At 67.4% G+C, this 113,348-nt stretch carries 105 protein-coding genes and 1 tRNA gene (1 of these 106 running past the window's edge); 40 read left to right on the top strand and 66 right to left on the bottom strand.

Annotated features, from left to right (window positions below; genetic code table 11):
* The 6 genes from C9424_RS04050 to C9424_RS04075 form a co-directional block, all read right to left on the bottom strand.
* Positions 1-1,632: DUF222 domain-containing protein (locus C9424_RS04050; protein ID WP_442862010.1), on the bottom strand; the 1,632-nt coding region annotated here is incomplete at its 3' end.
* Positions 1,583-2,266, bottom strand: a complete 684-nt coding sequence (locus tag C9424_RS22195; protein ID WP_202615765.1) for an SRPBCC family protein — start codon at positions 2,264-2,266, stop codon at positions 1,583-1,585. The genes C9424_RS22195 and C9424_RS04050, both read right to left, overlap by 50 nt.
* A gap of 146 nt (positions 2,267-2,412) precedes the next feature.
* Complete coding sequence (locus C9424_RS21620) at positions 2,413-2,604, bottom strand: hypothetical protein (RefSeq protein ID WP_202615783.1); 192 nt, start codon at positions 2,602-2,604, stop codon at positions 2,413-2,415.
* A gap of 389 nt (positions 2,605-2,993) precedes the next feature.
* Positions 2,994-3,260, bottom strand: a complete 267-nt coding sequence (locus tag C9424_RS04065; protein WP_116765657.1) for a GlsB/YeaQ/YmgE family stress response membrane protein — start codon at positions 3,258-3,260, stop codon at positions 2,994-2,996.
* Positions 3,261-3,827: 567 nt separating this feature from the next.
* Positions 3,828-4,220: a hypothetical protein gene (locus C9424_RS04070; protein ID WP_116765658.1), complete on the bottom strand. Its 393-nt coding sequence runs from the start codon at positions 4,218-4,220 to the stop codon at positions 3,828-3,830.
* 188 nt (positions 4,221-4,408) lie between these two features.
* Positions 4,409-4,774, bottom strand: coding sequence for a hypothetical protein (locus C9424_RS04075; protein ID WP_237563283.1), 366 nt, complete (start codon positions 4,772-4,774; stop codon positions 4,409-4,411).
* A 104-nt stretch (positions 4,775-4,878) separates the two neighbouring features.
* On the opposite strand from C9424_RS04075, the gene C9424_RS04080 reads away from it, so the two are divergent.
* From C9424_RS04080 to C9424_RS04095, 4 genes are all read left to right on the top strand, one after another.
* Positions 4,879-5,697 (top strand): pyruvate, water dikinase regulatory protein, encoded by an 819-nt coding sequence (locus tag C9424_RS04080; RefSeq protein WP_116765659.1) that lies wholly within the window; start codon positions 4,879-4,881, stop codon positions 5,695-5,697.
* A 151-nt stretch (positions 5,698-5,848) separates the two neighbouring features.
* Positions 5,849-8,254 carry a phosphoenolpyruvate synthase gene (gene ppsA / locus C9424_RS04085; protein WP_116765660.1) on the top strand — a complete coding sequence of 802 codons (2,406 nt, stop codon included), beginning with the start codon at positions 5,849-5,851 and terminating at the stop codon, positions 8,252-8,254.
* A 239-nt stretch (positions 8,255-8,493) separates the two neighbouring features.
* The gene (locus C9424_RS04090) at positions 8,494-8,796 is read left to right on the top strand and encodes a DUF4193 domain-containing protein (RefSeq protein ID WP_116765661.1); all 303 of its coding nucleotides are present in this window, start codon (positions 8,494-8,496) and stop codon (positions 8,794-8,796) included.
* 1,059 nt (positions 8,797-9,855) lie between these two features.
* Positions 9,856-10,953: an ATP-binding protein gene (locus C9424_RS04095; protein WP_116765662.1), complete on the top strand. Its 1,098-nt coding sequence runs from the start codon at positions 9,856-9,858 to the stop codon at positions 10,951-10,953.
* A 69-nt stretch (positions 10,954-11,022) separates the two neighbouring features.
* Here the strand turns inward: C9424_RS04095 and C9424_RS04100 are convergent, their stop codons facing one another.
* The 3 genes from C9424_RS04100 to C9424_RS04110 form a co-directional block, all read right to left on the bottom strand.
* Positions 11,023-13,416, bottom strand: coding sequence for an ATP-binding cassette domain-containing protein (locus C9424_RS04100; RefSeq protein ID WP_116765663.1), 2,394 nt, complete (start codon positions 13,414-13,416; stop codon positions 11,023-11,025).
* A gap of 119 nt (positions 13,417-13,535) precedes the next feature.
* The gene (locus C9424_RS04105) at positions 13,536-13,955 is read right to left on the bottom strand and encodes a VOC family protein (protein WP_237563284.1); all 420 of its coding nucleotides are present in this window, start codon (positions 13,953-13,955) and stop codon (positions 13,536-13,538) included.
* Positions 13,952-14,425 carry a helix-turn-helix transcriptional regulator gene (locus C9424_RS04110; protein ID WP_116765899.1) on the bottom strand — a complete coding sequence of 158 codons (474 nt, stop codon included), beginning with the start codon at positions 14,423-14,425 and terminating at the stop codon, positions 13,952-13,954. The genes C9424_RS04105 and C9424_RS04110 overlap by 4 nt, the downstream gene beginning before the upstream one ends.
* A 113-nt stretch (positions 14,426-14,538) precedes the next feature.
* Here C9424_RS04110 and C9424_RS04115 point away from each other — a divergent pair, with 113 nt between their 5' ends.
* The 5 genes from C9424_RS04115 (at position 14,539) to C9424_RS04135 (ending at position 19,498) form a co-directional block, all read left to right on the top strand.
* Entirely contained in the window at positions 14,539-15,789 is a 1,251-nt protein-coding gene (locus C9424_RS04115; protein ID WP_116765664.1) for a type III polyketide synthase, read from the top strand.
* Positions 15,790-15,887: 98 nt separating this feature from the next.
* Positions 15,888-16,565 carry a class I SAM-dependent methyltransferase gene (locus C9424_RS04120; protein WP_237563307.1) on the top strand — a complete coding sequence of 226 codons (678 nt, stop codon included), beginning with the start codon at positions 15,888-15,890 and terminating at the stop codon, positions 16,563-16,565.
* Positions 16,558-17,736 carry an FAD-dependent oxidoreductase gene (locus tag C9424_RS04125; protein ID WP_116765665.1) on the top strand — a complete coding sequence of 393 codons (1,179 nt, stop codon included), beginning with the start codon at positions 16,558-16,560 and terminating at the stop codon, positions 17,734-17,736. The genes C9424_RS04120 and C9424_RS04125 overlap by 8 nt, the downstream gene beginning before the upstream one ends.
* A 55-nt stretch (positions 17,737-17,791) precedes the next feature.
* A complete protein-coding gene (locus tag C9424_RS04130) occupies positions 17,792-18,817 on the top strand; it encodes a hypothetical protein (protein WP_237563285.1) in 1,026 nt (341 codons plus the stop codon).
* A 9-nt stretch (positions 18,818-18,826) separates the two neighbouring features.
* Positions 18,827-19,498, top strand: coding sequence for a peptide deformylase (locus C9424_RS04135; RefSeq protein WP_116765666.1), 672 nt, complete (start codon positions 18,827-18,829; stop codon positions 19,496-19,498).
* On the opposite strand, the gene C9424_RS04140 is transcribed toward C9424_RS04135, so the two are convergent.
* Positions 19,495-21,564 (bottom strand): S9 family peptidase, encoded by a 2,070-nt coding sequence (locus C9424_RS04140; RefSeq protein ID WP_116765667.1) that lies wholly within the window; start codon positions 21,562-21,564, stop codon positions 19,495-19,497. The genes C9424_RS04135 and C9424_RS04140 overlap by 4 nt on opposite strands.
* 217 nt (positions 21,565-21,781) lie before the next feature.
* Between C9424_RS04140 and C9424_RS04145 the strand changes: the two genes are divergently transcribed.
* From C9424_RS04145 to C9424_RS04165, 5 genes are all read left to right on the top strand, one after another.
* Positions 21,782-22,222, top strand: coding sequence for a VOC family protein (locus C9424_RS04145; RefSeq protein WP_116765902.1), 441 nt, complete (start codon positions 21,782-21,784; stop codon positions 22,220-22,222).
* Positions 22,223-22,331: 109 nt separating this feature from the next.
* Complete coding sequence (locus tag C9424_RS04150) at positions 22,332-23,255, top strand: putative RNA methyltransferase (protein WP_116765668.1); 924 nt, start codon at positions 22,332-22,334, stop codon at positions 23,253-23,255.
* A gap of 206 nt (positions 23,256-23,461) precedes the next feature.
* A complete protein-coding gene (locus C9424_RS04155) occupies positions 23,462-23,923 on the top strand; it encodes an NfeD family protein (protein ID WP_116765669.1) in 462 nt (153 codons plus the stop codon).
* Between the two features lie 98 nt (positions 23,924-24,021).
* Positions 24,022-24,999, top strand: coding sequence for an SPFH domain-containing protein (locus tag C9424_RS04160; RefSeq protein ID WP_237563286.1), 978 nt, complete (start codon positions 24,022-24,024; stop codon positions 24,997-24,999).
* 414 nt (positions 25,000-25,413) lie between these two features.
* Positions 25,414-25,761 (top strand): RNA polymerase-binding protein RbpA, encoded by a 348-nt coding sequence (locus tag C9424_RS04165; RefSeq protein WP_026266329.1) that lies wholly within the window; start codon positions 25,414-25,416, stop codon positions 25,759-25,761.
* Positions 25,762-25,872: 111 nt separating this feature from the next.
* Here C9424_RS04165 and C9424_RS04170 read toward each other — a convergent pair whose 3' ends face one another.
* From C9424_RS04170 to C9424_RS04255, 18 genes are all read right to left on the bottom strand, one after another.
* Complete coding sequence (locus C9424_RS04170; protein WP_091256196.1) at positions 25,873-26,607, bottom strand: polyprenol monophosphomannose synthase; 735 nt, start codon at positions 26,605-26,607, stop codon at positions 25,873-25,875.
* A 442-nt stretch (positions 26,608-27,049) separates the two neighbouring features.
* Positions 27,050-28,720, bottom strand: coding sequence for an amidohydrolase (locus tag C9424_RS04175; RefSeq protein ID WP_116765670.1), 1,671 nt, complete (start codon positions 28,718-28,720; stop codon positions 27,050-27,052).
* Positions 28,721-28,825: 105 nt separating this feature from the next.
* Positions 28,826-31,735: a DEAD/DEAH box helicase gene (locus C9424_RS04180; protein WP_116765671.1), complete on the bottom strand. Its 2,910-nt coding sequence runs from the start codon at positions 31,733-31,735 to the stop codon at positions 28,826-28,828.
* 24 nt (positions 31,736-31,759) lie between these two features.
* Positions 31,760-32,554, bottom strand: coding sequence for a twin-arginine translocase subunit TatC (tatC, locus tag C9424_RS04185; RefSeq protein WP_202615776.1), 795 nt, complete (start codon positions 32,552-32,554; stop codon positions 31,760-31,762).
* Between the two features lie 48 nt (positions 32,555-32,602).
* A complete protein-coding gene (gene tatA, locus C9424_RS04190; protein WP_116765673.1) occupies positions 32,603-32,872 on the bottom strand; it encodes a Sec-independent protein translocase subunit TatA in 270 nt (89 codons plus the stop codon).
* A 35-nt stretch (positions 32,873-32,907) separates the two neighbouring features.
* A complete protein-coding gene (locus C9424_RS04195; RefSeq protein ID WP_116765674.1) occupies positions 32,908-33,264 on the bottom strand; it encodes a hypothetical protein in 357 nt (118 codons plus the stop codon).
* A 5-nt stretch (positions 33,265-33,269) separates the two neighbouring features.
* A complete protein-coding gene (locus C9424_RS04200; RefSeq protein WP_116765675.1) occupies positions 33,270-35,321 on the bottom strand; it encodes a helix-turn-helix transcriptional regulator in 2,052 nt (683 codons plus the stop codon).
* A gap of 159 nt (positions 35,322-35,480) precedes the next feature.
* Entirely contained in the window at positions 35,481-35,876 is a 396-nt protein-coding gene (locus C9424_RS04205) for an FKBP-type peptidyl-prolyl cis-trans isomerase (RefSeq protein WP_091254229.1), read from the bottom strand.
* Between the two features lie 40 nt (positions 35,877-35,916).
* On the bottom strand, positions 35,917-36,852 hold the full coding sequence (locus tag C9424_RS04210; protein ID WP_116765676.1) for an FKBP-type peptidyl-prolyl cis-trans isomerase: 936 nt from the start codon (positions 36,850-36,852) through the stop codon (positions 35,917-35,919).
* Between the two features lie 111 nt (positions 36,853-36,963).
* Positions 36,964-38,328, bottom strand: coding sequence for a Pup--protein ligase (pafA, locus tag C9424_RS04215; RefSeq protein WP_116765677.1), 1,365 nt, complete (start codon positions 38,326-38,328; stop codon positions 36,964-36,966).
* A 1-nt stretch (position 38,329) separates the two neighbouring features.
* The gene (prcA, locus tag C9424_RS04220; protein ID WP_091254221.1) at positions 38,330-39,037 is read right to left on the bottom strand and encodes a proteasome subunit alpha; all 708 of its coding nucleotides are present in this window, start codon (positions 39,035-39,037) and stop codon (positions 38,330-38,332) included.
* A gap of 1 nt (position 39,038) precedes the next feature.
* On the bottom strand, positions 39,039-39,872 hold the full coding sequence (gene prcB / locus C9424_RS04225; protein WP_116765903.1) for a proteasome subunit beta: 834 nt from the start codon (positions 39,870-39,872) through the stop codon (positions 39,039-39,041).
* Between the two features lie 84 nt (positions 39,873-39,956).
* Positions 39,957-40,160: a ubiquitin-like protein Pup gene (locus C9424_RS04230; protein ID WP_026266331.1), complete on the bottom strand. Its 204-nt coding sequence runs from the start codon at positions 40,158-40,160 to the stop codon at positions 39,957-39,959.
* Between the two features lie 91 nt (positions 40,161-40,251).
* Positions 40,252-41,925 (bottom strand): depupylase/deamidase Dop, encoded by a 1,674-nt coding sequence (dop, locus tag C9424_RS04235; protein WP_425547242.1) that lies wholly within the window; start codon positions 41,923-41,925, stop codon positions 40,252-40,254.
* Complete coding sequence (arc, locus tag C9424_RS04240; RefSeq protein WP_116765678.1) at positions 41,922-43,733, bottom strand: proteasome ATPase; 1,812 nt, start codon at positions 43,731-43,733, stop codon at positions 41,922-41,924. The genes dop and arc overlap by 4 nt, the downstream gene beginning before the upstream one ends.
* An 84-nt stretch (positions 43,734-43,817) precedes the next feature.
* Positions 43,818-44,897, bottom strand: coding sequence for a tRNA (adenine-N1)-methyltransferase (locus C9424_RS04245; protein WP_116765679.1), 1,080 nt, complete (start codon positions 44,895-44,897; stop codon positions 43,818-43,820).
* Between the two features lie 101 nt (positions 44,898-44,998).
* Positions 44,999-46,186 carry a site-2 protease family protein gene (locus C9424_RS04250; RefSeq protein WP_116765680.1) on the bottom strand — a complete coding sequence of 396 codons (1,188 nt, stop codon included), beginning with the start codon at positions 46,184-46,186 and terminating at the stop codon, positions 44,999-45,001.
* Positions 46,179-46,946: an HAD family hydrolase gene (locus C9424_RS04255; protein ID WP_116765681.1), complete on the bottom strand. Its 768-nt coding sequence runs from the start codon at positions 46,944-46,946 to the stop codon at positions 46,179-46,181. Before C9424_RS04255 ends, C9424_RS04250 begins: the two co-directional genes overlap by 8 nt.
* Positions 46,947-47,099: 153 nt before the next feature.
* On the opposite strand from C9424_RS04255, the gene C9424_RS04260 reads away from it, so the two are divergent.
* The gene (locus C9424_RS04260; protein WP_116765682.1) at positions 47,100-48,005 is read left to right on the top strand and encodes a PAC2 family protein; all 906 of its coding nucleotides are present in this window, start codon (positions 47,100-47,102) and stop codon (positions 48,003-48,005) included.
* Positions 48,006-48,043: 38 nt separating this feature from the next.
* On the opposite strand, the gene mshC is transcribed toward C9424_RS04260, so the two are convergent.
* Together mshC and C9424_RS04270 are read right to left on the bottom strand one after the other, a co-directional pair.
* Entirely contained in the window at positions 48,044-49,324 is a 1,281-nt protein-coding gene (gene mshC / locus C9424_RS04265; protein ID WP_116765683.1) for a cysteine--1-D-myo-inosityl 2-amino-2-deoxy-alpha-D-glucopyranoside ligase, read from the bottom strand.
* A gap of 15 nt (positions 49,325-49,339) precedes the next feature.
* On the bottom strand, positions 49,340-50,173 hold the full coding sequence (locus tag C9424_RS04270; RefSeq protein ID WP_116765684.1) for an undecaprenyl-diphosphate phosphatase: 834 nt from the start codon (positions 50,171-50,173) through the stop codon (positions 49,340-49,342).
* 52 nt (positions 50,174-50,225) lie between these two features.
* Here C9424_RS04270 and C9424_RS04275 point away from each other — a divergent pair, with 52 nt between their 5' ends.
* On the top strand, positions 50,226-51,161 hold the full coding sequence (locus tag C9424_RS04275; protein WP_116765685.1) for an aldo/keto reductase: 936 nt from the start codon (positions 50,226-50,228) through the stop codon (positions 51,159-51,161).
* A gap of 74 nt (positions 51,162-51,235) precedes the next feature.
* On the opposite strand, the gene C9424_RS04280 is transcribed toward C9424_RS04275, so the two are convergent.
* Positions 51,236-51,511, bottom strand: coding sequence for a hypothetical protein (locus tag C9424_RS04280; protein WP_091254200.1), 276 nt, complete (start codon positions 51,509-51,511; stop codon positions 51,236-51,238).
* Between the two features lie 39 nt (positions 51,512-51,550).
* On the opposite strand from C9424_RS04280, the gene C9424_RS04285 reads away from it, so the two are divergent.
* Positions 51,551-51,784 (top strand): DUF5703 family protein, encoded by a 234-nt coding sequence (locus C9424_RS04285; RefSeq protein ID WP_018772920.1) that lies wholly within the window; start codon positions 51,551-51,553, stop codon positions 51,782-51,784.
* A gap of 41 nt (positions 51,785-51,825) precedes the next feature.
* Here C9424_RS04285 and C9424_RS04290 read toward each other — a convergent pair whose 3' ends face one another.
* Both C9424_RS04290 and C9424_RS04295 read right to left on the bottom strand, forming a co-directional pair.
* Entirely contained in the window at positions 51,826-52,989 is a 1,164-nt protein-coding gene (locus C9424_RS04290; protein WP_116765686.1) for an acyl-CoA dehydrogenase family protein, read from the bottom strand.
* Between the two features lie 14 nt (positions 52,990-53,003).
* The gene (locus C9424_RS04295; protein WP_116765687.1) at positions 53,004-54,320 is read right to left on the bottom strand and encodes a M20/M25/M40 family metallo-hydrolase; all 1,317 of its coding nucleotides are present in this window, start codon (positions 54,318-54,320) and stop codon (positions 53,004-53,006) included.
* Positions 54,321-54,484: 164 nt separating this feature from the next.
* On the opposite strand from C9424_RS04295, the gene C9424_RS04300 reads away from it, so the two are divergent.
* A tRNA-Leu gene (locus tag C9424_RS04300) sits at positions 54,485-54,567 on the top strand.
* Positions 54,568-54,619: 52 nt separating this feature from the next.
* Here the strand turns inward: C9424_RS04300 and C9424_RS04305 are convergent.
* The 4 genes from C9424_RS04305 to C9424_RS04320 form a co-directional block, all read right to left on the bottom strand.
* Positions 54,620-55,468 carry a S1 family peptidase gene (locus C9424_RS04305; RefSeq protein WP_116765688.1) on the bottom strand — a complete coding sequence of 283 codons (849 nt, stop codon included), beginning with the start codon at positions 55,466-55,468 and terminating at the stop codon, positions 54,620-54,622.
* Between the two features lie 261 nt (positions 55,469-55,729).
* Entirely contained in the window at positions 55,730-56,416 is a 687-nt protein-coding gene (locus C9424_RS04310; protein ID WP_237563287.1) for a TM2 domain-containing protein, read from the bottom strand.
* Between the two features lie 57 nt (positions 56,417-56,473).
* Positions 56,474-57,586, bottom strand: a complete 1,113-nt coding sequence (locus tag C9424_RS04315) for an AI-2E family transporter (RefSeq protein WP_237563288.1) — start codon at positions 57,584-57,586, stop codon at positions 56,474-56,476.
* A 29-nt stretch (positions 57,587-57,615) separates the two neighbouring features.
* Complete coding sequence (locus C9424_RS04320) at positions 57,616-59,133, bottom strand: CYTH and CHAD domain-containing protein (RefSeq protein ID WP_116765690.1); 1,518 nt, start codon at positions 59,131-59,133, stop codon at positions 57,616-57,618.
* A 240-nt stretch (positions 59,134-59,373) separates the two neighbouring features.
* On the opposite strand from C9424_RS04320, the gene C9424_RS04325 reads away from it, so the two are divergent.
* Positions 59,374-59,643, top strand: a complete 270-nt coding sequence (locus tag C9424_RS04325; RefSeq protein WP_116765691.1) for a hypothetical protein — start codon at positions 59,374-59,376, stop codon at positions 59,641-59,643.
* A gap of 137 nt (positions 59,644-59,780) precedes the next feature.
* On the opposite strand, the gene malQ is transcribed toward C9424_RS04325, so the two are convergent.
* Positions 59,781-61,994 (bottom strand): 4-alpha-glucanotransferase, encoded by a 2,214-nt coding sequence (malQ, locus tag C9424_RS04330; RefSeq protein WP_116765692.1) that lies wholly within the window; start codon positions 61,992-61,994, stop codon positions 59,781-59,783.
* A gap of 9 nt (positions 61,995-62,003) precedes the next feature.
* Positions 62,004-62,561: a hemerythrin domain-containing protein gene (locus C9424_RS04335; protein ID WP_116765693.1), complete on the bottom strand. Its 558-nt coding sequence runs from the start codon at positions 62,559-62,561 to the stop codon at positions 62,004-62,006.
* A gap of 230 nt (positions 62,562-62,791) precedes the next feature.
* Here C9424_RS04335 and C9424_RS04340 point away from each other — a divergent pair, with 230 nt between their 5' ends.
* The 3 genes from C9424_RS04340 to C9424_RS04350 all read left to right on the top strand — a co-directional run bounded on the left by C9424_RS04340 (position 62,792) and on the right by C9424_RS04350 (position 65,858).
* Positions 62,792-63,580 (top strand): M50 family metallopeptidase, encoded by a 789-nt coding sequence (locus C9424_RS04340; RefSeq protein ID WP_116765694.1) that lies wholly within the window; start codon positions 62,792-62,794, stop codon positions 63,578-63,580.
* Between the two features lie 9 nt (positions 63,581-63,589).
* Positions 63,590-64,657 (top strand): glutathione S-transferase family protein, encoded by a 1,068-nt coding sequence (locus tag C9424_RS04345; RefSeq protein ID WP_116765695.1) that lies wholly within the window; start codon positions 63,590-63,592, stop codon positions 64,655-64,657.
* Positions 64,658-64,844: 187 nt separating this feature from the next.
* Complete coding sequence (locus tag C9424_RS04350; protein WP_442862011.1) at positions 64,845-65,858, top strand: FUSC family protein; 1,014 nt, start codon at positions 64,845-64,847, stop codon at positions 65,856-65,858.
* Positions 65,859-65,953: 95 nt separating this feature from the next.
* Here C9424_RS04350 and C9424_RS04355 read toward each other — a convergent pair whose 3' ends face one another.
* The 3 genes from C9424_RS04355 to C9424_RS04365 are packed head-to-tail and all read right to left on the bottom strand — an operon-like array spanning position 65,954 to position 69,565.
* Complete coding sequence (locus tag C9424_RS04355; protein ID WP_116765697.1) at positions 65,954-66,868, bottom strand: MaoC family dehydratase; 915 nt, start codon at positions 66,866-66,868, stop codon at positions 65,954-65,956.
* The gene (locus C9424_RS04360; RefSeq protein WP_116765698.1) at positions 66,865-68,205 is read right to left on the bottom strand and encodes a 3-oxoacyl-ACP reductase; all 1,341 of its coding nucleotides are present in this window, start codon (positions 68,203-68,205) and stop codon (positions 66,865-66,867) included. The genes C9424_RS04355 and C9424_RS04360 overlap by 4 nt, the downstream gene beginning before the upstream one ends.
* A 10-nt stretch (positions 68,206-68,215) precedes the next feature.
* On the bottom strand, positions 68,216-69,565 hold the full coding sequence (locus C9424_RS04365; RefSeq protein ID WP_116765699.1) for an acetyl-CoA C-acetyltransferase: 1,350 nt from the start codon (positions 69,563-69,565) through the stop codon (positions 68,216-68,218).
* A gap of 67 nt (positions 69,566-69,632) precedes the next feature.
* Here C9424_RS04365 and C9424_RS04370 point away from each other — a divergent pair, with 67 nt between their 5' ends.
* Both C9424_RS04370 and C9424_RS04375 read left to right on the top strand, forming a co-directional pair.
* On the top strand, positions 69,633-70,463 hold the full coding sequence (locus tag C9424_RS04370) for a TetR family transcriptional regulator (protein ID WP_442862012.1): 831 nt from the start codon (positions 69,633-69,635) through the stop codon (positions 70,461-70,463).
* Between the two features lie 88 nt (positions 70,464-70,551).
* On the top strand, positions 70,552-72,675 hold the full coding sequence (locus tag C9424_RS04375) for an acyl-CoA dehydrogenase family protein (protein WP_116765700.1): 2,124 nt from the start codon (positions 70,552-70,554) through the stop codon (positions 72,673-72,675).
* Between the two features lie 130 nt (positions 72,676-72,805).
* Here the strand turns inward: C9424_RS04375 and glgA are convergent, their stop codons facing one another.
* The gene (gene glgA, locus C9424_RS04380) at positions 72,806-74,014 is read right to left on the bottom strand and encodes a glycogen synthase (RefSeq protein WP_116765907.1); all 1,209 of its coding nucleotides are present in this window, start codon (positions 74,012-74,014) and stop codon (positions 72,806-72,808) included.
* Positions 74,015-74,116: 102 nt separating this feature from the next.
* On the opposite strand from glgA, the gene glgC reads away from it, so the two are divergent.
* The 3 genes from glgC (at position 74,117) to C9424_RS04395 (ending at position 77,702) form a co-directional block, all read left to right on the top strand.
* Positions 74,117-75,535 (top strand): glucose-1-phosphate adenylyltransferase, encoded by a 1,419-nt coding sequence (glgC, locus tag C9424_RS04385; RefSeq protein ID WP_116765701.1) that lies wholly within the window; start codon positions 74,117-74,119, stop codon positions 75,533-75,535.
* A 56-nt stretch (positions 75,536-75,591) separates the two neighbouring features.
* Positions 75,592-77,100 (top strand): SDR family NAD(P)-dependent oxidoreductase, encoded by a 1,509-nt coding sequence (locus C9424_RS04390; protein WP_116765702.1) that lies wholly within the window; start codon positions 75,592-75,594, stop codon positions 77,098-77,100.
* Positions 77,101-77,234: 134 nt separating this feature from the next.
* Positions 77,235-77,702: a pyridoxamine 5'-phosphate oxidase family protein gene (locus C9424_RS04395; RefSeq protein ID WP_116765703.1), complete on the top strand. Its 468-nt coding sequence runs from the start codon at positions 77,235-77,237 to the stop codon at positions 77,700-77,702.
* Between the two features lie 8 nt (positions 77,703-77,710).
* On the opposite strand, the gene C9424_RS04400 is transcribed toward C9424_RS04395, so the two are convergent.
* Positions 77,711-78,157, bottom strand: a complete 447-nt coding sequence (locus tag C9424_RS04400; RefSeq protein WP_116765704.1) for a universal stress protein — start codon at positions 78,155-78,157, stop codon at positions 77,711-77,713.
* Positions 78,158-78,382: 225 nt separating this feature from the next.
* Between C9424_RS04400 and C9424_RS04405 the strand changes: the two genes are divergently transcribed.
* Positions 78,383-79,114 (top strand): response regulator, encoded by a 732-nt coding sequence (locus C9424_RS04405; RefSeq protein WP_116765705.1) that lies wholly within the window; start codon positions 78,383-78,385, stop codon positions 79,112-79,114.
* 39 nt (positions 79,115-79,153) lie between these two features.
* Here C9424_RS04405 and C9424_RS04410 read toward each other — a convergent pair whose 3' ends face one another.
* Positions 79,154-80,854, bottom strand: a complete 1,701-nt coding sequence (locus C9424_RS04410) for a GAF domain-containing sensor histidine kinase (RefSeq protein ID WP_202615768.1) — start codon at positions 80,852-80,854, stop codon at positions 79,154-79,156.
* Between the two features lie 167 nt (positions 80,855-81,021).
* On the opposite strand from C9424_RS04410, the gene C9424_RS04415 reads away from it, so the two are divergent.
* Entirely contained in the window at positions 81,022-81,519 is a 498-nt protein-coding gene (locus C9424_RS04415; RefSeq protein ID WP_237563289.1) for a pyridoxamine 5'-phosphate oxidase family protein, read from the top strand.
* 106 nt (positions 81,520-81,625) lie between these two features.
* Here C9424_RS04415 and C9424_RS04420 read toward each other — a convergent pair whose 3' ends face one another.
* Genes C9424_RS04420 through C9424_RS04430 form a run of 3 tightly spaced genes read right to left on the bottom strand, consistent with a single transcriptional unit; the run spans position 81,626 to position 84,991 of the window.
* On the bottom strand, positions 81,626-82,477 hold the full coding sequence (locus tag C9424_RS04420; protein ID WP_116765707.1) for a transglutaminase family protein: 852 nt from the start codon (positions 82,475-82,477) through the stop codon (positions 81,626-81,628).
* Positions 82,474-83,400, bottom strand: coding sequence for an alpha-E domain-containing protein (locus C9424_RS04425; protein ID WP_091254130.1), 927 nt, complete (start codon positions 83,398-83,400; stop codon positions 82,474-82,476). The genes C9424_RS04420 and C9424_RS04425 overlap by 4 nt, the downstream gene beginning before the upstream one ends.
* Positions 83,393-84,991 (bottom strand): circularly permuted type 2 ATP-grasp protein, encoded by a 1,599-nt coding sequence (locus C9424_RS04430; protein ID WP_116765708.1) that lies wholly within the window; start codon positions 84,989-84,991, stop codon positions 83,393-83,395. Before C9424_RS04430 ends, C9424_RS04425 begins: the two co-directional genes overlap by 8 nt.
* Positions 84,992-85,121: 130 nt before the next feature.
* Between C9424_RS04430 and C9424_RS04435 the strand changes: the two genes are divergently transcribed.
* A complete protein-coding gene (locus C9424_RS04435; RefSeq protein ID WP_116765709.1) occupies positions 85,122-86,132 on the top strand; it encodes a YeiH family protein in 1,011 nt (336 codons plus the stop codon).
* Between the two features lie 61 nt (positions 86,133-86,193).
* Positions 86,194-88,821 carry an aminopeptidase N gene (gene pepN / locus C9424_RS04440; RefSeq protein WP_116765710.1) on the top strand — a complete coding sequence of 876 codons (2,628 nt, stop codon included), beginning with the start codon at positions 86,194-86,196 and terminating at the stop codon, positions 88,819-88,821.
* A gap of 58 nt (positions 88,822-88,879) precedes the next feature.
* Here pepN and C9424_RS04445 read toward each other — a convergent pair whose 3' ends face one another.
* From C9424_RS04445 to C9424_RS04465, 5 genes are all read right to left on the bottom strand, one after another.
* The gene (locus tag C9424_RS04445) at positions 88,880-89,980 is read right to left on the bottom strand and encodes a lipoate--protein ligase family protein (protein ID WP_116765711.1); all 1,101 of its coding nucleotides are present in this window, start codon (positions 89,978-89,980) and stop codon (positions 88,880-88,882) included.
* 159 nt (positions 89,981-90,139) lie between these two features.
* A complete protein-coding gene (locus C9424_RS04450; RefSeq protein WP_090956047.1) occupies positions 90,140-90,397 on the bottom strand; it encodes a type B 50S ribosomal protein L31 in 258 nt (85 codons plus the stop codon).
* A 134-nt stretch (positions 90,398-90,531) separates the two neighbouring features.
* Positions 90,532-91,341 carry a TrmH family RNA methyltransferase gene (locus C9424_RS04455; RefSeq protein WP_116765712.1) on the bottom strand — a complete coding sequence of 270 codons (810 nt, stop codon included), beginning with the start codon at positions 91,339-91,341 and terminating at the stop codon, positions 90,532-90,534.
* Positions 91,342-91,370: 29 nt separating this feature from the next.
* Complete coding sequence (locus C9424_RS04460; RefSeq protein ID WP_116765713.1) at positions 91,371-92,156, bottom strand: sulfite exporter TauE/SafE family protein; 786 nt, start codon at positions 92,154-92,156, stop codon at positions 91,371-91,373.
* A gap of 18 nt (positions 92,157-92,174) precedes the next feature.
* The gene (locus tag C9424_RS04465) at positions 92,175-92,960 is read right to left on the bottom strand and encodes an ABC transporter ATP-binding protein (RefSeq protein ID WP_116765714.1); all 786 of its coding nucleotides are present in this window, start codon (positions 92,958-92,960) and stop codon (positions 92,175-92,177) included.
* 132 nt (positions 92,961-93,092) lie between these two features.
* Here C9424_RS04465 and serB point away from each other — a divergent pair, with 132 nt between their 5' ends.
* Positions 93,093-94,031, top strand: a complete 939-nt coding sequence (gene serB, locus C9424_RS04470) for a phosphoserine phosphatase SerB (RefSeq protein ID WP_116765715.1) — start codon at positions 93,093-93,095, stop codon at positions 94,029-94,031.
* Positions 94,032-94,127: 96 nt separating this feature from the next.
* Here serB and C9424_RS04475 read toward each other — a convergent pair whose 3' ends face one another.
* From C9424_RS04475 to fabG, 3 genes are all read right to left on the bottom strand, one after another.
* A complete protein-coding gene (locus C9424_RS04475; RefSeq protein WP_091254107.1) occupies positions 94,128-94,904 on the bottom strand; it encodes an SDR family oxidoreductase in 777 nt (258 codons plus the stop codon).
* A gap of 508 nt (positions 94,905-95,412) precedes the next feature.
* Positions 95,413-95,832, bottom strand: coding sequence for an Hsp20/alpha crystallin family protein (locus C9424_RS04485; RefSeq protein WP_116765717.1), 420 nt, complete (start codon positions 95,830-95,832; stop codon positions 95,413-95,415).
* Between the two features lie 241 nt (positions 95,833-96,073).
* A complete protein-coding gene (gene fabG / locus C9424_RS04490) occupies positions 96,074-96,799 on the bottom strand; it encodes a 3-oxoacyl-ACP reductase FabG (RefSeq protein ID WP_116765718.1) in 726 nt (241 codons plus the stop codon).
* A 150-nt stretch (positions 96,800-96,949) separates the two neighbouring features.
* On the opposite strand from fabG, the gene C9424_RS04495 reads away from it, so the two are divergent.
* The 4 genes from C9424_RS04495 to C9424_RS04510 are packed head-to-tail and all read left to right on the top strand — an operon-like array spanning position 96,950 to position 99,057.
* Positions 96,950-97,414, top strand: coding sequence for a DUF3099 domain-containing protein (locus C9424_RS04495; protein ID WP_116765719.1), 465 nt, complete (start codon positions 96,950-96,952; stop codon positions 97,412-97,414).
* Positions 97,411-97,698, top strand: a complete 288-nt coding sequence (locus tag C9424_RS04500; RefSeq protein ID WP_116765720.1) for a hypothetical protein — start codon at positions 97,411-97,413, stop codon at positions 97,696-97,698. Before C9424_RS04495 ends, C9424_RS04500 begins: the two co-directional genes overlap by 4 nt.
* Positions 97,699-98,577, top strand: a complete 879-nt coding sequence (locus C9424_RS04505) for an SURF1 family cytochrome oxidase biogenesis protein (protein WP_116765721.1) — start codon at positions 97,699-97,701, stop codon at positions 98,575-98,577.
* Positions 98,578-98,580: 3 nt separating this feature from the next.
* The gene (locus C9424_RS04510; RefSeq protein ID WP_116765722.1) at positions 98,581-99,057 is read left to right on the top strand and encodes a YbaK/EbsC family protein; all 477 of its coding nucleotides are present in this window, start codon (positions 98,581-98,583) and stop codon (positions 99,055-99,057) included.
* Between the two features lie 4 nt (positions 99,058-99,061).
* Here the strand turns inward: C9424_RS04510 and C9424_RS04515 are convergent, their stop codons facing one another.
* Complete coding sequence (locus C9424_RS04515) at positions 99,062-100,660, bottom strand: ABC-F family ATP-binding cassette domain-containing protein (protein WP_116765723.1); 1,599 nt, start codon at positions 100,658-100,660, stop codon at positions 99,062-99,064.
* Between the two features lie 328 nt (positions 100,661-100,988).
* On the opposite strand from C9424_RS04515, the gene C9424_RS04520 reads away from it, so the two are divergent.
* From C9424_RS04520 to C9424_RS04530, 3 genes are read left to right on the top strand one after another with little or no spacing between them, the layout of a single operon-like run.
* Positions 100,989-101,642 (top strand): biotin transporter BioY, encoded by a 654-nt coding sequence (locus tag C9424_RS04520; RefSeq protein WP_116765724.1) that lies wholly within the window; start codon positions 100,989-100,991, stop codon positions 101,640-101,642.
* Entirely contained in the window at positions 101,639-102,439 is an 801-nt protein-coding gene (locus C9424_RS04525; RefSeq protein ID WP_237563290.1) for an energy-coupling factor ABC transporter ATP-binding protein, read from the top strand. The genes C9424_RS04520 and C9424_RS04525 overlap by 4 nt, the downstream gene beginning before the upstream one ends.
* Positions 102,436-103,077, top strand: a complete 642-nt coding sequence (locus C9424_RS04530; protein WP_116765725.1) for an energy-coupling factor transporter transmembrane component T family protein — start codon at positions 102,436-102,438, stop codon at positions 103,075-103,077. The genes C9424_RS04525 and C9424_RS04530 overlap by 4 nt, the downstream gene beginning before the upstream one ends.
* A gap of 543 nt (positions 103,078-103,620) precedes the next feature.
* Here C9424_RS04530 and C9424_RS04535 read toward each other — a convergent pair.
* Both C9424_RS04535 and C9424_RS04540 read right to left on the bottom strand, forming a co-directional pair.
* Positions 103,621-104,775 (bottom strand): thiolase family protein, encoded by a 1,155-nt coding sequence (locus C9424_RS04535; protein WP_116765909.1) that lies wholly within the window; start codon positions 104,773-104,775, stop codon positions 103,621-103,623.
* A gap of 148 nt (positions 104,776-104,923) precedes the next feature.
* On the bottom strand, positions 104,924-106,336 hold the full coding sequence (locus tag C9424_RS04540; protein WP_116765726.1) for a class I adenylate-forming enzyme family protein: 1,413 nt from the start codon (positions 106,334-106,336) through the stop codon (positions 104,924-104,926).
* A 59-nt stretch (positions 106,337-106,395) separates the two neighbouring features.
* On the opposite strand from C9424_RS04540, the gene ypfJ reads away from it, so the two are divergent.
* Complete coding sequence (ypfJ, locus tag C9424_RS04545; protein ID WP_116765727.1) at positions 106,396-107,283, top strand: KPN_02809 family neutral zinc metallopeptidase; 888 nt, start codon at positions 106,396-106,398, stop codon at positions 107,281-107,283.
* A gap of 31 nt (positions 107,284-107,314) precedes the next feature.
* Here the strand turns inward: ypfJ and C9424_RS04550 are convergent, their stop codons facing one another.
* The 7 genes from C9424_RS04550 to C9424_RS04580 form a co-directional block, all read right to left on the bottom strand.
* A complete protein-coding gene (locus C9424_RS04550; protein WP_116765728.1) occupies positions 107,315-107,947 on the bottom strand; it encodes a hypothetical protein in 633 nt (210 codons plus the stop codon).
* Positions 107,948-108,169: 222 nt separating this feature from the next.
* Positions 108,170-108,502 (bottom strand): metal-sulfur cluster assembly factor, encoded by a 333-nt coding sequence (locus C9424_RS04555; RefSeq protein ID WP_018772973.1) that lies wholly within the window; start codon positions 108,500-108,502, stop codon positions 108,170-108,172.
* 13 nt (positions 108,503-108,515) lie between these two features.
* A complete protein-coding gene (gene sufC / locus C9424_RS04560) occupies positions 108,516-109,313 on the bottom strand; it encodes a Fe-S cluster assembly ATPase SufC (protein ID WP_091254077.1) in 798 nt (265 codons plus the stop codon).
* 82 nt (positions 109,314-109,395) lie between these two features.
* Positions 109,396-109,755 (bottom strand): non-heme iron oxygenase ferredoxin subunit, encoded by a 360-nt coding sequence (locus C9424_RS04565; protein ID WP_116765729.1) that lies wholly within the window; start codon positions 109,753-109,755, stop codon positions 109,396-109,398.
* Between the two features lie 26 nt (positions 109,756-109,781).
* On the bottom strand, positions 109,782-111,068 hold the full coding sequence (gene sufD, locus C9424_RS04570; RefSeq protein ID WP_116765730.1) for a Fe-S cluster assembly protein SufD: 1,287 nt from the start codon (positions 111,066-111,068) through the stop codon (positions 109,782-109,784).
* Positions 111,068-112,531 (bottom strand): Fe-S cluster assembly protein SufB, encoded by a 1,464-nt coding sequence (sufB, locus tag C9424_RS04575; RefSeq protein WP_116765731.1) that lies wholly within the window; start codon positions 112,529-112,531, stop codon positions 111,068-111,070. Before sufB ends, sufD begins: the two co-directional genes overlap by 1 nt.
* On the bottom strand, positions 112,531-113,348 hold the 3' portion of the coding sequence (locus C9424_RS04580) for a helix-turn-helix transcriptional regulator (protein WP_116765732.1). 94 nt of this gene lie beyond the right edge of the window; 818 of the gene's 912 nt are visible here — the last part of the coding sequence; its start codon lies off the right edge, out of view — the gene reads right to left on this strand; its stop codon occupies positions 112,531-112,533. Before C9424_RS04580 ends, sufB begins: the two co-directional genes overlap by 1 nt.

A 113,348-nucleotide genomic window follows, 5' to 3' on the forward strand; every position in this document is an offset into this window, starting at 1 on the left:
GGGGTCGTCGGTGTTTGCGGCGGGGAATGGGTGCCCGGCCGTGAAGTGGTGCCAGTCGGGGAAGGGGTCCGGGGGCAGTTCCGGCTCGGGATCCGCGGGCACGCCTCGCTCCGGCCATGGGTCTGTGGTTGTGGCCGTGATCGGGAGGTGGGCGGCCCAGCGGGGTGGTTCCCAGTCCTGGTGCTCGCTCGGGTAGTAGCGTTTTGAGGGTGAAATCCAGCCCGGCGGGCTCGTTGTGGTGGCCCCGACGGGTGTCCAGGCCGAGGAGTGTTTCAGGCGGTGGTGTTTCGGGCAGGGCTGGCCCAGGTTGGCGATGCCGGTGGTGCCCCCGTCGGTCCAGGCCAGGAGGTGGTCCGCCTCGTTGTCGAGGGAATGGTTGTTACAGCCGGGGAACGGGCACCTGCCGTCACGGAGCCGGAGCCAGTGCCGCTGCGCCGCCGTCAAACGGTAACTGCTCCGCCCGATCTCCAGCGGCGCCCCGTCCCGGGGATCGGTCAGGACCCGGTAGAAGGAACCGGCGCCGCCACTGACGAGGCGGCGGGCCATCGACGGCGGGATCGGACCGTACCCGTCCAGGACGGCCGGTTCGTCCGTGAGGCCCAGCAGCGACAGGACCGGAACGGTGACCAGGACCTGCGCCCGCGGCACCGGAACACCCCCAACCACACACCCGGCCTCACACCCTCCCGCGGCAAGTCCGCCGTTGGTCCCGCCGCCGGCAAGTCCGCCGTCGCTGCCGCCGCCGGCTGTTGCGGCTGTGGTGCCTGGGGTGGGGCCGGTGCCGTTGGTGAGGAGCCAGGTCGCGGTGATGTCGGCGCGGAGCTGGGCCAGGGTCCGGGTCTCGGCCGGGCCCTGCAGGGCCCGGGCGGCGGCGGTGGTCCGGTCCCAGATCCCGGCCGCGGTCTCGGCCGGGAGCCGGGCCGAAAGCCAGGCCATGCCGTCCCGGTCCGGGACGAACTCGACCCGCCGGTCCGCGACGCTCACGGTGTGGCGTGCCTCGATGCTCTCCGGATGGTGGCGTTCGCGCCAGGTGCGGGCCTTGGCCCGGAACCGGGACGGCACAAGCTCCCCGGCCGCACAGCCCCGGGCCGCCCCGGGCGCGGCGGGGTCCAGGAAATGCCCCTCCAGCGAGGCCGCCCCGGCAGAATCCAGGCCGCCGGTTTCCTCGGCAAGGATCCGGGCGTGCTGCCAGGAAATCGTCCCGGCCCGCAACGCCGCCCAGGTCAGCGACAGCCCGGTCGTCAAGGCCCGGGCCTCGGACAAGAGCGCCCCGGCGGTGCGTTCGCTCACGGTCAGGACACACGCGACCTCGGCGACCAGGGCCATCTCCTGGACGGCACGGTCCCGCACGGATCCCGCCGGCGGGGCCAGGAACCTCGCCGCCCGGGCGTAGTCGGCGGCCAGCTGAACCTTCAGCGCCGCCGTCCGGGCCTCCAACCGGGCCACCTCGGCCAACCCGTCCAACAACCCGTCCGCCAAATCCCGCAACGGATCACCACCGGCGCCGGGCCGACCAGCACCCCGGAGGGCATCAGAGTCCCCCAGGTCATTGGCATCCCGCAGGGCATCGGCGGCGGCCGGATCAGGGCGGTCCGGGCCGTCGGAGCCGGACCCGAGCAAGGCAGCCAGCACAGCCACAGACGCGGCAACGGCCTCCACCGCCGCGTCCGCGCCGCAATCCACACTCGAGGCTGCTCTGCTCTCCACACCCACAGCATCTCAGGACCCTCCGACAAAAATAGCGGCATGGGCCTGTGCTCGACGAGGGTGCTGACCTAATCCCCAAAAATCGTTTGAGAGCTGGCGTCCGGTCGCTGCGCTTCTCCAACAATCGAGCCGATTCTACTGAGGCAATGCTGCAAGCGGCTCTTGCACCCTTGGAAGTTCGGGTCAGGTTTGGGTGCGCGAGTTTAGGCAGTGCAGCCTTCGTGGCGGGGCAGTCGCAATGACGTTGGCTAGAGTCCCGCTCGGGTGGCCTGTGCCAGAGTCTCCGAGAGTCGTGGGAGTATTTGTCCGCGCAGCCGCCGCCCATAATACGGTGGGCGATCACGTGGCTGGGCTCCTCCGGGTCAAATCCTTCATGCGCGTGGAAGAAGCGGGTACCGCTGCCTTCTGGGAGCAGCGTCCAAGTGACGGTGCTGCTCAGGTTGTTGCCGGCATTGGCATCCCGCCAAGAGATCCGCAGAAGTCTTTCCGGATCGATTTCGAGCACTTCGCTCGCGATCAGGCCGTTGAAGCCAGCGGCAGGCACCGGTGTTCCCGGCATGGTGTATCGGTGGCCGATCACCGGCTAGAAGTCGTTCTCCATGAGCCACGTGGCGATCAGGTCCAGTTCTGTGAGCGCACCTCACACCTTCGAGGGCGGGTGGGGGAGAAATTCGTCGAGCCCAATCGCGGTCAATGTGGCTGACATCAGGGGTCCTTGAGGTTGTCGAGGGTGGTGTTCAAGTCTTTCAGGCGGCCGCGCCAGAACATCTCCAATGGAGACAAGCAAGAGGCGACGTCTGCCAGGGGCTCGGGCGTCAAGGTGTAACGGATCGCGCGGCCAACGCGGTGCTCGGAAACCAGGCGCCGGTCCAGGAGGAGCTGCATGGGCTCAGACACGCTGGGCCGGTCCATATCGAACTGCTCGCAATTTCGCCGGCAGTTCGAGGGCCACCAAGCAGGAGAAAAAGAATGTCCCGCCTGGTCGGGTTGGCCAGTGCAGCGAAGAGCAGGTCGGCTGGCGAGGCTTTCGTTCTGACAGTCACAGCACCTCCTATTTAGGAAAAATCCTACGCGTCAACCGCTGCTGGACGGAAAATCGGATGGAGGCCATGCCGGGACCGGCTCGGCGGGTGCGATTTCCCGGCGGCGGTGCACGCTCACGCGGCATCGGTCCAATAGGAAAGCCTCCGCGCGAGTCAAGGACTCAAGCGCGGAGGCTCCCGACTCTCCAAGCTGGGGGACTGGAGGGTCAACACAATTCTAGCGCCTGGACGGCGCGGCGGCCCCTATGCCCTGCTTCTGCGACCGGCTACTGCGCCGAAGATGAGCAGCACAATGACGGCGCCCAGAATGGAGAGGAGCCAGGTCCGCAGGTCGAAGAAGTCGCCGAGGCCTCCTCCGAAAATCAACGATCCGATCCAGCCGCCGAGGATCGCGCCCACGACGCCCAGCACGAGCGTGACTACCCAGCCGCCTCCCTGCCGGCCGGGAAGCAGTGCCTTGGCGATGGCCCCTGCAATAAGCCCGAGAATGAGAAAAGCGAGAATCCCCATGACTGTACTTCCTTTCCGTGGACTGGCCGTGGAATGCGGCCGTAAGCATGATTCAATCAGCAGGCTTAGTAGTTCGCAATACCGGGTGCCCGGCGATTGACGAAGTTTTTCGACGCGTCAGTCCGGCTCCGCCCTTCGTGTTCGCCGTTGTTTAGGCGAAAACGTGATTGCGCCACATGGAGGGCCCGCTGGGCCACCTGCTTCATCCGGGCCTTCTACCAGCACAGTCGCGGGCGCCTGTGGTCTGCGGGGGAGCGAGAGGAACCCGTGAGATTGGCGATTCGATCCGCCGTCGGACGCGTGGCGCAGTTGCCCTGTTCGAGAATATATCCACTGTCTTGCTGTTTGTAACGACCGCGGCGACACGCGGTCCACAGGCGCTTGGCGTGACGCAGCGCTGCAGTGTTGAGCTTGAATATCATGCGGGGCCTTCTGAGCCGTATTTTTCCGGGTCCGGGGGTGTACCGGGTCAATGGGTGCTCAACACAGGTGCCCCAGGCGGGAGTCAGCTCTGAACGCGGACGGCGGTGTTCGCCGACCGGGGTAGTCGATGCTCGGGCCGCTGGACTACTTCTGGGTATGTGGGCCGGAATCCTCACCGGGTTTACGGGTGGCATCTACGGTGCCGTCCGCGCCGTAGTCGCCCTCTGAATATCGGCCTATTTCAGATTCTGCCGTGCGGCCGCGAATAGTCCCGGCGTCGCCATAGTCGGCCTCCACATACCGTCCCGATTCCGTGGCTTTGTCGCCCAGGGGCTCGGGCAGGCCGCCCTCGCTGCCGGCCGCGCCGTAATCCCCTTCGGTATATTGGCCTTCCTCGTCCTCCGCGTGGCGGCCGGATTGCGCGCCGGCTTTGCCATAGTTGCCTTCCACGTAACGGCCCCGCAGGTCTGGCTCTTCGGGCTTCTTCTTCGTTCCCGCTTCATCCGGGCTGTTCTCGAAGCCGCTGTTGTCGGTCATGATCGTGCCTTTCCCGAAGCGAACTTTGCGTCTTCTGCGGCGCAGTTTAAGTTTAGCGAGGGCCGCCTCGGAGTTATAGGGAGCGGTCACCGCGGGGGAGTGGCACTCCACGGCCCTGTGCTGCGGTAGTCGGGCTACGTCGTCAAAGTAAGAAGGCCATCTTCAGCCTGCGTACGCCGGGAAGTGTCCTAGACGGCGTCGGGCCGCTGATCACCCTTGTGGCTCCGCAGGTTCTCCTGCACCTTGCCGAACAAATCCTTGATGGTCGACTCCGTATTAGTGAGCATGTCCGGCTGGACGTAGACCTGTTGGGCGGGAGACAAGCTGTAATGGGACGGCAGGCCACCCGTGCCGTCCACGCCTTCCAGCGCGATGGTCACGCTGCCTTCCTTGCGCGCAATGGCGCCGATCCGGCCGAAGACCACGGTAAATTCGTCCGGCTGGAAGCTCACGGTCAGCCCGACATGCGCCCGGCTCAGGTCGCTTGCCGCGACGGCCTTCTCGTTCCCGGTTCCTGCATAGTTCATGTCCATCTCCCCGACAGTTGGTGGCATTGGCGCCTCGTACGCGAGCAGTCTACGTCTGGACCCAGAGGCCGGAAAGGACCCCGCCGGCTGCCCGATACCGGACCAGGTCCGCTCTGGTGGAGAATGCGTTCATGACCAAAGACGATCTTCGGCCTGTCTACTTCCTTTCGGATAGCACCGGCATCACCGCAGAAACCCTCGGCAACACCCTGCTTACCCAGTTCCCGGCGAATAACTTTGACCGCATCACGGTCCCTTTCATCACGACCGTAGAGCAGGCCAAGACCGTGGTCGGCACGATCGACAGCCTGGCCGTCTCCGGCCTCCAACCGATCGTCTTTTCCACCGCGGTCAGCAGCGACATCCGGCAGGTCCTGGCGACGTGCAACGGGATCATCGTGGACCTGATCGGTACGCATGTCGGACAACTGGAGCGGGCCCTCGGTTCGCCGGCCAGCGGCGAACCCGGCAGGGCGCATGGCCTGGGCAATGCGGAGCGGTATCAATCCCGGATGGCCGCCGTCGAATACGCCATGGAACACGACGACGGCCAGAGCCTGCGTGCGCTCGAAAAGGCCCAGGTCATCCTGGTGGCCCCGTCACGATGCGGCAAAACGCCCACCACCATGTACCTGGCGCTGCAACACGGCATCTTCGCCGCGAACTTCCCGCTGGTGGATGAAGACTTCCAACGCGAAGGGCTCCCCAAGCCGCTGAGGCCTTTTGTGGAGAAATGTTTCGGTCTCTCCTCCAACCCCCTGCGCTTGAGCCAGATCCGCACGGAACGGCGCCGCGGCTCATCGTACGCTTCGCTGCGGCAGTGCGGGTTCGAGCTGCGCAGCGCCGAGCAGTTATACGTCTCCCATAGGATTCCGTACCTGAATTCAGCCACGGTCTCCGTGGAGGAAATGGCGGCCACCATTCTGCAGCGGATGAACCTCAAGCATTAGGGAAAAGTTTCACAAACCCTGTGTGGCGGACGTCATATGGAAAGAGCGCCTCAGACCTGTCAGTGTGGACAGGACTTGCGCCCATCGACCGGCCATCGCCGCGAGCGGGGCGGTGCACCTGCATGCCATCTTCTGCAAAGGAGCAGTAATTATGACGACAGACATCCTGTGGTTTTCAGAACTCGGACTCAAGGACCTGGACCGGGTGGGCGGAAAGAACGCTTCCCTCGGCGAAATGGTGCAGAACCTGACCTCGGCCGGGGTTCAGGTCCCCGACGGCTTCGCCACGACAGCGGATGCCTACCGCAACTTCCTGGCAGATTCCGGCCTGGACAAGAAGATTGCCGACAGGCTGGTCGGCCTGGACACTGACGATGTGACGGCCCTGGCCTCCGCCGGGCAGGAGATCCGTGCCCTGATGCGCGAGACGCCCTTCCTGCCGGACTTCGAAGCGCAGATCCGGAACGCCTACCAGCAACTGGTGGACAAGCACGGCGGCTCGGAGGACCTGTCCTGGGCGGTCCGTTCCAGCGCCACCGCGGAAGACCTTCCCGATGCCTCCTTCGCCGGGCAGCAGGAAACGTTCCTGAACGTCCGCGGGATCGAGAACATCCTGCTCGCCATCAAGGATGTGTTCGCGTCCCTCTACAACGACCGGGCGATCGCCTACCGCGTGCACCACAAATTCGAGCACGCTGAGGTGGCGCTCTCGGCAGGCATCCAGCGCATGGTGCGCTCCGACGTCGGCGCCTCCGGCGTCATGTTCACTATGGACACGGAGTCCGGGTTCCAGGACGCCGTGTTCGTCACGTCCTCCTACGGTCTCGGCGAGGCCGTCGTTCAAGGCGCGGTCAACCCCGACGAGTTCTACGTCTACAAGCCCGCGCTGCAGGCCGGACGCCCCGCCATCCTCAAACGAGGACTGGGCGAGAAGGCCCTCCAGATGACCTACACCACCAGCCGCGAAATCGGCCGCACCATCGACTTCGTGCCGGTTGAGGCGTCATTGCGGAACCGCTTCAGCCTCAGCGACGCCGACGTCGAACAGCTCGCCCGGCACGCTGTCGCCATCGAAAACCACTACGGCCGCCCGATGGACATCGAATGGGGCAAGGACGGGATCGACGGCGGCCTGTACATCCTGCAGGCCCGCCCGGAGACCGTGCAGTCCCGCCGGGCCTCCGGAAGCCTGAGCCGTTTCCGCCTCAACGGAACCAGCCGGGTGCTGGTCGAGGGCCGTGCCATCGGCCAGCGCATCGGCGCCGGCAGCGTCCGCATCCTCACCGCGATCGACCAGATGGCCGCTTTTAAGACCGGCGATGTCCTCGTCGCCGACATGACCGACCCGGACTGGGAACCGATCATGAAGCGCGCCTCTGCCATCGTGACCAACCGCGGCGGCCGCACGTGCCACGCGGCCATCATCGCCCGGGAACTGGGGATTCCCGCCGTCGTCGGCACCGGGGACGCCACAGAAGCCCTGTCCGACGGCCTCGAAGTGACCGTCTCTTGCGCCGACGGTGAGACCGGTGTTATTTACGAAGGGCTCCTGGACTTCAGCGTCGAGGAAACCGAGATCACCCAGCTGCCCGAGGCTCCCATCAAGGTCATGATGAACGTCGGCACCCCGGAACAGGCGTTCACCTTCGCGCAGCTGCCCAACCACGGAGTGGGACTGGCCCGGCTCGAATTCATCATCAACCGACAGATCGGCATCCACCCGAAGGCGCTGCTTAACCTGGCCGAGCAGCCGGCGGACGTCGCCGCGGAAATCCGCGAGCGGATCGCCGCGTACGACAGCCCGCGCGAGTACTACATCAAGCGCCTGGCCGAAGGCGTGGCCACCATCGCGGCGGCTTTCGCGCCGGAACCCGTGATCGTGCGCATGTCCGACTTCAAGTCCAACGAGTACGCCAACCTGATTGGCGGTCCCGCCTACGAGCCGCACGAAGAGAACCCGATGCTCGGCTTCCGCGGCGCCTCACGGTACCTGGAGCCGTCCTTCCGGGACTGCTTCGACCTCGAGTGCGAGGCCCTGTCCTTTGTCCGCAACGAGATGGGGTTGACCAACGTCAAGCTGATGATCCCGTTCGTGCGGACCCTGGACGAGGCCCGCGGCGTCATTGACCTGCTGGCGGAGAACGGCCTCACCCGCGGTGAGAACGGCCTCGAGGTGATCATGATGTGTGAGATTCCGTCCAACGCGCTGCTCGCCGACGAGTTCCTGGACTACTTCGACGGATTCTCCATCGGTTCCAATGACATGACCCAGCTGGCCCTGGGCCTGGACCGGGATTCCGCGATTGTCTCGGACGGCTTTGACGAACGCGACCCTGCCGTCAAGAAGCTCCTGAGCATGGCCATCAAGGCCTGCAAGGCGCGCGGCAAATATGTGGGCATCTGCGGCCAGGGTCCCAGTGACCACATGGACTTCGCTGAGTGGCTGGTGGCGGAAGGCATCGATTCCGTCTCCTTGAACCCCGATACCGTGGTGGATACCTGGCTCAGGCTCGCCGGCGGGGCCGTCGAGGCAGGAGTCGGTGCCGAGGCGAACTGACGGCACGACGCCGAGGGAGCGGCAGGCGGCGCACCCGCCGGGCAGCACGGTCTATCTATTTCAGACCGTGCTGCTGCGGCCGCACCGACCGCCTGGCGGGACACGCACGACGACGCGCCGTCGGCTCGCGACACATTTCCCGCGGCCGGCCAACCGGTCCTCTCGACTGGGGAACAACGGAGCCGTGATATACGTTGCAGTTCCGTCAGGTAAGAACGTCAGAGAAGAGAATGACCCCAGTGGCAACTGATTACGACGAAGTACGTTCCGACGTCAAGGAATCCCAGGACCGGTCCCTTGAGGCGTTGCAGTCCGCCAACGCACCGGATGCCCGCAGCGTTGCACGTGAGTTGGACGAGGCCGACGCACTGGATGAAGCGATGACGCCGGGCGGCGAGTTTGTCGCCGAGGAGCTGATCGTTCAGGTCATACCCCAGGCGCAGGATGAGTTCACCTGCTATTCCTGCTTCCTGGTCCGTCACCGGTCCCAGCTCGCTCGCGAAAAGGACGGCCACCAATACTGCATTGAGTGCGAGGGATAAGACGGATCACGTCCCGACGTCTGGAAGCAGCCGCAAGGCCGAAATTGGTTAGAGTCTCTACCTCAAGGCCTGCGGGGCGCCGGCCGGCTCATGGTGGCGTCGGTAAATGCCGGAGACGGATTGACCGCACTTAGCCTGGCCTATGAATGGTTCGCAGAGGACGTACCGAACAAGACCTGGATCCGCGTCGTTGAGAAATCACAAACCCTTGAATCCCGCGGCGCAACGCACATTGGGTTTGTCCAGGCCGGGGGAGAGGCCCAGAGCTTCGCCGTAGGGTTGAACCGCCGGTTAAAAGCGGATTCGGACACAAGTGTGTCGCGTTCGGAGGGAAAGTGATCGAGCCCGTCGTTCATGTGCTCCTGACCGCGCCGACCCAGTCGGCGGCGATTTCTCCCGGCCAGTTGACCACGGTCAGGACACTGCAGGCTTGGGGGGAGAACCCCGCGGTGTTCCAGCCAAAGCAGACCTGGACAGGATGCGTTCGGAAAAACACTTCACAGAGCCGTTCCCAGCCGCCGTCCGGGGCCGAACTTAGCCGCAGAACACTCCTAGCTGGTTTAAGGCCAACGCTCCAACCCCGATTCCAGTGAGGCCACGAACGCAGTATTTCCGCAGGCCAGAGCAGGGTATTGGGGTCGACGTGATCCGCGCCGGAAAGGTTTGCGGAGGAGGGGCGATATTGCATCAGGTCCAATAATCTCTACTTTACATAATGTTGATTATCGGCGTTAAGTAATCAGCCGGAAGTGGCTTAGTGGAGCCCGACCCTGTGCGTGTCGGTGCTATCAGAGCTGCGTCTCAGAGTTCGGCGCTTGAGCTGCATCGCCCAAGTATCGGCGCCTGCCGCGACAATCAGAATCGGCGGCGGCTGAGATCGACCTCGGAAACCGGCGAGCGAGCTGGACGTGACGAACAAGCCCGCCGGCAACCTGGATCCATTCCAGCCAGGTTATGGACGCCCAAACGTCACGTCACGCGAGAACTCACAGAACTCACATATGCTCATAGCGTTCAACCAAACTCACAAGACACACAGGAACTCATAGGAGCCCGCCGATGGAAAACCCGTTTCGACCCTCGGCAGGTGCCACACCGCCGGAAATCCTCGGCAGGGCCGGTGTGCTGGATGAGTTCGAGTATGGGCTGCGCCTGGGCTCCGGCGCCCCCGGCCTCCTGACGATCTTCACCGGCGCCCGGGGAATCGGCAAGACCGTGATGATCGGCGCCGCCCACGATGTCGCCCGCGAACACGGCTGGGCCGTGATTTCCGAGACCGCCACCGCAGGTTTCATGGGTCGCATTGGCGAATCCATGCGCCAGCTCGCCGAAGAGCTCGGCACTGGCCCGGTGGTCCGGCGCATCACTGCGGTGGCCGCCGCAGGTTTCAGCATCACTACGCAGCTCCCGCCCGAACGCCAGGTAGCGTGGCGGACCCTGGGCCAGAACCTCCTGACGCTTCTTGACAAGCACGGCACCGGCCTGGTCATCACGGTAGACGAGATTCATGCCGCCGACCGCGGCGAACTGGCCCAGCTGGCCGCCAGTGTCCAGCACTTCACCCAGGACCGTCTCCCCATTGGTTTGGTCTTCGCCGGACTGCCGGCCGCAGTGTCGGACCTGCTCAACGAAGGGGTCGCCACTTTCCTCCGCCGGGCCGACAAGATTGACCTTCACGCTGCCGCTGTGCGGGAAGTGGAAGAGTCGTTCGCCCACACCTTCGCCGAAGCATCCTTCGAGGTCTCCCCCGCCCTGGTCCGCCGTGCGGCAGAAGCCACGGGAGGGTATCCGTTCCTCATCCAACTGGTCGGATACTTCCTCTGGAAGGAAGCGGAGATCAACCAGGGAACACTCACTCCCGAGTCAGTCGAACGCGGTATCGCGGCGGCACACCGGCGCAACGCCCGTACCGTGATCGAAGCCGCGCTCGCCACCGTCTCCCCCAAAGACCTCGACTTCCTGAACGCCATGGCAGAGGACGACGGACCCTCCGTGGCCGGGGACATCGGACGGCGCATCGGCGCCAGGACAAATCTCGTCGCGAACTACCGTTTAAGGCTGCTGGCAGCGGGCCTCATTGAAGCCGCCGGCCACGGAAAAGTCGACTTCGCCATCCCCGGCCTGCGCCAACATCTCAGGGCACAAACCAGTGACTAGGCGCTTCGGGGACAGCCCGCGGATGCGGTGCTTGCCGGCACCGGACAAGCCGGCAAGCCGCCGCCGTGTTCAGGCGCCGACGTAAGCCGCGAGGTGCTGGCCGGTGAGCGTGGAACGTCCGGCGACGAGGTCAGCAGGTGTTCCCTCAAAGACCAGTCTGCCGCCGTCGTGGCCGGCGCCGGGGCCAAGGTCGATGATCCAGTCGGCGTGCGCCATGACTGCCTGGTGATGCTCGATGACGATGACCGATTTGCCCGAATCCACGAGGCGGTCCAAAAGACCAAGCAGCTGCTCGACGTCGGCCAGGTGCAGGCCGGTGGTCGGCTCGTCGAGGACGTAGACGTCGCCCTTTTCGGCCATCTGGGTGGCGAGCTTGAGCCGCTGCCGTTCCCCGCCGGACAGCGTGGTGAGAGGCTGGCCGAGGGTCAGGTAGCCGAGGCCGACGTCGGCGAGCCGGCCCAGGATCTTGTGCGCGGCGGGTGTTTTGGCCTCGCCGTCGTCGAAGAAGTCCAAGGCCTCGGCCACCGACATCCCGAGGACTTCGGCGATGTTCCGGCCGCCCAGCCTGTACTCCAGCACTGACGCCAGGAATCGCTTCCCGTCGCACTCCTCGCAAACAGATTCGACCGTGGCCATGACTCCCAAGTCGGTGTAGATGACGCCGGCGCCGTTGCACGCGGGGCAGGCGCCCTCGGAGTTGGAGCTGAAGAGCGCCGGTTTCACCCCGTTGACCTTCGCGAACGCCTTGCGGATCGGGTCCAGCAGCCCGGTGTACGTCGCCGGGTTGCTCCGCCTTGAGCCGCGGATCGCGCTCTGATCGACCACCACTACGCCCTCGCGGCCGTCGATTGAGCCGTGGATCAACGAACTCTTCCCGGAGCCGGCGACGCCAGTGACGGCGCAGAGCACCCCGAGTGGAATGTCGACGTCCACATCCTTGAGGTTGTGCATGGACGCGCCGCGGATCTCCAGCGTGCCCGACGACGAACGCACCAAGTCCTTGAGGCTGGCCCGGTCGTCGATGTGACGCCCGGTGATGGTCTCGCTCCCCCGCAGGCCCTCTACCGTGCCCTCGAAACACACGCTGCCGCCCCCGGTGCCGGCGCCGGGGCCGAGGTCGACGACGTGGTCGGCGATCGCGATCATCTCCGGCTTGTGCTCCACGACGAGCACGGTGTTGCCCTTGTCGCGAAGTTGGAGCAGCAGCCTGTTCATCCGCTCGATGTCATGGGGATGCAGGCCGATCGACGGCTCGTCAAAGACGTAGGTGACGTCGGTCAGCGAGGAGCCAAGATGGCGGATCATCTTGGTCCGCTGTGCCTCTCCCCCGGACAGGGTGCCCGCTGGCCGGTCAAGGGAGAGATAGCCCAGGCCGATCCCCGCGAACGAGTCGAGGATGTGCTGGAGTCCGGCGAGCAGCGGGGCCACTGAGGGTTCGTCAAGGCCGCGGGCCCAGTCGGCGAGGTCGCTGATCTGCATGGCGCAGGCCTCAGCGATGTTCTTCCCCTTGATCTTTGAGGACAACGCCTCCTGGCTGAGCCGGGTGCCGCCGCATTCGGGGCAGGTCGTGAACGTGATCGCCCGTTCCACGAACGCGCGCACGTGCGGCTGCAGCGCGTCGACGTCCTTGGATAGCATCGACTTCTGGATCTTCGGGATCAGCCCCTCGTACGTGAGGTTGATGCCCTCAACCTTGATCTTGGTCGGCTCCTTGTAGAGGAGGTCGTCCAGTTGCTTCTTGGTGAACTTGCTGATCGGCTTGTTCATGTCGAAGAATCCGGAACCGCTGAAAATGCGGCCGTACCAGCCGTCCATGCTGTAACCGGGGATCGTGAGCGCACCTTCACTGAGTGACTTGGTGTCGTCGTACAGCGCCGTGAGGTCGAAGTCGGTCACCGAGCCCATGCCCTCGCAGCGCGGACACATGCCGCCCTGGTACACCACGTCGCGCACCACGTTCCTCTCGACCCTGCCGCCCTTTTCGGTGCTCATTACTCCGCTCGCCTTGCGTGTCGGGACGTTGAAGGAGAACGCGGTTGGCGAACCGATGTGCGGCTGCCCGAGCCGGCTGAAGAGGATCCGGAGCATGGCGTTGGCGTCGGTGGCGGTGCCGACGGTGGAGCGCGGGTTGGCGCCCATCCGTTCCTGGTCGACGATGATCGCCGTCGTCAGGCCTTCCAGGAGGTCGACATCGGGCCGTTGCAGCGTCGGCATGAAGCCCTGCACGAAGGCACTGTAGGTCTCGTTGATCATCCGCTGCGACTCCGCGGCGATCGTGCCGAACACCAGGGAGCTCTTGCCCGAGCCGGAGACGCCGGTGAACACCGTCAGGCGGCGCTTCGGGATCTCGATACTGACATCCTTGAGGTTGTTCTCGCGGGCGCCCTGCACACGGATCATGTCGTGGGTATCGGCAATCTGCTGCGCGGGCGCCTCCGTGTCCGTCCCCGTGGCCATGCTCATGGTGTCTCCATCTGTTCTACGGGACCGACTTCGCGGTCTCTGTCGGCGTCGCTGTGCTCTATCTAACCAGCATCGGGAGGCGGCCCCGGTCCTGTTTCATGGGCTGGTCCGCGGAGTGCTCAGCGCGGTTCCTGGATGCGGATCAGGTTGCCCGCGGGATCGCGGAATGCACAGTCACGAACCCCATAGGGTTGGTCGGTGGGCTCCTGGACGACCTCGGCGCCTCTGGCCTGCAGCCGCTCGAACGTGCCATCGACGTCGGTCGTGGCCAGGAGGACCCGTGCGTAGGTGCCCTTGGCCATCATCTCGGCGATGGTGCCGCGCTCGTCGTCGGTGATGCCGGGGTCCGCGGCCGGCGGTTCCAGCACGATTGACGTGCCCGGTTGCCCGGCGGGGCCGACCGTGAGCCAGCGCATCCCGCCGTAGCCGACGTCGTTGCGAACCTCGAATCCGAGGGTGTCGCGGTAGAAGGTCAGCGAGGCGTCCGGATCGGTGTGTGGGAGGAAACTCGAGAGAATGGTGATGTCCATGGCGTTCATGCTAGCTGCGGCTCGTGGGCCCGCGCTTCTCGATTCCTGACCGGTCGGGTGACCTGTTTCGCCACGCAGGACGGCATGCCCGCCGTCGTGCGCATTGCCTCCCGCCGAAAGACGCTGGGAGGCACCCCGACCAGCTCGGTGAAGCGGCTGCTGAATGTGCCCAGCGAGGAGCAGCCGACGGCGAAGCAGACCTCAGTGACGCTGAGGTCGCCGCGGCGCAGCAGTGCCATGGCGCGCTCGATCCGGCGCGTCATCAGGTAGCTGTACGGGGACTCACCGTAGGCCAGACGGAACTCGCGGCTGAGGTGCCCGGCGGACATGTGCACGCCGCGGGCAAGGGCCTCGACATTTAGTGGCTGCGCGTACTCCCTGTCCATCCGGTCACGGACGCGGCGCAGCCGCGCGAGATCGCGGAGGCGTTGCTCGTCTCGTGGCTGTGGATCACTTTGCTGCGAATCCGGGGCGGGCATGCTGGTCACATCTGAGATCGTGCTACGACGCGCCGGACTTGTCCAGTGCCGCCGGCGCCCCGAATCTCCGTTCCATGCATTGTCTTTGACGCCGGGCTCACTGAGAATGAACCATGACGGTCTACCTGAGGTCTTTGGAAACTGCAGTCCCGCCAACCATTCTGGTCCAGCCCGAGGCCAGGGCCGTGTTCGCCGCCCAGCCGGGCCTGACGCGGCTCGGATCCCGGCTCGTCAACACCTGCTTTGACTCCGCAGCCATCGACACCCGGCATACGGCCGTCAAGGAGCTCACCACCGACAGCCGGGCGCAAGATCCGCAATTCTTCGACCCTGCCACGGGCCTGCTGCTCAGCCCGAGCACCAAGGTCCGGAACGATATCTTCGCCACGGAAGCCACTAAGCTCTTCATTGAAGCCGCCCAAAAAGCCCTGGATGCCTGTCCCGGGGTCGATGTGCTGGACGTAACCCACCTGATCACCGTTTCCTGTACCGGATTTTTCAATCCCGGGCCGGACTACAAGATCGTCCGCGCCCTGGGCCTGAACCCGGCCGTTCAGCGCTACCACCTGGGCTTCATGGGCTGCTACGCCGCTTTCCCGGCGCTGCGGGCGGCGAAGTCCTTTTGCGAGGCAGATCCCGAGGCTGTGGTCCTGGTGGTCTGCGCCGAACTGTGCTCGCTCCACGTCCGGACCTCCAACGACCCCGACACCATCATGGGGTCGGCGCTGTTTGCCGACGGCGCCGCTGCGGCAGTCGTCACCGCCCGGGATATCCCCGGTGAGCCTGCCCTGGTGCAGCTGGACCACTTCGAAACCGTCCTGACGCCGGTCGGGGAGGAATCCATGGCCTGGAACATCGGCGACGAAGGCTTCGAGATGGTTCTGGGGAACTATGTCCCGCACATCATCGACGACCACATTATCGGCGCCCTCGAACCTCTCCTGTCACGGGACGGCTCGCTGCACGGACTCCGCTACGGCGACATCCAGCACTGGGCCATCCATCCCGGCGGCCGGAGCATCCTGGACAAGGTTCAGTCCCGGCTGGAGCTCAGCGATGAACAACTTGTCCCCGCCCGGGAAACATTGCGAAACTTCGGCAACATGAGCAGTGCCACCGTCCTGTTCGTCATCAAGCACATCCTTGACCTGCCGGCCGCCGGCGAGGACCGGGACGGGAAGGACGTTCCTGCAGTCCATCCGGGTGCGGAACGGATCTGCTCCATGGCCTTCGGCCCGGGCCTGACCGTGGAAACAGCGCTCTTCACCCGCCTTCCGGTGCGGCGGGCCGCCGCAGCCGCCGAAACTCCCGACGCCGAGACCGCTGGCGCAGACCCGGCGCGCCCGGTCTCGGTGCGGGCCTGAAAGCGGCCACGCTGAAACCCTCCAACGTGCGGCTGTTCACGACGGACCGACTCCGTTCGGTCCTTCTGCGGGACCGCGCGTCCGACGCCGTCGAGGAGATGGACCTGCCCGGCTGCGATCCCGGCCGACTGGAGCGCACCTATGCCCAGTTCGCGCTCGTCAACCGCGCGGTCGCCGGGTGGCGCGGCATCTATCGGCGCCGTGTGCGGCCGCGGCTGACCCCGGACACCCCGATGACCCTGCTGGACATCGGTTGCGGCGGGGGAGATGTTCCGGTGCTGCTGTCGCGTTGGGCCGGCCGGGACGGGCTGCGGCTGGACATCACGGCCATTGACCCGGATCCGCGGGCCAGCCTGTTCGCCACGGACCGGCACGCGTCTGCGGGTATCACCTTCCGCCAGGCGGCCGCCGCGGAGCTTGTCGCAGAAGGCCGCCGCTATGACTTCGTGGTGTCCAACCATGTACTGCACCACCTGGACGGACTGCCGGGATTCCTGGCCGAATCAGCCAGGCTGTCCCGCGGCACGGTGATCCACAACGACATCCGCCGCAGCCCCGCCGCCTACGCGCTCTTCGGTGCAGCCTCTTGGGTGTTCACCGGCTCCTACATCCGGCAGGACGGGCTGACCTCGATCCGGCGAAGCTTCACCGCAGCGGAACTGACCGCCGCCGCTCCCCCGGGCTGGACGGTTGCCCGCCACGCCCCCTTCCGCAACCTCCTTTTGCTGGACACCGCCGACGCCGGCCACCCGGAAGGACCACCCGCCGGTGGCTGATGTGCTGATCATCGGCGGCGGCCCGGTGGGACTTTTCATGGCCGCCCTGCTGCTCCAGGAGGGGGTGGAGGTGCAGGTGCTGGAGCAACGGAGCGCGCCGGAACCCCATTCGCGGGCCATCGGCATCCATCCGCCGGCCCTCGAGGCCCTCTCCCGCGCAGGAGTCGGGGAAACCTTGGTTGCCGAGGGCGTCCAAATCCGCCGCGGCATCGCCCTGGCCCGCGGAAGGACGCTCGCCACGATGTCCTTCGCCGGAGTCTCGGACCGCTTCCCGTTCGTCCTGTCCCTGCCGCAAGGCCGTACCGAGGCGCTGCTGGAACAGCGGGTCAACGAGCTCGACGGCGGCGCTGTGCACCGCACCGTCCGTGTCACTGGGTTGTCTGACGACGGCGTCCGGGTCACGGTGGAAGCCGCATCCCCGGGGGGCGCCCTCCAATACACGGCGCCGCTGGTCATCGCCGCCGACGGCGTGCGGTCCACCGTGCGGTCCGTGCAGGGCATCGCCCTGCGCACCAAGGACCATCCGGACAGCTACCTCATGGGCGACTTCGCGGACGGGACCGGCTTTGGTCCCGACGCGGCTTTGTTCCTGGCCGGTGCCGGAATCGTGGAGTCGTTTCCCCTGCCCGGTCGTCTGCGCCGCTGGGTGGTCCGGCTGGGCCCCCGAGAATTCATTGGCCGAGAACTCGCTGCCCGCGACCCGGCCGCCGGCGATCGTGACGGCGATGCCCGGTGGCTGATGCAGTGTGTGCGGGACCGGACGGGATTCGAGATCGATCCCGGGACCAACAGCATGCTCAGCAGCTTTGGTGTCCGCACGCGCCTGGTGCGCCGAATGGCAGCCGGCCGGGTGGTGATGATTGGGGATGCGGCCCACGAGGTGAGCCCCATCGGCGGGCAGGGCATGAACCTGGGCTGGCTGGATGCCGCGGACCTGGCGCCGATCATGACGGCAGCGGCGCGCGGTCACGATGTGGCGGACCGTCTGCGGACTTTTGAACTCGCCCGCCTGAGGGCAGCCGCCAAGGCCGCCCGCCGGGCGGAAATCAACATGGCCCTGGGCCGGCCCCTCGCGGACGGCCTCTTGGCAGCGCGGAATCGGGCCATCGGCGGCGTGGCCGCGGTCCCGGCGATGAATTCGTTGATCGCGCGCCGGTTCACCATGCATTGAAGCTCCCGTGGCCGCCCGGCCCATGGGTGACCGTGGCGCGGAATAGACTGTGCACATGGAGGGCCTCTCGGTGCCGCGGCGGCGCCGCACAGTGTTCCGCACACTGTTCCGCACACTGTGCAGCGCAGCGTCCGCCGTGGCCGTACTGGGTGCCGCAGCGTCCTGCAGCACGGACACCGGTGGCGGGTCCGCGGGCACGCCCTCCGCTCCAACAGCCGCAGCGACAGCCACCTCCGCCGGGCCGGTGACCGTTGAACTCAACCAGTTTCGCGACAACTACAGCAATCAGATCATCGAAATCCAACTCACGAACACCACGGTCGCTCCTCTGACGGTCCTCGGTGCTGAACTGAGCACGCCGCTCTTCGCGGCCCCGATCGCCTGGCCGGCGACCGCCGGCGGTATCGTGCTGCCGCCCGGCCAGACGAAGAGCCTGCCGGCACCGTTATCCGCGCCGGAATGTAACAGCACTGGTGCATCCCGCGGTGTGCCCGGGGACGAAACCGGCGGGACCACCCGAACCACCGGATCAGCGCAGGTGACCCTCCGGCTGGCGCCGCCAGCAGCCGCTGCAACAGACCCGGCCACCGGCCCAACCACGGCTGAAGATCCCTTCGGGGTCCTGGCGCGTAACAACGCTGAGATGTGCCTGACCCGCGAAGCCGCAGCGGTGGCGGCTTTCGCACTGGCTCCGGACCTTGAGGTCGCCGCGGACGGGCGGACCGCCGTCGTGCGTCTGCTCGTTACACCGGCCGCCGCCAAGGCAGGGGGCACCGGCGGAGCGGGCGCCGGTGAGTTGGTGATAGACCGAATTGACGAAACCACCCTGCTGGCGGAGTCGCCGGTTGCCCCGTGGCCGCGGGCGGTCACGGTTCGCGCCGGCGGGGCGGTTGCGGAACTGCGGCTTGGAATCCGGCCAGCCCGCTGCGATCCCCACGCCGTGGCCGAAGACAAAGTGGGCACGCTCCTGCCGCTGCGCATCACAGTGGCGGGCCGGGAGGGCGTCCTAAAGATCGCTGCCGGCGACAAACTTCGGGGACAGATCTACGATTTTGTTACAACTGCCTGCGGCCGCCAGTAGTCTGAGGGCATGTCCATTGACGCCAGGCCCACCGACTACAGCGCCGCCCGGATCCAGGAGACCGTCCAGGAGATCCTGAGCGCGGGCATCCTGCCACCGATCGTCCAGGCCGGGCATCCAGTCCTCCGGCACGTGGCCGCGCCGTTCGAAGGCCAGGTGACCGACGCCGAACTCGGTCACCTCATCGACCTCATGCGCAGCGTGATGCACAAGGCACCGGGCGTTGGCCTGGCAGCACCCCAACTCGGGATCCCCCTGCAGATCGCCGTCCTGGAGGACCAGTTTGCCGTCGATCCCGAGGTGGCTGCCGTCCGCGGACGGGAACCGCTGCCGTTCTTTGCCATGCTGAACCCGCGCTATCAGTCCCTTGGCAGCACGTCCGTGGCGTTCTATGAGGGGTGCCTCTCCGTCGGCGGCCTGCAGGCTGCCGTGCTGCGGCCGGAGTCGGTCCAGCTCGACTTCACAACACCGGACGGCACACAGCTGCAGCGGACTTTCACTGGCTGGCAGGCCCGGATTGTCCAGCACGAAACCGACCACCTGCACGGCATCCTGTACCTCGACCGGGCCGAGCTGCGCTCCATCAGCAACAACGCTGAATACTCCGCCCGCTGGGCCCAGCCGGACATCAGCCGGGCCCGGCAGGAACTCGGTTTCCTGCCGGACCCGGCGGAGGACTAGGGCTGCGGTGCCGGATTCTTCCCGGACGGCAGGTAGCGGGCCCACCACTTGAGGATTTCGTCGAAGCGCTGCTTGCGGTGGTGCGGGGTCCCGGAGCGCGATAGCTCGTGGTTCTCGCCCGGGAAGACCAGGAATCCGGTCTCAACCCCCTGCTGCTTGAGGGCCGTGAAGTAGCGCTGGCCCTGCTCCACGGGGCAGCGGAGGTCATCCTCGCTGTGGATCACCAGCGACGGCGTCCGCAAGTTGTGCACTCGCGCCATGGGACTCTGGGCGGCCATCTGCTCCGCCGTACGGCCCGTGTATTCACCGCCGAAGAACCAGCCGATGTCCGAGGACCCGGTGAAGCTCACCGGATCCAGGAAGCCGCGTTCCACGATGGCCGCCCGGAAGCGGTGGTCGTGGCTGATGGTCCAGGCCGTCAGGTAGCCGCCATAGGATCCGCCCATGATGCCGACGTTGGCAGCGTCCAGTTCGTCGAACTTCTCCACGGCCCCGTCCAGGAAGGCCAGAACGTCCTGCATGTCCACGGTGCCCATCCGCTCCTTGATGGACCGCCCGTGGGCCTGCCCGTAGCCGGCCGAGCCCCGCGGGTTGCACATGAGCACGGCGTAGCCGGCCCCGGCATAGACCTGCACTTCGTCAAACAAGGCCACGCTGAACTGGGCAAACGGGCCGCCGTGAATGATCAGCAGCACCGGGTGCGGGCCGGGGCCTGCGGGTTTCACGAGCCAGCCATGGACCGGGTAGCCGTCGGTCGAGGGCATCGTGAGTTCCTGCGGCTCGCCGATGTCCGCAACGCTCCGCAGCGGCGCGGAGAAATCCGTCAGCCGCCGCAGCTGCCCGCCGTCGAGCACGGCAACGTCGCCGGCCGTGGTGGAGTCGCTGAAGCTCACCACCAGGGAGCCTCCGCCGTCGACGGCGCCGGTGACTACCCGGTTGCCGTCCAGGAGGACGGTGTGGCCGCCGTCGACGAGGAACTCGTGCAGTTCCACGGTTCCCCGCGCGTTGTTCAGCACCAGGGCGCCCGCGGCGCCGCGCAGTTCGATCCGGCTGCCGCCGGACAGGTCCAAGGTCTCCACATCGCTGAGCGCAGTGGCGTGGCCGCCTGTTGCCGGCATGGCAAACAGGGCGGTGTTCCTGGCGACAAAGTCGTGGCCTGAGGGTCCCATGTCCTGGGCCAGGAAGAAGATCCACTGGCCATCGGCTGACTGGCGGACGGCACTGATGCTCTGCCGCCCGGCATCGGCCGGCCTGATGGCCTCCGGCTCCCCTCCGGCGGAGGGGATCGAGTAGATGCCGCTGACGAGGTCGGTGTCGCTCCCTTCGTGGAGGGCCGCGGTGAAGAAGATCGTGCCGCCGTCGGCGCTGAAGCTTGCGCCGTCGTGATCGGCCGCCCCGCTGGTGAGTTGCCGGGCGGCCGGCAGCAGGCTGGCGGCGGGCTCATGCGGATCGGCCGCGGCGCCGAGGGCCTTCAATGCGCGTCCGGCCGGGGCGACCTTCGGTTCAGCGTCAAGCGGCGGCACGTCCACGATGAACAGCTGCAGCGGCTTGTCGGCGGTGTAGCCAAGGCCGTTCATCCGGTACTTGAAGTCGGTGATGAGCCGGGCGTCCTCGCTGCCGGCACCGACACCGTCGACGCTGCCGTACCGGCCCTCCTCCGGGGTCCTGGCACTGAAGACGATGCTCCCGGAATCGGGCGACCACGCAAACGAGCTGACACCCAGCGGTGCTGCGGTGAGTTGCTGGGGTTCGCCGCCGGCCGCTTCCACGACGTGGAGCTGCGGCTTCCCGCCCGCGGCCGCCCGCAGGAACGCAAGGGCCCGGCCGTCCGGGGAAAAATCCGGCGCCGTGTCACGGAAACCGCGGGTCAGTCGGCGGGGCCGCCGGTCCGGATCGAGGGGGACCTGACCAGGGTGGTCCGAGCCCAGCGGGACGGTCCACAACTGGCCCACGTAGGTGTCGGCATCGAAGTCCGGGCGGATCACGGACACCACGGCACGTGAGCCGTCCGGATGCACGGCGGGGGTGGAAACGGAATTGAGCAGCGGTAGATGTTCGGATTTCACGCTTGCGAGCCTAACGCGAGGTAAGCAGACTGTGAAATACCTCACGCCGGTCCGGTGCGGCGCGGACTGGGGACATGTCCTTTGTCGATTCCCGCCGATACCGACGGAATGTCTTATCCCTTCGATCAGCTCCTATTTCGAGGGTGTTCCTCGCGCCGTGATTTCACCGTAGGCTCGGTCTTGGGCGGCTTGGAACGAACACTTGGAGGCTTTGCTCATGTCACGCATCATGCGGTTCGACCACGTCGGCGTCACGGTCCAGGACCTCGACAAGGTGACAGCGTTCTTCGTTGGACTCGGTCTCGAGATTGAGGGCCGGACGTTCGTGGAGGGCGAGTTCATCGACACGGTCATAGCGATCCCTGATTCCCGTACAGAGATCGTTATGTTGCGAACGCCTGACGGAGGTTCAGGGGTGGAGCTTTCCAGCTTCGTCCGGCCCGACCCCGAGCCGGGATCGCCCGCCGGCATGGCCAACGAACTCGGGCTGCGCAGTGTTGCCTTCGAGGTCGATGATCTCCAGGCGCACGTCGATCGGCTGGCCGGGGAGGGGTACGGGCTGGTCGGTGGCATCGGCCAGTATCAGGACGTCTGGCGCATGGCCTACGTGCGGGGTCCGGAGGGAATCATCGTGGCCCTGGCTGAGCGGATCAGCTGACGCGGCGGTCCCAGCGGCGATGCCTCCGGCCCACCCCCGATCCCCCGAGGCCGATTCCGCAGGGGCGATTCCGCGAAGCTCCCCCGGCATCCGCGCTTAGGATGAAGGTATGCCTCCCGCCCCCGACTTCCCCCTGCTGTGCCCGGTGTGCAGGACCAGCCTCCGGTCCAGCGACGCTGGCGCCCCGACCCTGCAGTGCGGCGCCGGCCACAGCTTCGATGCCGCCAAGCAGGGGTACTTCAACTTTCTGGTCGGCAAGGGGACGGTATTTGAGGCGGACAGCGCGGACATGGTCGCGGCCCGCTTCGACTTCCTCTCCGCAAGGCACTATCAGCCGCTGGCCGATGCCGTTGCCGAGGTGGCCTTACCGGCGCTCGCAGCTTCACCGGGCGGGCGGCCCACGGTGTTGGATGCCGGAACGGGCACAGGCCACTACCTCAGGACACTGCTGGACAGGTTTGACCAGGACAGGGCTGAATCCGAGGGGGCGGACCCCGAGCGCCCTCCGGCGGGTAGTGTTTCGGCTGCGGCCATCGGTCTGGACATTTCCAAGTTCGCGCTGCGCCGCGCCGCCAGGATGAACCCGGAAGCCCTCAACGTGGCCGGGGACGTCTGGCAGCCTCTGCCGGTCCAGGACAACGCCGTCGACTTCGTTACGGTGGTCTTTGCGCCGCGCAACGCGCCGGAGTTCGCCCGGGTGCTCCGGCCCGGCGGCCGCCTCGTGGTGGTCACGCCCCGGCCCGGCCACCTGGCCGAGATCGCCGGACAGACCGGCATGCTGGGGATCGAGCCGGCCAAGGACGAGCGGCTCGCGGCATCCCTGGGCACGCACTTCGCTCCCGTCGGAACCCGGGATCTGGACCTGGCTCTCTCCCTGAGCCCGCGCGACGTCACCAACCTTGCCCTGATGGGTCCGGCGGGACACCATCTGGACCGGAGCGCCCTCGCGGCGCTTGAGGCCGGACTTCCGCCGCGCACCGCCGTCTCGGCCCGATTCCGGATCAGCGTCTTCGAACCGGTTCCCGCGAGCTGACCCGGCGCGGCGCCGCGGCACGCCTGCACCGCGTCCGCACCGCTGAACCCGTCCCCGGGGCGGGGAATCAGCCCGGCACGTAACGACTTGGCCACGTTGTCCACCAATTTTCGGCGCCCGGGTCCAGTCGTTGCCCTTCAGTTTAGGATGGAAAGACAGTTACTGAGGAGCTGTGCTTCCAGCTCCCGGAACTCAAGGGGGAATTGATGTCTGTATGGCTGCTCGAGAACTGGTGGGCGCTATGGCTCACCCTGTTCCTCCTGTTTGCCGTGGTCGAGATGCTCACCCTGGACCTGTTCTTCATCATGCTCGGCGGAGGTGCCCTCGCCGGATTGGTGGCGGACTTCGCCGGCGCCGATCTGTGGCTGCAGATCATCGCCTTCTGCGTTGTGTCCCTGCTGATGATCGGCTTTGTCCGGCCGGTGGCCCTCAAGCACCTCCACAAGGGCCCGGCGGACCAGCGCAGCAACATCGAAAGACTTATCGGCGAATCCGCCCTCGTCATGGAGGCAGTGAGCGAGACCGGCGGCCTCGTCAAGATTGGCGGGGACGTCTGGAGCGCACGGTCCGAATCCGGGGTGCTCGCGCCAGGCCAGCAGGCCGTGGTCAGCGCCATCGACGGTGCCACGGCGATCGTGGCCCCGCAGCCGGAATCGGCCATCCAATAAAGAGGCGGCAGGACATCCTGCGGCACCGGCAGCGGGCCGCACCGCCGCGGATCTGCCACAGCGACACCAAAATCAAACAACTGGGGAATAGGTGATGTATGGATATCGCAATCGCAATTGTGCTGCTGGTACTGATTGCGTTCGTAATTATTGTGCTGGTCCGGTCGGTCCGGATCATTCCGCAAGCCCGGGCCGGCGTCGTTGAACGGCTGGGCAAATACCAACGCACCCTGAATCCCGGCCTCACCCTGCTCATTCCGTTCGTGGACCGCCTGCTGCCGCTGCTGGACCTCCGCGAGCAGGTGGTTTCCTTCCCGCCGCAGCCCGTCATCACCGAGGACAACCTGGTGGTCTCGATCGACACCGTGGTGTACTTCCAAGTCACCGATGCCCGCGCCGCCACCTATGAGATCGCGAACTACATCCAGGCCGTGGAGCAGCTCACCACCACAACACTGCGCAATGTGGTCGGCGGGCTCAACCTCGAGGAAGCGCTGACATCGCGCGACCAGATCAACGGCCAGCTCCGCGGAGTGCTCGACGAGGCGACGGGACGATGGGGCATCCGCGTCTCCCGGGTGGAGCTCAAAGCCATCGATCCGCCCCACTCGATCCAGGACTCGATGGAGAAGCAGATGCGGGCCGAACGCGACCGCCGCGCCGCCATCCTGACCGCGGAGGGAACCAAACAATCGGCCATCCTCACCGCCGAAGGCCAGCGCCAGTCCTCCATCCTGAAGGCCGAAGGCGACGCCAAGGCGGCGATCCTGCGGGCCGACGGCGAGGCGCAGGCCATCCAGAAGGTCTTCGACGCCATCCATAAGGGCAACCCCGACCCGAAGCTGCTGGCCTACCAGTACCTCCAGACCCTCCCGAAGATCGCCGAGGGCTCGTCGAACAAGCTGTGGATCATTCCCAGCGAGGTCGGCGACGCACTCAAGGGGATCGGGAGCGTCCTGGGTACCGGACCGGCTCCGGTCCCGGTCCCGGCTCCGGCTCCCCCGACGGCGACGTCGTCGGATGCCGAAACGCTGGCCGCGCCCGGCGGGGTCGACACCCCGGGAAGCCAGGCCTAGGCGCCCGGCACCTTCCGGATCCTCGGGCACCGCCCGCATCACGGTTCAAGGGAGCCCCCGCAGGCCCCATGGCCCGGTCATTGAGGCCCGGCCGTGGGGCCCGCCGTTTAAGGCCGGACCAGGCAGGCGGGTACTCCTTACGTGGTCCGCGCCGCCCGGCTACTCGCTTTACCTCGTGTGCACCACTGCCGTATACTTGAGTATTTGTCCGGCCGGTTCAGCCGTCCGGAACAAAAACGCTTCGTACAGCGTTGATTTCAATGACGTGCCAAACAGTTTTTGTCACTGGTGGCTGCCGTCCGGCCCGGTCAGCGGGCCACTCGCGGTTCAGCACAGTGCAACCAGAAGTCCGGCGCCTGACGGTCCCCGGATAACGCAGGGCTGGACCCTGCGAACCGAATAGAGGGAGAAAAGATGAGCGATCGCAGCCTGCGGGGTATGCGCCTTGGCGCACAGAGCATGGAGACCGAATCCGGCGTCGAACCGGCTCCGCGCCAGCGGGTTGAATACCGTTGCGAGGACGGCGAGCAGGTGTTTGTGACGTTCTCCTCGGAAGCCGAAATCCCCCCGGTTTGGGTTTCGAAGACGGGCAAGGAGGCCTTGCTGGTGGACGGCGAACGCCCCGTCAACAGCAACGAAAAGGCAGTGCGCACGCACTGGGACATGCTGCTGGAACGCCGTAGCCTCCCCGAGCTTGAGCAGATCCTCGAAGACCGTCTCACGATCCTGCGCGAACGCCGCGGCGAACGCCGGTCGGCCTAGACGGCCAGCTGATACCACCGGCTAAGAACGGACCGGGCCCGCATCACTAGTGATGCGGGCCCGGTCCTTTCTCGTGGGCCGTCTGCTTCCGGGACGGTGCCGTCCGGGCCGCTAGGCGTCCTTCTTGCCCCTGAGCTTGTTCCAGCGGGCAGTCAGGCCCCACTTCGTGACGTTGATCATGGCTTCGATGACAATGTTGCCGCTCATCTTCGAGGCCCCGAGTTCACGCTCAACAAAGGTGATGGGGCGTTCCACGATCGTCAGGCCGAGCTTGGCCACGCGCCAGGCCAGGTCCACCTGGAAGCCGTAGCCGACCGAGTCCACCGCATCCAGGTTCAGCTTCTCGAGCGTCGTCCGGCGGAAGGCACGGAAGCCGCCGGTGACGTCCTTGATCTTAACGCCCAGCATGATGCGGGCGTACGTGCTGCCGACCCGGCTGATGGCCTGCCGGTAGAGCGGCCAGTTGACGACGCTGCCGCCGGGAACCCAGCGTGAGCCCATGGCGAGGTCCGCGCCCTGCTCCACGGCCTCGATCAGCTGGGGCAGCTGCTCGGGCTGGTGCGAGCCGTCGGCGTCCATCTCCACGAGGATGTCGTAGCCGGCGTCCAGGCCCCACTTGAAGCCTGCGATGTACGCGGCGCCGAGCCCTGCCTTACCGGCCCGGTGCAGGACGTGGATCTGGCTGTCGTCGGCGGCCATGCGGTCCGCCAGCTGTCCTGTGCCGTCCGGGCTGTTGTCGTCGACAACCAGCACATCGGAGGCAGGCACGGCTGTGCGCAGGCGACCGAGCGTCTTGGGCAACGATTCCAGCTCGTTATAGGTGGGGATGATGGTGAGGACACGCACAGCGAGGCCTTTCCTTGAAGGGAGCGGTCGGTGCGCCGGCAGAGAATCGTCGAAGACTTTCAGGCGCAACTTCCCATTATAGGGAGTCGCACGCGCGTGACGGGCCGCATGGCGGCCCCGGGCAGGTCCACCCGCTTCGGGCCAGTACCGGCAGGCCTGAAAATTTCGGCGCCGGAACCGTTTTCTGCTGCGAAGTAGACCCGCCCCCTCGGGGTGCCCGTGGTCATGACCAGTAAAGCTCCCGCGGGTGCGGCAACCTGGAATGGACCGGGGACTGCGGAGCCTGCGCCGTACGCAACCCTCCGTTGACCCTCAATGCTACGGCGGTGCCCCGATCTGTCAACCGAGCCGTGACCTGCCGTTTTATCCATCGCCCCAGCTCAGGGCAGGGGTCCGCGGGTCAATGTTTCTGGGCCGCCGGCTGTATGCGTCGCCCGTATGGTCAGGCGCCGAGGGCACCGCTGGCATAGAGTTCCTGGCCGTCGCGCACCGTCTGGAGGCAGACGGGGTCCGTGCCCGTATCCAGTGCCGGCAGGAGCGGCGTGCGGGCCCGCGGGTCGGTGCTCCAGGACTGCACCCGGCCGTCGGCAACCTGGACCATGAGTTCCTCGACCTCCCAGACCGCGAAGCTGGCCGGGGCCCCGGGCACCAGCTGCCCGGCCATCGGGTTGCGGTAGCGGGCTGCCCGCCAGCCGGCCCGGGTGTGGCCAAGGAACGCGGCGCGGGCCGAGATCCGCTCTGCCGGGTTGGTGTGCTCCAGGCACGCCCGCACGCTGGACCACGGCCGTAGCGGCGTGACGGGGGTGTCGCTGCCGAAGCAGATCGGCACACCGGCCGCGTAGAGGCTTGCAAAAGCGTTCATGCCCAGCCGGCGGTCGCCGAGGCGCTGCTGGTACAGGCTGTCCCCGCCGCCCCACAGCGCGTCGAAGACCGGCTGGGCGCTGACGGTGACGGAGTAGCGGGCCAGCCGGCTGATTGCCGCGGGATCCGCGAGCTCGACGTGCTCGAAGCGGTGCCCCGCGGCGCGGACGCGCTGTTCGCCCACCTCGGCAGCGGCCAGGTCGAGGGCATCCAGGGCTGCATCCAGGCCGGCGTCACCGATCACGTGGAAGCCTGCCTGAACGCCCAGGAGCGAGCACGCCGCAAGGTGGGCGGCCGCCTCGGCCACGGAGAGGTACTGGCTGCCGCGCTCCCCCGGCGCGTCCGCGTAGTCGGCACGCAGGGACGCGGTCCGTGAGCCGATCGAGCCGTCGATGTTGAGGTCGCCGGCAAGGCCCAGAACCGGGACGCCCAGCCCGTCAAGGATGGACCGGGCGTGGTCCTCGGAGGTGGCCAGCTCGCCCCAATAGGGCAGGATCTCCGGCACCGGATGCGCGGCATCGTCCACTGCGCCGGAGGCGCTGTTCCAGCCCGCGGCGACCCGCAGGTCCTCAACCGTCCCGATGTGCGGAGCGGCCATCTCCGCGAGGGCCACGTATCCGTTCGCGGCCGCCTCGGCGAGGGCGCGCCGCTGGTAGCCGCGCAGGGTGTCCGCCGGCAGCTGGCGGGCCACCTGGCGGGCCGCGGTGTGGGCGCCGCGCTTGACCTGGCTGTCGGCGGCAAAGCCGTCGAGCCCTTCCAGCCCCGCCGATGCCGCCAGGGAGCTGGACACGAGGGCCGAGTGGGCATCCACACGGGCCAGGTAGACCTTGCGGCCGCCGGCGGCACGTTCGATTTCCTCCCGGCTGGGCAGCGCGGGGTTGGTCCAGGTCGTCTCGTCCCAGCCGTGGCCCAGCACGGTACCGCCCGCGCTGGAGGCGGAGGCGCTGGAGACGGCGTCGAGCACTTCGGCAGCGGAGCGCACGCCCGCCAGCTGCAGCGAATCGAGCGCGATACCGGCTTCCGTCAGGTGGACGTGGGAGTCGACGAAACCGGGGGCGAGCAGCGCGCCCTGCAGATCGATCACCTCCATCGAAGAGTCCGCAATGGAGGTGGCAGCCTGTTCGGAACCGACCCAGGCGACGGTATCGCCGTCGACCAGCATCGCGGTCGCGAAAGGGTCGGCAGCCGTGTAGACGGAGCCGTTGCGGTACAGCGTGACTTTGCGGGCTGCGGCAGCCGGCGAATCGGTCATGGGTCGGTAACTCCTTGTAACGGTGGCCGGCGTGGCGCCGGCGGGTTTAAAAGTCTTGGCAGGCCGCGTTAGCGGGCCAGCGAGCGGCCAGGTACGGCCAGCAGCCTAGGCCACTGAGGAATAGGCGACGACGCCGCGTTTGATGAGCTTGATCGCCTCCGCGCAGAGCCGCGCAATCCGGGGGTCGAGGTTCGGGATGTCGGCGAGCTGGTCCAAAAGGTCAATGACCTGTTTGACCCAGCGGACAAAGTCGCCTGCGGCCAGGTCGGTGCCGCTGAGCACGTCCTGGAGGTGCCGGCCCTTGGCCCATTTGAAGATCGGCCAGACCAGCCCGAGTTCGGGCTCGCCGGTGAGCGGCAGCTTGTTGGCCTCCTCCACGTCCTCGAGGGCGGACCACTCGCGCACCACGGTATCGACGGCGGACTCCAGCGAGATGCTCGGCATCTTGGGCCGCAAGCCGCGGTCCTCGCGCTTGGCCTGGTAGACGAGCACACTGGCCAGGGCGGCGATCTCGGCGGCGTCGAGGTCATTGAATGCACCCATCCGCAGGGACTGCGAGATCAGCAGGTCCTTTTCGCCGTAAATCCGCCGCAGCCGCTGACCGTCCGGGCTGATGGACAGCACGCCGGTGTCCGAGGTCTCCAGGTAGCCGTAGCTCGTCAGGACGCCGCACACACGGTCGAATGTCTTGGCGATGGTGTTGGTCCGGCCCTGGATCTGACGAATCAGCCCGTCCGTCTCCTGGCGGAGCTTCCACCAGCGTTCGGACCAGCGGGCGTGGTCCTCGCGTTCGCTGCAGCCGTGGCACGGGTGGGCGCGGAGCTCCCTGCGCAACTCAGCGATCCGTTTCTCCTGGTTGGGCGCGGCCGCAGACCGGCCGAAGTCCTCGTCGCGGCGCGGGGGCGCCGGCGGACGGTGCTCGCGGATGGCGTTGCGCACCGAGGACGCCAGGTCGCGGCGCGACTTGGGGACCTTGGCGTTGAAGGACTTGGGAATCCTGATCCGCGTGATGGGCGACAACGGACCCTCGACGTCCTGCAGGCCGATCCGGCGGAGCTGGTTGTCCAGCGTCATGACGGCAGGGCGGGGCTCCCTGGATTCGTGGTCGGAGCTGAGCACCACCGCGAGGCCCGGCGACTTTCCGGAGGGGACATCCACCACGTCGCCCGGAAGCAAACGGCTCAGGGAGTCCTCCGTGAGCGACTTCACCGCCCGGGAGCTGCTCCTGGACGCCATCTTCTCGGCGTCGGCCAGCGCGCGCCGCAACCGGGCGTACTCGGTAAAGTCGCCCAGGTGGCAGGTCATGGACTTGCTGAACCCCTCGAGGGACTCCTCCCGGCTCCGGACCTGCCGGGCCAGTCCCACCACCGACCGGTCGGCCTGGAACTGCGCAAAGGACGATTCGAGGATTTCCCGGGCGCGCGGTCGGCCGAACTGCGCCAGGAGGTTGATGGACATGTTATAGGTGGGACGGAAGCTTGAGTTCAGCGGGTACGTCCGGCGTGAGGCGAGACCGGCGACGGCGGCCGGATCGGTGCCGGGCTGCCACAGCACCACCGCGTGGCCCTCGACGTCGATGCCCCGGCGGCCGGCACGGCCCGTCAGCTGGGTGTACTCCCCCGCCGTGATGTTGACGTGCGCCTCGCCGTTGAACTTGTCCAGCTTCTCCAGCACGACGCAGCGCGCCGGCATGTTGACGCCCAGGGCGAGCGTTTCGGTGGCGAAGACGGCCTTGACCAGGCCGTCGACGAACAGCTTCTCCACGACCTCCTTGAACGTCGGCAGCATGCCGGCATGGTGCGCGGCGAGTCCGCGCAGCAGGCCGTCCCGCCAGCTCCAGAAGCCGAGCACATCGAGATCATCCGAGGGGATGTCCTGGGCAGCTTCGTCAACGCGCTGGGCGATGATCTGCTGCTCCCGCTCATTGGTCAGCCAGAGCGCGGCGGAGACGCACTGCGCCACGGCCGCGTCGCAGCCGGCCCGAGAGAAGATGAACGTGATGGCCGGCAGGAGGTCCTGCCGGTCCAGGCTGGCGATGACCTGGGGCCGGCTGGCCTTCCGTACCGGGCTGCGCTGGCCGCCCTGGGGTTCGTCCCGCTGGCCACGCTGCTGGCGGCGCTGGTTCCGGCCGCCATGGCCGAAGCGGCCGCGGAAATTCATCTGGCTCTCGGCCCGTGCCATGGAGAGCAGCTCCGGGTTGACCTCGAAACCGGCCCGCCCGGGCACCTCTGCCGTCACGGCGGTCGCTGTCACAGCAGTGGCAGCCGCCTCACTGCCAGCGCCCTCACCGGCCGGTGCGATCTCGTCGAAGCTGGTATCGCCGGCAAACAGGTCCACGATCTTCCGGCCCACCATGACGTGCTGCCACAAGGGCACCGGGCGGTGCTCGGAGACGATCACGTCGGTCTGTCCGCGCACGGTATCGAGCCACGCGCCGAACTCCTCGGCGTTGGAGACCGTGGCACTCAGGGAGGCCACCTGGACCTCGCTGGGCAGGTGGATGATGACTTCCTCCCACACGGCGCCGCGGAAGCGGTCGGCCAGGTAGTGGACCTCGTCCATGACGACGAAACCAAGGTCATCCAACGTGTCCGAATCCGCGTAGAGCATGTTGCGGAGCACTTCGGTGGTCATGACCACCACGGGTGCGTCGCCGTTGATGCTCGTATCGCCGGTGAGGAGGCCCACTTGGGCGGCACCGTACTTGGCGGCCAGTTCGGAGTACTTCTGGTTGCTCAGGGCTTTGATGGGCGTGGTGTAGAAAGCCTTGAGCCCGCGCTGGAGGGCCAGGTAGATGGCGAACTCGCCCACGATCGTCTTCCCGGCCCCGGTGGGGGCGGCCACGAGCACGCCGCGGCCGGCCTGCAGGGACAGGCATGCCTCGCGCTGGAACTCATCGAGTTCGAATTCCAGGGAGCGGATGAAACCCCCCAGGTAGGTCTTGGCTTCGGCGGCCCGCTCGACGCTGGCGCGGTAACGTTCGGACGGCGACTCCGGCCCGGGGTGTGACGACATGCTTCCAGCCTAATGCGCGAAGGCCTAGAGATTCTCCAGCTCGGAGCTTGGGGTGGCCTGGTCCGCGGTGGCTTCGGTCTCGGCAGCGCGTTTGACGGCGCGTCGTTCGCGCCGGCGGTCGTTGAGCATGCACAGCCCGATCGCGGCGAAGAACAGGGCCAGCATGGGGACGGCGAGGTAGAACATGCTCGTGGCGTCGGCGCCGGGCGCGGCCATGGCGGCGAAGAGGCACACCAGGAACACGGTGATCCGCCAGCTCTTGAGGAGTTGCTGGCCCTTGACGATGCCGGCCAGGTTCAGTCCCACCAGGACCACCGGCAGGAGGAATGCGATGCCGAAGGCCAGCAGCAGCCGCAGGACAAAGGTCAGGTAGACCTGGGCGCTGATGAAGTTGGAGCCGCCCGCCGGCGTGAATTCGGTCAGCACGCGCACCGCGTTGGGCAGCACGAGCCAGGCCAGCAGGACGCCGCCGACGAACAACGGCACGGCCGCTGCCACGAAGGACAGGGCGATGCGGCGTTCCTTCTTGTGCAGCCCGGGCACGATGAAGGCCCAGAGCTGGTAGAGCCAGACGGGGCTGGCGATGATCAGGCCCAGGAACACGGACACCTGGATCATGAGGTCGAACGAGCTCGCGACCCCGTCAAAGTTCAGCGTCGCCTGCCGGCCCTGCTGTTCATTCAGGTCCCGGATCGGCTTGGTCAGCGCAGCCAGAAACGGCTGGTAGACGAGGAATCCCACCACCGTCCCGAGGACGACGGCGATTGCCGCCTTGAAGAGCCGGTTGCGCAGCTCTTTCAGGTGGTCAAGGAGCGCCATCTTCCCCTCGGGGTTTGATCGACGGCTCATGGTTACTGCCATGCGGTCTTAGGCGCGGGTCGACGGCGGAACGTCGGTTCCGTCGCCCGTGCGGCTTTCCGGGGCGGCGGCCTGCGGGTGGTTAACAACCCGGCCCTCGACCGGCTCGGAGCCTTCCTTGGCGTCGGAGGTGCCGTCCTTCTTCATTTCCCGGACTTCCGACTTGAAAATGCGCATCGACTGGCCCAGGCTGCGGGCCATGCCCGGCAGCTTCGGTGCAGCGAACAGCACCAATGCCAGAACGATGATGATGATGAGATGCCAGCCTTCAAGCCTCATGTCAGGAGGTCCTTTCGTTTGAATACATCCTACGTCTAACCCAATTCGATGTCGCGCAGCGCCTGGGGCTGCCCGCGGTCCTTCTTGCGCTGGATGCGGCGCAGCCGGCGGGCATCCTGCCGGGCGAGCTTGGATGCGTCGTAATCATGACGCATCCGGGCAGGCGAGGCAAAAACGGCGCCACCGGGTAGCGGTTGAGGGGCCGCGCCGCCCGAGGCGCCGGCGCCATCGTCAGCGGGTGACGGAAGGCGGGAGAACCGGTCCATGGCTTCACCGAGTTCCCTGAGCGCGGTGGTGGCTTGCCGGTACAACCGCACGCCGAGCACGCCGTAGAACAACAGCGACAGCGCGACGAGCGCTATCCAGATCAGGATCCAGGACCACCAAGGCATGCTGATTAGTCTATCGGGCGGTCCGGCAAGTCCTCGTATTGCGTCAGGGCGGCGGCGAGCCACTGCCGCGACGCCTCGGCGAGGGTGGCCGGCTGCAGGATCCGCACCATGCCTCCGTGCTGGGCGACGAACATCGGCAGCCAGTCCGTGCTGCCGAACCGGATCTCGGCCAGCAGGCCGCCATCAGGCAGGGCGGCGGTCCGTTCGGCATAGTAGTCGTCGGCGAGGCCGGTGCCGCGGGGGGCAAGTTGCACCACCACCACCGTGTCGTCGTCGTTCGGTGTGAACAGCTTTACCGGGAAGCTGTCCGCCGGTGTCGCCGTTCCGGCTGCCGGGCGCCCGTTGGGGGTGAGGTCCTCAATCCTGTCCAGGCGGAAGTTGCGCAGGCCCCCGGCCAAGTGGCAGTAAGCCTCGAGGTACCACGTGTTGTCGAGCGAATACAGCCGCAGGGGGTCCACGTCGCGTTCGGAGACGCTGTCGCGCTGCGGGGAGAAGTACTTCAAATGAAGCTGCGCGCCGGACCGGATCGCGGCGCGGGCGGTCGCCAGGGTGGCGGAGTTGCCGGGGGCCACCTCGGGGCCCGAGAGCGCGGCCGCTTTGAGCCCCTCTTCCCCCGCCGCGGCCATGAGCTTGAGCGTCACCGATTCGAGCGCGCCGCCTTCGGCGAGCTCGGGCAGGCCGTTTAGCGTCTCCAGGCCCGTCAGGAGCGCGCAGGCCTCGTCCACGGTGAAACGGACCGGGCGGGTCAGGTCCAGGTCCTGGGTGATGAAGACGTGGTCATCGTCCCACTGAATGTCCAGCAGATCGTCGGGGTAGCCTTCCGGCAGGCCCGAACAGATCAGGATGCGCAGATCGTCCTCGAGGGCCTTGCGGGTGACTCCGAAGCGGGCGGCCACCTCGCTGATGTGCAGGCCCTGGTTGTGGACCAGGAAGGGAACCAGTTGCAGCATCCGCTTGAGCTGGTCCTCGGACGTGCGTTTGCGGGGCCGGGCGGCGGGGCCGGCCCCGGGGAAGGCCACCTCCGGGACCGGCGCGGCGGTGAACTCCGCGGCCGCGGCGAGGCGGCGGCGAACGGCGGCGGCGAGTTCGGGCGGCGACACCACGACGACCCGGGGGCCGTAGGAGGCCAGCTCCTCGCCCAGCGTTTCGGCGTCGCGGAAGGGCACCGTGAGACGGTCCCGTCCCGCCGCGGGCTGCTCCCCGGGTTCCGCGGCGGCACCGGTTTCGAGGGCCGCACCGGTTTCCGGGGCGGCGTCGGGCCCCAACAGGGCGCGTTTGCGCAGTCCGAGCAGCCGTCCTTGGTCGACGTCGACGACGGCGGTCTGCACCGGCAGTTCGGCCAGGGCCGCCAGTTCGGCGCGGACGTTGAACCCGGCCGGCGGGGTGAAGCTCTCCTTCTCCAGTACTGTCACGGCGGAGGTCAGCCGGGACAGCCGGAAGAACCGCTTGTCCCCACGGTCCCGGTCGTAGCCCACGAGGTACCACTGGCCGAAGCGGCTGCCGAGGCCCCAGGGCTCCACGAGGCGTTCCTGCTCCTTGCCGGTGCTGCCGGCCAGGTAGCTGAAGCTGACCGGGTGCTGGGCGTGCATGGCGGCCACCAGGTCCTCGAACGCCTGGCCGGCAGGTCGGATGCGCGGCTGGACCCCGACGGGGAGTTCGGCGTCGACGAGGCCGCCGGCGGCCTGCAGCTTGCGGACCGCGTCGACGGCGGCGGAGCCGAGCGCGGCGTGCTCCCAGAGCTGCGCCGCGAGGATCAGCACCGTGCACTCTTCGGGGGTGAGGCTGACGTCCGGGAGCCGGTTCGATTCCTTGCCGATCCGGTACCGGGTGGTGGCCGGGTCGTCGGAGCCCCAGCCCTGGTCCGTCACGGCCTCAACATTGAAGCCAAACTGGCGCAGCTCTCCTTTGTCGCGTTCGAACATGCGGCCGAACGCGACTTCACTGCTCGTGGTGTCGCGGTAGACCTTTGCGCGCAGCTCGCTGCGGCGCAGGCCGTACTTGGTGTTGAGCAGGGCAATGAGCAGGTTCAGGAGGCGTTCTGTACGTGAGGCGGACACCCCGCAAGGCTACTAAAGCCGATCCCCGAAAAAGACGAAAGCGCGGCAACAGCCGGAAGAACTTTTCCGATTGTTACCGCGCTTGCGCCCCAAGGGGGTGATCAGGTGCCGGCTCAGTCTGCTGATGCAGCCGGCCCTGCTAGTGGTGCTCGGCGTCCCTTAGCGGACGGCGACGAGGTCTACGACGAAGATCAAGGCCTCGTTGGGGCCGATCGCCCCGCCGGCGCCACGCGAACCGTAGGCAAGCTCGGAGGGGATCTCGAGGCGGCGGCGGCCGCCGACCTTCATGCCGAGGAGGCCCTGGTCCCAGCCCTGGATGACCTGGCCGACGCCGACCCGGAAGTCCAGCGGCGCGCCGCGGCCCCAGGACGCGTCGAATTCTTCACCGGTGGACCAGGCGACGCCCACGTAGTGGGTGGAAACGGTGTCGCCGGCCTTGGCCTCGGCGCCGTCGCCTTCGATCAGGTCCGTGATGACCAGTTCGGTGGGGACGTCTCCTTGGGGGAAGTCGATTTCCGGCTTTTCGCGGTCGAGGTTGCGCTGTCCAAATGACATGGTTGCTCCTTTGGGGGTGACGTGTGGTGAATGCGGTGGATTACTTGACGCCGAGGATGTCGACGACGAAGACGAGGTCGCCCTTGGCGTCGCCTTGGCCCTGATCACCGTAGGCGAGGTCCTTCGGGACCACCAAAAGGACGCGCGAGCCGACCGTCTTGCCGGTCAGGCCCTGGGTCCAGCCCTTGATGACGCCGGTGAGCGGGAAGGTGGCCTTCTGGCCGCGGTCAAAGCTGGAATCGAACACCTTGCCGGTCGCGAGGGCAACGCCCACGTAGTTGACTGTGATGGTGTCGGAGTCCTTGACGGCCTGGCCCTTGCCGGTGATGAGGTCCTGGGAGATCAGCGCGGTCGGTACCGGGACGCCTGCAACGGAGATCTCCGGAACGCCCTTGTCGTTTTCCTTGACGGTCGGCAGTCCGGCCGGCGGGGTGACGACGTCGCCCTGCGGCTTGTCCAAGACCGGCGGGGCATCCTTGGCGGAGAGCACCTTGACGATCAGGAGCTGCGTGGGCTTGGCCTCGGTGCCTTCGGCTGCGGCCTGGCCGGGGACGGCCAGGGCAATGTGGGAGCCCACCTTGGCGCCCACGAAAGCGTTGTAGATCACGGGGCTGCTTTTCTTGAGCTCGTCGTTCAGCTCCAGCGGCTCGGGATCGTTCGGGAACGTGTCTTCGAGGGTGGAGCCGTCCGTGCCGTTGAAGGCCACGATCGAGATGTCGGCGATCTGGTTGGCCTTCACCCGGTCGCCGCTGCCCTCGGTGACCACTTTGACAGTGGGTTCCTTGACGTCGAGCGGCTTGGTGAATTCAACACCGGGGGCCTTCTTGTCGCCGTTCTCCGTGAGTTTGACCGAGTCCAGCTTGGCGGTCTCACCCGCGGACTGGCTGGTGGGTTCCGGCGCCGGGGGCGCTTCGCCGCCGCCACAGGCGGTCAGCAGCAGCAGTCCGGGCAGAAGAATTGCAAGTAGTCGGCGCACTTGGAAACTTTCGTCGAGGCAGGGTGGACTCAGTGCCGTTCGGTTTCCCGGGGCAAAGAAAGCGGCGGCCGCAAGGCGGCCCTACCTCAGAATAACGTGCAAAGCTGGGTATCAGCCCATCGAGTCCAGCAGGGCATCGACCCGCTCGTCCACGCTCCGGAACGGATCCTTGCACAGGATGGTCTGGTGGGCGCGGTCGTTGAGCTTCAAATGAACCCAGTCCACGGTGTAGTCACGGCCCAGTTCCTGGGCGCGCCGGACGAAGTCGCCGCGGAGTTTGGCCCGGGTGGTCTGCGGCGGGGCGTCCACCGCGTCTTTGACTGTGGTGTCGTCCACTACCCGGCGGGTGGCCCCGCGGGCCTGGAGCAGGTAGAAGAGGCCGCGGCTGCGGGAGATGTCGTGGTAGGTCAGGTCAAGCTGCGCGATCCGGGGGGCGTCGAGCCCCAGGCCGTGCCGTTCGCGGTAGTTGTCCATGAGCTTCTTCTTGATGGCCCAGTCCACTTCGGTGTCGATCGTGCTGGTGTCACCGCTTTCGATCGCATCCAGGGTGCGCTCCCACAGGTCAAGGATGAGCGGCACGTGGGCGTTGTGGGCACCGTTTTCGGCCACAAACGCGGTCACCTTGCTCAGGTACTCGCGCTGGATCTCCAAGGCCGTGAGCTGCCGGCCGTTGGCTAGCCGCACCAGGGCCCGGCCGCTGAGGTCGTGTGAGATTTCCCGGATGCTGCGGATCGGGTTCTCCATCCGCATGTCGCGCATGATCACTCCGGCCTCGATCATCCGCAGGATCAGGTCCACCGTTCCGATCTTGAGCAGGGCCGTGGTTTCGGACATGTTGGAGTCGCCCACGATCACGTGCAGGCGCCGGTAGAACTCGGCATCCGCGTGCGGCTCGTCCCGGGTGTTGATGATAGGCCGGGAGCGGGTGGTGGCCGAGGACACGCCCTCCCAGATGTGGTCGGCCCGCTGGGAGAAGGCGAAGGTTGCCCCGTGCGGGGTCTTCAGGATTTTGCCGGCCCCGGCGATCAGCTGGCGCGTCACGAGGAACGGGATCAGGATCTCGGCGAGCCGGGAAAATTCCCCGCGGCGCGGGATGAGGTAGTTTTCGTGGCTGCCGTAGGAGTTTCCGGCCGAGTCGGTGTTGTTCTTGAACAGGTAGACGGTGCCGTTGAAGCCCTCGGCCGCCAGCCGTTCCTGGGCCTCGTCCACGAGGTCGCACAGGATCAGTTCCCCGGCGCGGTCGTGCGCGATCAGCTGGGCGAGGTCGTCGCACTCGGCCGTGGCGTACTCGGGGTGGGATCCGACATCCAGGTAGAGGCGCGAGCCGTTGGTCAGGAAGACGTTGGAGGACCGTCCCCAGCTGACCACCTTGCGGAAGAGGTAGCGGGCGACTTCCTCCGGCGCGAGCGGCCGGGATTCCGGGCTTGAATAGGAAATTCCGAATTCGGTTTCGATGCCGAATATGCGCTTGTCCATCTCACTTCTCCTCAGCCAGCAGTGCCACGATGTCCGCGTCCTCGAGCCGCCGGAACGCCCGGCGGGTGCCGCGGCCGGTTTCCGAACCGCGGTCCAGTACCGCAACTTCCAACGCGGACGCCGGCAGGGTGGTTGTTTCCTTGTCCGCGACGAGCCCGGCGAGGGCCAGCCGGATGGCCCCGGCGAAGTCGAGTTCGCCCTGCCAGCCCGCCGCGACGGCCTCGGACACTTTGTCCGCCTGCCCGCCCATCACGATGAAGCCGTGTTCATCGGCGATGGACCCGTCAAACGTCAGCCGGTACAGGTGGTCCGCCTCCTGGGTCTGGGCGACTTCGGCGACGGCCAGTTCCACCTCGAAGGGTTTCTGCTCGGCCGTGAACACCGCTCCGAGGCTCTGGGCGTAGACGCTGGCCAGGCCGCGGGCCGTGACGTCCTCACGGTCGTAGGAGTAGCCGCGGACGTCGGCGTACCGCACCCCGGCCTGTCGCAGGCTCTCGAACTCGTTGTATTTTCCTACGGCGGCGAACGCGATTTTGTCGTAGATCTCGCCGATCTTGTGCAGGGACGGGGACGGGTTCTCCGCCACGAGGGCAATCCCGTCTTTGCAGCTGATGACCACCACTGAGCGTCCGCGGGCGATGCCCTTCCGTGCGAAGTCCGCACGGTCCTTCATCAGCTGTTCGGGAGATACATAAAACTGTTGCGTCATCTTAGGCCTCCCGCTGGGCGACGGCCCGGGATTCGATGATGCGGCCGGCCACGGCGGCGAGATCGCGGTCCGGGACCCGGACGGCGCCCGTCCGGTTCACCACATAGACAACCGGCCACAGTTGCCGGACCGGGTCGGGGCCGCCGGTGGCGGAGTCGTCGTCGGCGGCGTCGTACAGTGCCTCGACGGCGACCGCCACGGCATCCTGCTCCGAGAGCCCGGGGCGCCAGAGTTTCTTCAGCGCGCCGCGGGCGAACATCGAGCCGGATCCCACGGCATGATGTTCCTGTTCCTCGTAGCGGCCGCCCGTGACGTCGTAGGAGAAGAGCCTGCCGAAGCCGGCGGGCCGGTCGAACCCCGCGAACAGGGGGACGACGGCGAGGCCCTGCATCGCCATGGGCAGGTTGCCCCGGACCATGGCGCCGAGCCGGTTCGCCTTGCCGTCCAGGCTCAGGAGCGTGCCTTCGATCTTCTCGTAGTGCTCCAGCTCAACCTGGAACAGCCGGGTGATGTCGAGGGCGATTCCGGCGGTTCCGGCGATGCCCAGTACGGAGTACTGGTCGGCGGGGAAGACTTTCTCGATGTGCCGGCTCGCGATGACGTTGCCCATCGTGGCGCGTCGGTCGCCGGCCATCAGCACTCCCCCGGCGTAGCTCATCGCCACAATCGTGGTTCCGTGCGGGGCCTGGAGGGGTGCTGTGGTCTGGCCGGCGGCGAGCAGCTGGTTGAAAGGCATGTGGCCGAAGGGCATTAAGTCGGGCCGCTCGCGCTGCAGATGCTCAGTGAATGAGGACGTCGCGTTGGCTGCTACGCGGTTGGCTGTTGTTTCCTGCACTGACGCTCCCTCAACGTGGTGGATCAACGACTCTTCCGGCTCTTAGCCCCTCCTGCCGCCCTCATCCGGCGGCCGGCGGCGCTCCTACTGGCCGCCCTTTTGGACGAATGCGCGGACGAACTCCTCGGCATTGGATTCCAGCACGCCGTCGATCTCGTCGAGGAGGTCGTCAACGCCCTGGGTGGCTGCCGATGCCTGGGCGTCTGCGGGGGCCGGCGGCGCGGCGGGGACGTCCTCGTCAACCTCGGTGTCCCGCGACTGCGGCTGCTGCTGCTCCTGGCCTGCCATTGTTCTCTCCTTCATGTCCGTCCCTTTTCTCGTAAGGGACTTCCTGTAGCAATAGTGCCACGCGCGGGGCGCCCGCGGGGGCCTTTTGTTCCTAGGAACCGGGGCTGAGTCCCAGCAGCTCGGCCAGGAACGTCCCGGCCTCCCGGTGCCGGGCGAAGAGGCCGCCGGTGAGGGCTTCGGTTCCGCGCAGCGGCTCCCGGGTGGGGACCCGCTGGAGCCGGCCGCGGCCGGGAAGATCGAAGATCACCGAGTCCCAGCTCGCTCCCGCAAGGTCGGCGCCGAAACGGCTGACGCAGCGTCCGCGGAAGTACGCGCGCGTGTCCGACGGCGGTTCGGTCACCGCGCGGCCGATCGCCGCGTCGTCGACGATCCGTTGCATCCGGTCGCGGGCCAGCAGGCGGTAGTAGAGCCCTTTTTCGGGGCGGATGTCGGCCCATTGCAGGTCCACGAGGCCCAGTCGGGCATTGTCCCACTCGAGGCCGTCGCGCTGGCGGTAGCCCTCCAGCAGGGACAGTTTGGCAAGCCATTCCACGGAGGAGGCGGCCGCCGCCCGGTCACCGCCGAGTTCACTCAAGGTGCCGGACCAGCGTTCCAGGACCTCGTGGGTGTGCCCGTCACCGTCCACGGCATCCGCAACGCCGGTGTCCTGAGCGTGTTTGGAGGCGGCCTCGAAATAGATCCATTGCAGGTCCAGGGCGGTGATCCGCCGGCCGTCGCTCAGGCGCAGCATCGCGGTCAGCGAGGTGTCGTGGCTGACCGTCTGCAGGGCCGCGACGGGCTCGTGAACCTCAATCCGGGGCGCCAGGCCGGCCTCGATCAGGCTCAGGACCATCGCGGTGGTGCCGAACTTGAGGAAGTTGGATGCCTGGCTGAGGTTGGCGTCACCGATGATGACGTGGAGCCGGCGGTACTTGTCCGCGGTGGCGTGGGGTTCGTCCCGTGTGTTGATGATGGGCCGGCGGATAGTGGTCTCCAGTCCCACTTCGGTTTCGAAGAAGTCGGCCCGCTGGCTGATCTGGTACCCCGGCCGGGAGCTGTCCTGCCCGAGGCCCACGCGTCCGGCGCCGCAGATGATCTGCCGGGTGACGAAGAACGGGGTGAGCCCGCGAACGATCTCGCCGAACGGCACGGAGCGGGGCATGAGGTAGTTCTCGTGCGAGCCGTAGGAGACGGACTTGTTGTCCGTGTTGTTCTTGTAGAGGTTGACCGGCGGCAGCTCGGGGTCGGCGGCGAGGCGGCGGACGGCGGCCAGCGCCACGAGGTCTCCGGCGGCGTCCCATGTGACGGCGGCGCGCGGGTTGGTGACCTCGGGGCTGGAGTACTCCGGATGGGCGTGGTCGACGTACAACCGTGCCCCGTTGCCCAGCACCATGTTCATCAGCAGCGTGCCGGCCTCGTCCTCGCCGTCGGCCTCGAGCTCCTGCCGGCCGTAGGCGAGGGCTATGGCCTCGGCGTCCAGGACCGGAGGCTGGTCGGTGAGCTGTTCGGGGTCCGCGCTGCTGCGCTCCAAGGTCCAGCCGCGGGCGTCGTGCAACGGCTCTTCGTCGGTGTAGTCCCACCGGGTTTCGGCCCCGCCGGCCGCCCGCTGCCGCGTGACCTGGGCGTATGCCTGGATGACGCGGGCAGACATCATGGTGGCGTTGGCGCCGGGGGCCGACGGCGCGTGGATGCCGTACTCGGTCTCCGAGCCCATCACCCGCATCGCACCGCCGACGGGCAGGCCGCCGGCTGTGTCGGCCGGCCGTCCCGGGACACCAGCCGTCACAGGTACTGCCCTGTGCTGGGCATCGTCTCGATGGACTTCCCGGGCTCCTGGCCGGCCTTGCCCTGGACGATGGTGCGGATGTATGTGATGCGCTCACCCTTCTTGCCGGAGATCCGTGCCCAGTCGTCCGGGTTGGTGGTGTTGGGCATGTCCTCGTGCTCACGGAACTCATCCACGACCGCACGGAGCAGGTGATCGATGCGCAGGCCCTTCTGCCCGATGGTCAGCAGGTCCTTGATGGCGTACTTCTTGGCCCGGTCCACGACGTTCTGCACCACGGCGCCGGAATTGAAGTCCTTGAAGTAGAGCATTTCGGTGTCGCCGTTGGCGTAGGTCACCTCGAGGTATTCGTTGGACTTCTCGGTGGAGTACATCGCCTCGACGGTCCGCTGGACCATGGCGTCCACGGTGGCCTGGACGTCGCCGTTGTGCTCGGCGAGGTCGGACTCGTGGAAGGGCAGGTCCGTGGTGATGTACTTGTTGAAGATGTCGGCGGCGGCCTCGGCGTCGGGACGCTGGATCTTGACCTTGACGTCCAGGCGGCCCGGGCGCAGAATCGCCGGATCGATCATGTCTTCGCGGTTGGAGGCGCCGATCACGATCACGTTGTCCAGCCGTTCGACGCCGTCGATCTCGCTGAGGAGCTGCGGAACGATCGTGGTTTCGACGTCGGAGGAGATGCCGGTGCCGCGGGTGCGGAACAGCGAATCCATTTCGTCGAAGAACACGACCACGGGGCTGCCCTCGGAGGCCTTTTCACGGGCGCGCGCGAAAATCAGGCGGATGTGCCGCTCCGTCTCGCCGACGTACTTGTCCAGGAGTTCGGGTCCCTTGATGTTCAGGAAGTAGCTCTTCATGTCCGTCTTGCCGGCACGTTCGGCGGCCCGGGCGGCCAGCGAGTTGGCGACGGCTTTGGCGATCAGGGTCTTGCCGCAGCCCGGCGGGCCGTACAGCAGGATTCCCTTGGGGGCCTTGAGTCCGTGCTCGCGGTAGAGGTCAGGGTGCAGGAACGGCAGTTCGACGGCGTCGCGGATCTGTTCGATCTGCGGGCCGAGACCGCCGATGTCCTGGTAGGTGATGTCCGGGACTTCCTCCAGCACGAGGTTTTCGACCTCAGAGCGCGGGATCTTCTCGAGGGCGTAACCGGTGCGGGAATCGATAGAGAGGGCGTCGCCGACCCGGAGCCGCTGGGCGAGCAGGGCCCCGGAGAGCCGGATGACCCGTTCCTCGTCGGCCCGGCCCACCACCAGGGCGCGGTCCGAACCCAGCATCTCCTTCAGTGTGACCAGGTCCCCGGCGCGCTCGTAGCCGAGCCCGGCGACCACCATCAGGGCCTCGTTCAGGAGGACTTCCTGGCCGACTGCCAGCTGGTTGATGTTCACCAGCGGGCTGATCCCCACGCGCATTTTGCGGCCGGCGTTGAAGATATCGACCGATTCCTCAGTGGCCGCCTGGCCGCTGTTCCCGGCGGTCGGCTGACGCTTCGGGTTCAGCTGAAGGATGGTGCCGAAGCTGTACGGCGGCTGTCCCTCCTGGTCGAGGGCGTTCTTGAGCCGCAGGATCTCCGCCTTGGCGGTCTCCAGCATGCTGACAAGCTTTGAGTTGTTTTGCGTGGCCGCGGCGAGCTGGCGGTCAATGTGCCGGAGCTTGTCCCGGAGGATATTGACCTGCCGCTCGGCGACGGAGAGTTCATTGGCGGCGTACCGCTCCCCCTCGCCGGCAGCGGCCCGGGACGCGTCCGCCCGTGCGGCAGCATCCGCTGCGTCCTCGGCCGGTGTGCGGCCCGGGTCAGTGTTCGGAGTCTCCATCGTGCATCAGCCCCTTCCTGCTCTTCTATTAAGACCTTAGCCCTAAGAAGGCGGGTGCCGCTGGAGACATCCGAAATATGCTGCCTAGTTCGTTATCTCCGGGGTGTCCACGACGTTTGTTCCGGCGATTGCGTCGCGGGCGGCGCGGCGCAGCTTCTTGTCCGAGACAGCCCGTTCGCCGACGGCGCCGGGAGTCCAGGCGTTGACGTCTTCTTCGTTGAAATCGGTCTTGGACGGGCGGCGCTTCACGGAGATTCCCGTGACGCCGTCGGCGAGCCGGCGGGTGACCAGCAGGAAGCCCGTGTGGGCGACCATGCGGTGGTCCGGGCGCACGGCCAGGCCTTCGAGGTGCCAGCCGCGGACCATGGATTCCCACGCGTCGGGCTCGGTGAAGCGGCCGTCGGCGCGGATGGCTTCGGCTGTCCGCGAAAGCTGCGTCACAGTCGCGACATAATTGATCCAGACCCCGCCCGGCGCCAGGACCGTGGCGACGGCGTCGAGGCATTCCCACGGCGCGAGCATGTCCAGAACCACCCGGTCCACGGATCCCGGCTCTTCGGTGCGAACCACTTCTTCCTGGAAGTCTCCGAGGGAGATCTTCCAGGCCGGGTGCGGGCCGCCGAAGATGGTCTCAACGTTGCCGCGGGCGATATCGGCGAATTCCTGGCGGCGCTCGAAGGAGTGCAGGTAGCCGTTGTCCCCCACCGCGCGAAGCAGGGAGATGGACAAGGCGCCCGAGCCGACACCGGCTTCAACGACGCGGGCGCCGGGGAAGATGTCCGCCATCGTGACGATCTGGCCGGCGTCCTTGGGGTATACGACGGCGGCGCCGCGCGGCATCGAGAGCACGAAGTCCGAAAGCAGCGGGCGCAGGGTCTGGTACTGCTGTCCGACGTTGTTCACGACGACGGAGCCGTCGGGCTTGCCGATGATCTCGTCATGGTTCAGGAAGCCGCGGTGGGTGTGGAAGGCTCCGCCGACCTCGAGCGTGATCGTGTTCATGCGTCCGCGCTCGTCCGTGAGCTGCACCCGCTCGCCCTCGCGGAACGGTCCGCGGCGGCGTGCAGCACCGGTCGCGGCAGTACTAGTGCCTGCGTGGGCGGTGTCAGTGGCTGCGGCTGTGTTAATGCCTGCGGCGGCGGTGGCGGCAGTATCGCTGCTCATGAAAATGTTCCTCGCTCCTGTAAAGCTGTGTGGCCGCGGACATGCCGGCGGGCACCGGTCCTTGCGCGTGGGGGCCGGAAATTCACGACCGACCAGTAACTCTACCGGTTCTGCCCCTGGTTCTGGGGTTGGGGCCGGTACTTGCCCGTAATGGCGCCGAGGACGGCGGACTGGTGCAGCAGCCCGGTAACGGCGCCATCGCGGTCCACCACCGCGTACTCCTGGCCATCGAGCTGGGCCAGGTACTGGACGAGCTCTTGGCCCTTGGACCATTCGGGAACGTAGGCCCCGGCGCCCAGGGCGTAGGACACTGCCGAAACAGGGGTCGTCGCGGCCAACGGGGCAGGCACCATGGCCGCTGCGCCGGCGTCGACAATGCCCACCGGACGGCCGTCCCGGTCGCACAGCACCACGGCTGGGCTGCCGGACGGAGCCCGGTGCAGGACGTCGGCAACCGTGGCGGTGTCCGGAAGGCCGACGGCCGGCTCGGCGAGGGCCGCGGCGTCGACCAAGTACAGCCGGCCCCGCATGCGGGCCTGCTGGATCGACGCCGAAGCGCCCATCCACAGGAAGCTGCCGACGAGGGCCGTGATGAGGGTGAAGGAAATGTCCGGCCGCGCTCCGCTGACCAGGGGTAGGACAATGAACCACAGCGCCAGGGCGATCACGATGATCCGTCCGGCCCAGCCGGCCGCGATGGTTCCCTTGTCCTGGTTTCCGGTGGCTTTCCAGACGGCGGATTCAACCAGGCGCCCGCCGTCCAGCGGAAGACCGGGAAGCACGTTGAAGATGCCGATCAGCAGGTTGGCCCAGACGAAGATGTTGGCCAGGATGTCGGCCACACCGTTCAACTGGCCGTAGGCGAGCAGGAGCCAGCCGGCGCCGGCGAGGACGAAGTTCGCCGCAGGGCCGGCCATCGCGACCAGGACCGAGCGGCCCGGTGAGGCGGTGAAGCTTTGGAACTGGGTGTGGCCGCCCCAGAGGTTGAGGACAATTTTCTCCGTGGGCCAGTGGAACACCTTCGCGGTCAGCGCGTGGGCGAGTTCGTGCGCCAGCACGGAGATCAAGAGCAGCAGGGCGTACGCGAAGGCCACGAGGAAGGCGGTGATGCCCAGATGCGGGTTGTTGGTCTCGAGGACCGGCCCGTACGCGATCACGGTGAAAGCCGCGATGATGAACCAGGAGTAGGCGAGATATACCGGGATGCCGGCTATGCGGCCCAGCGGGATACCGTCCTTGCGGGAAGCCGCCACCTTGCCGGGCTGTCCCTGGCCCCCGGTGTCAGCCACGGACGGGGCTCGCAGTCGTGCGGGCGACGGAGCCGGCGTCGGCATCGAGCCCGAAGGTGGCATCGGGGAATTCGTGCCGCAGGGCCACCAGCTCTTCAAGGTCCGCCACCGTGCGGCCCTCGAGGGTATCCCAGGTGGCGCGGCGGGGATCATGCGGGAGGGGCACGATGTGCGGGATGGCGACGGTGACGACGCCCGAGGCCACGGCGGCGGCGACGCCCGGGGCGGAATCCTCCAGGGCCACGCAGTGGTGATGGCTGAGGTCGGGGTCCTGCTGCTGCAGGAGCTCAACGGCCTTGAGGTAGGCCTCCGGGTGGGGCTTTCCCTGCGAGACGGTGTCCCCTGTGACGAGAAAATCGAAGTAGGGCGCGGGGAGGCTGGCAACGATTTCCCGGGCCAGCGGGGCCTCTGACATGGTGACGAGGGCGCAGCGGACGCCGGCGTTGTAGAGCTCGTCGAGCAGTTCGCGGGCCCCGGGCCGCCAGGGAACGGACTTGCGGACCTGGCTGACCACATGGCCCGTGAGGGTGTTGATGATGTCGCGTCGTTCCATCGCTACGCCGGCCTCCTGCAGCAGGCCGGCGGAAAACACCAGGGACTGTCCCACGAGCTGCATGGCCTGGTCATGGGACCACTGTCCGCCGTGCGCTTCAACGAGGGTGCGTTCGGCTTCTATCCAGTAGGGCTCGGTGTCGACAATGGTGCCATCCATGTCCCATAGCGCTGCTTTAAGGAGGGGCCGGGAAGCTGAGGATCGCATGCCTTCCAGTCTACGGGGAAGCCGGATGCGGGGCGCCCGCGCTACGCCTACGGCGAATTTTGGCTGGCGGGCCGCAGTCTCCGTGCAGTTTTTTGCCTCTTCGCGGTGCTTCAATGCCTGCACTGGGAAGCGACTTGGACGTAGGGTGATGGCATGAACAGCTTCGAGGCAGACCCCACCGAACCAGGCGCCGTCTCCGAGCCGGAGCGGCTGCTGCAGCCCGTCCCCGAGGGCCGGCGCATCACGGTCATGCTGGCCGCCTTTGAAGGCTGGAATGACGCCGGGGAGGCCGCCAGCGACGCCCTGCGCTACCTGAACAAACTCTGGGGCGGCAAAAAAGTCGGGTCGATCGACGCCGACGAGTACTACGACTTCCAGTTCACCAGGCCTACGATCCGCCGGACGGCGTCCGGCGAGCGGAAGATCAAGTGGCCGTCCACCCGGATCTTCAAGGCAAGTGTCCCCGACTCGAATGTGGACGTGATATTCGTCCAGGGCACGGAGCCGTCCTATAAGTGGCGCGCCTACACCGCCGAGTTGCTGGTGCATGCCGAAGCCCTGCACGTGGACTACGTCATTCTGGTCGGTGCCCTGCTGGCCGATGTGCCGCACAGCCGGCCGATTCCGGTCAGCACGTCCACCGACGACAACGCCCTGCGGGAGCGGATGGACTTTGAAGCGTCACAGTACGAGGGCCCGGTGGGAATCGTGGGCGTGCTCGGCGAGGTGGCGCTGCTTGCCGGACTGCCGACGGTCTCGCTCTGGGCGGCCGTGCCGCACTATGTGGCCCAGGCGCCGTCGCCCAAAGCGCAGCTGGCCATCCTGAACCGGATCGAAGAGCTCCTGCAGGTCCCCCTGGACACGCAGGAACTCGTGGAAGAGGCCGACGCGTGGGAGCGCGGCGTGGACGAGCTCGCCACCGAGGATCCCGAGATTGCGGCCTATGTGCGCCAGCTGGAGGAGGCCAAGGACACCGCTGACCTGCCGGAGGCCAGCGGCGAATCTATCGCCCGTGAATTCGAGCGCTACCTCAAGCGCCGCAACAAGGACAAACCCTAACGCCCAGGCCGCGGCTGTCGGCTCCTGGAATCCGGCTCCTAGAGTTCGACGCCGAGCAGGGCGTTCACGGCATCGCCCACCAGTGCGGCGTCCGTGGCTGACGCGGTTCCCGGGGTGGCCAGCGCGGCCTGTGCCCAGGCGTCGATGGCGGCCAGGGCGCCGGGAGCGTTGAGATCATTGGCGAGCTCGGTCCGCAGCCGGCCGAGGAGGGACGCGGCGGATCCGTGCGGAGCCAACGCGAGGGCTTCGCGCCAAGTGCGGAGCCGGTCCTTGGCCTCCGCGAACCCGGCTTCGGTCCAGGACCAGTCCGTGCGGTAGTGGTGGGCCAGAATGGCCAGACGGATCGCAGCCGGCTCCTCACCGTCAGCGCGGAGCCGGGACACCAGGACCAGGTTGCCCTTGGACTTGCTCATCTTCTCGCCGTCCAGGCCCACCATGCCGGCGTGCGCGAAGTGGTGGGCCAGCGGAACACCCGCCAGCGAGTAGGCGTGGCCGGCACCCATTTCGTGGTGCGGGAAGATCAGGTCCGAGCCGCCGCCTTGGACGGTGAAGGGCTTGGGCAGGTACTGCTGGGCGATCACGGTGCATTCGATGTGCCAGCCGGGCCGTCCCTCCCCCAGTTCACCGCCGGGCCAGCTGGGCTCACCCTCGCGGGCAACCCGCCACAGCAGCGGATCCAGTGCCTGGCGCTTCCCGGCCCGGCCCGGATCGCCGCCGCGTTCGGCGAAGAGTTCGAGCATTTCGGCGTCGGACAGTCCCGAGATGGATCCCAGCGTCCAAGCATCGCGCGCCTCGGTGGAGTGCTTCCCGGCGGCCTCGACGTCGTAGTAGACGTCGCCGTCGGGCTCGCCGCCGGTGCCGGGAACCCGGTAGGCGAGGCCGTTGCGCAGGAGCCGCTCGATGGCGGGAACGATCAGCGGAACGGCCTCGACGGCGCCGACGTAGTGGTCCGGGGCGAGGACGTTCAGCGCCTCCATGTCCGTCTGGAAGAGCTCGATTTGGCTTGCCGCAAGTTCGCGCCAGTCAACTCCGGTGGCCGTCGCCCGCTCCAGGAGGGGGTCGTCGACGTCGGTGACGTTCTGGACGTAGGAGACGTGCTGCCGCCCGTCCCGCCAGGCACGGTTCAGGAGGTCGAAGGCGACATAGCTGGCCGCGTGGCCCATGTGGGTGGCGTCGTAGGGGGTGATGCCGCAGACATACATGGACTGCTCACCCGTGGCCTCCAGGGTGACGATTGCGCCTTTGGCGGTGTCGAAGAGGCGCAGGGCAGGCATGCTGCCCGGGAGCTGGGGAACAGGGCGGGAGATCCAGGATTTCACAGCCCAAGCCTAGTGCTAGGCGCTGATGACATTGAAACCGAGCAGCAGGTACAGGGCCATGCCCAGGAGGATCCGGTACCAGACGAACAGCCGGTAGCCGCGGGTTGAGACGTACTTGAGGAACCAGCCGATGATGACATAGCCCACAGCGAAGGCGATCACGGTGGCCAGGGCCGTTTCCGGGAGGCCGTAGGGGCCGGTGATGCCTTCTTTGGAGACCACTTTGTACAGCTGGTAGAGGCCGCTGCCGAAGACTGCGGGGATCGCCAGCAGGAACGAGTACCGGGCCGCCGCCTCGCGGGTGTAGCCCATGAGCAGGCCGGCGCTGATCGTGCCGCCGGAGCGGGACACGCCCGGGAACAGGGCCAGGGCCTGGGCGAGGCCGTAATAAAGGCCGTGTTTGTAGGTTAGTTGCGTGAGGTCGCGGTTCTGCTTGCCGACTGTGTCGGCCACGGCCAGGACCATGCCGAACAGAATCAGCATGGTCGCGACCCCCCAGAGGCTGCGGAGCACGGATTCGATCTGGTCCTGGAAGAGAAGGCCGAGGACGATGATCGGGATGCTGCCCAGGATCACGAGCCAGCCCATGCGCGCATCCGGGTCCTGCCGGGACACTTTGCCGGTGAGCGAACCGGTCCAGGCGCGGATGATCCGCAGGATGTCGCGCCAGAAATAGACGATCACCGCCGTCTCGGTGCCCAGTTGCGTGATGGCCGTGAAGGCCGCGCCGGGGTCGGCCGCGTTCGGGAGGAAAGCACCGACAATCCGCAGATGGGCGCTCGAGGAGATCGGGAGGAACTCGGTCAGTCCCTGTACGAGGCCCAGCAGAGCCGCTTGTATCCAGTTCACGTTTATAGACCCTACGTTATGAAGCAGCCCGAATCCCCGTAAGCTTGCTGACATGCAGCAGCGTTATGTCGGCAACAGTGGGTTGCGCGTGTCCGCCCTTTCCCTTGGCACCATGTCCTGGGCCCGGGAAACCGAGGAACAGGATGCCGCCGCCCTGCTGCGGGCCTTCGTCGATGGCGGCGGGACGCTGATCGATACAGCTGCTTCCTACGCTGACGGGCAGGCCGAGGCCATGCTCGGCGGCATGCTGGGCGACGTCGTCGCCCGCTCCGAGGTGGTGATCTCCACGAAAGCCGGACTCACGACGACGGACGGCCGCCGCAGCGTCGACACGTCCCGCAACGGGATGCTCTCGGGTCTTGACGCGAGCCTGGCGCGGCTGGGAACGGACTATGTGGACCTGTGGTTGGCACATGCCTGGGACCCCAACGTGCCGCTCGAGGAAACCCTTTCCGCCCTCGACTTCGCGGTACGTTCCGGCAGGGCGCGCTACGTCGGCGTTTCCAACTTCAACGGCTGGCAGACGGCTAAGGCCGCCGCGATCGCGGGCTTTCCCCTGGTCGCCAACCAGTCCGAATATTCTCTCCTGCAGCGCACCGCGGAGATTGAGCTGATTCCGGCGATCGAGGACGCGGGGCTTGGCCTCATGGCCTGGGGTCCGCTGGGACGGGGTGTCCTGAGCGGAAAGTACCGGGGTCACATCCCCGCGGACTCCCGGGCCGCCCAGCAGCGGCTCGCCACCTATGTGGAGCCCTATCTCGAGGCGCCGGCGTCCAGCGTGGTCGAGGCGGTCGCCATGGCGGCGAAGGGGCTTGGCCGGACGGCCTTGGACGTGTCGCTGAGCTGGCTCCTGTCCCAGCAGGGGGTGGCCACCGCCGTCGTCGGTGCACGGACCCCGGTGCAGCTCAAGGAGATCCTGGACGCGACACTCGCCCCGCTCCCCCCGGAGATCGCGCAGGCGCTCGAAGACGTCTCCGACCCCGTCTAAGGGCTGCCGGGGTGCCTTCTGCTAGCCGTGGGCGCGGGCCCGGGCCCGGGCGGATTCGACCACGTTTTACGGGCCTAGTTCTCTGAGTTCTGCAGGATTTCGAGGTCTTCTTCGTCGTCGACGTCCTCGTCGTCCTCGTCCTCTTCGTCGCCGTCGATCACTTCGAGGGGCGTCACTTCGCCGTACGCTTCGTACAGAGCGTCGTCGTAGACTTCAAAGGCATCAGCAACGGCGAAGAACGCCGCTTCGACCGCGGGATCCCCGTCACTCCTGCGGGCGGAGACGGCCGCCAGGTGTTCTTCCAGTGCAGAGGTCAGGGATTGAAGCGCGACACGCGGATCGATGCTCATGACTTCACGTTAGCCGGAAAAAGACGAAAATGGAGAGCAATGAAAGAACATTTTCTGAGCAGCTCGGTCCGGCGGGAACGGGACTATGTCAAGCAGTACGAGTACCTCGTCCTGACGGTCGGTCCTGAGGATTCTCTGCCCGAGGCCCGGCGCCGGCTCGTGGAGCATTCCGAGTACGGCAAATGGGAGCTGGAGCGCAGCCGCCTCTATGTCGGCGGCGGACGCCGCTTCTGGCTGCGCCGCAAGGTCATCCAGGTCCAGCGCACCGTCTAAGACGCCCCGGGCCGCTCCAGGCCGCTCCAGGCCGTGTCCAGTCAGGGCGTGTCCAGCGGACCCAGCCAGGCGTTCGCCACGGTGTTGTGCGCTGATTCATCGTCCGACGGGTGGAACATGCCCGCGAGCACGTCCCGGTACAGCCGCTCGAGCTCGGAGCCGCGGAAGTAGCTGGAGCCTCCGGACACCCGGATGGCGAGATCCACCACGGTCCGGGCGGTTTCCGTCGCCCGGACCTTGAGGCCCACGAGCCGGGGGAACCACTGGTTGCCCATGTCCGCGAGTTCGTCGACGTCGGCTGCCACGCGGGACAGTTGCGGGTAGAGCGCATCCATGGCCATCGCCGCTTCTGCCACCTTCCAGCGGATATCCGGATCCTGGGCGTAACTGCGGCCGCCGTTCTTGAAGGATGTCCGGCGCTTCACGGCCTCCACCCCGAGCGTGAGCGCCCGTTCCCCGATGCCCGTGTACACCGCTGCAAGCAGGGTCTCGAAGCAGGCAAAGATCGCGAAAATCAAGGGATCCGCGTTGGGACCCACCGGAAGCTTCCGGAAGATCCGCTCCGCCGGCACGACGGCACCGTCCAGGACCGTCGTATTGGACTGGCTGGCCCGCATGCCGAGGGTGTCCCAGTCGGGCAGGATCTTGTACCCGGGCGTGTCCCGCGTGATGAATCCGTGGACCAGTTCCCCGGCACCGTCCGCGGCGGAGGCGTCCTTCCCGAAGATCCCCAGCCGGGTCCAGGCCGGGGACAGGCTCGTGAAGATCTTGCGGCCGGTGAAGCTGTAGCCGCCGTCGGGCAAGGGGACGGCCTCGGTGAGGGAATCGAACAGCACGGAGTCGTTCCCGGCCTCCGAATTCCCGAACGCGAAGACCTCCCCCCGTGCAGCGTCCTTGAGGACGAAATCCAGTGAGGAGTCGCCCCGGGCGGCCAGGACGTGCGCGACGCCGGTCCAGACCAGGTGCATGTTGACCGCCAGCGCGGTGGCCGGCGCCGCCGTAGCGAGCCGGCGTTGCAGCTGCGCCGCATCGGCCAGACCGAGTCCCAGGCCGCCGTCGGCCGCCGGGACGAAGATCTTCAGGTACCCGGCCGCCGTCAGGTCCGCGAGGTCCTCATGGAAGAAGGCGTTGTCGCGGTCATAGCCGGCGGCGCGGCCGCGGATCCGTTCCAGCAGTGGCCCGGCGAGGATGTCCTCGGGCGTCATGGCGGGGTGTCCGCTCAGTAGTTGGTGAGCAGGGTGTTCAGCACCCGCGCACCGAACTTCAGGGAATCAGCCGGGACGCGCTCGTCCACGCCGTGGAACATGCCGGTGAAGTCGAGCTCGTCCGGAAGCATCAGCGGGGCAAAACCGTAACCGGTGATGCCGAGCCGGCTCAGGGACTTGTTGTCCGTTCCGCCGGAGAGCGTGTAGGGCAGGACCTTGGCGCCGGGGTCCTCGGAGTGCAGGGCGTCGATCATTGAATCGACGAGGTTCCCGGCGAACGGCACTTCCAGTGAGACGTCGTTGTGCACGTAGCTGATGTCCACGCCGGTCCCGGCGAGTTCGCGGACGATCTCCAGCACGTGCTCCTCCTGCCCGGGCAGGGTGCGGCAGTCGATGAGGGCCTCGGCGGATTCAGGGATGACGTTGTGCTTGTAGCCGCCCTTGAGCAGCGTGGGGTTGGTGGTGTTCTGCAGCGTGGCGCCGACGAACCGGGCCACGGTACCGAGTTCCTTGAGGATCTTGTCCGGATCGTCCGGATCGAATTCGACGCCCGTGAGTTCGGTCACACCGTCGAGGAACTGCCGCGTGGTGGGAGTGAGTTCGATCGGCCAGTTGTAGGCACCGATCCGGGAGACCGCGCCGGCGAGCCGCGTCACAGCGTTGTCCGTGTTGATCTGCGAGCCGTGGCCCGCGCGGCCGTGGGCGACGAGGCGGAGCCAGGAGAGGCCCTTCTCGGCCGTCTGGAGCAGATATGTGCGCTGCCCGCCGATGGTCGCGGAGAAGCCGCCGACCTCCGAGATCGCCTCCGTGGCGCCCTCAAAGAGTTCGGGGCGCTTGTCGACCGCGTAGCGGGCCCCGTAGGTGCCGCCGGCTTCCTCGTCGGCGAAAAACGCGAAGATGATGTCGCGCTTGGGCTTGCGGCCCGTACGGGCGAAGTTGCGCAGCACGGACAGGATCATGGCGTCCATGTCCTTCATGTCCACCGCGCCGCGTCCCCAGATCAGGCCGTCTTTGAGTTCGGCGCCGAAGGGGTCCACCGACCACTGCTCGCGGAGGGCCGGCACCACATCCAGGTGGCCGTGGACCACGAGGGCGCTGGCGGAGGGGTCCTCCCCCGCCAGCCGGGTCACCACGCTGGCCCGCCCCGGGGCCGCCTCGAAGATTTCGGCGTCCAGCCCGACTTCGGCCATGAGCCCGGCGGTGTACTCGGCGGCCGCGCGTTCACCGGGGCCGGAGCCGTCGCCGTAGTTGGATGTATCGATCCGGATCAGCTCCTGGCAGATCCTGACGACCTCGTCCTCGGGCCTGATGTCGGTCCGGTTGTCAGTCATAGCGGCTCCTCGTGGCGGGTGGCTCAATTGCTGGCTTCAGCCTACCCACACCACCCCCGCTGACCCCGATTATTTGTTTCCGGAAAAGTCGTGCTAGAGTCTTTCTCGCTGCTTCCGAGAAAAGCAAAACGCTGAAAGGCGAAACGAACTCGGAATTACCACCTGCGCGGGTGGCGGAATGGCAGACGCGCTAGCTTGAGGTGCTAGTCCTCGAAAGGGGGTGGGGGTTCAAGTCCCCCTCCGCGCACAACGGGAAACACCCTGGAATCAAAGGATTCCAGGGTGTTTTTTTGTGCAACTCAGACCCCGCTGTGTGTCGCCCGGATCCAGGATGACTCGTACGGGATCGACGTCGATAAGTCGAGGTACTTCGCCGCGGGCGGGTCTTCGTAGGCAGAGATGATCCCGACAAGCTTGAGAACGCCGTTTTCCGTCCGCAGCACCGGCCCCCCGCTGTCGCCGTGGTTGGCAGATTTGGCGCGCGAGAAGGTGCAGAAACTCCATTCCCCGGTGATGGACGAACATGACCCCGAGGCGACTACTCTCGTGGACATCGCCGCGAGGCTGGCAGGCAGGCCGAGAGGGCAGCTTTGATGGCTGAGGAACGGGTCTCCGAGGCAGCCGTAGCCGGCTAGCACGACGCTGGTGTTCGCCGGAGGACTCACTGTGGCCAGCGGAATTGGCGCTTCAGCCACGGGATGCGCCAGATGGAGTACGCCGATGTCGTCCCTGAGCAACGACTCGTTGAAGCCCGGGTGGACAATCAGCCCTCCCTGCGAGACCGGGACCGGCACGGTGAATTGCCCGGGGTGAGATCCATAGTGGAACGTGACGTCCGCTGTTCGTGGCGTTCCGCCGTTGTAGTGAAGGCAGTGAGCGGCAGTGACGACCGCATAGGAGCTGATCAAGGCCCCGCTGCAGGTAGCGACGGCACCACCGGGATAGACAAGCTGGATTCTCACGGCCCACGGGTATTTGTTGGGGCTGAGGATGGTTCCGTTATAGATTGCCTGGGCCGGTGGCGCGACCCCAAGGAGGCCGGCGAGGGCCAGGACCACGGCCACCAGAGCGGCTCTCCATCGAGGACGCGGACTGTCCGTCGATGGTGCACTGGCCGGAACGTGGTGCTGGAAGCCGATGTCTGGCATGGGGGTTCTCCGTCAAGCAGGTACGGACAATAGTCGGTCGTGACCGGCATGCCCGGTTTGCGATATGGATGTGTACTGCCCCAGCCACAGGCCATCACTGTGCGCCCGTTGCTTACCCGGAGTCAAGGCAAAAAAGAAAGCCGGCCGGGATCGCCTTCCGATGCCCTTCCCGCCGGTTTGTCTTTGTTCCACCCGGACGGAGTACTCCGTGAAAGTGAACATTTTCCGGGCGACCAGGACCGTGTGTTACTCCGTCCTGCCCTACCCGGGTAGACGGTATTCCTGGGCCGTGAGGTGCCAGATGGTGCCGGTGGTGCTGACTATCAGTGTGTACGTTCCCGGGGCCAGGGTGAGGCCGATCGCCCCGGCGCCGGCCTTGACCAGGGACAGCACGGTGAGCGCCGGCCCTTTCACGGGTTGGAGGTAGGCGACGGCGGGCCCGGTGAAGGTGTACTCGATGTGGAGCTTGCCGGTAACGGTCACGACCGGCCCCGGGGGTTTCGTGCCCGAGGCCTCCGCGACGGTGACCCACTCCTTCGCCGGTGGCGGCGGGGCCGGGTGCAGCAGGGCGTTTACGGCGGTGACAGTGGCGGTGACAGTCCCGGTGACGGGGGCCGCGGTGACGCAGAACAGCGCACCCGTGAGGGCGCCGACCAGGACAATTGAGGCCGTGCGCAGGCCGCGTCGCAGGGAGTTAGTCCCGACTAAGGGCATTGATGCACCGTCGGCAGCGTATTCTTCGGTGATCCGGAACAGGTCAATGAGCCACCAGATGCCGGCACCGCCGAGCGTCAACAGCTTCAGGGTGCCGGTGACGGGGCGGTGAAGGTAGAACCGGTCCGCGCCCGTGAAGCCCAAGAACAATGCCAACAGCCACGCAGTGCGCAGGGAGCGCCGCGGCGGCATGTCACCTTCGAAGAAAAGCCCGTATTGCTTGGCCGGGGGCACATTCCGATTCTGGACCAGCTACGCCGGGATGTCCACGACAGGGCATTTCATGCCCTCTCACTCAAGGGGCTCTCCGTCCGGCAGCTCGGGCACCGGCATCTCCGGTCCGGGCAGCTGATCTTTTTCGGTCCACGTCTTGAGGACGGTCCAGGCGACGGCGGTGATCGGAACGGCCAGCAGCGCGCCGACGATTCCGGCGAGGATGGTGCCGGCGGCCAGGACGAGCAGGATGGCGAGCCCGTGGATGCTGAGCACTTTGCCCATCAGGACCGGCTGCAGGAAGTGGTGTTCGAGCTGGTTCACCGCGATGACGATGGCGAGGACGATCAGCGCCTGGATGGGACCGTTGGAGACCAGCGCGACGGCAATCGCCAGGGTGCCTGCGACTGTGGCACCGACGATGGGGATGAATCCGCCCATGAAGATGAACACACCCAGCGGGAGGGCCAGCGGAACTCCCATAACGGCGAGGGCGATCCCGACGGTGAGGCCGTCGATTGCGGCGACGATGGCAGTGCCGCGGACGTACCCGCCCAGGACGGCGGTGCTGCGGTCCGCGGCCAGGCGTGCCCGGGCGCGGTGGTCCGCGGGAAGGTAGCCGATGAGAAAGGTCCGGATCTCAAGGCCGTCCTTGAGGAAAAAGAACAAGGTCACGACCATCAGTAACGCGCCGGTGAAGATTTCCCCCACGGTCCGTGCCCCGGTGAGGGCTTCTGCACCGAAGGTGCTGGAAGTGAGGAACACCCGGGCAGAGTCGATGGCTGCGGTGATCTGTCGGTCGGTGACGGGGACCGGCCCGTTATTCAGGAAGGCATGCAGTTGGTCAATCCCCGCAGCGGCGCGGGCTGAGAGCTCTGCCCACTGGTTGTTCACCAGGAAAACGATGCCCGTGATGATGCCTCCGACGACTGCGAGGATGGCCACGAAGGAGGCAACGACGGCGAGGGCGCGCGGCCAGGCATGCCCGGTGAGCCAGCGGACGAGCGGGGAAATCGCTGCAGCCAGGATGACGGCGATCAGGACCGGGATGATGACAAGCGGGATGCGCGTGGCCGCCCAAATGATCGCGTAGGCAAGGGCAGCCACCGCCAGGGCTTGGACGGCGCGGATGCTCGCGCGGCCGAGTCCGTCTGACCAGATGGCCGGCAAGCCGGTGCGGGGTTCGGTCATAGGGCTCTCTCTGCGGTTGGGAACGGTGTCTAGTTCCAGTGGAGAGGCTCCGGCCTGGACTTCCGCCACGCGCGGTAGAAGCTGGCGCGGGCCTCCTCGCCGCGCTGCTGCTCCAGTGCGTGGAGGCGCCCATAGCTGAATCCGTTGCCCCCGCCCGCCGCGGTCTGGGCCGCCAGCATTCGAAGGGTTTCCCGGGTTACGACGCTGTCCTGGAGGTCCCCGAGGATCTCCTGGATCCCCTCCGCGGTTTGAGCAAGGGACGTTGCCTGCTTGCTGAAAATCGGGGCTGCCGCTTCGGCGGCATAGCGCAAGCGCTTGGCGCATTTCCGGACTTCATGCAGTGCGGCATCCTCCGGCGCCGTTCCGGTCGCGCTGATCGCGGCGCGAACGGCTTTCTTCAACCGTTTGCGTTCAGCCAAGACAAGAAGGCCAATTGTCCGCCGTGCATCCCGGCTTGCAGCGTCCGTGAGGGGCGGTCCGGCAACCAGGGCATCGAGGGAATCGAGGAGGCGGAAGTAGCGGTCGCTGTCCAGCGCCGCTAACCCTGCAGCATGGGCCTGGCGATAGGTGGCGCCAAGGTTCTCCTCGATCTGCTGCGCAACCGGACCCATCAACAGCTCAGCGGGCTCGGCACTCATCAGGTCCTTCAGTCTGGCCCGCATGACTTCGGTGTCCCGCGCCTCACCAACAGCGCCGGCCAGCCACTGGAGCTCTGCCCTTAGGAACCGGGGCGTCGTGGCGTCCATGAGCGTCCGGAACGACGCCAGCGCCGACCGCAACCGGCGCGCGGCCACCCGCAGCTGATGCACGGCATCCGGCTCGTCAGTGCGGACACCCGGATCGTGCTCCTTGAGGGCCTGAACCTGTTGGGACAGGTACAACAGCAGGACGTCCGACGCCGGCCCGTGCCGGCGCGGGTCGGGCACCGCTGCGGGACTCACAGGTACGTTAGAACCGAGCGCCCTGGCCAGCTTGGACGGCAGGGCGGCCACGGGGACTCCGTCCGCGGCGAGCACATCATCCGCGTCGGCCAGCAGCTGTCTGGTGCCGTCGACGAGTTCAATTTCCCATTCCCGCCACCGCGACCGTTCCGCGGGGGTCAGGAAGGTTTGCGCTTCCACCCGGTCGTCGCTGAACGAGGCCAGGACCGTGCCTTGGGCGGAATACAGGGGAATCGAGTTCCGCCGGGTCTTGAGCCGTGCGACCGGCACCAGCCCGTGACTCCGGGCATGAACCTGCACCAACTGACGCAGACGCTCCGGGACCGGACCCTGATCGCTTCCAAGCGGCTCCGTGATTTCACGGCGTCCCTCCGCGGCGAGCGGGAGCTTCAGGTGCCACCCCGCATCCTGGCCGCCGGTGCGCCGCCGCAGGGTGATTCGCTGAGCGGCCAGTGCCAGTTCTTCGGTGTCAAAATAGACAGCGTCCAGCTCCTCGATGGCGGCCTCGCCCACGCGGCCTACTCCCGGAAGAGCGGCCAGCTGCGGAAGGGCAGCAGATTCCGCCGGGCTGTACTTGTGTTCCACCTCGGTTACGTCGGCGGCCATGATTCATTGTAGGAACGAACACGTGCGTCCGGCCTGTGCCCAAAGGCCCTTATCGCAGGAGAGTGACCGGGAAACCCGGTAAACGAGTCGGGCGGCCATCCCGTGGAGCGCGGCCATTCAGAAGGCACGCAGATCCCGGCGGCATGCGGCAAGAAAATAGTCTTGCCCGGCTATGGAGCGGCGAGTAGCCTTCGGCGCAGTGGGCCTGCGGACCGCTGGCCCCCTAAGAGAGGATGCGCCATGCCAACCATAATCGGCCACCACGACATCAAAGACAAGGATCACTGGCTTGCCTCACCCAAGCGCGAAGAGGTGTTCGGCCCTCTTGGCGTCACCAACATCCGCACGTTCGTCGACCCGCAGAACCCCAAGCACGTTGCGGTAGTGATGGACGTTCCTGACTTGGACGCATTCAAGGCTGCGATGCAAAGCGAAGCAATGGGCGAGGCGATGGCCTACGACGGCGTACTGCCCGAGACCCTGGTCATCCTCGTCGAGGACAAGGCTTAGCTTCACCGGAGACAGCCGGGTGCACTCGGACGTGGCGAAGCTCCGACCAAATAGCGGTTGACCGGAGCTTCGGGACCATTATGGGCACCCGTTCCTGTGTGTAGGCCGGGAAATACCTGACCTACTGGTTCAGCAGATCACTCATCAGTGGCGCAATGGAGTGCACTCCGGACCGTACCCAGGAGGGACAGGAAGCGCTCATTGGCCGGCAGGTCATCGATCAGGACGACGCCCTCGGGCCCGGCCAGCGGGATGCGCCAGTTCGGATACTCGGTGCTGGTGCCCGGCTGGTTCTGGGTCCGCGACTCCCCCACGGCGTCCACGAGCGCCACGCCCAGCAGCGCGGACGGTGCCAGCGCCGTGTAGGCATAGAGCGCCTCGACCGTCGTCCGGAAATCCGGGCCGTCCGTGCCGCCGCCTTCCGCCAGCAATCCGCGGGCCCGGACCTGCGCCAGGACGGCCTCCTGCTCGGCCGCTGCCTCGGCGCGTTCCTCATCCACGGGGCGCCCCAAAAGCCCCAGCGATTCCCGCAAGGTGACGTGCTCACCGGCGAGGTAGCCCGCCGTCGGGGGAAGATCGTGCGTGTTCACGCTCGTCAGGCATTGCTGGCGGTAGTGTTCCGGCGGGATGGGGCCATTCGCGTCATGTTCGAACCAGAGGATCGAGGTGCCGAGGATTCCCCGTTCGGCCAGATAGTCACGGACCCAGGGTTCGAACACGCCCAGGTCCTCACCGATCACGATCGCCCCGGCGCGTTGAGCCTCCAGCGCGAGGATACCGATGAGGGCTTCGTGGTCGTAATAGACGTAGGTGCCGTTGCCCGGGCCGGCGCCCTCGGGGATCCACCAGAGCCGGAACAAGCCCAGGATGTGGTCCACGCGGATGCCTCCGGCGTGCCGCAGCACAGTCCGGAGCATGTCGCGGTAGGCGGCGTACCCGGATTCGGCGAGCCTGCCCGGATGCCACGGCGGCTGCGACCAGTTCTGGCCCTGCTGGTTGAACATGTCCGGCGGTGCGCCCACGCTCACGCCCCGGGCCAGGACACCGGCCAGGGTCCAGGCGTCGGCGCCGCCAGGTTTCACGCCGACCGCGAGGTCATGGACTATGCCGATCTCCATGCCTGCCTGATGCGCCGAGCGCTGTGCCGCCTCGAGCTGCTGGTCGCAGAGCCACTGGAGCCAGCGGTGGAAATCCATCCGGGCGGCGAGCGTTGAACGCTGCTCGGCACAGTACGGTGAATCCGGGTGTGCCGCCGCCCCGGCCCACTCCGGCGCCGACGGCGGCAGTTGTTCGGCGAGCGCACACCACAGCGCGAAGTCCTCGAGTCCCTGTCCTTGCTCGGCACAGAAGTCGGCGAACTGCCGGTTGCGGGCTGGTCCCCGGCGGACCGCATAAACGAGTTCCAGGGCGGCCAGCTTCGCCGCGTAGGCGGCGTTGCGGTCCAGGAGGTCCCGGGACTGGTTGGCTGCCTGCAGGCTCGCGGCCAGGCGCGCTACCTCGGCCCGGCCGGGTGCGTCCAGATAACCGTATTCCGGGATTTCCTCGACCCGCAGGTAGAGGGGATTGAAAAAGCGCCGTGTGGTGGGCAGGTACGGGGAGTCTTCCACAGGCGGTACCGGTTCGGCGGCGTGCAGCGGATTGACCAGGACAAAGCCGGCCCCCTGCTCACCTGCGACGACGGCGAGGTCCGTGAGGTCTGCAAAGTCGCCAATCCCCCACGACCGGGCGGACCGCACGGAGTAGAGCTGGGCCGTCAACCCCCAGGAGCGACGTCCGGCGAGCCGGGCCGAGGTCCGGAGCCGGCCGGGCGTCACGATCAGCGGACACTGGGCCACCGTGCCGTCGGCGTCCGCCCTCAGGGTATGCCAGCCGAGGCCAATGTGGCCGGGGACGGCAAAGGTCGCACGGCCGGTGAGGACGCCGTCGACGTCGACCGGCTGTTCCCAGTTCTCCTGCTGGGCGGCCTCGTGCCTGCTGCCGTCCTCGGCGTCGATCCAGACGCGGACGCGGCTTCCGTGCGGCACGTGGACATCCACGTGGACATCGCGTCCCTCCCCCGGCACCCCCTCCCTGAGTACAACGACCGGCGGGAGGATGCGCCGCCACGGCGCGAGCCGGGACTCCGCCAGCGAGCGTTGCTGCTCCGCAATCCCGTTGGCCGGGACTCCCAAGGCTCCCAGAACGTCCCGGAGCGTGTCCGCGGCCACGGAACGCTCTATGCCGTCCCAGCCCCAGTACGTCGTACCGACGCCATGGGCCGCGGCAAGTTCGCGCAGGAGCGCGTCTGTGGTGTCGGTGTGCCCGGGAAGCACGGAGTCGTCGGGGTTCTCGTGGTGCGTACGGTCCGCCATGCGCCCACTCTAGACGCTGCCCCCGCGGCCCGCGCCCCCTCCATGGATGTGGGATTCACCTACTAGTTCTTCGAGCCCCTCGACGGCCGCCGCCAGCGACAGGTCCGGGTGCTCCACAAGGAACGGCAGCAGGAGACGGTTCTCCTTCTCCAGGTGCACGGCGAAGAGGCCCCTCAGGGTGCCGGCCGCGACGGCGGCGTCCACGCCACCGGCTCCGCGCAATTGGTCGATCGCTCCAGCTATCGCCTGATGCTCGGCCAGCAGGGCCGCGACGAGCAGCCGGGCCTCCGGCGTGCCTTCCGCTCCCCCGTACAGCGGGCCCTCCTCGGCGACCGCATGCGGGAGGAGGTCGGTTTCGCACCACTCCACGAGGACCTCGTGGGCATCGTGCTCGGCGACGGCCTTGCCCGCCGTCACGGCGTGGATGAGAGCGTCGGTCAGGGCGACGAGGCGCTTGAGCATCGCCGTGTGATGGCTTTCGACCGCCTCGAGGGCACGGACTTCATCGGCCGCGTCCCCGGGCAGCGTGTTCCGCGGCGTTGCGGCCGCGGCGTCCGGATTGTCCATAGTGACTCCTGGCTGGGCAGGATTGATGGTCGGATTCCACCTTACGGACACGGATCTCCGTGCGGACGGGTCTTTCGGCCCGTTCGTCCGCCCCGCCGCGTGTGTAAGGCACGGCCGCACCCGGCCTTGACCCGGATCCGTTTCGACGCCGTCGCAGCGTCCACGCTAGCCTTGCACCCTATGGTTGACGACGAACGGTACCGGATCCCTCAGCACGCCTCGGGCAGGCCATGACCCGGTTTCTCGTGGCCGGGGAACCGAACCTGGCCCAGACATGGTGGGAGCGGATCGTGGCCGGATTCGGCCACGCCCCCAGCCCGCACGTGACCAGCACCGAGCTCGCCGTGGTGATCCTGCTGGCCGTGGCCGTGTCCCTGCCCCGCCTCACCTGGCGCTACTTTGGACTGCTCGCCACGGTGACCCACGAACTCGGCCATGCCTTTGCCGCCCTCACCACCGGACAGCGGCTCGGCGGTATCCGTCTGGGCCTGGATCACTCCGGCACCACCACGACGTTCAGCAGGAGCCGTGCCTCCGCAGCCTGGTCCACCTTCTGGGGCTACCCCGTGCCCGCGGTCGTTGGCGCCGTGATGGTCTGGTGCGGTTTCAACGGCTGGGGACCTGCGGCGATGTCCGTGGGAACCGTGATCCTCCTGGCGTCCTTCCTGTTCCTCCGCAACGGCACGGGCCTGCTCATCACCGCCGCCGCCGTGCTGGCCGCGGCGCTCCTGGTGCTGTTTGTGCCGCCGGTGTTCAACGGGCACGTCATGATCGTGCTGGGCCTGGCGCTCCTGGTCGCCGCCGTCAGGGACCTCCTTAAACTGGCAAACGTCCATCTCCGGCACCGTGACAGGCTCACGACGTCGGACGCCTATCTGCTGGCCCGGGCCACCTCGGTCCCTGCCGCGGTGTGGATTACCCTCTTCGCGGCCGTGGTGGCCGTCGCCTGGTGGTTTGCGTGGCAGCCGATGGCGCCGGTGTTCACGGCCGTGTTCGGACACGTCATTTCCCCGCCGTAGGCTGGGACCATGAGCCAGACTACCCACACCGACGACCCCGGATTCAGCACCAAAGGCGCGTACGTGACCGGCGGCGCGGAATTCACCCGCGACACCAACTACATCGAGGACCGGATCACCCGGGACGGAGCCCCCGGCCGCAGCGGCGAACCCGGCTGGCCCGTCGAGCCTGGGCGTTACCGGCTCATCGCAGCACGTGCCTGCCCGTGGGCCAACCGCACGGTGATCGTGCGCCGGCTCCTGGGCCTGGAGGACGTCATCTCGCTCGGCCAGCCCGGCCCCACCCACGATGCCCGGTCCTGGACCTTTGACCTCGACCCGGACGGCAAGGATCCGGTCCTCGGGATCGAACGCATCCAGGACGCCTACTTCCGCCGCTTCCCCGGCTACCCCCGCGGGATCACGGTCCCGGCGATCGTGGACGTCCCCACCGGGCAGGTCGTGACCAACAACTTCCCCCAGATCACCCTCGACTTCTCCACGGAATGGGCGCAGTACCACCGCCCCGGCGCGCCGGAGCTATACCCGGAACATCTGCGGGAAGAAATAGACGCCGTCAACAAGCGCGTCTTCACGGAAGTGAACAACGGCGTCTACCGGTGCGGCTTTGCCGGTTCCCAGGAAGCCTACGACGTCGCCTACGACCGGCTATGGACGGCCCTCGACTGGCTTGAGGAGCGCCTTGGCGGGCAACGGTACCTCGTGGGCGACACCATCACCGAGGCAGACGTCCGGCTCTTCACGACCCTGGCGCGCTTCGACGCCGTGTACCACGGGCACTTCAAGTGCAACCGGCAGAAGCTCAGCGAGATGCCGGTGCTGTGGGCCTACGCCCGTGACCTCTTCCAGACCCCCGGGTTCGGGGACACCACCGACTTCGTGCAGATCAAACAGCACTACTACATCGTCCACGAGGACATCAACCCCACCGGCGTTGTCCCGCGCGGACCGGAGCTGGGCAACTGGCTCTCCGCCCACGGCCGCGAAGCACTGGGCGGCCGGCCGTTCGGCGACGGCACGCCGCCCGGACCGGTGCGCCCCGGCGAAGAGGTCACCCCGGGACACGGCGCAGCCTGACCGGCAAACACTGTCCTGCCGGGGTTCGTCCATTTGTCGCAGCAAGATCTCCAGCCTAGGGTGAGCCGGGATGACTACGACAGACGAGGCAACGCACACCGGAGGCCCCTCCGTGTTCCGGCGGCTCTGGCGGATCGTGGCCGACAACGTGTCCTCGGCGCTGCTGTGGCCACGGCTGCAGCTGGCCATGAAGGCAGGACTGGCCGCGGGCGTGGCCTTTGCCATCGCCCCGCTGATGCCCGGCCCCGCGGCCGACTACCCCTATTACGCTCCGCTGGGCGCCCTGGTGGCGATGTACGAGAACGTCGCCGGCTCCATGAAGCAGGGAGTGCAGACGCTCGCGGGGCTGGCGATAGGGATTGGACTGGCCTTTGTGCTTTTCATCCTCGGCAGCCCCTCACCGCTGACAGTCGGGATCGTGATGGCTTTTGGTGTTGTCCTGGCCGGACTTCCTAAGATCGGCGCAGGCCGGGACTGGATCCCGACGGCGGCGCTTCTGGTCCTGCTCGTGGGCGGCCACAACCCGGACACGTTCTCCTTCGGGTACCTCTTCCAGATGGGCGTCGGAGTCACGGTGGGCATCATTGTGAACCTGCTGGTCTTCCCGCCCCTGCACTTCCGGGCCGCCGAGCTCAGCATCGCGGAACTTCGCCTGGCACTCGCCCAGCAGCTCCGGGACATGGCCACGGCGCTCAAGGAGAGCTGGCCGCCGGAACACGAGGACTGGTCCAAGCGGTCCGACTCGCTCGAAGCCTCCGCGCGCTCCGTACGGCTGGCCGTGGAGAAGGCGGACGCCAGCCGGCGGGCGAATCCCCGGCGCCGGCTCCACCCTCGGGACATCGAACTGGATTACCGCAACCTGAGGGATCTTGAGCGGGTGACCTTCCACGTCCAGGACGTGACGCAGGTGCTGTCCGATGTCATCTGGGCCAAGGACACACCCTTTGTGGTGCCGGATGAATATACCGAGCCGCTTGCCGACGCCATGTCCGCCGTGGCTGACATCCTGCGCTCGATCGAGGAGGAGAGCCCGGAAGAGCAGTTGGAGCGGATTGAAGCGGCCGACTCTGCCGTCAAGGCGCTGGCGGGACGGATCGGCGCCGAGGAAACGTCCACCGACGCCCCCAGCGCAGTCGAGTCGATCCTGATGAGCCTGCACCGGATGCTGCGGGTCGTGAAGTCCTCCGCGGCCAGCGACTGACGCCCGGATACTCCGGCCAAAGGCCCGGACCATGACGGCGGCGTCCGTCCCCGTGCGGGGGGCGGGCGCCGCCGTCGTTCCTGGCCGGCTACCGGCTAGGACAGCGCCGCGACGGAGCCGCTGAAGTGCCGCCGCCCGGACAACGGGTTCCACGCCACGTAGTCGGAGCGTTTCCATGCCCCGCCGCCGGCCTGAACGGTGCTGATGTCCAGCGCCACGCGGGCCGGCAGGAAGACCGGCGCCTCGAAGGCCACCTCCCAGCTGAACGAGTCCCCCTTGACGGCACCGACGTCCGCCAGCGCCCGCGACGCGAGGTACATGCCATGGGCGAGGGACCGGCGCAGCCCCATGGCCTTGGCCGTCAGGACGCTTAGGTGAATGGGATTGAAGTCGCCGGACACGGCCGCGTAGGCGCGCCCGGTGTCTACGCCCAACTGCCAGATCGCCGTGGGATCCGGTGCCGAGAACGGCGGCGGCGCTACCGGCACCGACGGCTTGTCGATCCCGGGCAGGAACACGCCCTTGGCCAGGTAGGTCGAGACCCCGCGCCACCGGACTTCCGCTTGCCCGGCGGCCCGGACCTCGGCCACGACATCAAGCTGGGTGCCGGCTCTGTGTCCACGCAGGTTGTCCACCCGGGCACGGATGTCCAGAGCCTCGGTGAACAGCACCGGCGCGGACTGCACCACCGTGTTGCTCAGGTGGATCATGCCCAGCAGCGGCAGCGGAAAGTCGTCCCGGTTCATCACGCTCATGGCCAGCGGAAACGCCAGCGCATGGATGAACCCGGCGGGCAGGACATCGCTCGCGGTCTCACCGATCAGGTGCTGGTAGGCGGTCAGGTTGGTGACGTCGGCCCGCACGCCGCGGACTTCGTGGGTGTAAGGCGGCAGTTCGGTGCCGCCGTGGGTGCCCAGGACCCGCCGCCGCGCCGCGGTGGCCGCCGCGTTGACGTAGAGCTTGGACAGGGCCGGCATCTCCCCAAGGATGACGGTCTGGGAACTGCTCATGCGCCCACCAAATTCTGCCCGCAGACGCGCAGCACCTCTCCGGAAATCCCGCCGGCGGCGTCGCTGGCAAGGAACGCGATGGCCTCGGCGACGTCCCCCGGCCGGCCGCCCTGCTGCAGGGAATTGAGCCGGCGCGCGATTTCGCGGGTGGCGAAGGGGATCCGCGCGGTCATCTCCGTTTCGATGAAGCCGGGAGCGACAGCGTTGATGGACCCGCCGCGCTCGCCGATGAGCGGCGCTGTGGCGCGGACCATGCCGATCACGCCGCCCTTGGACGCGGCATAGTTGGTCTGGCCGCGGTTGCCGGCGATCCCGCTTGTGGAGGCCACGGAGACGATCCGCGGCGAGTCGCGGAAGTGCTCAGAGGCCAGGAGGGCGTCATTGATCCGCAACTGCGCGGCGATGTTGACCGCGATGACGGAGTTCCAGCGGCCCGCATCCATATTGGCCAGGAGCTTGTCACGGGTGATTCCGGCGTTGTGGATCACGATGTCCAGCCGGCCGTGGCGTGCCACGGCGTGGTCAATGATCCGCTGGCCGGCGTCGCTGCGGCTGATATCCAGCTGCAGGGCCGTGCCGTGGACCTCGTTGGCCACGGCCGCGAGATGGTCGCCCGCGGCCGGGATGTCGACGAGGATGAGCGTGGCGCCGTCGCGGTACAGGGTGCGGGCGATCGCTGCCCCGATGCCCCGGGCGGCGCCCGTCACCACTGCCACCTTGCCGGCCAGCGGCTTCTCGACGTCATCGGGAAGCTGCCCCGCACCGGAGGTGACGGTCAGGAACTGCCCGTCCACGAACGCCGAGCGGCCGGACAGGAAGAACCTCAACGCCCCCAGCGTCCCGGGGCTGGTGGTGTCGGCGCCGGCGGCGAGCAGGATGCCGTTCCCTGTGGCGCCCGCGCGCAGTTCCTTCGCCAGCGACCGCAGGAGGCCGTCCACGCCGTGCCGGGCCGCCGCCGTCGCCGGCTCCACCGCGGAGTCCGCCGTACGGGACACTGTGATGACACGGGCATTCGGGGCCAGGTCGCGCAGCGAGGTGGCCGCCGTGAGGACCGGGTGCTCCAGGTCCTCGGGACGGGCCAACTCGTCCAGCACCAGGATGATGGCGCCGAGCTTCTCCTTCGGGATCGCGTGGCGCCGGACGTCGAGGTTCCAGGCCAGGAGGGCCGCGGCCAGGCTGTCGGCGCCGCTGGTGGAGCCCTGAACCAGGACCGGCCCCTCGATCAGGGGGGCACCGGGCCGGTACCGCCGTAGGGCCACCGGCTGCGGGAGCCCGAGCCGCTTGGCAATGTCCCGGCCGGGTCCGTGGCTGACGAACCGGGTGTATGTGTCGGTCATCGGGTTCCCCTTAGAGTGCTTCGAGAATTGCGACGACGCCCTGGCCGCCGGCGGCGCAGATGGACACAAGCCCGCGCGCCGGGCGGCCGTCGGCCTGGCCCTTGCCATGCAGCATCTTGGCCAGCGACGCCACGATCCGGCCGCCCGTGGCAGCGAACGGGTGCCCGGCAGCCAGCGAAGAGCCGTTGACGTTCAGTTTGGACCGGTCAATGCTGCCGAAGGCGCCGTCCAGGCCCAGGCGGGTGCGGCCGAATTCCTCGTCCTCCCACGCGGCAAGGGTGCTCAGCACCGTCCCGGCGAAGGCCTCGTGGATCTCGAAGAAGTCGAAGTCCTCAAGGGTGAGGTTGTGGCGTGCGAGCAGCCGGGGCACCGCGAAGGCCGGCGCCATGAGCAGCCCGTCCTTGCCATGGACAAAGTCCACGGCGGCCGCTTCGCCGTCAACCACGGCGGCGAGCTTGGGGAGGTCGTGGGCATCGGCCCATTCCTCGGAGGCGAGCAGCACGGTGGAGGCGCCGTCCGTCAGCGGGGTGGAATTGCCAGCCGTCATCGTCGCCTCGGCGCCAAGGTTCTTGCCGAAGACCGGCTTGAGTGTCGCCAGTTTCTCCAGGCTCGTGTCGGCCCGCAGATTGGAGTCGCGGCTCAGGCCCCGGTAGGGCGTCAGGAGGTCGTCGAAGAAGCCGGCGTCGTAGGCCGCGGCAAGATTCTTGTGGCTGTTGAAGGCGAGCTCGTCCTGGGCCTCCCGGGTGATCTTCCACTGCGCGGTGGTCAGCGCCTGGTGCTCGCCCATTGACAGCCCGGTGCGCGGCTCCCCCGTGTTCGGGGCATCGGGGGCCAGGTCCTTGGGCCGGAGCCGGCTGAGGACCTGCAGCTTCCGGGATACCGTCTTCGCCCGGTTCAGGTCCAGGAGCACCTCGCGGAGCCCTTCGCTGACGGCGATGGGGGCATCCGAGGCCGAGTCGACGCCGCCGGCGATCGCCGACTCGATCTGGCCCAGCTTGATCTTGTTGGCCAGGCCGAGGACTGTCTCCAGGCCGGTGGCGCACGCCTGCTGGAGGTCATACGCGGGGGTCTCGGCGGAGAGGGCCGAGCCGAGAACTGCTTCCCGGGTGAGGTTGAAGTCGCGGGAGTGCTTGAGGACGGCCCCGGCGGCGACTTCCCCGATCCGCTCATCCTGGAGGCCAAAGCGGGCGATGAGTCCGTCCAGAGCGGCGGTGAGCATGTCCTGGTTGGAGGACTTGGTGTAGGCACCGCCGGTCCGGGCAAACGGTATGCGGTTGCCGCCCACAACCACGGCTTTGCGAAGCTGCGTGGCGGCGGTCGGTTCCTGCGGGCCGGGTACTGACTGTCCGTTGACGGACATGGGCTGTCTCCTTCGATCAAAGCGGTTACCGATACCCAGCGTACCTGATACGCTGGGTATCGTGAACATCCCCCACGCTAGTCCGCCGGACGCCACCACGGCCAGCGGCAAGGCCGCCGCCAGGGGCGCCGGCCCCCGGTCCAGCACCCCGCCAAACACCCCGTCAAGCGGCGCGTCGGGCGCCCCCTCCGGCACCCCCGGTGGGCCGTCCGGCGTCGACGGCCGCTCCTCGCGGTGGCAGTCCCACCGCGAGGAACGGCGGCGGGAGCTCATCAAGTCCGCCCGGAAGGCGGTGCATGCCCTGGGCAGCGATGCTTCCATGGAAGACATCGCCATAGCCGCGGGGACGTCAAAGTCCGTGTTCTACCGCTACTTTGGTGACAAAGCCGGTCTCCAGCAGGCCGTGGGCGAGGTGGTGCTGGGCCAGATGCAGCGCCGGATCCAGGAGGCTGCCCAGAGCGCCCAGACACCGCGCGAGGGCCTGTTCGCCATGGTCTCGGCCTACCTGCAGATGGCCGAGACCAGCCCGAACGTCTACACGTTCGTGACGCGCCACGGCCACGGCGACGCGGACACGGCAGGTCCGTCCGTCTCCACCGCCGGGGCGCTGAGCCACTTCTTCGCCGCCATCAGCGACATGATCGCCCGGCCGATGCGCAGCCACCTGGGCGGCGGCCAGGACAAGGAAGCTGTGATCGGCTACTGGCCCAACGCCGCGATCGGACTGGTGCGGAACGCCGGAGAGCAGTGGCTCGCCAGCCCGCCGGGACCCGCCAAGCCGGACCAGGAGGCCATGGCACGGCAGATTACGGACTGGCTCTGCTTCGGGATCGCTCCCGAACTGCAGACGCCGCCCCCGAAGGGAGCGGACCCTGTGCCGGACCGCGGCACCTCCTAGCACCGGCACCCGGGCCCCCGGCCCCGCAGCCGAGGGCCCGGAACTGAGGCCTTAGCACTGAATTGTCAGAACCAAAGAAGGAATCGACATGACTGAACTCGCCGACCGTACCGCCGGCACCGAGCCCCGACGCAGCACAACATCGGCAGCCGGCCGGCCCGGCGCTCCGGAGCAGCCCGCCGTCGACGTCGCAGCCCTTGGCGAGCAACTGTTGGGCAAATGGGCCGACGTTCGCCGGCACGCGCGCGAGGTGTCCGGCCAGCCGGAACTGCACAAGATCGAGGGCCTGACCCACACCGAACACCGCCGGCGTGCCTTCGGGCAGCTGGAGCACCTCGTGCGCCACGAAGCCGTCCACCGGGCCTTCCCGTCCGCGCTTGGCGGCAACGATGACCATGGCGGCAACATTGCAGGCTTCGAGGAACTGGTCACGGCCGATCCTTCCCTGCAGATCAAGGCCGGCGTGCAGTGGGGCCTCTTCGGTTCCGCCGTGATGCACCTGGGCACCGAGGACCACCACCGCAAGTGGCTGCCGGGCATCATGAGCCTGGCAATTCCCGGCTGTTTTGCCATGACCGAGACCGGGCACGGCTCGGACGTCGCCAGCATCGCCACCACGGCCACCTACGACCCGGCCACCGAGGAATTCGTGATCCACACGCCGTTCCGGGCCGCGTGGAAGGATTACATCGGCAACGCCGCGATCGACGGCCTGGGCGCGGTCGTCTTCGCCCAGCTCCTGACCAAGGGCGTCAACCACGGCGTGCACGCCTTCTACCTGGATCTGCGCGACCCCGACACCAAAGAATTCCTGCCCGGGATCGGCGGCGAGGACGATGGCGTCAAGGGCGGCCTGAACGGCATCGACAACGGACGGCTCCACTTCGCGAATGTCCGCATCCCGCGCACCAACCTGCTCAACCGCTACGGCGACGTCGATGCCGAGGGCAACTACACCTCCCCCATCGCCAGCCCGGGCCGGCGTTTCTTCACCATGCTCGGCACCCTCGTCCAGGGCCGGGTCTCGCTCGACGGTGCCGCCGTGGCCGCCTCCAAGCTCGCGCTGAAGACCGCCATCCAGTACGCCACCGAGCGCCGGCAGTTCAACGCCTCCTCCCAGACCGACGAGGAGGTCCTGCTGGACTACCAGCGGCACCAGCGCAGGCTCTTTACCCGGCTCGCCACCACTTACGCGGCCAGCTTCGCGCACGAGCAGCTGCTCGAGAAGTTCGACGACGTTTTCGCCGGCCGGCACGACACCGACGAGGACCGGCAGGACCTCGAGACCCTGGCCGCGGCGCTCAAGCCGCTCAGCACCTGGCATGCCCTGGACACGCTGCAGGAATGCCGCGAGGCCTGCGGCGGTGCCGGCTTCCTGATCGAGAACCGCTTCGCGTCGCTCCGTGCGGACCTCGATGTCTATGTGACCTTCGAAGGCGACAACACGGTCCTGCTGCAGCTCGTCGCCAAGCGCCTGCTCGCGGACTACGCCAAGGAGTTCCGCAACGCCAACGTCGGTGTCCTGGCCCGGTACGTCGTGTCCCAGGCGACGGGCACTGCGCTGCACCGCAGCGGCCTGCGCCAGGTGGCCCAGTTCATGGCCGATTCCGGCTCCGTGCAGAAGGCCGCGATCGCCATCCGCGACGAGTCAAGCCAGCGCGCCCTCCTGACCGACCGGGTCCAGACCATGGTCGCGCAGGTCGGCGCGGCGCTCAAGGGGGCCAACAGGCTTCCGCAGCGGCAGGGCGCCGCCCTGTTCAACGCACACCAGCACGAGCTCATCGAAGCCGCGCAGGCGCACGCCGAGCTGCTGCAGTGGGAGGCCTTTACCGAAGCCCTCGGCAACGTCACCGACCCCGGTACGCACAAGGTCCTGACCTGGCTGCGTGATCTCTTCGGCCTGTCGCTCATCGAGAAGAACCTGGCCTGGTACCTGATGAACGGCCGGTTGTCGATGCAGCGCGGGCGCACCGTGGGCGAGTACATCAACCGGCTCCTCGTGAAGATCCGGCCGCACGCCGTCGACCTTGTGGACGCGTTCGGCTACGGACCTGAGCATCTCCGCGCGGAGATCTCGACCGGGGCGGAAAAGATCCGGCAGGACGAGGCCCGGGACTACTTCCGGAAGCAGCGGGCCAGCGGCCAGGCGCCCGTGGATGAGAAGATCCTGCTGGCCCGCACCACGCTGCAGTCCAAGGCCGCGCGCGCCTGAGCTTTCGGCGGCACCATCATCCGGCGAAGCCTTGAACGCACGACGGCGCCGCTCCCCGTTGAGGGGGCGGCGCCGTCGGGTGTTCAGCAGTCCTTGCCTGAGTCCATATCTCTGTCTGGAGGACTGCCGGTCAGGAGGCCGGGCCTGGAAGGACCGAACGGTAGACCTCCAGCGTGGTCTCTGTGATGGATTCCCAGGAGAAGTGCTCCTCCGCCCGGCGCCGGCCCGCTTCCCCCATGGCCCGGGCCCGGGCGGGATCGGACACCACCTCGGTCAGGGCGGCGGCGAACTCGGTGACAAACTTTTCCGGGTCGAGCGGGGTGCCCGTGCCGTCGGTGACCTGTTCGAGCTCCACGAGCAGCCCGGTCACTCCGTGATCGACAACCTCCGGGATGCCGCCGGTGGCGCTGGCCACCACGGCGGCACCGCAGGCCATGGCTTCAAGGTTCACGATGCCCAGCGGCTCGTAGATGGACGGGCAGGCGAACGCCGTGGCGTGGCTGAGGACCTGGATGAGCTCGTTGCGGGGCAGCATCCGTTCCACCACGATCACGCCCGTGCGCTTGCTCTGCAGCTCCTCGATGAGGCGCGCGGTCTCGGCCGCCAGCTCGGGAGTATCGGCTGCGCCGAGGCACAGCACCAGCTGGACATTGGCCGGCAGTTTGGCGGCGGCACGGAGGAGGTAGGGAACGCCCTTTTGCCGGGTGTTGCGGCCGACAAACACGACGCTCGGCAGCGAGGGGTCGATCCCGAGCGCCCGGACCACGTCCTCGCCCTCGTCCCGGTTCCACAAGCTGACGTCAATGCCGTTGTGGACCACCTTGACCTTGGCCGGGTCCACCTCCGGATAGCTGCGCAGGATGTCCTGTCGCATGCCTTCCGAAACGGCGATGATGGCGGCGGCGGCCTCGTAGGCGGTCTTTTCCACCCAGGAAGACACCGCGTAGCCGCCGCCGAGCTGTTCGGCCTTCCACGGGCGCAACGGTTCCAGGCTGTGGGCGCTGAGCACATGGGGAATGCCGTGGAGCAGGGACGCAATGTGTCCTGCCATGTTGGCGTACCAGGTGTGGGAGTGCACCAGGTCCGCGCCGGCAATGTCCGGAACGATCCTCAGATCCACCCCGAGGGTCTGGATGGCGGCGTTGGCGGAGCCCAGGTCTTCGGGCACGGAGTAGGACGTGACCGTCGCTCCGTGGTACCCGGGCTCGCGGGGCGCGCCGAAGGCACGCACCTGTAGGTCCACACGTTGGGCCAGGACTCTACTGAGCTCGGCCACATGGACTCCGGCGCCGCCGTAGATTTCCGGCGGGAATTCTTTGGTCACAATGTCTATTCGCACATGCACCAAGGTAGTCGTTACGGTGGAACTGATCTAGTGTGAAGACGTTCGGGCATGCCGGACTGTTTTGGGGAGTAACGAAGGCGTTCAGGAGCGATAACCATGCCGCAGCAAAAGAAAGTCTTGGCAATTGTCCTCGCAGGTGGCGAGGGAAACCGGCTCATGCCATTGACGGCGGACCGGGCCAAGCCGGGCGTGCCGTTTGCCGGAAGCTACCGGCTCATTGACTTTGCCCTTTCAAATCTTGTGAATTCGCGTTATTTGCAAATTGTGGTGCTGACGCAATACAAGTCGCACAGCCTGGACCGGCACATTTCTGAAACGTGGCGCTTGTCCACCCAATTAGGCAACTACGTGGCCTCCGTTCCGGCCCAGCAGCGGGTCGGCAAGAGCTGGTTCCTGGGGAGTGCCAACGCCATCTATCAGTCCCTGAACCTGATCCACGACGCCAACCCCGACATCGTCGTCGTGGTGGGCGCAGACCACGTCTACCGTATGGACTTCTCCCAGATGGTGGCGCAGCACGTAGCCAGCGGGGCCAAGGCGACGGTAGCCGCCGTCCGCCAGCCGCTGCACATGGCGGACCAGTTCGGCGTGATCGAAACCGACCCCGAAAACCCGGACAAGATTTCCGCCTTCGTCGAGAAGCCGTCCTCGACGCCCGGCCTCGCGGCCGATCCGAGCCAGTTCCTGGCCTCCATGGGCAATTACGTGTTCAACGCCGATGCCCTCGTTGAAGCCCTGCACGTTGACGCCGAGCGCCTCGACACCAAGCACGACATGGGCGGGGACATCATCCCCTACTTTGTCTCCCAGGGTGAGGCCGGCGTCTACGACTTCACGCTCAACGACATTCCCGGGTCCACCGAACGGGACCGCACCTACTGGCGCGACGTCGGCACCATTGACTCGTTCTACGACGCCCACATGGACCTGATCTCCCCTGTGCCGGTGTTCAACCTCTACAACTCCGAGTGGCCGATCTACACCCGCCAGAGCGTCTCCCCGCCGGCCAAGTTTGTCCGCGGCAAATCCAACACCGTGGGCAGCGCCCTCGATTCCATCGTGGCCAACGGCGTCGTCGTCTCGGGCGGCATCGTGGAGGGCTCAGTGCTCTCCAACGATGTGTACGTCGGCACATCCAGCCGGGTCCTGGATTCGGTGCTCATGGACAAGGTCAATGTCGGCGAGGGCGCTGTGATCAGGCGCGCCATCCTCGACAAGAACGTCAAGGTTCCGGCCGGGGCCGCGATCGGCCTCGACGCCGAACTCGACCGCGCCCGCGGCTTCAAGGTCACGGAGTCCGGCATCACGGTCCTGTCCAAGGGGCAGCTCGTCCCGGAGCCCGGCGACGCAGAACGGGCGCTCTCCGCCGCCAACCTGCGCCTTGTACCGGATGCCGTCCGTGCCGCCACCGAAAACTGGCCGGAACTGCGGGACTCGGTGGACAGGGTCTCTGAGGCGCAGGCCGCCGCCGTCGGCGTGGACTCCCAGGGCAAACGCTCGACCAAGGCCTACTAAGGCCGGTGCCCTGCCGGAGGTCCGGCAGGGCACCGGTTGCCTGTAAAATTGGGGCAATGAGCTCCCCCGATCTATCCTCCGATGTTTCCGTTGCTGCGTTGACCCCAGCCGAGCCGGCCGCTGCCGAGCTGACCCCGGAGGAGATTCGGGCTTGCCTGAAGGTCCTGAACACCATCCACGCGTATGACGAGGAACACCCGGACTACGTCTCCGTCCGCCGTGCCACCGGAAAGATGTTCAAGGCGGTCAAGCGCCACCGCCGGGTTGCCAAGCGCGATGAGATCGCCGAAGCGGACCGCGCCGTCATCGCCCAGACAGCGACGGCGGCCCCGGACAGGATCGACGACGAGACGCGCGGCAACAAGCTTGCCCCGTCCGCGACCGGCGAAATCGCCGGGCACCTCATCAGGTCTCGCCCGTGCTACATCTGCAAGCAGCACTACACCCAGGTGGACGCCTTTTATCACCAGCTGTGCCCCGAGTGTGCCATGTTCAGCCACAGTAAGCGCGACGCGCGCACCGACCTGACCGGCCGCAATGCCCTGTTGACCGGCGGCCGGGCCAAGATCGGCATGTACATCGCGCTCCGGCTCCTCCGGGACGGCGCCCACACCACCATCACCACACGCTTCCCGAAGGACGCCGCGCGCCGCTTTGCGGCCATGGAGGACAGTGCCGACTGGCTGCACCGGCTCCGGATCGTGGGCATCGACCTCCGGGATCCGTCCCAGGTGATGGCCCTGACGGACTCCCTGGACGCCGCAGGACCGCTGGACATCATCATCAACAACGCGGCCCAGACGGTGCGGCGCTCCGGAAACGCCTATAAGCCCCTGGTCGACGCCGAGGACGAGCCGCTGCCCGCCGCCCTCCAGGCCGGCAATGGGGGCCCCGAGCTCGTCACGTTCGGCCACGCGCATGACAAGCACCCGCTGGCACTGGCCAGCACGGTGCTTGAACACCCCGTGCTGGCCGGGGACGCCATCACCTCCCTGGCCCTGTCCACGGGTTCTGCCTCACTGGAGCGCATTGCCTCGGGCACCGCGATCGACGCCGGCGGGCTGGTGCCGGATCTCGCCACGATCAACAGCTGGACCCAGGTGGTGGACGAGGTGGACCCGCTGGAGATGCTCGAAGTGCAGCTGTGCAACGTAACGGCCCCGTTCCTGCTGGTGAGCCGGCTCCGCGGCGCCATGAAGCGCTCCACCGCGCGGCGGAAGTACATCGTCAACGTCAGCGCCATGGAAGGTCAGTTCTCCCGCGCCTACAAGGGCCCCGGGCACCCGCACACGAACATGGCCAAGGCGGCGCTGAACATGATGACGCGCACCAGTGCCCAGGAAATGCTTGACGCCGACGGGATCCTGATGACCGCAGTGGATACCGGCTGGATCACGGACGAGCGCCCGCACTACACCAAGGTCCGTCTCATGGAAGAGGGCTTCCACGCGCCCCTGGACCTGGTTGACGGCGCGGCCCGCGTCTATGACCCGATCGTCATGGGCGAGGCCGGCGAAGATCAGTACGGCGTCTTCCTCAAGGACTACAAGCCCAGCCCCTGGTGACGTCCGGAGCTCCCCGGATCCGCCCTGGCGGCACGGGGAGCGCGCTGCGGGGTGTGGCCGCCGGGCCTTATGGCCCCTTGACCGGGCCTTATGGCCCTAATGGGAGTCCGGGCCTGCCCGTAGGGTGTCTGTCCATGGACTCAACCACGCCCTCGCCCGATTACTCGCTCACCATGGACCAGTGCTGGGTCCTCCTCGATACCGAAGCCGTGGGGCGCGTCGCGCTGATCGTGGACAGCCATCCGGAGATCTTTCCAGTGAACTTTGTGCTTGAACGGCGTGCGATTGTCTTCCGCACCTCCGGCGGCACGAAACTGTGGGGCGCCATCACCTCCAAGCCGGTCGCCTTCGAAATCGACGGCTACGACGCCCACGACGAAGCGGCGTGGAGCGTCATGGCCCGCGGCGAAGCCGAGCTCATTGAGAGCCAGGAGGAGAAGGATGCCGTGGATGCGTTGCTATTGGAGCCCTGGCAGCCTGGCGAGAAGGCCTATTACGTGCGGGTCGCTCCCAAGGCGCTGACCGGACGACGCTTCAAGGTCAACCGGCCCGACCTCTGGACCACGCGCCTTTCGGACCCGCGCCGCTCCACTTTCGAATAGCTCCGGGGTCAGGACTCCTTCTCGGGCGAGTGCACGATCAGCACCGGGCAATGCGCATGCGCCACACAGGCGGAGCTGACGGATCCCAGAAGCAGGCCGCCGAAGCCGCCGTGGCCGCGGCGGCCCAGAACCAGCATGTCCGCGGTTTTGCTTTCCTCGATGAGCACGTGGCGCGGATGGCCCTGGACGAGCCGGGTTTCGACGTTGGCGGGAGCGTCCGGGCCGAACGCCTTGGCGACTGCCTCGTTGAGGATCTCCCCCGCCCGGACATCAAAGTCATTGATGCCGACGGCGACGTAGCCGTCGTAGACCGGCGGGTAATCCCAGCAGGCTAGGGCGACCACTGTGGCGGACAGCGGCACGGCAAGGCCCTGCGCCTGGCGGAGAGCCTCCACAGAAGCATCCGAACCGTCAACGCCCACAATGATGGTCCGCGTGTCGCTGGCTTCGTTCATTGGTGATCCCTCATTGTCGTATCGGCCGGGCACGGATGGCGCCGCTCCCATGATGCCGCCGGACCCTGTAGGCGCCTAGGGCCAAAAGTCATGCAGCGCCGCAGGCGGGTGGGCATTAGGACCCTTGTCCCGGGACACGGTGTGCAGAAGAATGGCTAAGGCTTGGGGAAGTCAACGAACTACAGAATCAAACGGTGCAGCAGAAGGCGGCCGGACAGGAGAACCATGATTGCCTGGTCAGATGCAGGTCTCACTGCACCCGATGGCGTGCCGGCGGTTATACGCGTCTTTATCCTTGATGATCACGAGCTGGTCAGGCGCGGGCTGCAGGAACTCCTCGAAGGCGAGGGATTCGTCGTGGTCGGCAGTTCCGGATCCGCGGTCGAAGCAACCCGCCGGATTCCGGCCCTGCATCCGGACGTCTGTGTGCTGGACGCCCGGCTGCCTGACGGGACCGGTATTGAGGTCTGCCGCGACGTGCGCTCTGTTGACCCGTCCCTGAACTGCATCATCCTGACGAGCTTTGACGACGAACAGGCACTGCGCGGCGCCGTGCTGGCAGGCGCCCGGGGCTACGTGCTCAAAGAGATCGGCGGCACCGACCTGATCGATGCCCTGCGGCGGGCAGCCACCGGGGAATCGCTCTTTGAGGAAGGCGTCGCCGCCGGCGTCGTGGACAGCCTGGTGGATACCGAGGAAGTCGACCCCCGTACCTCGTCCCTCACGCCTCAGGAACGCCGGGTACTGGAACTTGTGGGCGGCGGACTGACCAACCGGCAGATAGCGGCGGAGATGTTCCTCGCGGAAAAGACCGTCAAGAACTACGTTTCCTCGCTGCTGGCCAAGCTTGGATTCGAACGCCGCACCCAGGCAGCCGTCTTCATCGCCAGTCCGGCGGTGCCGGTGGCGTCCGGCGGGAACGCCGGTGACGCGAACCGGCCGCACAGCGTCCGGTAGCACCTGCAGTCCGGGCGTACCGCCGAAAATAAAGGGGCCCTAAAGGGGCACCGACCACTCGAGGCTCGTACCGGCGTCGGGCGTGCTGGTGATGGTGCACTCGCCGTCGAGCATCCGCGCCCGGTCCTCGAGGTTTGTCAGGCCGCCGCGTTTTTCCGGATCGGCGAATCCGGTGCCGTTGTCGTTGATCACCACCGTCACCCGGCCCTTGATGACGGCGACTGAGACGGAAATCGTGTCCGCGCCCGAGTGCCGGATCGCGTTGCTGAGGCCCTCGGAGACGACAGCCACCACGTTGTCGGCCTTGTCCGGTGTCACGGCATCCACCGGTCCGGTGATGGTCAGGCGCGGGGCAAAAGGCATGGACTTCGCCGAACTCTTCGTGACCCGGCGGATCCGGCCGCTCAGCAGTTCGGTTTCTCCGCCGCTGCTCTTGAGGGAGTAGATGGTGTCGCGGAGGCTCCGGATGGCCTCGTCGAGTTCGCCTGTGATGTTGCGGATCCGCTCCAGCGCCAATTCTTCCTTGGTGAAGCGGGTGAGGCTCTGCACGCTCAGTCCGGCAGCGAATAGCCGCTGGATGACGAGGTCATGGAGGTCCCTGGCGATCCTGTCACGGTCGGTGAAGACCAGGAGCTCTTCGCGCAGCCGGTGCACCCTGGCCAGTTCCAGGGCCAGGGCCACGTGGGAACCGAAGACGGCTCCCATTTCAATGTCTGTCTTGGCGTAGCGGACCGAATCCTTGTTCTTTGCCAGCAGGAGAAGCCCGTGGTGGGCGCCCTGGGTGCTGAGTGCCACGGCCAGCAGCGGCCCCGTGACGGAGCCGTCGACCTCCCCGACGACGTCGGACGCGTCGTCGAAGAGCACCGGCTCGCCGCCGTCGAGAACTCCTTCCAGACGTTCGGACTCAAGGTGGAGCGACCGTCCCGAAAAGGACCGTCCGCGTTCACCGGCGACGCCGATCACCACGTAGCTCGGCGAGTCCGCCGCGGGCGCCACCAGCAATGCGAGGTCGGACGCGGACTCCTGGAGGGCGCGGGCGGCAATCGGGTCAAGGCCGCCCGAGGTGTAGTCCCGGTCGGTGCTCAACATCAGCCCGGAGACGTCCATGCTGGCTTCCAGCCACCGCGCCCTGCGGCGCGCGTCGTCGTAAAGGCGGGCGTTCTCGATGGCGACGCCGGCGGCTGCGGCGAGGGCGACTGCCAGGGCTTCGTCCTCGTCGGTGAAATCGCCGCCGCTTTCCTTCTCCGTGAGGTAGAGGTTTCCGAAGACGACTTCGCGGACGCGGACCGGGACGCCCAGGAAGGAATGCATGGGCGGGTGGTGTGCCGGGAAGCCGTAAGACTCCGGATGTTTTCGTAGATCGTGCAGCCGCATTGGCCGGGGATCGGAAATCAGCAGGCCGAGTACGCCGTGGCCTGTCGGCAACGGACCGATCTGCTGTGCAAGCTCTTCGTCGATGCCGACGGTGATGAAGTGGCTCAGGGCGTGGTCATCGCCGATCACTCCCAAGGCGCCGAACCGGGCATGCAGCAACCGGCACGCCGACAGCACTACGCGCTCCAGGACTGCATCCAGACTCAGGTCCTCGGCCACCGCCACAACCGCTTCCAGCAATCCGGCCATGCGTTCCTGAGACTGTTGGAGTTCCTCGGCCCTGGAACCAAAACCCTTCAGCAGCTCCTCAAGACTGGGATTTGGCTCGGAGGCGGTATGGCCATGGCTCTTACCCGTCGAATGCATGTTGTTGCCCCAATCGCTCCGGCGCTCGTCAACGCTGACGACGTGATGCCAGAATACCGTGAACTGAACGGAAGGTCCCGAGTAGTGGGCATTTATTAGCGCTTTGTTCCATGGCTGGGACCTTTTGCCCTAGCCCCTGCTCACCCCTCCGGCGTAAGCTCGCCGGCATGAGTACTGATGCGAACCCGGGCGGCCAGACGTCGAAGGACCAGCCCCACGCCGTGGAAAACCTCGATCATCACGAATGCTGGCGACTCTTGCGCAGCGTCTCGGTGGGTAGGCTGGCGGTCTGGGTGGACGATCATCCCGACATCTTCCCGATCAATTACAAGGTCGATCACGGGACGCTGGTGTTCCGCACCGCAGTGGGCACCAAGCTGCAGGCAGCCACGGGCGACACGCCGGTAGCGGTGGAAGCGGACGGCGTGGACGCGGACACCGGGATCGCCTGGAGCGTCGTGGCCAAAGGCCAGGCCGCGCCGGTGCAGAACCCTGAGGAAGTCATGGACACCGTGGGCCTGTTGCTGTTCCCGTGGCAGGCCGGGAAGAAGGAGCACTTCGTCCGGATCACGCCGGATACCGTCACCGGCCGTCGGTTCAAGGTGGTCCCGCCGATGACCTGGTGGACACCGCTGGACGACGCCACCCGGTCGGGCCTGGAATAATCCTTACCCCCGGTCCCCTACCGCCCCCGTCCCCGGGGTTGCACTATCAGTTATGGCTGTTCTGAGGGCTCAGAGCAGCCAAAACTGATAGAGCAACGTTGTGCGGCTAGGCGAGGCGGGTGATCTCCACGCTGACGTTGAGGGCCGATCCGCCGCCGCCGGACAGGATGCCCTTGAGCGGCGGGACGTCGCGGTAGTCGCGGCCCCGGGCCACGGTGACGTGAAAGTCCCCGGCAGGCTTGTGGTTGGTCGGGTCCCAGCTGCGCCATTCGCCGTCCCACCATTCGAGCCACGCGTGGGACTGGCCGGCCACCGTCTCGCCGACGTCCGCCGTCGAACGAGGGTGAAGGTAGCCGGAAACGTAGCGGGCCGGGATCCCGCAACTGCGCAGGGAGCCGATGGCCAGGTGCGCCAGGTCCTGGCAGACGCCCTGCCGCTGGTTCCAGGCCTGCTCGGCGTTAGTGGTGACGCCGGTGGAGCCCTTCATGTACGTCATCTCGCCGCGCATCCAGGCGAAGACCCCCATGGCGGCCTCGTGCGGCGTCTTCCCCTCGACGACGCCCGGAATGATGCCAAGCACTTCGGTGCCCGGACCGGTCAGCTGGGACTGCGGAATCCAGTCGCTGTACTGGTTGAGCGTCTCCGGGGCCGCCAGGACGTCCCACCCGACGATGTCGGCCTCGGCTGCGATCTTCTCCACCCGGTGCACCTCCACGGTGGTGGTGGAGAGGACTTCGAGGTGTTCGTGGGGCATCTGCATGTCGAAGGCCGTCACGCGCGTGCCCCAGTAGTCGCGGTAGCTGCTCAGGGCCGCCTGCGAGGGCGACACCTTCATGGAGGACTCCAGGACCACCTGCTGCGGGTCCGTCAGCGGGGTCATCCGGGCTTCGTTGTAGGACAGGGTGACGCGCTTGTTGTACTTGTACGCCGTCTTGTGGACGATCCTCAGCCGGGTCATGAAACTTCTCCCACCCAGGCCAGTTCGTCTGCCTGATTGAAGTACTTACGGGAAATGGCGTCCGAGGCCTGCGAAACCGCCTTTTGCACGCGCTCCATGTGCTCCGGCAGTTCCGACATCAGGTCGTCGGTGCGGTGGAACTCCAGGAAGGTGCGGGCCTGGCCGACAATGCGGCGGGCGTCGTTGATGAAGCCGACGCGCTGGGCCGAGGGGTCCAGCTTCGCGAGGCACTCGTCGGCGTCGCGAAGGGCGTAGACGATCGACCGCGGGAACAGCCGGTCCAGGAGCAGGAACTCTGCCGCGTGCTGGTCGCCGAAGGCCGCCCGGCGCGTGCGCAGGAAGGATTCGTACGCGCCCGCGCAGCGGAGCATGTTCACCCAGGACATGCCGGCCGAGAGGACATCGCGCGTGGACAGCATGCGGGCCGTCATGTCGGCGCGTTCGAGGGACCGGCCCAGGACCAGGAACAGCCAGCTCTCGTCGTGGCTGACGGTGGTGTCGGCGAGGCCGCTGACCATCGCCGTGCGCTCCAGGACCCAGTTGCAGAACCGGTAGGTGCCCACGACGTCCTTGCGGTGCTGGTTCAGCCCGTAGTAGGTCGTGTTGAGGCTTTCCCAGAGCCCGGAGGAGACGGTCTCCCGGGCACGGCGGGCGTTTTCCCGGGCCGCGCCGAGCGAGCCGGCAATCGACGTCGCACTGTGCTTGTCGTACGCCAGGGCGTTCAAGAGCTCGGGGAGGCCGAACTCGTCATTCTGCGGGCGTGCACCCATCACCGCCAGGAGCTCCTGCGCGACGCTGCGCTGTTCTTCCATGGGCAGGTGGTTGAGGCGCTCCAGGTGGACGTCGAGGATCCGGGCTGTGCCGTCGGCCCGTTCCACGTAGCGGCCGATCCAAAACAGTGACTCGGCAATACGGCTAAGCATTCGCGGTTACCTCCTGCGCGTCAGAAATCTGCTGCTGCTGTTGCTGCTCTTTCTGGCTGTCGCGCCAGTTGCTTTCCACCGGCCAGACCGAAACCCGCTCACGGACCGTGATGGTGGGCCGCGGGATGACTTCGACCGGAACCTGCGGGGAATCCGCCAGGACCCAGGTGTCCTTGGAGCCGCCGCCCTGGCTTGAATTGACGATCAGCGAGCCCTCCTTGAGCGCCACCCGGGTCAGGCCGCCGGGAAGCACCCAGACGTCCTCGCCGTCGTTGACCGCGAACGGGCGCAGGTCCACGTGCCGGGGGCCGAACTTGTCGCCGCTGAGCGTGGGCACCGTGGACAACTGCAGCACCGGCTGCGCGATCCACCCGCGGGGATCGGCGATGACCCGCTTGCGCAGGGCTTCGAGTTCTTCCTTGGACGCATCCGGGCCGATCACGAGGCCCTTGCCGCCGGAGCCGTCGACCGGCTTGACAACGAGCTCGTCGAGCCGGTCCAGGACGTGTTCCCGGGCTTCCTTCTCTTCGAGCCGGTAGGTGTCCACGTTGGCGATCACGGGCTCTTCGCTGAGGTAGTACCGGATCAGGTCCGGGACGTAGCTGTACACGAGCTTGTCATCGGCGACGCCGTTGCCCACCGCGTTGGCGATGGTCACGCCACCGGCGCGGGCCGCGTTGACCAGGCCCGGGCAGCCGAGCATGGAATCGGCCCGGAACTGCAGTGGATCCAGGAACTCGTCGTCGATGCGTTTATAGATGACATCCACGCGCTGCTCACCGGCGGTGGTGCGCATGTAGACGCGGTTGCCGCGGCAGATGAGGTCGCGGCCCTCGACGAGCTCGACGCCCATGAGGCCGGCAAGGAGGGTGTGCTCGAAGTAGGCGCTGTTGAACACGCCGGGTGTCAGGACCACGACGGTGGGATCGTCGACGCCGGCGGGCGCCGTTTTGCGCAGCGCGGACAGGAGCCGGCGCGGGTATTCCTCGACCGGGCGGATGAGCTGCTGGCCGAAGGCCTCGGGCAGGCCCTTGGCCATGGCGCGGCGGTTCTCGAGGACGTAGCTGACGCCCGAGGGCACCCGCACGTTGTCCTCCAGGACGCGGAAGGTGCCCGCGGCGTCCCGGACGACGTCGATGCCGGAAATGTGGACGCGGACGCCGCCGGCGGGTTCGAAGCCGTGCACCTGGCGGTGGAAGTGGGCGCTCGTGGTGACGAGCTGGCGCGGGATGACGCCGTCGGACACCACGGTCATCTTGTCGTAGACGTCGTTGAGGAAGGCTTCCAGGGCCCGGACCCGCTGCGCCACACCGCGCTCCAGGACGCTCCACTCATCGGCGGGGATCACCCGGGGGACGATGTCCAGGGGGAAGGGGCGCTCCTCGCCCGCGAAGTCGAAGGTGACGCCGCGGTCCAGGAAGGTCCGTGCCATGGAATCGGCGCGGGCGCTCACATCGGCCAATGAAAGTTCACGCAGGGCCCCGGCCACCTGCCCGTAGGACTTCCGGGCCTGCTGGCCGGGGGTAAACATCTCGTCGTAGGCGCCGGTGCGGCCGGCAGCCTCGGAGTAATCCTGGAATAGGTCAGACATGGTGACTAGCCAACCACTTTTTCGTTACGAAATCATTTCGGCGGCCCCCGCACGGTTCGGTCGGCGCACGGGCGCCTGCCCGGGCGGCCGCAGTTACTGCTTTTCCCGCCGCGTACGGCAATGTAGGGGCGTGCCTTCCACCACTCCCGCATCCGCGGCCGCGCCAGGCCTGATCGGTGCCGCAGCGGCCGTTGCCGCCGCCGTCGCTGTCCATCAGCTGCTCCCCGCGCTCCCGGCGATGACCCTGGCCGTGCTTCTCGGGCTCCTGGCCGCCAACCTGCCGGGTGTGGCGGGCTGGACCGCCGGGCCGGCACGTCCCGGGCTGGACTTCGCCGGTAAGCACCTCATGCGCGCCGGAATCGTGGTGCTCGGCCTGAAGGTCAGCCTCGGCGACGTGCTGGGCCTGGGCTGGGCGGCGCTGCTGCTGATTGCGGCCGTGGTGGCGGCGGCTTTCGCGGGCACTTACTGGATCAGCAGGCTCTTCCGGCTTCCTCCGCGCGTATCGCTGCTGGTGGCTACGGGGTTCGCCATCTGCGGGGCGTCCGCGATCGGGGCGATGGCCGCCGTGCGCCGGATCCGGCAGGAGGAAACGGTGCTGCCGGTGGCGCTTGTGACCCTGTGCGGGACGCTGGCGATCGGGGTGCTGCCGCTGCTCGCGCGGCCACTGGGCCTCGGGCCGGGGACCTTCGGGGCGTGGACCGGCGCCTCAGTACACGACGTGGGACAGGTGGTCGCCACCGCCCAGACCGCGGGCACCGCCGCCCTGGCAGTCGCCGTCGTCGTCAAACTCACGCGGGTGATCCTGCTGGCACCGGTGGTGGCCGCCGCGGGTTTCCACCACCGTCTGGGCTCCGAAGCCGACGGCGCCAAGCGCCCGCCGGTGATCCCGCTGTTTGTTCTCGGATTCGTGGCCCTGGCGGCCCTCCGCACCACCGGCTGGCTCTCCCCCGCCGTCCTGGACGCGGCCGCCGCTGTCCAGGACGCGCTGCTGGGCATGGCGCTGTTCGGACTGGGCTCCGCGGTGCGGGTGGGCCAACTCCTCCACACCGGCGCCCGCGCGCTGCTGGCCGCGCTGGCGTCCTGGCTGCTGATCGCCCTGCTCGGGCTGGGCGCCGCGTTCCTGATGTTCCCGCCGGCGTGATCCGGCACACAGGCTCCCGTGATTAGATAGCGGGGTGTCGAATCAGAAATTAGATAGCGGGGTGTCGAATCAGAATCTGAGCCGCGACGAAGCCGCGGCCCGCTCCGCCCTCATCACCACGCACAGCTACGACGTCTCCCTGGACGTCCGGCAGGCAGCGGACCCGGGTGTCGCCGGCTACACGAGCCGCAGCGTCATCACGTTCTCGGCCAGCGAACCCGGAGCGTCGACCTTCGTGGACTTCATCGCGGGCAGCGTGCACAGCGTCTTCCTCAACGGCAAGGGCCTGGCCGTCGCCGACGTCGTGGACGGCTCCCGCATCCGGCTCGATAACCTACAGGCCGAGAACCAGGTCACCATCACCGGGACGGCCCTGTACAGCACCTCAGGCGAGGGCATGCACCGCTTCGTGGATCCCGCCGACGGGCAGTGCTACCTCTACACGCAGTACGAACCCGCTGACGCGCGCCGGGTGTTCGCGAACTTCGAGCAGCCCGACCTGAAGGCCGAGTTCACGTTCCATGTCATGGCCCCGTCGGACTGGCAGGTGTCGTCCAACGGTGCTGAGGTCCTGTGCACCCAGCTAACGTCCGACCCCGCCACGAGCCTCTGGGACTTCGCCCCCACCAAGCCGATGTCCACGTACATCACCACAGTCCTGGCCGGTCCGTACTTCAAGGCCGGGGACACCTGGAGCGGCAGGCTGGCCGACGGCACGGTCCTGGAGGTGCCGCTGGCGCTCTACTGCCGCGCGTCCATGGCCGCGTCCTTCGACGCCGGGGCGCTCTTCAGTCTCACCAAGAACGGGCTGAGCTTCTTCAACGAGCTCTTCGATTTCCCCTACCCGTGGGGCAAATACGAGCAGGCGTTCGTGCCTGAATACAACCTCGGCGCCATGGAGAACCCAGGACTCGTCACCTTCACGGAAAGCTACGTCTTCACCTCCCGGGCCGCCGACTCCCAGTACCAGGCCCGCGCCAATACCCTCCTGCACGAGATGGCACACATGTGGTTCGGCGACCTCGTCACAATGAAGTGGTGGGACGATCTGTGGCTCAAGGAATCCTTCGCGGACTACATGGGCACCTTGGGCGTGGACCGGACCACGGACTGGGACACGGCCTGGGTGAACTTCGCCAACAACCGCAAGGCCTGGGCCTACGTGCAGGACCAGCTCCCCACGACGCACCCGATCGTTGCCGACATCCCGGACCTCGAGGCCGCGAAGCAGAACTTCGACGGCATCACGTACGCTAAGGGCGCCTCTGTCCTCAAGCAGCTTGTCGCGTACGTCGGGTTCGAGGCGTTCATTGCCGGGTCCAGGGGATATTTCAAGGACCACGCCTACGGCAACACCACCCTGGCCGAGCTGCTGGCCGCGCTGAGCTCGGCATCGGGCCGGGACCTCACGCAGTGGGCCCGGCAGTGGCTGCAGACCTCCGGCATTTCCACCCTCTCCAGCGAGATCGAGGAGCACGGCGGCGTCCTGGGCACCGTGACGGTCCTCCAGGACGCGGAGGACCCGACGACGGGCCGGCAGGAGCCGCGCCCGCACCGGCTGCGGATCGGCCTCTACGACTTTGACGACGCCGGCGCCCTGGTCCGCTCGGACAGCGTCGAGACCGACGTCAGCGGCGACCGGACCGACGTCCCGGCGCTGGCGGGGAAACCGCGGCCCGCCCTGCTGCTGGTCAACGACGACGACCTGAGCTACGCGAAGGTCCGGCTCGACCCGCACTCCGAGACCACGGCGCGCAGCTCCCTGGACAAGCTCAGCGATCCCATGGCACGGGCGCTGTGCTGGACGGCGCTGTGGGACTCGGCCCGTGACGCGGTCACGCCGGCCGCCCTCTACGTCGACGCCGTCCAGCGCTTCGGACCCGCCGAAACCGGGATCGGTGTGCTGCTGAATGTCCTGGGCAACGCCGCCACCGCGATCGAACGCTATGTCCCCGCGGCCGGCCGTGCCGCCGTCCGCCACGGCTTCCTGTCCCTCGCCGCGGACGAGCTCCAGCGGGCCGCGCCGGGCTCCGACCAGCAGCTGGCGTGGGCCCGCACGGTCGCCGCGGCCAGCCGCTTCGACAACAGCCGGCTGGACCTGCTCCGCGGCATCCTCGACGGCAGCACGGTCCTTGACGGCCTGTCCGTGGATGCGGAGCTCCGCTGGAACTTCTGGCACGCCCTTGCCGCCAACGGGGAAGCCACCGTTGCCCAGCTGGACGGGGAGCTTGCCCGGGACAACACCGCCGCCGGCAAGTCAGGGCACGCCACGGCCCTCGCGGCCCGCCCCGAGGAAGCCGTCAAGGAGGCCGCTTGGCAGGAAGCCGTGCACGGCACCTCGCTCTCCAACCAGCTGCTGAGCGCCACCATCGCCGGCTTCAACACTGCCCCGGCGCCGCTGCTGCGCGGATTCACTGACCGCTATTTCGACTGCCTGGTGGACGTGTGGGGCGGGCGCAGCATTGAAATCGCGAGCCGGATTGTCCGGGGGCTCTACCCGGCCGGGCAGGACCTGGACGGCAGCACCCCGGACACGCACTCCGTCATTGTCCGGACGGACCACTGGCTCGCCGGGCACCCGGAAGCACCGCGGGCGCTGCGCCGCATCATTATCGAACAGCGCAGCCACCTGCACCGTTCACTCACGGCGCAGGCCTTGGCGGCGAATCCCCGATCGACTGCTCCGTAACTGCCCTTTTGGCGGCTCTAAAGGGCCGTTACGGAGCAACCGACGCGGGTGCAGGGGCTCAAGGCACCCGGTGGAGCCACTCCGCGGTGCCGAACTTGGTCTCGACGCGGCGGCCGGCCGCCTCGAGTTCGGCGTCGGTGAGTTCGGACGGCGTCGCGCCATAGCGTTCAGCGAAGACGTCCATCATGGCCGCGACGATCTCGGCGCGGGTCATGCCGGTCTGGCGGCGCAACGGATCCACCCGCTTTTTCGCGCTCCTGGTGCCCTTGTCCGACAGTTTCTCCTGCCCGATGCGCAGGACCTCGACCATCTTGTCGGCGTCGATGTCGTAGCTCATGGTGACGTGGTGCAGCATGCCGCCGTTGGCGAGCCGTTTCTGGGCCGCCCCGCCGATCTTGCCGTGCTCGGTGGCGATGTCGTTGAGCGGCACGTAGAAGGCGCTGATGCCGACCTTCTCCAGCGCGGCCATGACCCAGGCGTCCAGGAAACTGTACGAGTCCGCGAAGCTGATGCCGTCCACGAGGGTCTGCGGGAGGTAGAGCGAGTAGGTGATGCAGTTCCCGGCCTCCATGAACATCGCCCCGCCACCGCTGATCCGGCGGACCACGCTGATGCCGTGCCGGGCCACACCTGCGGGGTGGAGCTCATTGCGGACCGACTGGAAGCTGCCGATCACCACGGAGGGCTCCTCCCAGTCCCAGAACCGCAGGGTGGGATTGCGCCGCCCGGCCCCGACCTCCTCGGTCAGGACCTCATCCAGGGCAACGTTGACGTGAGTGGGCAGGACGGACGGGGCGATGATGTTCCAGTGGTGGTCCGCCCAGCCCGTGGCCTTCGCCAGGGCGCGGCGGACGGTGACCGCGACGGCGTCGGCAGAAAAGCCGAACAGCACGGCGTCTTCGGGCAGGGCCGCCGTCACGGCCGCCGCGATGTCGGCGGCGCCGGTGTCCAGGGCCAGCCCTGTGAGGGCCCGGTTGATCTCCGGCAGCGCCTCGTCCGGCTCCAGGAAAAAGTCACCGCTGAGCGAAACGTTCGTCAGCACGCCGTCCACGACGTCGAAATCGGCGACCACGAGCTTGCCGCCCGGGACCTTGTATTCGCCGTGGTGACGGCCGCCGTCGTCGTTCGCGGAACCGGAGGCAGAGGGAAGGGTCGTCATGGCATTAATCCTGCCACGGCAATCCTGCCGGCGGCGCGACGGAAGCGGCGGCGCCCCGTGGCGCCGCCCGCGGCTCGACGCGCGGCGGTACGCGAGGGGAACGCAAAAAGCCCGCACCGTTGCCGGTGCGGGCTTCCTACAAGACCTTGGGGAAGAAAGTTACTTCTTGCCGCCGAAGCCCTTGAAGCGAGCGTTGAAGCGCTCGACGCGGCCTGCGGAGTCCATGATGCGCTGCTTGCCCGTGTAGAACGGGTGGGACTCGGAGGAGATTTCGACGTCGATGACCGGGTAGGTGTTGCCGTCTTCCCACTCGATGGTCTTGGAAGAAGACACGGTGGACTTGGTCAGGAACTTGACGCCGGAAGCCAGGTCGTTGAAAACAACAGCTTCGTACTTCGGGTGGGTATCAGACTTCATAATTGGACCTTTGTTCGCACAACTGGATTTTGCCAGCTGCCAGGTATGAATGGGATGGCCGGCGGAAAGCACCGGACGGCCAGCTATCAATCATAGCGGAAAGCGGACGGAGTGACGAACGCCGTTTGCGCACGTCAGCCCTTCGGGCGGAGCTCCCAGAACGCGACCGCCGACGCCGCCGCGACGTTGAGTGAATCGACGCCCGGGCGCATCGGGATCTTCACGGCGAGGTCGACGGCGGCCAGGGTGCCTTCGCTCATGCCCGCCCCCTCCGTGCCCAGCACCAGCGCCAGCCGCTCGGGGCGCCGGGCCGCGAGTTCGTCCAGGTCCACGGCGTCATCCGTGAGCTCCATGGCGGCCACGGTGAAACCCTGCTCCCGGAGCGCGGCCAATCCTCCCGCCCAGTCTTCCAGCCGCGCCCACGGCACCTGGAACACCGTGCCCATGCTGACCCGCACGCTGCGCCGGTACAGCGGATCCCCGCAGCGCGGTGACACCAGGACGGCGTCCACGCCCAGGGCAGCGGCGGAGCGGAAGATCGCCCCCACGTTGGTGTGGTCCACGATGTCCTCCAGCACGGCCACCCGTCGGGCTCCCGCGAGCAGTTCCGCCAGGGGCACCGGGGCGGGCCGGTGCATGGCGGCCATGGCGCCGCGGTGCAGGTGGAAGCCGGTGATTTCCTCCAGGAGCGCGGCCGGGCCGACATAGGCCGGGACGTCCGGGTACTGCGCAAAGACATCCGCCAGGTCCTCGGCCCATTTCTCGGCCAGGAAGAAGGACCGCGGCCGGTGCCCCGCCGCCAGGGCCCGGCGCAGGACGCGGGAAGACTCCGCGATGTACAGGCCCTCGGCGGGTTCCCGGACCTTGCGCAGGTGCACGTCCGTGAGTTGGGTGTAGTCCGAAACCCGCGGGTCGTCGGCGGAGTCAAGATAGTAAAGAGTCACGGGCAGGTCATTTCAGCAGGTTCGTGTGGCTATTTGAAAAGGTTGGCGATCATGAATCCCAGTGCCACGAGGCCCAGGACGAAGATGACCCCGCGCAGGACCACCGGGGAAAGCCGGCGCCCCACCTTGGAGCCAATCACCCCGCCGATCAGGGAGCTCACGGCGATCAGGCCGACCACGCCCCAGCTGATCCGGTCGAAGGCGAACAAAAGGTAGGAGCAGGCGGCGACGACGTTCACGCCCAGGACCAGGATGTTCTTCATCGCGTTGGCGTTCTGGATGGTCCCGGTCATGAACACGCCCAGGATGCCGACCAGCAGGATGCCCTGCGCCGCGACGAAGTAGCCGCCATAGACGCCGGCCAGGTACACCAGCACCACCAGCAGCACACCGTGGCGGCGGTCCCGGATCGCGTGCTCGGGATTTTCTTCCCGGTTCTTCACCCACCGCTGGAGCCGCGGCTGGAAGGCCACCATCAGCAGGGCCAGCACGATCAGGACAGGGGCGGCGTAGTAGAAGACCTTCTCGGGCAGGTGCAGCAGCAGGTAGGCGCCGGTCACGGCGCCCAGCAGTGAGGCAGGCAGGAGCCGGAGCAGCTGCTTGCCCCGGCCTGTCAGCTCCCTCCGGTAGCCCCAGGCGCCGGCGGCATTGCCGGCCACAAGTCCCATGGCGTTGCTGATGGACGCGGTGACGGGAGGGTAGCCCAGGGCGATCAGCACCGGGAAGGTGACCAGCGTGCCGGAGCCGACGACGCTGTTGATGGTGCCCGCCCACAGCCCGGCGAAGAAAATGAAGACGCTATTGAGGAGCTCCACGCGCGGTCAGCGGCCCCGTCAGCGGCTGGCGGTGGCGGTGTACCGGCCGGCGGTGACGGTGACGTCCAGCGGCAGGCCGAACGTCGCGCTCAGGTTTTCGGCCGTGAGGACCTCGGGCAGCGGGCCGGAGGCCACCACACCGCCGTCGCGCAGGAGCATGGCGTGGGTGAAGCCCGGCGGCACTTCCTCGAGGTGGTGCGTGACCAGGACAATCGCCGGGGCCGACTCATCGCGGGCGAGTTCGCTCAGCCGCCGGACGAGGTCCTCGCGGCCGCCGAGGTCCAGCCCGGCGGCGGGCTCGTCGAGGAGCAGGAGTTCAGGGTCGGTCATGAGGGCGCGGGCGATCTGGACGCGCTTGCGCTCCCCCTCGGAGAGTGAGGCGAAGGGACGGTTGAGCAGCGGGCCCATGCCCCACTCGTTCAGCAGCCCGAAGGCGCGCCGTTCGTCGTCCTTCTCGTAGCCTTCGCGCCAGCGGCCGGTCACGCCGTACGCGGCCGTGACCACGACATTGAGGACCTTTTCTTGTTCCGGGATCTGGCTGGCCAGCGCGGCGGAGGACAGTCCGATCCGGGGCCGGAGTTCAAAGACGTCGACGGCGCCCAAAACTTCCTCCAGGATGCCCGCCGTGCCGGACGTGGGGTGGATCCGCGCCCCTGCCAGCTGGAGAAGAGTGGTCTTGCCGGCGCCGTTGGGTCCCAGGATCACCCAGCGTTCGCCTTCCTTGACCTGCCAGTCGACCTTGTCCAGGAGGGTCTTAGCCCCACGTACAACGCTGACGCCGGCCATTTCAAGAACTTCACTCATAGGAGTAGACACTAGGACAAAAAAGCGGACGACTGATAACCGGCGCCGCGGGCTGCCGTGGGGCGTCACGCGGCGGGGGCCGGTGCGCAACGAATTCGGGCCGTCCGGCGCCTGCTCGCTAGGATTGAAGCCATGAGTTCGAACGTGACCGCAGTCAGCTACGGCCTGAAACTGTCCCTTCCCGACATCGAGCGTCTGCGGTCGCTCCTCACGGCTGCGGGGCTGAGCGTCGACGCCGAAACCCGCACCGGCGACGGCCGCTTCGAGGTGTATGCGGCGGACTGCGCACTGGATTCCCTCGATGCAGAGCCCGGAAACGCCGATGCCTACGCCGAAGCCTCCCTCCGGGCGTCGCTGCTGGAGGGGCCGCGCCGCACGCTGGCGGCCTCAGGCATCGACGGCGTGGACACGGCCCTGGTTCCCGCGGAACTGCGCAACGCGCCGCGCAAGTTCTTGATCATGGACGTGGACTCCACGCTCATTCAGCAGGAAGTGATCGAGCTCCTGGCCGCTTATGCCGGCAAGCGCGAGGAAGTGACCGCGGTGACCGAGGCGGCCATGCGCGGCGAGCTGGACTTCGCCCAGAGCCTGCACGCCCGGGTGGCGGTGCTCGCCGGGCTGCCGGCCGACGTCGTCGAAAAGGTCCGCGCCGAGGTCAAGCTGACCGAGGGCGCCGCCGAGCTCGTGGCGGCGTTCCAGGCCGCCGGCCACGCCGTGGCCGTGGTCTCCGGCGGGTTCAACCAGATCCTCCGGCCGATCGCCGAGGACCTGGGCCTGCACTACTGGGTTGCCAACGAACTCGAGATCGTCGACGGTGCGCTGAGCGGCAAGGTGATCGGCGACGTCGTCGACCGCGCCGCCAAGGAGAAGTACCTGCGCGAGTGGGCGGCGGCCGAAGGGATCCCGATGGAGCACACGATTGCCGTGGGCGACGGCGCCAACGACCTCGACATGCTCGGCGCCGCAGGAATCGGCATCGCGTTCAATGCGAAGCCGGCCGTCCGTGCGGCCGCAGATGCCGCCGTGAACCTTCCCTACCTCGACGCCGTGCGGTACATCGCGGGGGTCTGACGCTCTTCCGTTGCGTTAATTGCGGGATGGCACGTCACGGAAATGTTTTGGGGGAACATTGCCGTGACGTGCCATCCCGGCCGCGGGCCTGAGGTCCTAGTGGGAACCCTTGTCGGCCGACTTGGCTGCGGTCTTATCGAAATAATCGGCGCCGCCGACGTATTCGGTGTGGCCGGTCTCGACGTCGGCCGTAGCCATCTTGGCGACCTCGGCGCCGAACTCCTTGACCGAGTACAGCTTGCCGGCCTCGGCACGGCGGGCCTCGATGGCGCCGGGGTTGGAGCGGTCAAGCAGGGTGGCCGTGACGGTGCCCTCGATCATGTCGCCGGAAACAACCACAAGTGAGATGCCCTTGTCGGCCAGGTCCGGGACGAGTTCGCGCAGGGCGTTCTCGCCCGCACGCTTGCTGCGCGCGACGGGCTCGTACTCGGGCATCGTGGGCACCGTGTCGATGAAGTGGGCCTGGTGGCTGGTCACGAAGACCACGCGGGAGCCTTCCGGCATGAGGGGCGCCGCAGCGTTGAGCATATTTACCTGCGCGTCACGGTTCAGCTTCAGGGCGTAGTCCTCTTCCATGCCGGTCTCCATGCCGCCGGAGGCATTGAGGACCAGGAGGTCGAGCGAGCCGAAGTTCTCCATGGCGGCGCTGGCCAGGGCCTGGACGCCTTCCTGGGTGGTGAGGTCAGCCCCGACCGCCACCGCGCGGCCGCCGGCGGCCTCGATCTCGGCGACAACCTTGTTGGCGCGCGGCGCCTTCTGACGGTAGTTCACAACCACGGCCGCACCCTCGGCGGCGAGGAACTTGGCGACTTCGGCGCCGATTCCGCGCGACGAACCGGTCACGATCGCAGTCTTGTTCTCCAGCAGTCCCATACAAGCTCCTTTGTTCCAAACGTCCAAACACTGTGGGTCTGCAATCCATCATGCCAGCGGTCTTCGCCTTTTCAGTTGTTCAGCCTCCACAAAGAAGCCCCGGCGGCGTAGTTTCCGGGGGCATGGCGGGCCCCTGTTTCTGCCCTGCGCGGGACATGCTCTCCGTGTGGGCTCTGGCCTGGACATGTGGCCCATATGTCCAGTGCCGGGGGTCAGGACTGGACATGTCCCCCCGGGTTTGGGACGCGGGCGGCCCAGCCGCATCGACTCATCAAGGTTCAATTCAGTGGTCAGCCCGTCCCCGGCGTCTGGATGCACCACCTGGAGCTTCGCTCGGAAGATGACCTCGACGCCGAGGTCGCGGGCTGGCTCCACCGGGCCCGCCACGAGGCCCGCTGACGCCGCGGCGGCAGCTGCCGCCAGCCTCATCGCACCGGCCAGTGAAGGGTCAACACGCAGAGGATCAGCGAGTGCAGGATCAGCGGGTGCCGTCTCGACCAGCGCCGTATCAGCTGCGGTCGATCCGGATCTTCTTTGTGGTTTCGACGGGCGCCACCTCGGGCGCCGGCGCGCGGACCTCCAGGACGCCGTCCTTGTAGGTGGCCGTGATGTCTTCCTCCTTCGCCCCTGCAGGCAACGCAATGCTTCGTGTGGCCGAGCCGTAACGGAATTCCGAGCGGTAACCGGTCTTGCTCTTTTGCTCGGACTTTTCCTCCCGCTCCACCGAGATGTTCAGCATGCCCTCACTGACCGAGACGTCGACGTCCGTGTCGGGATCGATGCCGGGCACTTCGGCCCGAACCACCAGGGTGGTGCCCTCCTGGAACTGTTCGATCTTGATGCTGGGCGCCAGCGTCAGATCGCCGTCAAGGAAGCGGCGGACCGGCTCCAGCATGTCCGAGGGCGTCCATTTGCTCAGATCACTCATAATTTTTCTCCTGCGTCCACGCCCCTGCCGCGGCAGGTCAGGGGCTGTGAGCCCATTACACGCTCCCGGGCCCGCACTGCCAAGGGCAAAAAGGCCCGGCGTCGAGGAGTCAGGCGGGCGTCCCGGGGATGGAGTCGCCAGATGGCAGCGGACGACGGCGGATACCGCCGTCGTCCGCTATGGCCGCCGCGCCCGGCACGGCCGGTGCGCGCGAGGCGGCCGTGCGCCGCCGTCGGCGGGCTTAGTGGCCCATGCCGAGGCCGCCGTCGACCGGAATAATCGCGCCGGAGATGTAGGAAGCCTCGTCGCTGGCGATCCAGCGAACGACGTTGGCGACCTCGGAGGCCTCGGCGAAGCGCCCGGCGGGAACTTTGGTCAGGTAGTCCTTCTGGGTAGCCTCGGGCAGCTCGGCCGTCATGTCGGTGTTGATGAAGCCCGGCGCCACCACGTTCGCGGTGATGCCGCGGCCGCCAAGCTCGCGGGTGAGCGAACGGGCGATGCCCACGAGGCCGGCTTTGGAGGCCGAATAGTTGATCTGGCCCGGCGCGCCGTACATGCCGGAGACCGAGGAGATCAGGACCACGCGGCCCTTGCGCGCCCGGATCATGCCCTTGGACGCGCGCTTGATGACGCGGAAGGCGCCCGTGAGGTTGGTGTCGAGCACGGAGGTGAAGTCGTCTTCGCTCATGCGCATCAGGAGCGTGTCCTTGGTGATGCCGGCGTTGGCAACGAGTACCTCGACGGGGCCGTGGGCGGCTTCGACGGCGGCGAACGCGGCGTCAACCGAGGCTTCGTCCGTGACGTCCGCCTTGACGCCGAGGATGCCCTCGGGCAGGGGTGATTCGCTGCGGAAGGTCACTGCGACCTTGTCGCCGTTGGCCAGGAAGGACTCGGCGATGGCCAGGCCGATCCCCCGGTTTCCGCCGGTGATCAAAACGCTGCGGCCGGTGGTGGGTGTTTCAGACATGCGGGGCTCCGGAATTCTGCGGCAGGGAAGGCCGCGCTGGGGGCTGGATTTTTCCTGCCTCCGATCTTAGCGTCCGGTTCGCATCCGTTTGGGCGGCTCCGCCGATGGTGAGAGAATCGGAGTAAGCCTTGGGAGCGTGATCTAACAGCCGTGACACTCAAAAACCGACCCGGTGTTCCTGTGCCCGGGAGGCCGGACGCCGAGTCCGGCGGCACCGAGGTGCACAGCATTACCGACGCCGCTGCCGCGCACTCGGACGAGATGCGCCAGCGGATGATCAAATACGCGATCGCCATGGGGATCCGCATGGTCTGCCTGATCCTCATTTTCGTCGTGGACGGCTGGTTCAAGCTCCTGCCCGTCCTGGGGGCAGTGTTCCTGCCGTGGGTTGCGGTGGTGATCGCCAACGGCAGCGACAAGGCGGAAATCCACAGCGATTCCCTCTTGGACTATGTGCCACAGGTCGAGCTGGACGCCCCGGCTTTCACAGACCCGGGCCACGCGTCCGCGCCCGCCCCGGACGGCGCCGGGGATGACGCCGCCGTGACGCTGCTGCAAGGCGAACTGATCGATGATGAGAACGACGACGACACCCACGGACGGGCAGCTTCATGAACCTCTTTGACCTGGCCGGGAACGGCGGCGGCAACGCTGAGGCCCCCGGCACCGTCTGCTCGCGGAAGGCCTGCCGCACGCCGGCGGAATGGCAGCTCCTGTGGAACAACCCCAAGATCCACACCCCGGAGCGGCGCAAGATCTGGCTGGCGTGCGGTGAACACCGCTCCTGGCTTGAGGACTATCTCCAGACCCGCGGGCTGTGGAAAGAGACCCTGGCCCTCGAAGCGGCCGCGTCCTTCGACAAGACTGCGCCCCGGGACCCGTCAGGCAGGATCGGCTGAATGTACCGCTTTCTCTTCTCCAGCAAGTGGCTGGGGTACTTGCTGCTCGCCGCGATCTTCGCCGCAGCCTGCGTGGGTCTTGGCCGGTGGCAGATGGACCGGCGCGCCGAGACACTGGCTGAAATCAACCGTGTGGTCTCCAATTACTCAGCCACACCGGTGCCCTTCGCCGCCATCCGGGACCAGTTCAGCCGGCTCGATCCGGAGCGCGAGTGGACCCAGGTGGAACTCAAGGGCAGCTACGACGCCGCTGGCCAGCGCGTCGTCCGCAACCGGCCGCTGAACGGCCAGCCCGGGTACGAGGTCGTGGTGCCGCTTAGGCTCGAGTCCGGCGAAACTGTGGTGATCGACCGGGGCTGGCTGCCGATCGGGAACAACACGCCGGGCCGGCCCGACTCTGTGCCCGCGCCGCCGCAGGGACCCGTGACGGTGGTTGCCCGCCTCAAAGCCGGCGAACCCGAGCTCCAGCGCGGCGCCCCTGACGGCCAGCTGGCCTCGATCGACCTCTCGACTTATTCCACGCAACTGGGATATCCGCTGCTCAGGGGCGCCTACGGACAACTTGCCTCGGAATCCCCCTCGGTGCAGGCCATGCCCTTCCCGTTCCCCAAACCGTCCACCGATGAAGGAACCCACCTCTCCTACTCCCTGCAGTGGTTCGCCTTTGGCGTGCTGATGTTCGTCGGATTCGGCTATGCCGCCCGGCAGCAGGCCCGCAACGCCGCGATTGACGCGGAGGACGCGGAAGCGGAGGCCGCCAACGGCGGATTCCTGCACTCCAGCGGCCCGGTGGCCCGGCGTCGTCCTGTCCCCCGCAAGCGGAAGAACGCGACCGCGGAGGAAGAGGAAGACGCGATTCTGGACGCGCAGGGCTACTGAGACGTGGCCGCCTTGATTCCGGAGCCGGTGGCCCGGGTGAAGCACGCGCTGACCTCACTGGGCGCCGAGGACACCGTCACGGTGTTTGAGTCGAAAGTCCCGACGGCGGCAGCTGCCGCGAACGCCTTGGGCTGCGACGTCGCGGCCATCACCAACAGCCTCGTGTTCGACCTCGACGGCACGCCTTTGCTGATCCTGGCCAGCGGCGCCGCCCGGGTCGATGTCCGCAAGGTCGCCGCACAATTGGGGGCCGGGAAAATCCGCCGGGCCTCCCCCGAATTCGTCCTGGAACACACCGGTCAGGAAGTGGGCGGTGTGGCTCCCGTCGGGCATCCGGAGAAGATCCGGACTCTGTTGGACCAGTCGCTGGCGGCACACCCCGTGCTCTGGGCAGGGGCAGGCGACCACAACTCGATGTTCTCGATCAGCTACGAACAACTCCGCCGGATCACGGGCGCCGTGGAGATGCCCGTCCGTTAGGGGTTTACGCCAGCGTGATCAGGTCCAGGTAGTCTTCGTTCCAGTGGTCCTCGATGCCGTCGGGAAGCAGGACGACGCGCTCCGGGTTGAGCGCCTCGACGGCGCCCTCATCGTGGCTCACCAGCACGACGGCGCCGGTGTAGTTGCGCAGGGCGCCGAGGATTTCGGAGCGGCTGGCAGGGTCCAGGTTGTTGGTGGGCTCGTCGAGGAGCAGCACATTCGCGCTCGATGCCACAATGGTGGCCAGGGCCAGACGGGTCTTTTCGCCGCCGGAGAGGACACCGGCGGGCTTGTCGACGTCATCCCCGGAGAACAGGAACGAGCCCAGGATGCCGCGGACTTCGGAATCGTTCATGTCCGGGGCGGAAGAACGCATGTTCTGCAGGACGGTGCGGTCGACGTCGAGCGTCTCGTGCTCCTGGGCGTAGTAGCCCACCTTCAGGCCGTGGCCGGGGATCACTTCGCCGGTGTCCGGTTTGTCGACGCCGGCGAGCATGCGCAGCAGCGTGGTCTTGCCGGCACCGTTGAGTCCCAGGATGACCACCTTGGAGCCGCGGTCGATCGCGAGGTCGACGTCGGTGAAGATTTCCAGCGAGCCGTAGGACTTGCTCAGGCCGTCCGCGGTCAGCGGGGTCTTGCCGCAGGGCGAGGGGTCCGGGAAGCGCAGGGCTGCCACGCGGTCGTTTTCGCGGACCGCTTCGAGCCCGCCGAGGAGCCGTTCGGCGCGCTTGGCCATGTTCTGCGCCGCGACGGCCTTGGTGGCCTTGGCCCGCATCTTGTTCGCCTGGTCCAAGAGGACCTGAGCCTTCTTCTCCGCGTTGGCGCGTTCCCGTTTGCGGGCGCGCTCGTCAGTTTCGCGCTGGGTGAGGTAGCGCTTCCAGTCCATGTTGTAGAAATCGATCTGGGCGCGGTTGGCGTCCAGCAGGAAGACCTTGTTTACCGTCGCTTCGAGCAGTTCGGTGTCGTGGCTGATGACGATCAGGCCGCCCTGGTGGTTCTTGAGGAACTCACGGAGCCAGGAGATGGAATCGGCGTCGAGGTGGTTGGTGGGCTCATCGAGGAGCATGGTCTCGGCGTCTGAGTAGAGGATGCGCGCGAGCTCCACACGGCGTCGCTGCCCGCCGGACAGGGTCTTCAGCGGCTGGTTCAGCAGGCGGTCCGGCAGGGCGAGGTTCGAGCAGATCGCCGCGGCCTCGGCTTCCGCCGCGTAGCCGCCGGCCGCCAGGAATTCGGATTCCAGCCGGTCGTAGCGGTTCATCGCCTTGCGCTGGACTGCCGCGTCCTCGCTGGCCATCTCTTCGTGCGCCACGCGGAGCTTGCCGACGGCGACGTCCAGGCCGCGGACGGACAGGATCCGGTCCCGTGCGAGCTGCTCCATGTCGGGGGTGCGCGGATCCTGCGGCAGGTAGCCGATTTCGCCGCTGCGGGTCACCTTGCCGGCGGCCGGCAGACCTTCGCCCGCGAGCACCCGCGTCAGTGTGGTCTTGCCTGCACCGTTACGGCCGACCAGGCCGATCTTGTCTCCCTTGTCGATCCGGAAGCTCACCTGGTCCATGAGGAGGCGGGCGCCGGCGCGAAGTTCGAGATCCTGGACGGTAATCAATGCAGCTAAGGCCTTTCACAACAGGGAATGCCGCGGCACATCGGGTGGAGTCTGGGCGGGGCCGGGGCAGGTCGGCCGAGAGCACGGCCTCTACAAGTCTACCGGCCCCGCCCGGACTCCGTGACATGGGCACCGGCGGCCGCGGACGGCCGCCGCGCGTGCCGCGGACGGCATTCGTTGGCGGCGCCCTCCAGCATCCGGGCCGCCGCTTAGTGGGGCACCTACAAAAAACCCGGACAGCCGCGGCCGTACAGTCGAAATCACCATTCCGTTGTGCGCCGCATCGCCGCCATGCACCGCACCGCACCGCACCTTCGACAGGAACACCATGACGCAGACCGACCACCCCGCCACAGCGAAGACCGGGCTCCCGCGCCGCCGTAGCCGCTGGAACGCCACCGACCTCGGCCTGATCGCCGTGTTCGCCGCCCTAGTGGCAGGTTCCGCGCTGATCGCCGCCATTCCCGTTGGCGGACTCGGCGTGCCCATCACGCTGCAGACCCTTGCCGTCATGCTCACGGGGCTGGCGCTCGGCCCGGGGCGCGCCTTCGCCGCCCTGGGACTCTACCTGCTGCTGGGATTCGCCGGCCTGCCGATTTTCAGCGGCGGGCGCAGCGGGCTGGGCGTCCTCGCCGGCCCCTCCGCCGGCTACATCATCGGGTTCCTGCTGGCCGCCACGGCGGTGGGCTGGCTGACCGTCGTCGTGCTCGCGCGCACCGCCACCCGGACCGGCAAACTCCGCGCCGTGCTCCTGTTCGCCGCCGCCATGGTGAGCAGCATCGTCTTCATCCACGGCCTGGGCATCCTGGGCATGATGGTCAACGCCAAGCTGGACTTCTCCAAGGCCTTCCTGGCCGACCTCGTGTTCTACCCCGGCGACATCATCAAAAACGTCCTGGCCGTGAGCATTGCCCTGGCCCTGCACAAGGCCTTCCCGGATCTGCTGCTCCGCCGCGTCCGGACGGCAGACGCCCACCCGTGAGCACCATCGTCCTGGACCGGGTCTCGGTGCGGGTGTCCGTTGACGGCCGCACCGAACCCAAGACGCTGCTCCAGGAGCTTTCCCTCACGTTCACGGAACGGCGCATTGGGATTATCGGGGCGAACGGCTCGGGCAAGTCCACCCTCCTGAGGCTCCTCAACGGGCTCGTTGCACCCAGCGACGGCACGGTAGGAGTCGACGGCGCCGATACCGTCCGCGCCGTGCGGGAGGTCCGCCGCCGTGTGGGCTTTGTCTTCACCGATCCGCTTTCCCAGCTGGTCATGCCCACCGGGCGCGAGGACGTGGAGCTGTCCCTGCGGCGCTCCATCCGCAACACCACGGAGCGCCGCGCCCACGCGGAGACAGTCCTCGACCGGTTCGGGCTCCTGCGCCTCGCGGACCAGAGCATCTACGAACTCTCCGGCGGCGAACGCCAACTCCTGGCCCTGGCCGCCGTCCTGGCCGTCGACCCTGAGGTGCTGGTCCTGGATGAGCCGTCCACGCTATTGGACTTGCGCAACCGCGAACTGCTGCGGCGCACGCTGTCCGGGCTCCGCCAGCAGGTCATCCTGTCCACCCACGACCTCGAGCTCGCCCAGGACATGGACCGGGTCCTTGTGGTGGATGCCGGGAGGGTGGTGTTCGACGGCGGTCCGGCCGAGGCCGTCCGGCACTACCGCGCCCTGAGCGCTGCGGGCCTGCCTCCCGAGGGCCTGCCTTCCTTGGGCGTGCCTGGGACCGGTGCCGGGGGCGCCGGGCTGGCCGGGCTTCAGCAGGGCGGGCTGGAGCGGCCGTGAGCGGCCACGGCTTCCTTTTGGCAACCTACTCGCCGGGCACTTCCCTGATCCACCGGGCGCCGCTGGGGCTGAAGTTCCTGCTGGTTGTCGGGTGCGGAATGGCGTCCTTCCTGATCTCCGACTGGGCGGTGTCCGCCGTCGCGCTGGCGCTGCTGTGCGGGCTGTTCCTGCTCAGCGGCGCGGGCCCCGCCCGGCTGTTCCGCGCGGTGCGCCCGGTCCTGCCGGTCCTGCTCGCGATCGGCGTCTTCCAGTGGTGGCTGCTGGGCGCACCCACCGCCGCACGGATCGTGCTGAACGTTCTGGTCTGTGTTGTGGCGGCCTCGATCCTCACCGCCACTACCCCGGTGCAGGCGCTCCTCGACGGCGTCGCATCCCTGGCCCGGCCGTTCCGGCGCTTCGGTGCGGACCCTGAGCGCTTCGCCCTGACCATTGCCATCATGCTCCGCAGCATCCCGTTCGTTGCCGAGGCCTACCTGAACGTCCGCGACTCCGCCCGGGCCCGCGGACTCGACCGCAACCCACGCGCTTTGGTGCTCCCAGTGTTCATCACCACCGTGGCCTTCGCCCGGCAGACCGGCGAAGCGCTGGCCGCGCGTGGCCTGGGCGAGCCCGAGGACCCGGAGGACCCGGAGGACTAGTCCCCTGACGGTTGCCCCGCGGCGCTCTCCCGGACCCCGTTCCACTGGACATGCCCTCCCCTGGCCGCGGGCAATGGACATAGAGCCCTAGTGTTCACCCTTCAAGCCGAGGAATGGGCATGTCCCGCCCGCGGTGCCCGAGCGGCCCACATCCGGAGCCCACACCCGCTGGACATGCCCTCCCCTGGCCGCGGGCAATGGACATGGAGCGATAGTGTTCACCCTTCAAGCCGAGGAATGGGCATCTCCCGCCCGCGGTGCCCGAGCGGCCCACATCCGGACCCCACACCCGCTGGACATGCCCTCCCTTGGCCGTAAGCACTGCGCATGGAGCGATAGTGTCCACCCTTCAAACCGAGGAATGGACATGTCCCTTCTCCGGGGCCAGAGCAGGACATGCCACGTTGCCGGGGCCAGAGCAGGGCATGTCCCAGATCCGAAGGATGGACATGTCCTCCGTTGTCCGCAGCCACGGGGTATTAGCCCCGCATGTCCACCGGCTGCGGCGGAGAATGGGCATGTCCCCCGGGTGGCCCGGGACGGTCAGCCCAGGCTGCAGTACCCGAGCAGCGCGGCCGTGCCCATGCCGCCGGCGATGCTGATCATGGCCAGGGCGAGCTGGCCGGGCTCCCTGGACCTGCGGGCCTGTGCCAGCAGCCTGGTCACCAGCACCGCGCCCGAAGCTCCGTAGGCGTGCCCGAGCGCCAGGGCACCGCCGTCGAGGTTCGCGCGATCCGGGTCGATCCCCAACTGATCCAGGCACGCGAGCGTCTGGGAGGCGAATGCCTCGTTGAATTCGACCAGGCCCAGGTCTTTAGACGTGAGGCCGTGGGCGGCCAGGAGCCGCACGGCCGCCGCGGCCGCCCCGATGCCTAGCAGGTGCGGCGCCACCCCGGCAGTGTCGGTTCCCAGCATCAGGAGTCCGTCGGCGGCGCCCAGCTGCCGGGCCCGTTCCACGGAGGTAATGATGACAGCGGCCGCGCCGTCCGCGTCGAAGCAGGAGTTCCCGGCCGTGACCGTGCCGCCGGCAGCGAACACGGGCGGGAAGCGGGCCATCAGGGCCGGCCCAAGGCTGGGCCTCGGACCGTCGTCGGCGGCCACGGCGGCCCCGCACTGCGCGGCGAGCGGCACGAGTTCGCCGTCGAACCGCCCGGCGGCGGCGGCGGCCAGGGCACGGCGGTGGCTGCGGAGCGCGAAAGCGTCCTGGCGGTCCCGGCTGATGCCGTAGCCGGCGGCAACGTTCTCGGCCGCCACCCCCATGTCCGGGTCGCCGAGGCTGAGCGGGGCGAACTGGGCCCTGCTGTAGTAGTCTGCGCTGCCGTCCTCGTTGCGGTGCGCCCGGAGCGGGGCCGTGCTGATGCTCTCCACGCCGCCGGCGAGGTAGACGCCGCCGCCGCCCGCGGCGACGAGCCGGGAGGCCAGCACGATGGCGTCCAGCCCGGAGCCGCACTGCCGGTCCACCGTGACGCCGGGCACCGTGACGGGCAGGCCGGCCTCCAGTGCGGCGAGCCGGGCCACGTTCCCGCCGCCGCCCACGGCGTTGCCGATCACCACGTCGGTGACGGAGTCCGGGGTGAGGCCCGCACCGGCGTCGGAGAGCAGGGTGCGCAGCACCGGGGCCAGGAGCTCGTGGGCGCGCAGTTTCTTCAGGGTGCCGTTGGCCCGGCAAAGCGGCGTCCGCCGTGCGGCGATGATCACCGGCTGCCGGTCCTCCGGCAACAGCCCCGGGAGGGGCGGCCAGCCTGAAGCACGCCGGCCGGAAGCCGGCCCGCCTCCCAACGGACCGCCTCCCAACGGACCGCCTCCCAACGGACCGCCTCCCAACGGCCGGGGCGACGTGCGTGGCTCAGCCAAGGCGCCGGATCCGGGGATCGTTCCGGTCCACCCAGTCGAGCAGCAGCTGACGGCTGATCTTGCCCCGGTCGGTCAGGGGCAGCTCGGCCAGCGCGAAGTATTCGAGGGGGCGCTTGTTGCGTGCCAGCACGTCCTCAATGCCCGCCTTCAGCTGGGTGGCGGTGACCGCCCCGTGCGAGGGCACCACGGCGGCCACCACGCGCTGGCCCCGAAGGTCGTCGGCCATGCCGGCCGCCACGGCCGCCGCGACGCCCGGGACGGACGCCAGCGCCATTTCGACTTCGTGCGGGTAGACGTTCGTGCCGGCGGTGATGATCATGTCGGAGCGTCGGCCCAGCATGTGCAGGGTGCCGCCAGAGACGTATCCCTGGTCCCCGACGGTGTACCAGCCGTCGAAACACCTCAGGGCGTGCCCGTCGTCGCCCCACAGGTAGCCGTTGCTGACCATGCCGCTGCGGACGCAGATGTTGCCGTCACCGCCGTCCGGGAGTTCGGCCCCCCGGTCGTCCAGGATGCGGATATCGACGCCGGGAAAGGGTTTCCCGATCCCGGTGCCGCCCGGCTCCACGGCCTCGCCCGGGCGCAGGCCGGCGCCCGAAACGAAGCTGAGCTCGGAGGCGCCGTAGTACTCGAAGATGGTGGCGTTGGGTGCCCAGCGCCTCGCTGCTTCCAGCGTCCGGGCGTCCAGCTTGGAGCCGGCGCAGACGATGCTGCGGATGCCGGAGGCGTCGACCCCGCCGGCCAGGCCGCGTTCACTAAGCAGCCGGAGCATGGTGGGGACCAGGACCAGCCGGGTGATGCCGTCGTGGCTGACGGCCGCATGGGCGGCGCCGACGTCGAAGTGCTCAAGCGTGTGGAACTCCGCACCGGCGTAGAGGCATTCGGCGAGGGCGTAGAGGTTCAGGCTCGCCGCGAGCGGGCCGGGGGCCAGGGTCTTGTCGTCCCGGGTCAGGCCGAAGAATTCAATGGACGCGTCGAACGATTCCTGCCAGGACCGCCGGGAGCGGGTAAACGCCTTAGGCACCGAGGTGGTCCCGGAGGTCAGACCGATCAGGAACGAGGTGACCGGAGCCCCGTCAACTAGCTCGGCTCCCAGTCCAGCGCCGGACTCATCCCCCGGAACCGGTGTCTGCGCGATGCGGGCGGTAATCGCGTCCTGCAGCTGCTGCGGCCAGGCCGGGTCCAGCACGGCGCACTGGCGCTGACCGGCGACGGCAGCGGCGAACGCGACGGCGAAGCGGGTTGAGTTGAGTTCGGACAAGACGGTGATGGCCGGCGCCGCGGGGACCCGCGCCGCGGCCTGGTCCCGCAGACCGGACCAGCTGAGGTGCGTCCCGGCCACGACGACGGCAGTTTCGTCGGGACGGTCATCGGCCCAGCGCTGGAGTCTGTCGAGAAAAGGCATCGCACCAACTTTACCGTTGCCGGCCGCCGCCGCCCCTTTGTGCGGGATATTGTGACTCCATGAGCTTCAATGACAACGCCCCGCTGGATCCCTCACAGGTCCAGGATCGACGAGGGATGGGCCGCGGCCCCATGATCGGCGGCGGGATCGGCGGTGGCATCATCCTGCTGCTGGCCGCACTGTTCGGCATCAACCCCCAGCTTCTCGAGGGACTGGCCGGCACCACCCAGGACCCCCAGTCGCAGAGTCAGGGCTCTGCGCCCGCCTGCCGGACCGGGGCCGACGCCGACACGCGCCTCGACTGCAGGATCACGGGCACCGTCAACAGCTTGAACGCCTTCTGGCCGGCCTATCTGGCCCAGTACAACACCAAATACCCGCGTCCCAAGGCCGTGATCTTCACCGGCGGGACCAACACCGGCTGCGGGGCCGCGACCACCGAGGTAGGACCGTTCTACTGCCCCGTCGACACCACGGCGTACTTCGATCCCGGCTTCTTCCAGGAACTCGTGGACCGGTTCGGCTCCTCCGGCGGGCCGCTGGCACAGGAATATGTGGTTGCCCACGAGTTCGGGCACCACGTCCAGAACCTGCTCGGCAACCTCGACCGCGCGCAACAGGATCCGCAGGGCCCCGCTTCCGGGGGTGTCCGGGTGGAGCTCCAGGCCGACTGCTACGCAGGGCTGTGGGCACATTATGCAACCACCCAGCCGGACCCCAAGACCGGCCAGCCATATCTCGAACCGCTCACGGACAAGGATCTCCAGGATGCCTTGTCGGCCGCCTCGGCCGTGGGTGACGACCGCATCCAGAAAGCCGCCACAGGCCGCGTCTCACCCGAAGCGTGGACCCACGGGTCCAGTGCACAGCGGCAGAAGTGGTTCTACCAGGGCTATACGACCGGGGACATCAACAAGTGCGACACCTTTGCGGTGGCAACACCCTGACCCCTAAGGCTGGACCTCACCGGCCCGGAGTTCACTGGCCCCGCGTTCGCCGGGCCGGGATCTCAACGTAGCTCAGGAATCCGGCGTGGCCCACGTGCCGGTGCTTCGGATGCCATACCGGCCGGTAAAGATGCCCGAAGGGGTCGGTCACCCGGACCGTGTCCAGCTGCTCGTTCCCGGCCAGGAGGCGGTCGACGTCGGCCAGTTCGTTGCGCCGCGTCGACAGCCCGTCGATTTCCAGGCCCCAGAGCCCCAGCTCAGCGTCCGTCCCGCGTTCCAGCTGCAGCGTCTCAAACAGTCCGGCCACGAGTTCGGTCAGCCCGACGGCGTCCGCTCGCTGCAGCCGGTGCTTTTCGGGGTGCACCTCGCGGGCGTCGGCCAGCGCCTGCCGCAGCCAGTGGAATTCCACGGGTCCCAGAGGCGGCCCCATCTGCAGGTGGCGGTTCTGGTCCAGCTCGAGCCGGTAGGAGGTGGCGTTGCGGTCGATGATGCACGGGGCCTCGCCGACATACTCGAGGTCCGCCAGCAGGTCTTCCCTGGAACGGTAATAGTCGAACTCGCCGCTGTCCTCGACGACGACAAAGTCACCGGCGGCGCCGGACGGCCCCGGCGCCGCGCCGGCCGCGCCGCCCGTTTCCGGCCACGGTGCTGGTGTGGCATCCATTCCGGTTCGCCTCCTGTTGACACTATGCCCGGTCCGCGGCCAGGGTGCCGCGGCGGACTCGTTGCCTTCATCAGATCACTGACCGGGCCGAAAGGGAACGCGCAGGCTTAAATGACGCCGGCCCCGCCTCAGTGAGGCGGGGCCGGCGTCATCGTAATTAGGGGTCTCCGCCGCCGGGGGTTCCCTGGCCGAGCGAAGCGAGGCTAGGGAAGCGGTGGGGTCCTAGATGTTGAAGCCCAGGGCGCGCATCTGGTCCCGTCCGTCTTCGGTGATCCGTTCCGGGCCCCACGGCGGCATCCAAACCCAGTTGAGGCGCCAGTCGTCGACGATCCCGTCCAGGGCCTTGCCGACCTGCTCTTCGATGACATCGGTGAGCGGGCAGGCGGCCGTGGTGAGAGTCATGTCGATCAGGAGGGCGCCGTCGTCGTCTGAGTACTTCAGGCCGTAGAGCAGGCCCAGATCAACGATGTTGACCCCGAGTTCCGGGTCAATCACATCCTTGAGTGCCTCTTCGACGTCCTCGAGGCCCGTGCGGGCCACATTGAGTTCAGTCATGGTGAAGTCCTAACTAGGCCTGTGCTGCAGCGTCTGCGGCAGCGATCGTGGCTGCTCCGGCGCCCGTGGCGTAGCGGTCGTAGCCTTCTTCTTCAAGGCGGTCGGCGAGCTCCGGGCCGCCCTCTTCGACAACCTGGCCGTCAACGAACACGTGCACGAAGTCCGGCTTGATGTAGCGCAGGATCCGGGTGTAGTGCGTGATGAGCAGGGTGCCCATGTTGCCTTCCGCGTGGGCGCGGTTGACGCCCTCGGAGACAACCTTCAGTGCGTCGACGTCGAGGCCGGAGTCGGTCTCGTCGAGGATCGCGAACTTCGGCTTGAACAGTTCGAGCTGCAGGATCTCGACGCGCTTCTTCTCGCCGCCGGAGAAGCCCTCGTTGACGTTGCGCTGGGTGAAGTCGGCGTCGATGCGCAGCTGCGCCATGGCAGCCTTGACGTCCTTCGTCCAGGTGCGGAGCTTCGGGGCCTCGCCGTCGATGGCGGTCTTGGCGGTGCGCAGGAAGTTCGTCATGCTCACGCCGGGAACCTCGACGGGGTACTGCATGGCCAGGAACAGGCCGGCCCGGGCGCGCTCGTCAACGCTCATCGCGAGGACGTCTTCGCCGTCGAGCGTGATGGTACCCGAGGTGACGTTGTAGCGCGGGTGGCCGGCGATGGTGGACGCCAGGGTGGACTTGCCGGAACCGTTCGGACCCATGATGGCGTGTGTTTCGCCGGTCCGGATGGTCAGGCTGACGCCCTTCAGGATTTCCTTGGTGCCCTGCTCGGTGTCAATGCTGACGTGCAGGTCCTTGATCTCAAGAGTAGACATGTGCCTTGTTCTCCTCTGCACGGTGCCCTCCGGCACTGTGCGTTTTCTTGTCGATAAGTTGTGGTGCGCTAGCTGCCGGAGGCTAGCTGAAGTTCGGGGCCTCGGCACCGTTCAGGACGTTGGTGAAGTCCACATAGACCTCGTCATCCAGGACGGTCACGGCAAAGACGGGGACAGGATCGTAGGCCGGCAGCTGGAGCGGCTCACCGCTGCGCAGGTCGAACTGGGAACCGTGGCCCCAGCACTCGATCTTGCAGCCTTCCACCTCACCTTCGGAAAGGGAGATGTCCGCGTGCGAGCAGGTGTCGCCGATGGCGTGGATCTCGCCCATCGAGTCCTTCACGATGGCAACGGGGTAGTCGTCGATCAGGATCCGCAGTGCCTGCTTGACCTCGATCTCGCTGGCGTTGCAGACAAGCTCGCCCTTTGGCTGTTCAGTCATTGATCTTCCCTGTGCTGCTGTGCTGGCTAATGATTCGTTGCCGCGAGTTCGCGCTCGACAGCGTCCGTCAGGCGCTCTTCGATGGCAGGAACCTTGATCTGCTGGATGATCTCGTTCAGGAAGCCGCGGACCACCAGACGGCGGGCCACCTCTTCCGGAATGCCGCGGGCCATCAGGTAGAACAGGTGCTGGTCGTCGAACCGTCCGGTGGCGCTGGCGTGGCCGGCGCCGGCGATCAGGCCGGTCTCGATCTCAAGGTTGGGCACGGAGTCCGCGCGGGCGCCGTCGGTCAGGACCAGGTTGCGGTTGGCCTCGTAGGTGTCGGTGCCTTCTGCCTCCTTGCGGATCAGAACGTCACCAACCCACACGGTGTGCGCATTGCGGCCCTGTAGGGCACCCTTGTACAGGACGTTGGACTTGCAGTTGGGCACGGAGTGGTCCACGAACAGGCGCTGCTCGAGGTGCTGGCCGGCGTCGGCGAAGTACAGGCCGAACAGTTCCACTTCTGCGCCCGGAGCGGTGAAGCGTGCCGACGGCGTGACGCGCACGAGGTCGCCGCCGAGGCTGACGACGATGTGCTTGAACTTGGCGTCCCGGCCGAGCTTGGCCTGCTGGGAGGAGGCGTGCACGGCGTCGTCGTTCCATTCCTGGAGTGAGATGACGGTGAGCTGCGCGCCGTCCCCGACGACGATCTCGATGTTTTCCGAGACGACGGCGGTGCCCTGGTGGTCCAGGACTACGACGGCTTTGGAGAACTTTTCGGCGACGATTACGACGTGCTGCGCGGAGGCCTCGGTGCCCTGGCCGGTCAGCAGGACGCTGACCTCGCCGTCGACCTGGACCTCGGCGGGAACCGTGATGACGGTGGCCTCGGTGAAGTTCTCCCAGGCGTTCGCGGACACACGGTCCTCGGGGATGGCGGCGGAGCCGATCCGGCGGTCGTCGCGGCCGACGGTTTCCACGGTGACGCTGTCCGGGGCGGTCACGCTCACGGACGGGGCGGCGCCGTTGAGGACCTCGGTGTGCAGGCCGCGGAGGCGCTTGAGCGGGGTGAACCGCCAGTCCTCTTCCATGCCGGTCAGCGGCTTGAAGTCAGCCAGCTTGTAGGAGGTCAGCCGGCCGGCGCGTGAGCTGTCCGGAATGCCGACGCCGCCACCGTGGGAGTGGCGCTTGACGGCCTCGCCGGCCAGCGGCGCCTTGGACTCCGCGGCGTTCAGCGGTGAGAGGCTCTCGCCTTCCTCGGTGAAACCGTTGATGAACGGCTGGGCTGACGGCGCGCCGATGCGGGCCTTTTCAGTAGTGATGTCAGTCATTAACCGACCGATCCTTCCATCTGCAGTTCAATCAGGCGGTTCAGCTCAAGGGCGTATTCCATCGGCAGCTCACGGGCAATCGGCTCGATGAAGCCGCGGACGATCATCGCCATGGCCTCGTCTTCGCGCATGCCGCGGGACATCAGGTAGAACAGCTGCTCTTCGCTGACGCGCGAGACCGTGGCCTCGTGGCCCATGGTGACGTCGTCCTCGCGGATGTCGATGTACGGGTAGGTGTCCGAGCGGCTGATGGTGTCCACCAGCAGGGCGTCACAGCGGACCGTGTTGGCCGAGTGCTTGGCGCCTTCGCGGACCTGAACCAGGCCGCGGTAGGCGGCACGGCCGCCGCCACGGGCCACGGACTTGGAGATGATCGAACTCTTGGTGTTCGGCGCGATGTGGACCATCTTGGAGCCGGTGTCCTGGTGCTGGCCTTCGCCGGCGAACGCGATGGACAGGGTCTCGCCCTTGGCGCCCTCGCCCACGAGGTAGACGGCCGGGTACTTCATGGTGACCTTGGAGCCGATGTTGCCATCGATCCACTCCATGGTGGCGCCCTCTTCGCAGATGGCGCGCTTGGTGACCAGGTTGTACACGTTGGTGGACCAGTTCTGGATGGTCGTGTAGCGGACGCGGGCGCCCTTCTTCACGATGATCTCCACGACGGCGGAGTGCAACGAGTCCGAGGTGTAGATCGGCGCGGTGCAGCCTTCGATGTAGTGGACGTAGGAGTCCTCGTCGGCGATGATCAGGGTGCGCTCGAACTGGCCCATGTTTTCGGTGTTGATCCGGAAGTAGGCCTGCAGCGGAATGTCCACGTGGACGCCCTTGGGCACGTACACGAAGGACCCGCCGGACCAGACGGCCGTGTTGAGCGAGGCGAACTTGTTGTCGCCCACCGGGATGATCGTCCCGAAGTATTCCTGGAAGATCTCCGGGTGCTCGCGCAGGGCGGTGTCGGTGTCCAGGAAGATGACGCCCTGGGCTTCGAGGTCCTCACGGATCTGGTGGTACACCACCTCGGATTCGTACTGGGCCGCCACACCGGAGACCAGGCGGCTGCGCTCGGCTTCCGGGATGCCGAGCTTCTCGTACGTGTTCCGGATGTCCTCGGGAAGGTCTTCCCAGGTGGCGGCCTGCTTCTCGGTGGACCGCACGAAGTACTTGATGTTGTCGAAGTCGATGCCGGAAAGGTCCGCACCCCATGTAGGCATGGGCTTGCGGTCGAAGTACTTCAGGCCCTTGAGGCGCAGGTCCAGCATCCATTCCGGCTCGCTCTTCTTAGCCGAGATGTCGCGGACAACGTCTTCGTCGATGCCGCGGCGGGCGTTGGCTCCGACGTCGTTCTTGTCGGCCCAGCCGTACTCGTAGGTGCCGATTCCGTGGAGCTCGGGATTCTTTTCCAGAATCTCCGAAATCACAGTAGAGTCAGCAACCTTCTTCTCTGATAGTTGGTCCGTCATCACGGCCTTTCTTGCAGATGGTTGGATACTTCATCCGGGGTACCCGGGGCTGCGGGACTGGAAGCCCCGACGGCGGCCGGACGGCCCGTAGGTATGTGGGTGGTGCAGACGTGCCCGCCGCGCGCGAGAGTCGACAGCCGGCGCACATCGACGCCGACCAGCCGGGAGAACACTTCGGTCTCCACATCGCAGAACACGGGGAACTGGGCCGCCAGGTGCTGGATGGGGCAGTGCCCCTGGCAGAGCTGGACGCTGGACAGGGCGGCCGGAAGCGGCGCCTTGGCTTCAATCGACTGTGCCGAGGCGACGAAACCGTCGCGGCTCAGCGCCTCGGAGAGGGCCCGGGCCCGGGCCGTGATGTCCGGTCCGGCCTGCTCGATCCCGGGCGCGTAGCGGCGTTCCATGTCGGCGAACCGTTCGACGGCGAACTGCCGCACCGCCTCGGGGCCGGCGGCCTCGCCCAGGCGGCGCAACGCCACGGTGGCGATGTCGAGGTAGTCGTTGCCAAGCGTCGACTGGCCCTGGGAGCTCAGGACATAGCGCCGGGCGGGACGTCCCGCGCCGGCACCGGCACGGGCAGCCCGCTTGACCTCAATCACGCCGCTGCGCGAGAGGTGGTCGAGGTGGCGGCGGACGGCGGCAGGGGTGAAGCCCAGGAGGTCGCCGAGTTCGGCGGCGCTGATGGGTCCATGCTCCAGCACGGCGTTGAGGACGCGGTCACGCGTGCGCTCTTCGGCGTCGTGGGTCTGGCCGCCGGCGCCCGCGGGAACGGCGTCGGGAACCTCATCCGGGACGACGGCCACGTGCGCCCGGGCGG

This window comes from Arthrobacter sp. H-02-3 (assembly GCF_003097355.1).
Taxonomy (GTDB): Bacteria; Actinomycetota; Actinomycetes; order Actinomycetales; family Micrococcaceae; genus Arthrobacter; species Arthrobacter humicola.

Bases quoted from the DNA above. Each gene is read 5' to 3' on its own strand.
- C9424_RS22195 (WP_202615765.1), bottom strand. From the start codon at position 2,266: ATGCCGGGAACACCGGTGCCTGCCGCTGGCTTCAACGGCCTGATCGCG.
- C9424_RS04065 (WP_116765657.1), bottom strand. From the start codon at position 3,260: ATGGGGATTCTCGCTTTTCTCATTCTCGGGCTTATTGCAGGGGCCATC.
- C9424_RS04070 (WP_116765658.1), bottom strand. From the start codon at position 4,220: ATGACCGACAACAGCGGCTTCGAGAACAGCCCGGATGAAGCGGGAACG.
- C9424_RS04075 (WP_237563283.1), bottom strand. From the start codon at position 4,774: ATGCCACCAACTGTCGGGGAGATGGACATGAACTATGCAGGAACCGGG.
- C9424_RS04080 (WP_116765659.1), top strand. From the start codon at position 4,879: ATGACCAAAGACGATCTTCGGCCTGTCTACTTCCTTTCGGATAGCACC.
- ppsA (WP_116765660.1), top strand. From the start codon at position 5,849: ATGACGACAGACATCCTGTGGTTTTCAGAACTCGGACTCAAGGACCTG.
- C9424_RS04095 (WP_116765662.1), top strand. From the start codon at position 9,856: ATGGAAAACCCGTTTCGACCCTCGGCAGGTGCCACACCGCCGGAAATC.
- C9424_RS04100 (WP_116765663.1), bottom strand. From the start codon at position 13,416: ATGAGCATGGCCACGGGGACGGACACGGAGGCGCCCGCGCAGCAGATT.
- C9424_RS04105 (WP_237563284.1), bottom strand. From the start codon at position 13,955: ATGAACGCCATGGACATCACCATTCTCTCGAGTTTCCTCCCACACACC.
- C9424_RS04110 (WP_116765899.1), bottom strand. From the start codon at position 14,425: ATGCCCGCCCCGGATTCGCAGCAAAGTGATCCACAGCCACGAGACGAG.
- C9424_RS04115 (WP_116765664.1), top strand. From the start codon at position 14,539: ATGACGGTCTACCTGAGGTCTTTGGAAACTGCAGTCCCGCCAACCATT.
- C9424_RS04120 (WP_237563307.1), top strand. From the start codon at position 15,888: ATGGACCTGCCCGGCTGCGATCCCGGCCGACTGGAGCGCACCTATGCC.
- C9424_RS04130 (WP_237563285.1), top strand. From the start codon at position 17,792: ATGGAGGGCCTCTCGGTGCCGCGGCGGCGCCGCACAGTGTTCCGCACA.
- C9424_RS04135 (WP_116765666.1), top strand. From the start codon at position 18,827: ATGTCCATTGACGCCAGGCCCACCGACTACAGCGCCGCCCGGATCCAG.
- C9424_RS04145 (WP_116765902.1), top strand. From the start codon at position 21,782: ATGTCACGCATCATGCGGTTCGACCACGTCGGCGTCACGGTCCAGGAC.
- C9424_RS04150 (WP_116765668.1), top strand. From the start codon at position 22,332: ATGCCTCCCGCCCCCGACTTCCCCCTGCTGTGCCCGGTGTGCAGGACC.
- C9424_RS04155 (WP_116765669.1), top strand. From the start codon at position 23,462: ATGTCTGTATGGCTGCTCGAGAACTGGTGGGCGCTATGGCTCACCCTG.
- C9424_RS04160 (WP_237563286.1), top strand. From the start codon at position 24,022: ATGGATATCGCAATCGCAATTGTGCTGCTGGTACTGATTGCGTTCGTA.
- C9424_RS04165 (WP_026266329.1), top strand. From the start codon at position 25,414: ATGAGCGATCGCAGCCTGCGGGGTATGCGCCTTGGCGCACAGAGCATG.
- C9424_RS04175 (WP_116765670.1), bottom strand. From the start codon at position 28,720: ATGACCGATTCGCCGGCTGCCGCAGCCCGCAAAGTCACGCTGTACCGC.
- C9424_RS04180 (WP_116765671.1), bottom strand. From the start codon at position 31,735: ATGTCGTCACACCCCGGGCCGGAGTCGCCGTCCGAACGTTACCGCGCC.
- tatC (WP_202615776.1), bottom strand. From the start codon at position 32,554: ATGGCGCTCCTTGACCACCTGAAAGAGCTGCGCAACCGGCTCTTCAAG.
- tatA (WP_116765673.1), bottom strand. From the start codon at position 32,872: ATGAGGCTTGAAGGCTGGCATCTCATCATCATCATCGTTCTGGCATTG.
- C9424_RS04195 (WP_116765674.1), bottom strand. From the start codon at position 33,264: ATGCCTTGGTGGTCCTGGATCCTGATCTGGATAGCGCTCGTCGCGCTG.
- C9424_RS04205 (WP_091254229.1), bottom strand. From the start codon at position 35,876: ATGTCATTTGGACAGCGCAACCTCGACCGCGAAAAGCCGGAAATCGAC.
- pafA (WP_116765677.1), bottom strand. From the start codon at position 38,328: ATGGACAAGCGCATATTCGGCATCGAAACCGAATTCGGAATTTCCTAT.
- prcA (WP_091254221.1), bottom strand. From the start codon at position 39,037: ATGACGCAACAGTTTTATGTATCTCCCGAACAGCTGATGAAGGACCGT.
- C9424_RS04230 (WP_026266331.1), bottom strand. From the start codon at position 40,160: ATGGCAGGCCAGGAGCAGCAGCAGCCGCAGTCGCGGGACACCGAGGTT.
- arc (WP_116765678.1), bottom strand. From the start codon at position 43,733: ATGGAGACTCCGAACACTGACCCGGGCCGCACACCGGCCGAGGACGCA.
- C9424_RS04245 (WP_116765679.1), bottom strand. From the start codon at position 44,897: ATGAGCAGCGATACTGCCGCCACCGCCGCCGCAGGCATTAACACAGCC.
- C9424_RS04255 (WP_116765681.1), bottom strand. From the start codon at position 46,946: ATGCGATCCTCAGCTTCCCGGCCCCTCCTTAAAGCAGCGCTATGGGAC.
- C9424_RS04260 (WP_116765682.1), top strand. From the start codon at position 47,100: ATGAACAGCTTCGAGGCAGACCCCACCGAACCAGGCGCCGTCTCCGAG.
- C9424_RS04275 (WP_116765685.1), top strand. From the start codon at position 50,226: ATGCAGCAGCGTTATGTCGGCAACAGTGGGTTGCGCGTGTCCGCCCTT.
- C9424_RS04280 (WP_091254200.1), bottom strand. From the start codon at position 51,511: ATGAGCATCGATCCGCGTGTCGCGCTTCAATCCCTGACCTCTGCACTG.
- C9424_RS04285 (WP_018772920.1), top strand. From the start codon at position 51,551: ATGAAAGAACATTTTCTGAGCAGCTCGGTCCGGCGGGAACGGGACTAT.
- C9424_RS04290 (WP_116765686.1), bottom strand. From the start codon at position 52,989: ATGACGCCCGAGGACATCCTCGCCGGGCCACTGCTGGAACGGATCCGC.
- C9424_RS04295 (WP_116765687.1), bottom strand. From the start codon at position 54,320: ATGACTGACAACCGGACCGACATCAGGCCCGAGGACGAGGTCGTCAGG.
- C9424_RS04305 (WP_116765688.1), bottom strand. From the start codon at position 55,468: ATGCCAGACATCGGCTTCCAGCACCACGTTCCGGCCAGTGCACCATCG.
- C9424_RS04315 (WP_237563288.1), bottom strand. From the start codon at position 57,586: ATGACCGAACCCCGCACCGGCTTGCCGGCCATCTGGTCAGACGGACTC.
- C9424_RS04320 (WP_116765690.1), bottom strand. From the start codon at position 59,133: ATGGCCGCCGACGTAACCGAGGTGGAACACAAGTACAGCCCGGCGGAA.
- C9424_RS04325 (WP_116765691.1), top strand. From the start codon at position 59,374: ATGCCAACCATAATCGGCCACCACGACATCAAAGACAAGGATCACTGG.
- malQ (WP_116765692.1), bottom strand. From the start codon at position 61,994: ATGGCGGACCGTACGCACCACGAGAACCCCGACGACTCCGTGCTTCCC.
- C9424_RS04335 (WP_116765693.1), bottom strand. From the start codon at position 62,561: ATGGACAATCCGGACGCCGCGGCCGCAACGCCGCGGAACACGCTGCCC.
- C9424_RS04340 (WP_116765694.1), top strand. From the start codon at position 62,792: ATGACCCGGTTTCTCGTGGCCGGGGAACCGAACCTGGCCCAGACATGG.
- C9424_RS04345 (WP_116765695.1), top strand. From the start codon at position 63,590: ATGAGCCAGACTACCCACACCGACGACCCCGGATTCAGCACCAAAGGC.
- C9424_RS04350 (WP_442862011.1), top strand. From the start codon at position 64,845: ATGAAGGCAGGACTGGCCGCGGGCGTGGCCTTTGCCATCGCCCCGCTG.
- C9424_RS04355 (WP_116765697.1), bottom strand. From the start codon at position 66,868: ATGAGCAGTTCCCAGACCGTCATCCTTGGGGAGATGCCGGCCCTGTCC.
- C9424_RS04360 (WP_116765698.1), bottom strand. From the start codon at position 68,205: ATGACCGACACATACACCCGGTTCGTCAGCCACGGACCCGGCCGGGAC.
- C9424_RS04365 (WP_116765699.1), bottom strand. From the start codon at position 69,565: ATGTCCGTCAACGGACAGTCAGTACCCGGCCCGCAGGAACCGACCGCC.
- C9424_RS04375 (WP_116765700.1), top strand. From the start codon at position 70,552: ATGACTGAACTCGCCGACCGTACCGCCGGCACCGAGCCCCGACGCAGC.
- glgC (WP_116765701.1), top strand. From the start codon at position 74,117: ATGCCGCAGCAAAAGAAAGTCTTGGCAATTGTCCTCGCAGGTGGCGAG.
- C9424_RS04390 (WP_116765702.1), top strand. From the start codon at position 75,592: ATGAGCTCCCCCGATCTATCCTCCGATGTTTCCGTTGCTGCGTTGACC.
- C9424_RS04395 (WP_116765703.1), top strand. From the start codon at position 77,235: ATGGACTCAACCACGCCCTCGCCCGATTACTCGCTCACCATGGACCAG.
- C9424_RS04400 (WP_116765704.1), bottom strand. From the start codon at position 78,157: ATGAACGAAGCCAGCGACACGCGGACCATCATTGTGGGCGTTGACGGT.
- C9424_RS04405 (WP_116765705.1), top strand. From the start codon at position 78,383: ATGATTGCCTGGTCAGATGCAGGTCTCACTGCACCCGATGGCGTGCCG.
- C9424_RS04410 (WP_202615768.1), bottom strand. From the start codon at position 80,854: ATGCATTCGACGGGTAAGAGCCATGGCCATACCGCCTCCGAGCCAAAT.
- C9424_RS04415 (WP_237563289.1), top strand. From the start codon at position 81,022: ATGAGTACTGATGCGAACCCGGGCGGCCAGACGTCGAAGGACCAGCCC.
- C9424_RS04420 (WP_116765707.1), bottom strand. From the start codon at position 82,477: ATGACCCGGCTGAGGATCGTCCACAAGACGGCGTACAAGTACAACAAG.
- C9424_RS04425 (WP_091254130.1), bottom strand. From the start codon at position 83,400: ATGCTTAGCCGTATTGCCGAGTCACTGTTTTGGATCGGCCGCTACGTG.
- C9424_RS04430 (WP_116765708.1), bottom strand. From the start codon at position 84,991: ATGTCTGACCTATTCCAGGATTACTCCGAGGCTGCCGGCCGCACCGGC.
- C9424_RS04445 (WP_116765711.1), bottom strand. From the start codon at position 89,980: ATGACGACCCTTCCCTCTGCCTCCGGTTCCGCGAACGACGACGGCGGC.
- C9424_RS04450 (WP_090956047.1), bottom strand. From the start codon at position 90,397: ATGAAGTCTGATACCCACCCGAAGTACGAAGCTGTTGTTTTCAACGAC.
- C9424_RS04465 (WP_116765714.1), bottom strand. From the start codon at position 92,960: ATGAGTGAAGTTCTTGAAATGGCCGGCGTCAGCGTTGTACGTGGGGCT.
- serB (WP_116765715.1), top strand. From the start codon at position 93,093: ATGAGTTCGAACGTGACCGCAGTCAGCTACGGCCTGAAACTGTCCCTT.
- C9424_RS04475 (WP_091254107.1), bottom strand. From the start codon at position 94,904: ATGGGACTGCTGGAGAACAAGACTGCGATCGTGACCGGTTCGTCGCGC.
- C9424_RS04485 (WP_116765717.1), bottom strand. From the start codon at position 95,832: ATGAGTGATCTGAGCAAATGGACGCCCTCGGACATGCTGGAGCCGGTC.
- fabG (WP_116765718.1), bottom strand. From the start codon at position 96,799: ATGTCTGAAACACCCACCACCGGCCGCAGCGTTTTGATCACCGGCGGA.
- C9424_RS04500 (WP_116765720.1), top strand. From the start codon at position 97,411: ATGAACCTCTTTGACCTGGCCGGGAACGGCGGCGGCAACGCTGAGGCC.
- C9424_RS04505 (WP_116765721.1), top strand. From the start codon at position 97,699: ATGTACCGCTTTCTCTTCTCCAGCAAGTGGCTGGGGTACTTGCTGCTC.
- C9424_RS04520 (WP_116765724.1), top strand. From the start codon at position 100,989: ATGACGCAGACCGACCACCCCGCCACAGCGAAGACCGGGCTCCCGCGC.
- C9424_RS04540 (WP_116765726.1), bottom strand. From the start codon at position 106,336: ATGCCTTTTCTCGACAGACTCCAGCGCTGGGCCGATGACCGTCCCGAC.
- ypfJ (WP_116765727.1), top strand. From the start codon at position 106,396: ATGAGCTTCAATGACAACGCCCCGCTGGATCCCTCACAGGTCCAGGAT.
- C9424_RS04550 (WP_116765728.1), bottom strand. From the start codon at position 107,947: ATGGATGCCACACCAGCACCGTGGCCGGAAACGGGCGGCGCGGCCGGC.
- C9424_RS04555 (WP_018772973.1), bottom strand. From the start codon at position 108,502: ATGACTGAACTCAATGTGGCCCGCACGGGCCTCGAGGACGTCGAAGAG.
- sufC (WP_091254077.1), bottom strand. From the start codon at position 109,313: ATGTCTACTCTTGAGATCAAGGACCTGCACGTCAGCATTGACACCGAG.
- C9424_RS04565 (WP_116765729.1), bottom strand. From the start codon at position 109,755: ATGACTGAACAGCCAAAGGGCGAGCTTGTCTGCAACGCCAGCGAGATC.
- sufD (WP_116765730.1), bottom strand. From the start codon at position 111,068: ATGACTGACATCACTACTGAAAAGGCCCGCATCGGCGCGCCGTCAGCC.
- sufB (WP_116765731.1), bottom strand. From the start codon at position 112,531: ATGACGGACCAACTATCAGAGAAGAAGGTTGCTGACTCTACTGTGATT.